The organism is Mesorhizobium sp. LMG 17147, assembly GCF_024297145.1.
Lineage (GTDB): Bacteria > Pseudomonadota > Alphaproteobacteria > Rhizobiales > Rhizobiaceae > Mesorhizobium.
In genome coordinates, this window is sequence record NZ_JANCTC010000012.1 from 1 (window position 1) to 111,206 (window position 111,206).

Sequence of the window (111,206 nt, forward strand, 5' to 3'; positions counted from 1 at the left end):
CGCGAAGATCATCCGAAAGCGGTCGCGTCATCCGATACTGGCCTCCACTCCAGCCAGCATCTTGAATCACAGAACCGACTGATCGGGAATCCCCTTCGATTCCGTCAAATCAGGAACCGCTCTAGCCGATCCCGTAGACCAGCCTGACGCGGCCGTCCGAAAGCTGCTCCAGTTTGCGCAGTTCGAGCCCACGACGATTTTTCGCCGTCCCAAACAGCGCCTTTCCTTCACCGGCGAGCAGCGGATAGACGATCAGCCTGAGCTCATCGACCAGCCCGGCATCGATAAGGCTCGCGGTAATTTGGGCGCCGCCCATAAGATAGATGTCTTTGCCGGGCTTCTGTTTCAGCGCAGCGATATCCTCGAAATTCCGCACGAAGCGCGTCTTTGGCCAGGCGGCCGAAGTCATTGTGTTCGACAGCACATAATGCGGGGTCTGCGCGGCGAAGCGGGCCCATTCGAGCTCGGCCGGCTTCGGCAATTTGCCGGTCATCGGCAGGGGCTTGTCGGGCTCGTTCTGGATGGCGCTCCAGTAGCGCTCGTAGCCGGCATACATGACGCTGCCAAGCAGGCAGGCGTCGATTTGCGGCGTCAGGCCATATTCGTCCGACCACGCGTCGACCCAATCGGCGTAACCCTCGGGCCCCTCCATCTTGCCGTCGACGGAGATTTTCATTCCAGCGATCAATTTGCGCATGACTTCCTCCATCAGGCTTGCGGGATGCAAGCACGTTTCATCGTTGCTTGGTGTTGCTGGCGGCGACCTCAGGGATGGACGCCGCGAGTTACATCAGGCCGGCAGGCGGCGATCGTATTCTTCCCGCAGGCGGCTCCAGCCGTCCCAGAACGAGGTCGGCGTCTTGCCAGCCAGGCGGGCGGCCAGCAGGTCGAGGTGTATGTGCCAGCCGGCCGTGATGTTGAGCTGGATTGCACGTTCCGGCAGGCGGCGATGGACGACGGTGAGCAGCACATCGCTACCCTTCGCCTCCAGCAAGAAGGAGACGCCGCCGGTATTTCCCCAGGTGATGGAAAGCTTGCGCGGCGGATCGAGGTCGGTGATCCGGCCCTCCATCCGATGCTCTTCGGGAAAGCCCGCGGGGCGCTGGCCAGGCGGGTCCGTCAGCTCGTCGTTACGCCAGACCAATTCGAACGAACTGCCCGCCTTCATTTCCATCTGCCCCGCTGCCATCCACTGCCGGCGCAGGTCACTCTCGGTGAGATAAGCCCAGACGCGCTCGATGGGTCCGGGCAAAAGGCGCTGGATAGTGAACGTGGCGGGCTCGCTTAGCGCGCCATAGGCGTCGATGCTTCTCATCTGGTTCATTGCTCGTCTCCTTCTTTCGGATTGGGCGATTTCCTGGGCTCATCCTGGGCTTTGCGTGCGTCCTCTTCGCGAAGAAGGCGTTCGAGGACGTCGAGACGACCTGTCCAGAAGCGCTCGTAGAAGCTGAGCCACTGATGGGCGCTGGCCAGCGGTCCGGGGGCTAGTCGGCACAGATGCGTGCGGCCCCTCACCTCTCGACGAATAAGCCCTGCGTTCTCCAGCGTCTTGATGTGCTTGGAGGCGGCCGCGAGCGACATCGCGAAGGGCTCCGCCAGCTGGCTTACCGTTTTCTCGCCATCGGCGAGATCGCGAAGCATGTGCCGGCGCGTGGCGTCGCCAAGGGCGTGAAAGACCGCATCCATCTGAGGTGTTTGTAATTCAACCATGTAGTTGAATATAGACGCACGCTTTGAGATAGTCAACCGTTTGGTTGAATAAATTATGTGAAGCGCCGCAGGGCCGTTTGCGCCATCGAGCGCATCGACGTGACGGGAGATACGGACGGCCCGCGACAGTAAGGGCGAGGCCCTTATTTGCCGTTGAGGAAACTGTGGATCGCGGCTTCCAGCTTTTCGATAAGCTGAGGGTTGTGGCAGCTGCCAGCCCAGATCAGGGCGTTTAGCCTTATTTCTTTGTTGATAAAGCTCACTTTCCCAGAATCCAGCAGGTATTCCGCGATCTCGTAGTGCCGCCCTTTGATAGCCTCGATGAGCGCGTTGTTTCTCCCCGTCTTGTCGGTCAGATTTACTTCCGCGCCATTCTCCACGAGCAACTTGACGACTTCGAAATGCCCGTTCTTCGCCGCCTCGATAAGAGCCGTTCTACCGTAGTAGTCAGCTCGCGCGTTGATCTCTATTTGGGGGTGTCTCACGAGGCCTGAGATACACGCGTAATGTCCCTTGGCCGACGCAAGGCTCAAGGGCGTGCTCTTCCACTTGTTTCTGGCATTCACATCGATTTCCGGGTCTTCGATCAGCACCTCGACCACCGCTGTGCGGTCATTGAGGGCTGAAAGGTGAAGTGCAGACCAGCCGCCGTCGTCCGACTGATTGATGTCGGCGCCAGCCGCCAATTCCGATCGAACCGCATCCGCATCGCCTTGTTCTGCCGCGACCAGCAGGGGCGACCAGTCTCTTGCTCCTTCGCCTTCCAAGCTGTTGGTCAACGTAGTCGCCTCCTCGGATAGTCCACAGAATACCACAGAATCCGCGACAGCGGGATCGTCCTGAATGGAGTTCCCTGGACTCCGTGGGTCACAGAGAGCTGTCGGCCCGAAGCGGAAGATCAGCGCTTCACGTCCGTCTCCTCACATTCTCATGATATCGACTGGCTTTGGCGGCCATCCAGACTAGATAGAGCGTGCGCCGGGCGGAATGATGCAGAAGGACCTGAACATGGCTGAACAGATTACCCTGGATAGACCTGAACAAATCAGATTGAACGACGGCTCCGCCATTCCGCAAATCGGCCTCGGCGTGTGGCAGGTCGATCCAGCCATCACCGCCAAGGTGGTGCGCTGGGGAATCGAGGCCGGCTACAGGCTGATCGACACCGCCGAAGGCTATCAGAACGAGGAAGGTGTCGGGCAGGCAATCCGCTCGGCCGGCGTGCCGAGAAGCGAGTTGTTCATCACCTCGAAACTGCGCAACGGCGCGCATCAGCGCGACGCCGCCTTGCGCGCCTTCGACGGGACGATGAGCAAGCTCGGCATCGAACAGATCGACCTGTTCCTGATCCATTGGCCGGTACCCAGCCAGGACAGATATGTCGAGGCCTGGAAGACGCTGATCGAACTCAGGCAATCAGGCCGCATCAAGTCGATCGGCGTTTCGAACTTCAACCAGGACCATCTCGAACGGATCATCGGCGAGACCGGCGTCACGCCGACCGTCAACCAGATCGAGCTCCACCCCCGCTTCCAGCAGCGTGACAAACGTGAATTCCACGACAGGCACAACATCCGCATCGAGAGCTGGAGCCCGCTGGGCAGCGGCCGGCTGTTGAGCGATCCGACGCTTGAAAGCATCGCCAGGAAACACGGCAAGTCGGTGACGCAGACGATCGTCCGGTTCCATCTTCAGGAATGCTTGATCGTCATTCCAAAGTCGATCCACCAGGACCGCATCGCCGCCAATTTCGATGTCTTCGATTTCGAGCTGGAAGCGAAGGACCTCGAGCTAATTCGGGGCATGGATTCGCCCGACGGCCGCACCGGCCCGAACCCCGCTACCGCTGCATTCCTGTTCTGAGGGCCGACAGTGAAGCTGCCGATCTCCCCCTTGAGGGCCCCTTGAGGGGGAGATGGCCGGCAGGCCAGAGGGGGTGCTGTCCCGCCAGCGATCAAAACTACCCTTCCCGCTAGCCTCATATCCCCGAGCCATCCACCAACGGCACATCTTCCCCTTCCCAGGGGCTAGGCATCGATCCCTTGCTCAGATTGGCCGACGGCAGCGGCATCCAGCACTTCAGTTCGGGTTCGGCATATTCGACGATGCGTCCTGGCGACGAATCGGAAGCGCGCCAGCCTTCGCTGCCGAACTGATCGGCGCGGGCCCAGTAAGCCATGTCGACCTCGGCCGGACCCTGTTCGGACGGCCGAACCGTGACAAGGATTCTGCTGCCGTCCCTTGGCGCGCTCGACATGTGGCGCCACTGACCGGGCTCGTCCATTGCGTTCCTCCTGCGATCTTCGCCTCGAACGGATAGTCGCTTCGCGCTCGGAAGCGGTCAACCCGAACTTTTTTGCCTGAGGCAAAACCCTGCCCCCGCGTCGCGGAACAAGTCATGGCACGCCGGGTTTGGGCAAGTTGTTGAAGGAAGCAAAATGAGACCAGCGCCCCGACTGATCCTTACCATTGTTGCATGCCAGGCCGCGTCTTTCGTTCGCAACCCGGTCCGGTCGCAATGAGGCAGGCCGGTTCTGACCATTCCCACCCACCCAAGGAGGGCAAAGGCGGCATAGGCCGAGCGCTCGGCCTCGGCCTGATAACCGGGGCAGCCGACGACGATTGTTCGGCGATAGGCACCTATGCCAGCGCCGGCGCCCGCTTCGGACCCGACCTGCTCTGGACGGCTCCGGTGACGTTGCCGATGATGTATGTGGTCGTCTACCTGTCGTCGAAGCTTGGCCAGGTATCCGGGCGCGGATTGTTCCACGTCATCAAGGACTTCTATCCGAGGTGGCTGCTCTGGTCGGTGCTGTTGGGTGTGCTCGTCGGCAACACCATCGAGGCAGCGGCGGATCTTGGTGGAATGGCGGCCGCGATCAACATGTTCGTGCCACTTCCCATCCCGCTGACCGTGCTGTTCGTCGCCGCCATCATCTTCGCCCTCCAGGTCTTCGGCTCCTATACTTTGATCCGCAACATCTTTCGGTGGCTGGCGTTGGCGCTGCTCGCCTATGTCGGTGCCGCCCTTCTGGCCAAGCCGGACGCCGCGGCCGTGCTGCGCGGAACGCTGCTTCCGCGGATCGAATTCAACCGTGAGTTCCTGTCGATCCTGGTCGCCATCATCGGGACGACGCTGTCCGCCTATCTCTACACGTGGCAGTCCAATGAGGAGGTCGAGGAGGAGATTGCCCAGGGGCGAACGACGCTCGGGCAAAGGAAGGGCGCTACCGACAGCGAACTCCGTCGCTCTCGCCGGGACATCCTCATCGGCATGATGTTTTCAAATCTCATCATGTATTTCATCATCCTGTCGACGGGTGCTACGCTCTACAAGACGGGCCACCACGATATCGACACGGCTGCGCAAGCGGCGGAGGCGCTGCGCCCGCTAGCCGGCCAGGCCGCAAGCGTCCTGTTCGCCGCAGGCGTGATCGGCGTCGGTTTCCTAGCGGTTCCTGTCATGACTACCGGCGCTGCCTATGACGTGGCACAAGCCATCGGCTGGAAAAACAGCCTGCACGCCCGGGCTCGAGAGGCGCCCAAATTTTATCTCGCCATCGGATTTTTTACGGTGATCGCCGCCGGCCTCAACTTCCTCGGCTTCAATCCGATGAAGGCGCTGGTCTGGTCCGGCATAGTTCAGGGCTTCTCGACGCCGCCCTTGCTGCTGCTCATCATGCTGATGACGAACAGCCGCAGGATCATGGGCAACCAGGTGAACAGCCGCAGCACCAACATACTCGGTTGGGCAACGACCGCCGCCATCTTCTCGGCGACGATCGGCCTGGTGGCAACCTGGTTCATGTGATCAGGCAGGACAAAAGGACGCCGCCGGTTGAGTTAACCCGTCCCGCTTGCGGATTGTCCCAGCTTTGCCGGTCCTGGAAATTCCACTACGTCGCCCATCGGCCGTTTGTATTGCACTGCGACAATTGCATCGATCAGATGATCCACAGCCGCACGAGCCGTGCGGCTCGTCTCGTCCTCGCCGCTCAAATAATGGCTGGCTCGTTCAAGATGGAGGTGTGCGGCGGCAAAGTCGCTTGTCATCGGCTTCTCCCTGTTGCCCGCCGGCCGGCAGGATGACCGCCGCGATTTACCCAAAAGCAAATATCCACAGCCGGATTTGAATCAAATTGGCTTGATTCACCGCAGCCCGAGGACAAGGTCCTGGCTGGCCTTTGCGTCGCTGGTCGATGCGCTGCGCCGGCGCAGTACACCGCATTGAATGAACCAACTAGGGGCGGTGTTCCGCAAACTCCGTTCGCTCAATACGCAACCTTTGAAATTTTCTCGCTCTTTTAATTCTACAAACTCGCTAGACTTAGCATAGATCATTTTGACAAGGAGCCAGGAATGTCGAAAAAGCTCGTGGTGGGGCTGTCGGGCAATTTGACCCGGCCATCGAAGACCAAGGCGTTCATCAGCCACATTGTCGGGCAGGCCGCCGAAAGCATCAGTGCGGCCTCCGCCGTCTTCGACATCGAGGATCTCGGCGCGTCCCTGCCGCAGGCAAGGCGCCTCGGCGACCTCGACCCGGCGGCGCGCAACATCGTCGAACGGCTGCTGGGCGCCGACATCCTGGTGGCCGGCTCGCCGACCTTCAAAGGCAGCTATACCGGGCTTTTCAAGCACTTCTTCGACCTGCTCGACCCGTCATCGCTGAGGGGCAAGCCGGTCATCCTTGCCGCGACCGGCGGCGGCGAGCGCCATTCGCTGATCGTTGAGCACCAGCTGCGGCCATTGTTCGGCTTCTTCGAGGCGCTGACCGTGCCGACCGCGATCTACGCCTCCGACAAGGATTTTGCCAATGGCGTGCTGGTGTCGGAAGCCATCCACGCCCGCGCCCGGCAAGCGGTCGCCGAGGCATGCTGGGTGACCGGGGTGCCCTACGGCGTCGGCCTTGCCGCCTGAACGCACCACTGACCCGAGATCCACTCCCCGATCCACCCAGGAGCACGCCGCGATGACCAGATCCACCAAATCCAGGCAAATCAAACTTGGCGCTTTCCTTCCCGGCGGCGGACAGCATATCGCCGCCTGGCGCCATCCCGACGCACCGGCCGACGGCGCCACCAATTTCGAGTTCCACAAGCAGCTTGCCCTGACCGCCGAGCGCGGCCTGTTCGACGCCTATTTCCTCGCCGACAATCTGACGGTCGGCCTCGGCGCCCGCGAAGGCGGCAACGCCAAGATCGCCGGCTTCGAGCCGGTCACGCTGTTTGCAGCGCTGGCGCCGCTCACCACGCATCTCGGCTTCATCGCCACCGCCTCGACCACCTACGAAGAGCCCTACACGCTCGCCCGCAAATTTGCCTCGCTCGATCATCTGTCGAATGGCCGCGCCGGCTGGAATGTCGTGACCTCGGCCGGCGACGAAACCGCGCGCAACTTCAATCGCGATACGCAGCCTGCCCACGCCGAGCGCTATGCCCGCGCGCATGAGCACGTCGAGACGGTCAAGGCGCTGTGGGACAGCTGGGAGGACGACGCCTTCATCCGGGACAAGAAATCGGGGCGCTTCTACGACAAGGACAAGCTCCACGACATCGGCCACAAGGGCGCGCATTTCAGCGTCAAGGGTCCCCTCAATGTGCCGCGCCCGGTGCAGGGGCACCCGGTCGTGGTGCAGGCGGGACAATCCGAAGACGGCCGCAAGCTCGCCGCCGCCTCGGCGGAAGTCATCTTCACCGCTCATCAGAACCTGGCGTCGGCGCAGGAATTCTATCGCGATATCAAGGCCCGCGTGACCGCCGTCGGCCGCGATCCCGAGCAGGTGCTGATCATGCCGGGTGTAGCGCCCTTCGTCGGCCGCACCGAAGAAGAAGCGCGCGCCAAATACCAGCAGCTGAACGATCTCATCCTGCCCGAAGACGGCGTCGCCCTGCTCAACGGGCTGGCCGGCCAGACGCTCGACATCAGGGGCTATCCGCTCGACGGCCCGCTGCCGCCGAGCAAGGAAACTGAAGGCATGAAGAGCCGCCAGGCGCTGATCCGCCAGATTGCCGACGAGCACAACTTCACCATCCGCCAGCTCTATCAATGGGTGGCGACGGCCCGCGGCCATTACACCGTCATCGGCAGCGCCACGCAGGTCGCCGATCAGCTAGAGGAATGGTTCGGCAACGAAGCCGCCGACGGCTTCAACATCCTGCCGCCCTGGCTGCCCGGCGGGCTCGACGACTTCGTCGAGCTGGTGATCCCCGAACTGCAGCGCCGCGGCCTGTTCCGCACCGCCTATGAAGGCAGGACCCTGCGCGAGAACCTCGGCCTCAGGCGGCCGGAAAACCCGTGGACCGCCGCCCGCTCGGCCGTGCTGGCCGCCGAATAATCCTGAGAAGCCCAATACTTTCCAAGCGAGAGGCACGACGATGACCTTGCAGCACATCGAACAGGCCGCCAGCCTCGGCACGCGTGACAGCACGACAAGCCTCGGCTCGGATTTCCTGCGCCTCGGCGGCCGGGCGGGAATTCGCTTCCTGTCGCGCTACGGCGTCCTCATCGCTTTCCTCGCAATGTGGCAAGTGTCGAGCAGCGCCGGCTGGGTCAACACGGCCGTGCTGCCGCCGATCGACATGATTGTCGCGGCACTTTGGAAGGGGCTGGCCGGCGGCACTCTACTCGGCGACATCGCCATCAGCCTGCAGCGCGCCGGTCTCGCCTTCGCGGCCGCCGTGCTGGTCGCCATCCCGCTTGGCCTGTTCATGGGCCAGGTGCGCGCGGTCGAAACCGCGCTCGATCCCATCCTGCAGGTCTTCCGCCAGACCTCGGCGCTGGCGCTCTATCCGGTGTTCATCCTGCTGCTTGGGCTCGGCGAGGCGTCCAAGGTATTCGTCATCTTCTGGGCGACGCTGTTTCCGCTGCTGCTCAACACCATCGGCGGCGTCAAGCAAGTCGATCCGAAACTGCTGGAGATGGCGCGCGTCTATGGCGCCAGGCAGCTCACCGTCTTCCGCCGTGTCGTGCTGCCCGGCGCCGTACCGTCGATCTTCGTTGGGCTGAGGCTCAGCGCCACCACGGCGCTGCTGTTGTTGATCGCGTCCGAAATGATCGGCGCCAACAAGGGCATCGGCTTCCAGGTGATGAACGCGCAGTACAACTTCCAGATACCGCTGATGTTTGCGGCAATCGTCATCCTCGCCGGCCTCGGCCTGATCGCCAACCAGGCACTGGTGAGCCTGCAGCGGCGGCTCTGCCGCTGGAGCAATGCCGTCGACTGACCACCGCCTTTATCAATCTCAACCAGGCCAGAACTCAAATCAGGAAAGACCCGGACCATGAAAATCTCCCGCCGTTCCCTGCTTGCCGGCGCGCCGTTCGCCGCCGGCCTTCTCGCCGCCGGCCTGCCGCGCTTCGCCTTTGCCGAAGCCGCACCCGTCAAGTTCCGCTCCCTCGCCAGCCGCGGCAGCATCTCTCCGCATGAGCTGGCCGGCGAGCTCGGCTATTTCAAAGGCCTCGGTATCGAGATCGAGAATGTCGGCTATTCCGGCGGCGGCCCGGAATCGTTGTTTGCGCTCGCCTCCGGCAGCGTCGATATTGGCTCGGCCGCAACCGCCGCCGTGATCAATTCGATCTCCGGCGGCAACGACTTCGTCGCCGTCTATCCGAGCAACGGCATCAACAGCAAGGTGCGCAGCGTCTTCTACGTGCTGGACGACAGCCCGATCAAATCGATCGCCGACATTGCCGGCAAGACCATCGCCGTCAACACGCTCGGCGCCCATCTCGACTACACCGTGCGCGAGGCGCTGCACAGCGTCGGCCTGTCTCCGGACGCCGCCAATCTCGTTGTCGTACCCGGACCGCAGCTCGAGCAGACCTTGCGCTCCCGCCAGGTCGACATCGCGGCGCTCGGCTACTGGCAGGCGACGTTTGCCGGGGCGCTGGTCGACAATGGCGGCGTGCGCGGCGTGTTCAACGACACCGACGTGCTGGGCGAGCTGGCCGGCGGCTTCGTCGTGCTCAGGCGCGACTTCATCGCCGCCCATCCGGACGCCGCCCGCAACTTCGTCGAGCAATCGGCGCGCGCCTCCGACTGGTCCCTGCAGAACCCCGACGAAGCGCGCAAGGTGCTGGCAAATATCCTCGACAAGCGCGGCGAAAACGGCGAGCTGGCGCGCTACTGGACCGGCTTCGGGCTGCGCCAGGGGGCCAAGGCGACGGACCGCGACATCGACTTCTGGGTCAGCGTGCTCGAACGCGACGGCCGCCTGCCAAAGGGTAAGCTGAAGGCAGCGGACATCCTCTACCGGCCCGGCGAAACCAAGACCAACTGACAAGGCCAACCGGCAAGACAATCAGCTGGAGACGAGCGCGATGAGCGGCACAAGCGGCGGTGAGGTCAGCATACGCGACCTGTCCAAATCGTTCAGCATCGGCGGGCGTTCGCTTGCCGTGCTGAGGACCCTCAATCTCGACATCCGCTCGGGTGAATGCCTGGTCATCGTCGGCGCCAGCGGATCGGGCAAGACCACGCTGCTGCGCATCCTGGCCGGGCTGGAGGCGGCCGACAGCGGCGGCGTCGCCATCGACGGCAAGCCGGTGCACGGCGTCGGCGCCGAGCGCGCGGTGATTTTCCAGGAGCCGCGCCTGCTGCCCTGGCTGACGGTGCTCGGCAACGTCGCCTTCGGCCTCGAAGTGCGCGGCGTGCCGAAGGCCGAGGCCGAGGAACGGGCGCGCTTCTATATCGCGCTCGTCGGCCTCGCCGAATTCGGCGATGCCTTTCCAAGGCAGCTGTCGGGCGGCATGGCGCAACGCGTCGGCATTGCCCGCGCGCTGACCGTGCAGCCCGAGATCCTGCTGCTTGACGAGCCGCTGGGCGCGCTCGACGCCATGACCAAGATCGGCATGCAGGAGGAACTGGCGCGCATCTGGAGCGAGGAGAACGTCACCATGGTGATGGTGACGCACGACCTCGAGGAAGCGATCTACCTCGCCGACAGGGTGCTGATCCTGCCCAAGGAGAAAGGCGGCGCGGCGCGGCTGATCGACATCGACCTGCCCCGCCCGCGCGAGCGCAGCGAAAGCCGCTTCGTACGCTACCGCGAAGAACTGCTGCGCGAATTCGGGCTGCACTGAAAGCCGCCTAAGAGGGCTTGGATTCCTCGCCCCGCGAAGCGGGGAGAGGTGTCTCGGCGAAGCCAAGACGGAGAAGGCCTTCCTTCGAGTGCCCTGCCCCGCGCTCCTTCCTGGAACCGGATTCCCCGCCCCGGCATTTCCTTAACCGGGAGGCAAAGGAGCGCGGCATGAAAGCTTTGTTCGCAATCTTTGGCGGCTTCGTCCTGACGCTCGCCGTATTCGCCAGCGGCCTGGCCTTCGCCACCTGGCTTCTGATAGCCAAGCCGGTGCGGCCGGCAGCCCCGGTCTCCAGCGTCGCCGAACTGTGGGCCAAGGATCCGCGCCCGGTAAACTCGGCCTCGCAGCGCCTCGAGCGCCTCCCGGCGCGCCCGGTTCCCGTTCGCACCTCGGAAGTTGATCGCACCGCGAGACCCGCCGATACCGCCGCAGCTTCGACACCCGACACCACCGCCACCGGCTCTATCAAACCGGCGGTGAAAGAGCGGCAGACGCTACCCGTCGCCCATGTCGAATGGTGCGCAAGCCGCTACCGCTCCTACAGGCCGAACGACAACCGTTACACCTCCTACAGCGGGCAACAGCGCCCCTGCATCTCGCCCTATCTCGACATCACCAATGACGGCAGCTACGTCGAGGCGAGCGATACATCGCCAATAGAGGGCTACCCGCGGCCGGACGAAACCGGCGACGCCGGATTCTCATCCGATCACGTGCAATACTGCTTCGGCCGCTATCGGTCATATCGACCGGAAGACAATAGCTATCAGCCGTATTCTGGGGGGCCGCGGAGGCAGTGCGAATAGCGTGGCGCGCCGGATGGCGGGCTAGCAGACCGAAGGGCATGGTGTCTTGTGCGATCCCACCCTCGAGCGCCTAACCAACGATCACGCAAATTTTTTGGATCGTTCGGATCGGCGCGGCGTTCATCCGACAGGCAAAGGAGGAATTAAGATGGGCGACGAACGGGACGACAAGATTCGTGAGCGCGCATACCAGATCTGGGAACGCGAAGGCGGGATCCATGGCGATCCCGAGCGGCACTGGCACCGGGCCGAGGCCGAGATCGACAGGGAGGCAGCCCTGCCACTGACGGCAGGCGATGCCCTGCCGGAAACCCGCGAGGTCGCGAGCTCCGACGTCTTGACGGTGGAGGCCCTCGCGGTGCGCACCGGCATATCGGGCGAACAGGCGCAGGAGCTAATCGACAGGCTGGGAAACGATCGGGCGGCTATCGAACAAGCCGCGCGCAACCTCAAGGGGAAGCAGCGTCCCTAGCCAAGGAGAGACAGATGATCAGAAAACTCAAAGACGGAAAATACCGCCTCTATTCGCGCAAGAAGGACGAAAAGACCGGCAAGCGCCGCAATCTCGGCACCTTCGATACCCGCGAGGCCGCCGAGAAGCACGAACGGGAGGTGCAGTATTTCAAGAGGCATTGAGGGGCGTGCCGTCGCTTGCCAGCCAGCCGCGCCGGATGCCTGCCTGAGCCTGCGAAGACGGCGGCCACGCATCTCCGCTCCGGACAGTTTACGAGAACATGGTGCGGCCACCAACCCTCAGTCCGGAAGCGGGCGACGCCCATGGCGGTCGCCTGCGGATTTTAGCACGGTAGGCAAATTGTTCAGAACCTTACCTGATGCACCTCGCGCAAGCGGCATCAACCTTTCAGTGACGAAGCGTTCGCTTGCGACGTGGCCAAGCGGACTACTCTCTAAATGCATCACCGCGCCGCTCCCGACGATGGCGCCAGCTATGTCGAAGGCGAGCGACACGTGGCCAATGGATGGCAACGTTCTGTCGGATGAAAAACCGGAGCCGCCCAGCTTCCGCCTCACCACGTGCAACATTGCTTCAGCCGCTACCGCTGCTATCGGCCGGAAGACAACACCTACCAGCCCTACTCCGGCGGCTCGCGCCGGCAGTGGCGAGTAGGGGAGGCGCTGAGCGGTGCTGCGCGCGCCCCTGTTGGGCAGGCTTTGAGGCGCTTCGTTACCCTCGGAAAAAAATTTGATCGATATCCACTACTACCTACTCGGTAATAGATTATTCAGGTACGAAGACATCTTGTCGAGCAGAGCGACCAACATCGAGAGCGACCGGCGATGATTTTAGGTCACATCGCCTAAAGTTTTCCGCCCACAAGGCCATCGGAGAAAAAATGGACGACGCAAATGACTTATTTGGATCTTTAGATTCGGCAAAGAAAAAGAAGCAGGCTGCGAGGCAAATTGCATTATTTAATCACAAGGGGGGTGTCAGCAAGACGACAACCGCATTTAACCTTGGTTGGATGCTGGCCGAAAAACGCCAGAGGGTTCTATTAGTTGATTGCGATCCGCAGTGCAACTTAACTGGCATGTTCTTGGGTTTCACAGGTGTTGAAGACATAGAGAAGCTTTATACTCAGGATGGTATTCGCAACATAAGAGACGGCCTGCTGGTGAGCGGCACCACGCAGCGGTTCTCGACACCGAGATAATGCTGCCAGTGGCCGTATTGCGGGTTGCGGATGTTGGTGGTGCGGTAGTCGGCCTTGCCCTTCACCCACTCAATCGGGTCGGCATGCCTCACAGCAAGTGGCCAACTCGCGCGTCCCGTCCGGCGCGTTGCGCACCACCGGGCCGGGCTGGTTGGGGTAGATGTCGATGAATGGCTCAAGATTGCCGAGGGTGTCTCGCAGGGCGCGGGTCCACTGGCTGATAGCCTCCTGGCTGGTGGTGATGTTGTAGAGGTTGCACATGCTCTATCTCAGAGTGAGTTGGCGTTTTTAAACATTTTCTCGCAAGCCCCACGGCCACGTGGTAAAGGACGATATCTTGGGGGCAATAGCAATCGTGACCGGCTGGCTTCTTTCAAACCCTATTGTGGGGATTGTCACTTGGGTTGGTACAATACTTACTGTCGGTGGTCTCGTCATAGCCATTTTGCAGTCTGTCGCTGCTAGGCGATCTGCTGATCGAGCGGAGCGGGCAGTAGCTCAGTTGAAAGTTCGACTTGATACGGCCAACATTGCATACGCAAGTGCCGAACTGGTCACCTTTTTGCACATGGTCCGATCAGGCGATTTTACGCTAGGATTGGCCTTCTTTGCACCCATCAAACGGTCTCTTCGCCTTCAGTCTCAATCGGACCCTTCAAGAGTTGAGGAAATTGAACCTTTGAACCGCGCCATTGGGGCGATTGAAAACCACCTCAACTGGGGCAGGATTGGCGACGCGAAATACAAGGAAGCCCAAATTTTCCGTGCTGTTGACGGGCTCATGAAGACCGTAACCGGCTGGGAAGGTGCGTTGGCACGGCGGCAAATTTAAGGACGATGACCATGAAAACTATTGAAGAAATGCTTCCGATCGTTATGGCTGCAACCGCGGATAGCCGTTTAAAATGGACGAAAAAAGATCTAACACTCTCAACAAGGGTCGGAAAGTATAGAATAGATGTTTGGGAATGGTCTGACCATGAGAATGACAATAACGGATTTTCTGTCGGAATATATGAGGGGGACAATCAAATAGATTATATTACTGCTGACCAGTACAGTCCTCGGTATTCCAGAGTTGAGGACTTCTACCGTATGGCTCGCCGAAGTGCATTTAACGTTGGCGCCATCATCGATGATATCGAAAAAACGATACTTGAGACACCAGTGCCTCCAAAAAAGTGATCCCTTGCCCTCCAGAATAGCTAAAGCTGGCTCTATTTCGCTGGCGAAGTCACGTCGATTTACAAATTAGCACCGGTTATAGCGGCAGCTAAATTTGCCGTCCCGTCCCTGTGTTCTTGATGCCCTCGCTGTAGAAAGTGCCTTTTGATTCCGCCACTACCCCGGCTCCAGAAGAACCCATCCGGGTGCTCGTTCAGTCGGACGCACTTGCAAAATCGTGGCGGGCCGACACCGGGGATGCAATCGGACTTCGCGCAACTGGGACCCGGTTAGAACGGAATCTCGTCGTCCAACTCGCGGCGGAAGGTCTCGTCATTCGGCGAAGGCAATTGCTTGCGTGGAGGTTCCAAGCGCTTTCGTTCCTCCGGCTTGGGTAACGATGTTTGAGGTTCCTTCTCTTTGGCATCGTCTATCTCGCCGAATATCAGCCTGACCCACCTCCACCAAGGTTCAGCCCCTTCGCGCTCTACGTCTCCACTAACTCGCGCCACTCCACGTACGACGTCAGCCACTATTTCAAAGCGAGTCCGGTCACGGTCAACTTCCAGCGTCAGCTCGCTGAGTTTTTTGAAGATGACGTCGCGCTTGTCTTGCGGCAGATTTGATTCCTCAACCGCTGTGCGAATCTGCTCAATATAATGCCTGATCTTCTGCTTTGCACCGCCGCTCAGCCCTACGCTGTACTTCTTACGTCGTCGCGCGTGATTGATCTCAATCTGAATTGTGAGGTTCATGACATCGGTTTCAAACCCCTCAAATGCGTCCCATACGCCCTTGTCATTGTAAGGGCTTGTGTATTCCTTAATACCGGGAATATCCAGCGACTTTGCCGCTGCAATCACTGCGCTCATATATTTACGCTTGCAGTAAGCGTCATAGTTGCTTTGGTCGTTGTCCCTCAGACTGGTATCCAGTTGAGACCTAAATTTTCTCTCTAGGTAGATAAATGCTTCTTCATGATCTTCTGGAAGATCGTCGTAGATCGACTCGCTCATCTGTTCCCCGCACCTCCCATACGTTTAGAGTCACAATATCGGACACAAGAGCGAGTTCACAAGATGTTCCGTGTGAGGGAGCCAAACAGAAGCCGCCGGTGCGGGATCCGGCGTGGATCGTTTCTTCATTCGTGCCGGCTCGCTAGGTCAACCCGAGCCTCATGAATTTCCCTAACTGCTGCTGGCGCGGATCTTTCCCAGGTTCGGGACGGCTGCTGCGGTTCCGCCCCACCGCAAAGCAGGCCCCAGCCCTCGGTGAACACTCAAGCCGTCCACCGACCCTTCACCTTCTGGCAGGTGCACTCCTGCCGCGTGGCCCGGCGTGATCCCTCCATCGCATCCAGCCGCTCCTCCAAATGCCCATTCAGCACGATCATCTCCTTCAGCGCCTTCACGGCATCACCTTTATGCAGTGCGATGAACCTGTCGGCGATGGCCTGCAGCGCTGCCTCCTGGCGGCTGTCCAGCGTCACGATGCGGTCCATGGCGATGCCTCCAACGGTTCTGTGCGAATTGAACAAAATGGGAACAAAAATGTCAAGAGCGAATTGACTCTGCGAGGAATGCCTTCCTATTTGTCAGTAGGCGGGGCGGTTGCTCACAAATCGAGGAGAGCCGCGATGGGCAGACGAAAAAGCCGGTTCGACAGGCTGTCGGCGAGGGATGCGGAGGCGATCATCAGGGACGCCTTGAGCCTGCGCCGGACGGTGCTGTCGTCCCAGTTGCATCTGAAGGCGCATGGCGAGCTGTTCTGGCAGCTTTGCGGGCTTGTCGAGAAATTGCACGAGGTGCTGGCCAGCGTAGCGGAGAAGGAGCCCGATTATCGGATGGCGGAGCTTGGCCTGCTTCCCCTCCCCGAGGATTACTCGACCCGGAAATGAGCCATGGCCGGGCCGATGGACAGCGTTGGGCGTGCCGCCAAGGCCAACATGCTGCTTATCGTGGAGTGCGGCCACTGCTACCACGTCGGGCGCTTCAGGGCGAATGACGTGGCCCAGGTGGTGGGCTGGAACAAACCGCTGGAAGCGATCAGGTTCAGGTGCAAGCGATGCAGCCGCAAGGACACGACGGTGAAGACGCAGTTCATCGACCAGGATCATCCGCCCAAGGGCTACATCTGGTTGCTGCAGAAATTCAAGCGCTAAAACAATGAGCCTTGCGCCGGCGCCTGCTGCGGAAACTTGATCTGCGTCGCCGGCTTGTCGACGATCACTAGCGCGTCATCGGGCGCCGTGCGCTGCAGGTGTCTTGCCTCCGACCATGGCGCGCTGAGCCAAGCCTCGGTTTCTTCCGGCGTGGTCAGGATCACCGGCATTGCCTTGTCGTGGATCGGCGCGATCAGCGCGTTGGGCCTGGTCGTCATGAAGCCATAGACCTGGTGCTCGGCGGGGCCGTCCTTGACCTTGCGAATGCCCTGCCAGCGCGTCCACAGGCCGGCAAAGAAGAACAGCGGGCGGTCCTCGCCGAGTGCAAACCAGAAGTTGCGCTGAATGCCGGTCTCGGGGTCCTTGTCGCCGGGCGTCGGGCTGGGCTCGGCGAAGCTGGTGACGGGCACCACGCAGCGGTTCTCGATGCCGAGATATTGCTGCCAGTGGCCGTATTGCGGATTGCGGATGTTGGTGGTGCCGTAGTCGGCCTTGCCCTTGACCCGCTCCAGTGGCGTCGGCATGCCCCACAGCAGATTGGCTAATTCGCGTTCGCCGTCCGGCGCATTGCGCACCACCGGGCCTAGCTGGTTGGGATAGATGTCGATGGAGGGTTCGAGATTGCCGAGGATATCGCGCAAGGCGCGGGTCCACTGGCGAATGGCCTCCTGGCTGGTCGTGATATTTGTAAAGATTGCACATTTCAGGCCGTTCCCGGATGCTCAGGCATCTTGTTGGAAACGGCCCGGAATTTCCAGCGCTGTCCGTCGGGTTGCTGACACGGCAGGCCGTGTCAGCAATGGTTTTGTGAGACCTACCGCGCCGATTGTCTCATAGCTTGTGCGGCGACTGCCGCGAGAAAAGCCCTGGCCGCGGCATCGCAGGCCGCTCGGGACGGACCCTTGGCGAAAAGGAGAAGCTCGGCGGCTCGCATGTTGAGCCCGTGCTTTCTCGCGAATGTGACCAGATCGTAGGGTTTGTTGTCGTAAGGCTCGTCGTCGTCGTAGTCGATCGTCAGATCGTAGTTTTCTTTCATTTTCTTCCTCCCTTTAGCGATCTCCCCCCTCCTGTCGCTAACGCAAAATTAACGTCGATGGCGTCGGGCGAGTCTACCAATCAGAGATTGTGTAGAAAATGTACGGGCTCGGATGCTCGCCCCTCGCAACCGGGCCGCGAGCAATCGCCGCGGACCGGAACGGTCGAAAAAGCCGATTATGATGGCAACGTCGGAAAAGGCTGCCACGGCCTGGTGCTGCGGGGGTGTCCGCCACGCCTACCGTGCCTAATGGCCGTCATTTTCATCTTCCTGGCCCGGTCCGCAAAGCCCGCCTCGTTGGGTTCGGCTAAAGAATAAATCCGGCTAATAGCACCGTAAGGAGCAGTGACAGCGGAACGGCTGCAAGACACCAGATCTCCAACGTGTTGTTTTGCCGCGGGTCCATCGTCAGCCTCACTTTTTTATTTTGTCATTGTGACACCAACGGTTGGCCGGAGGTAGCGGTTCCACGCGGCGCTGTTCATAGAGCGCTGCCTGTGCTGCATATTAGCAACAGCTTGACGACCGCTGAGCCCTGTACCGCCTGCACAACTTCAGTTGGCGCCGGATTGGATGCGCATTCCGCAGGAATGCAAGCGCCCTCCGCATCAGCCGCGCGGGGATCGATCGACGCCCATGATCAGCGCCGAGCCGCATGCCCCGGAACCCGATGGCTGCATCTATCTCCGGACGAAGTTTCGCTACCGCCGAGCCGATCCGATCTTCACTCACAGCCAGCGATGCCCGTTCGCAGGGACCTAAGTCTGACCTGCCTGCGCAATGGTCCCGTGCACAGGCAGTTTCGGGAACAACTGCGCCCGTCTTCAGTTGATGGCGTCACCTCCTTGAGGAGACATCGGCGCAGAATCAGTCCCTTCATGCGCTGATTGGGGTCCGCCTGCCATTGCTGGATTTGGCAGGCGGACCCTTGGTTCTGTACGCTCCAGATCGAAAGCAGGTAAGCTCGGGACTTATCACCCCGGAAATCCTCCCGAGAAGCATGGCGGAGGTCTTCCTCACCCCTGAGATGCTTGACCTGGCTTGACATTCGAGACGACCTCCCAGCGCGCGTGCAGCGGGATCGCCCTCAGCCCTCCAGCGCCTCGTGCTGGTAAAGCTCGTCCATGCTGAGCGTCGCCAGCGCGGCGAAGGGTGCCTGCTTCTTCACGCGGCCGTGGCTCAGGATCACCACGTCGTCGCAGAACGAGATGGTGCTGCGGTGATGGCTGATGACGATGGTGGTGCGGCGGCCGGCGCGCGACTTCAGCGTCTCGACGATCGCCGCCTCCGACAGTCCGTCCACCGCATTGGTGGCTTCGTCGAGGATCAGGATATCGGGATCGCGCACCAGGGCCCTAGCCAGTGCGATCCGCTGCCGCTGTCCCGCCGAGAGATTGACGCCGCGGTAGCCGACGACGGTCCTGTAGCCTTGCGGCAGTTGCTCGATGAAGCCATGCGCTTCGGCCAGTTTTGCCGCGCGCTCGGCATCGTCGGCCGAGGCCGCGTCCTGGCCGTAGACAATGTTTTCAAAAATCGTGCCGTCGACCAGTTCCAGCTCCTGGCTGGCAAGTGCAATGTGCTTTCGCCACTGGCTGGGGTCGATGCGGTCCAGCGGCGATCCATCGACGAGGATCCTGCCGCTATCCGGTTCGACGAAGCGGCACAAAAGGTTGACGATCGTCGTCTTGCCGGCGCCCGACCGGCCGATCAGCGCGGTCGAGCGACCGCTGCGGATATCGAAACTCGCCGCATGCAGCACCACCGCGCGCTGCTCCGAGCCGGAATAGGTAAAGGTGACGTCCTCGAACTTGATGCCTTGGCTGAGCCCGGGGAACGTTGCGCTGCCTTGCGGCGGCGCGGGCTTGTCGGATGGGTCCAGCATCCACGTCACCTCTTCCAGCGATCCGCTCAGGCCCTGCAGCTGTGTCCAGGCCATTTGCAAAGACCGCATATAGGGCTGCAGCCTGTAGAGCAGGATGACGAAGGCGACGATCAGCGGGAAGGAAACATTGGCGAACCAGGCGCCGATCACCACCGCCAGGAACAGCATGGCGTGCAGAATCTCGGTCAGCGGCGGCAACGCTCCCTGACGCGTCAAAAGCACGAACGCCGCCCGGCGCACCGCATCCGATGCCTGGTCGAATGCCGCCTTCTCGCGTTGCTCCTGGCCAAAAATGCGGATCAGCCGCCCGGCATGAACCAGATGCAGCATCTGTGATGCGAGCTGGCTGTTGCGGGAGGCGACGCTGCGGCTCGGCGCCTTCAGATGGGCGGACAGCATGGCGTGCGCGACCTGCACCAGCGCCAGGCCGAGCGTGACCAGCAACGTCATCTGCCACGACAGGAGCAGCAGGAAGGTGAGGAGGATGATCGCGGCCGATGCGTTGACGATTGCACCCAGCGTGATCTGGATGGCATCCGAGGCCCGCCAGGATTCGTTGGAGATGATGTTGAGCAGCCGTCCAGGGCTTTGCTGCAGGAAGAACGGGTAGCCTACCCTAAGCAGCTGCTCCGACAGCGCGCTGCGGATCGAATGGCTGGCCTTGCCGTAGATGAAGGTGGTCAGCAGCGTGTTGGCGTAGGCGAACAGATTTTTCAGCACGATCGAGCCGAGGATGGCGACCGAAATGACGATCAGCCGGTCGCGCTCGCTCAAGCTCGCTCCGACATGCTGGAAGACGGCGGAAAAACCAGCCATGCCGGTCTGCCCCTGTTGCCCCATGATTATGTTCAGCAACGGGATGATCAGGCCGATGCCGAAGCCTTCGAGCGCGGCGCTGAGCAGCCCGAGCACGACCACGGCCGGAAGCAGGCGCAACTGTTTTTGCCCGAGCGCGCGACGCAGCATCGGCAGGCTGGGCGGCATCAGTCGCATGATAGCGGATCACCTCGCCTCGGCATTTGCCTGTTGCTCCTGTCGCATCTCCGTTGTCTTTGGCGATTTCGCCAGCAAAAGCACCGCGAACTTGGCCGCGCCGAGCAGATTCATGCCGATAATCGGCCAGTGCGACAGCTTGAGTTCGCGATCGAACAGCGGGCCTTTCCTCAGTTCGCGCAAGGCTGCCCTCATCGACCAGTAGAAATGCCGAAGCAGCCACGGCGCGTGGCGGATATGCTTCAGGCAAAGCCCGCCATTGCCCATGCTGTAATCGCGATGCAGCTTTTCGATGGCCTTGCGGTCGCGCCGGCCGTGATGGTGATAGATGGTCATGTCGGGCACGTATTCGACCGGAATGCCGAGCAGCACCGCCCGGACGAGATAGTCCGTATCCTCCGCCGAGCGCAGCGGGCCGCCGGCGCCGAAGCGTTCGTCGAAACGCCCGATTCGGGCGGCAACATCGCGGTGCATCGTCATGTTGCAGCCAAGCACGAAGCCGCCGGGATGGACATCCGGCGTAAGCCGCGCGCGCACCGGCGACCGCTTGATGGTGAACGGCAGGTCGCGGGGGTCGCCGATCTCGACGCGGCCGCCGCGGATGACCCGTTCGCCGGCCGCATAGTGCCGCTGCAGATCGCGCAGATAGTCCTTGTGAACCGCGCAATCATCATCGACGAAGACCAGCACGCGGCCCCGCGCCCGCTCCAGCCCGGCGTTGCGCGCGGCCGCCAATCCGGGTCGCGGCTCGCAAATGGCAGTGAACGGGATGTCCGACAGTTCGGCGATGCTGGCCAGCCGTTTGGCCGTGCTGTCGGTCGAGCCGTTGTCGACAACCACCAGCTCGGCGGCAAAGTCGGCATGGGCACGACACGCGGCCTGGATCGAGCTGATGCAGGGCTCGAGTACGGCGACACGGTCGCGGGTGCAGACAATGAAGCTGACCGCCGGCACCGGTCCTTGCTGCGGCCGCGGCGACATGGCCGCCGGCATCATCGAGCGGCCGCGTTGCTGGAGCTGGTGCGATTTGACGAACATGGGCTGCTAGCTCAACTGGTTCGAAGGCAAAACCGCCGCGGCCGGCACGGACTGCAGATACCGCGACAGGGCATCCACCTGCCTGGTGACCGACATCGAGGCGAGACTGAAGCGCGGCGCGAAAGCACCGGTGCGAAACACGTACTGCTCGCGGCGCCGGATGAGTTTCCATTTCGCCGTCCGTGTCAGGAATTCGTGCATCAGCAGCGGCTGTCTTTCTCCCGATATCAGCTGATAGAGGAAATAGAACAGGTTCAGCGTGCCGGCCTGGTAGCTCGGCCTCGTCTCGACCGGAAGCGCGGCTATCCTTTCTTCCAGCGCGAGGATCCATTCGGCGGCACGGCGAATCGTCTCCATCGACAGGACCTCACCGATGGCGCGGAGGTCTTGCGTCTCTTGTACGAGCCCTTCGCGCTCTAGGTTCTCGGCGACGATCTTCAAATGCGTCCTGCGCATTTCGCGCTTGTGCCTGTTGGTCACGCTGTCGTCATGGATACGATAGGCGATGAGGCTTTCGGGGATCATTGCTGCCGGGTAGCGATCGGTCAGCCGCCTGAACAGGTCGAAATCCTCGGCGTGCTTGTAGCTCTCGTCATAATGTAGAACGCCGTCTTCGATCACCTTCCGGTTATAAACGACCGTTGAATGCATGAAGATCGTGAAGAACATCGACAATATGCGCAGGCTATTGTCCTGGAATATCGGATCGGGCGACCCCCTGACGATGCGGTTGCCGAGCAACGTGTCGAAGCTTGCACCGCATAGAGCGAGGTCAGGCTGCTGGTCGAACAGTGCTACCTGTCGCGACAGGCGCTGGGGATAGGCGATGTCGTCGGCATCCATCCTGGCGACCAGATCGCCCCGGGCAACGGCTAGGCCTTCATTGAGCGTTGCGATCAGGCCGCGGTTTTCGCGTGAGACGATCGAGACGCGGCTGTCGGCCTGGCGATATTTCCGCAGGATCTGCAGCGAGTTGTCGGTCGAGCCGTCATCGATGGCGATGACCTCAACATGCTTGTAATCCTGGCGCAGGATGCTGCCCAGCGCAGCTGCCAGATAAGGTCCCGCATTGTAGATCGGCAGCAGAACGGAGACTAAGGGAGCAGCCATGATCAGCCCCGATCGGTTCGTTGCAGCTTGCGTGGCAACGGTGAAGTGCCACCATCAAGCGGCCTGCCCAGATATGCTCCCGCCGCGAGCCATCCGGTATTGGTCGTGTCGATCCCTGCCGGGATGGTGGCGCGGCGTTTTCGAGCAACATAGGGGAAGTGGCGTTTGAGGCTGTTGAGTGGCTTCTCGAAAAGCAGCCACGAAACCGAAGCCAGCATGAGCGTTGCCGTTCCCGCCACCAGAAACCGCCCCGGCCCTTGCTCCGAGACGTTGAGCGGGATCCACGGCTGCGATTTGACGACCAGCGCCAGCACTATGGGATGGTAGAGATAGACGCCGTAGCTGATGCGGCCAAAACCGAGCAGCGGCGGCAGTTCGAGAAGTTTTCCGGCGCGCCCGCCAATGCCCGTTGAACAGCTTGCAACGATGACCACCAGAGGCGCGACAGGCAGGATCTGCAACAGCAGCCAGAGACCCCATTCCTGCACTGGGTTTTCCGGCGTCGGCGAAAACCACTGCAGAACGAAAAACGCCGCCGCGAGCCCCGGCCAGCCAACTCGAAGCCATTGCGGCAAGCCAGCAGCTCTTGACCGGTAGGCGGCGAGCAGCGCGCCTGACGCCAGTGCATCCATCGACGCCGGCGGCAGCAGGTCGCGCGCCAGGCTGGGCATTCCCGCGATCGGCCAATAAAAGCGATAGGCCAGCGACAGCGCGATAACGCCGATGCAGATTGCTTCGAGGCGCCGGCGCGGCGCCAGCAGGACTATCAGCGGCCAAGCGATATAGAACTGCTCCTCTATGCTCAGGCTCCAGAAATGGCAGAGCAGCCAGGGCGTCCATTCATTCTGCGCTGCGTACCAGAAGTTCGACAGATAGAGCGCATGCCAGGCCAGCGACCCCCTGGACTGCTCCAGGTCCACCAGCCAGACGAAACCCAACACCGCAAAATAGGGCGGGAATATCCGCAGCGCCCGCCTGATATAGAAGGATTTCAGCGCCGGTCCGGTTTCGAATTCGGCGGCCGCTCTGGCTTCCAGCAGCAGTCGCGTGATCAGAAAGCCGCTCAGCACGAAAAACAGGCGCACGCCAATATGGCCCCAGAACGAGGATCCTCCGGCCGCGAAGAAGTGGGCGTACAGCACCATCGTCACGGCGATGGCCCTCAGCGCGTCCAATTGGGTGTCGCGCGCATTTCCCATTAGCGGCGTACGCCGGCGGGACGGCGAAACTGCCAATCGGTCAACATGGCGGCGTCGTTCACGGCGCATTTCCAATCGGTAGCGCCCCCCTCACCCAGAATAGGGCCACCATTGTGCAACGCAACACAAAAAGTTGACACATTTGAAACAGGAACGTGAGACGCTACTAATAAAGCACAAGAAACAGCAGCAACCAGCCCGAATTGTCCATTTTTGACGATTTTCACACGCTGCCTTGGCCGACCAATTTCGGCGGCAGGGGTGCTGCGATGCAACATGCTCGCCGCCGCCGCGAAGCTCGTCCGCTCGATCGCCGCCGGCAGCACCGGCGTCATCCTCGTCACGCATGATCTCTCCACGGTGCGGGCGCTGGCCGACAGGATCGTGGTCCTCAGCCTCGGAGGCGTGGCCTATGATGGATCCGCCAGGCACCTGAGCGCCGACCATCTGTGGGGTCTCATGGCGAGCGGCACCCTCGCATCCGCCGGGCAATAGGAGGGCGTGTTGAAGGAGGGGGCCTGCTTCGCGGCACCCACTCACGCGCAAGCTTCCCGCCTCCGGGTTACGCCTCCTTGCTCGCGTTCGCGAGCGCCACTGTGCGACGCTCCGGCAGCCCCATTCCGACGAGCGCACCGGCGAGCGAGAGCAGAGCGGAGACGTCGATTGCCGAGGTGAAGCCATCACTGAACGCGTCGGTGGACGCGAAGCTTCCAGTTCCGGCGAACACTGCACCGGCGATCGCGATCCCAGATACGCCGCCAAGAAAGCGGAACGTGTTGAACGTGCCGGCAGCCTTACCGACTTCCGGCCGCGCAACCGCATTGAGCACCGCGTTCTGCGCGGCAGGCATGGCCATCGATACGCCGGCACCGGTAATAATCAGCGGCGCGACGAGCTGGATGTAGGGCAGATCAGGTGCTGCGATCTGCGCCAGCCAGGCCATTCCAGCCGCTTGCAGGATCAATCCGGCCACCACAAGCCAGCGCTCGCCGACGCGGTTGATCAGGCTGCCGGCGATCGGTGCGACTACAAAAAGCGTTGCGGTCCAGGGCAGCAATCCCATGCCGGCGCCGAGCGGCCCCCGGCTCTGGGAAAACTGCAGAAACTGCGGCAACAGGAATACGAGGCCGTACATGGCGGCGCAGAGCAGGAAGTTCGCCCCTACGCCCGAGGAGAATGCGCGCGCCCTGAAAAACCGCAAAGGCAGCATGGCCTCACGGATGCGCAACTGCCAAAGGACGAATGCGATAGCGAGAACCAGCCCGGCCGTCAGCGCCGACAGCACTTCAGAGCTGCTCCAGCCCGCAATGTTGCCGCGCATCAGGCCCCAGACAACTCCAAATGCCGCCGCAGTTACCAGGACGACGCCGAGGACATCGATCGCCGTGCCCGGCCCGTGACTCTCCGGAATCCGACGCAGCACCAGCGGGATGAGGACGATGCCGACCGGGACATTGAGCCAGAAGATCCAGTGCCAGGAGAGGCCTTCGGAGATTGCACCGCCGGCCATCGGGCCGATGATCAGGGCCAGGCCGGTGATGCTGCTGAAGATACCCAGCGCCTTGCCTCGTTCCTCCGGAGGAAAAGCGACGCTCAGCAGCGCCATGGCCAGCGGCATGACCATTGCGGCACCCGCGCCCTGAACCGCGCGAGCCGCAATCAGCAATCCGGCATTTCCAGCGAGCGCGCAGGCAACGGACGCTGCGACGAACAGCGCCAATCCGGCGATGAAGATGCGGCGGCGGCCGAACCTGTCACCGAGCGCCGCCCCGGTCATGAGCAGGACGGCAAAACTCAAATTGTAGGCGTTCATCGTCCATTGCAGCGTCTCCAGCGAGGCATCGAGTTCGACCCGCATCGTACTTAATGCGGTCGCCACGACCATCGCATCGAGAACGACCATCAAGGAGCCTATCGACGTGAGGGCGAGAACCCAGACCTTCGTTGATGCCGCACTTTGCTTGCTCATGACTGTGGCGCCTCCGGCTTGAACAGAGGGCCTACAAGGTTCGCAGGCCCACGATGCAGAGACGCGGAGGCACCACCAAAGGATTCCAGCTAAAGAAAGTTTTTTTCGACCGAATCCTTTTGCCATTGTCGAGCGTCTATAGGACGCTGCGCCCGATGGCGGGCGCCTCTGCCTGGGAGATACGCATGAAATCGACGCTTGTGCGATGACCGGATCCGCAATCGGCACGCCAGAAGGACGGGAGCCATTTGACCGGCTGCTCGGCGAATTGCGGCCGAAACTGCACCGTTATTGCGCCCGCATGACCGGTTCGGTGATCGATGCCGAGGATGTCGTTCTGCAAGCTACGGTCAAGGCGCTCGAGGCGTTCCCCGGGACCGGGCCGATAGCCAATGTCGAGGGCTGGCTGTTCCGCATCGCGCACAATGCCGCGCTCGACCACCTGCGCCGTCGCGCCAGGGCGGATGCCGCGCATGCCGTCGAGGATGTCGACATGATACCTGACCCCGGCATGTCGGCCGAGGGCCGACACACTGCAGCCGCAAGCCTGCAGACCTTCATGCGGCTGCCCGCGGCGCAGCGTAGCAGCGTCATCCTCATGGATGTGCTCGGGTATACGATCGAAGAGATCGGCAACATTATCGACAGCAGCGTTCCGGCGGTGAAAGCCGCTCTGCATCGCGGCCGTCTGCGCCTGCGCGAGGTCGCCGGCGAGCCTGATGATCGGCCTGTGCCGGTGTTGGCCGAGCCCGAGCGGGCGCGTCTGGCAGCCTACGTAGATCGGTTCAACGCCCGCGACTTCGATGCGATCCGCGACATGCTGGCCGAAGACGTGCGGCTTGACCTCGTCAACCGGCTCCGGGCGAGCGGCCGCGCGAAAGTGGGCCGATACTTCCACAATTACGCGGGTATCCACGATTGGCAACTGCTTCCAGGCCTGGTCGATCGGCACCCAGCCATTCTGGTGATCGATCCGGATGACCCGGCCGGAGGGGCAAAATACTTTATCCTGCTGGAGTGGGCGGGCGACAGATTGGCGAGAATTCGCGATTTCCGCTATGCGCGCTACACGCTTGATGGCGCCGAAGTAGTGCCTCTGCGGGCATAGCAATTCGCGTTTCATAATGCCGAACAACCACTGCCAGCATCGCGGCCGCTTGCCGTCCAAGCGGCCGCCCTTTCGTCGGTCCTGCTTTAAGCCGGTTGCAACTCCCTGCGCGGCAGCGGCGGGAAGGCGATCGCAATCGCCATCGCGCCAAGCCCGACAAGGGCCGAGCCGATGAACAGCCAGGAATAGCTGGCATAGGCATCGAACACCATGCCGCCGGCGAGCGGGCCGAAAGCCATGCCAAGGCTGGACAGCATGGTTACGGCACCGAACACGGTGCCGAGGATGCGCTGGCCAAAATATTCGCGCGCCAGCACCGCATAGAGCGGCATGACGCCGCCATAGGTGGCGCCGAAGATGACGGCGAGCGTGTAGAATTGACCAAGCTCGCTGACGGCAAGATAGGCAGCGATAACCACGGCCTGTATGGCCAGCCCGGTGATCAGCACCGGCTTGACGCCAAGCCGGTCGGCAAGCACGCCGTAAAGCAGCCGGCCACCCAGCCCTGCCAGGCCCTCGATGCTGTAGATGCTGACCGCCGCCATCGGCGCGATGCCGCACAGCATCGCATAGCTCACCATGTGGAAGATCGGCCCGGAATGGGCCGCGCAGCAGGCAAAGAAGGTCAGTCCCAACACGATGAATTGCGGCGAGCGCAGCGCCTGCGGAACCGTCATGCCGGCACCCTCGGCGGCAACGCTTGGGGCAGCGCCTTCGGCCGCGGGCTTGGGCGGCTGGCGCACCAGAAACGCGGCCGGCAGAAGCAGCACCCACGCGGTTATGCCGATGTCGAACATCGCGGTGCGCCAGTCGTAGGCCGAAATCAGCCAGCGCGCGAAGGGCGAGATGGTCATTGGCGCCACGCCCATGCCGGCCGAGACCAGCGAGACGGCGAGGCTGCGGTTCGTGTCGAACCAGGCGGAGGTCAGCGCGATCATCGGCGCGAAGAAGGCGCTTGCCGCGAGGCCGACGAGCACGCCGTAGGCCAACTGGAAAACGAGCAGCGAACCGGTGCGGCTGGCCAGCACCAGCGCCAGGCCGAGCAGCACGGCGCCGGTCATGACGACGATGCGGGCGCCGAAGCGGTCGTAAATGGCGCCCCAGGCGAAGCCGCCGAGGCCCATTACCAGGAAGTTCAGCGTCATCGCGCTCGATATGCCGGCGCGCGACCATTGTGTGTCGAGCGCCATCGGTTCGAGGAAGATCGCCAGCGAGAACATCGCCCCGAGAGCGACACAGGTCATCAGTGCGCCAGCCGCGACGATAACCCAACGATAGGGAAGGCTCATTTCAATTTTCTCCCATGCCGGAAGCGTTGATACGGCACGACCTTTTCGAGCTTCGCCGAGCCGCTTGCGTCCGAAGGACGTTGGAGATGTTTTGAATCCGACAATCCGGTTGCATTTTTTATCCAGTCAGAAAATTGCGCCGCTCAACTGCTCCAATGCATTGACCGTGCATCGTCCCGAGCTAGATTTCCAGCCTGGCCATCAGGAGCTATCGGGTATGGAACTTCATCGCGGCCGTCTCATCGACCACCTCCACCTGGTGGTCAGGGATCTCAAGGCCAGCCGCCGCTTCTACGAGGCTGTTCTCAACGTGCTCGACATACCGATCGGTGGCGCCGGCGATGATTATTTCTGGGCCGACGAACTGTTCATTTCCAGCCCCGACAGCCCGGCGGCCCTGGGAAAGCTGACCGGGCGCCATCACCTTGCCTTCCAGGCAAAGGACCGTGCGATGGTCGAAGCCTTCTACAAGGCCGGGCTTGAGGCCGGCGGCACCGACAATGGTGCGCCGGGCGAGCGATCCTACCATCCCGGCTATTACGCCGCCTTCCTGCTCGATCCCGACGGCAACAATATCGAGGCCGTCCACCACGGCCCGGCCAAACGCAGCGCCGATTCAGTGAAGATCACCTTCTAGACTAGCTTCCGGTAAAGGTGGTTCGCACCGGCCGGCACGGTTGGTCTCTGCCAAACCTGGGTGCTTGCGTCAGACCGCGTCTGCCCTATCGCGTCAGCGCCGCCATCTGGCTCGCCAGGAAGTCGACGAAGAGCCGCGCCCGGACCGGTAGCTGCCGCCCGTAGGCATGGACGATGTGCACCGGCATGGTCGGCATCGCCACCTCGGGCAGGATGCGGACCAAGCGGCCCGCGTCGAGATCGCCCTGCACCGCAAACCGCATCAGATGCGCTATTCCAGCACCGGCAAGTGCTGCATTGCGGATGGCGCCGCCGTCGTCGGTGTCTAACCGGCCATCCGGCACGATCATCGTACCGTCGGCAAACGTGACCGGATAGGGCCGGCCGGCCATCTGGTAACGGATGAAGTCATGGTTCGCCAGATCCTCGACCGATGCCGGACGGCCGCGCCGCTCGACATACGCCGGCGAGGCCACCAGCACGATCGGCAGATTGGCGATTTTGCGGGCAACCAGCCCTGTGTCCGACAGCGCCCCCATGCGCACGGCAACGTCATAGCCTTCGCGGATCAGATCGGCGTGACGATCGGTGACGCTGAGCTCGACCTTCACTTCGCCATGCTGCGCAAGGAACGCTTGCGCCCATGTCGCGATCAGGCCGCGCCCGAGCTCGACCGGCGCTGTGACGCGCAGCAGGCCGCGCGCCGTATCGGCCACCTGGACGATGTCTTCGGCATCGTCCAGGGCCCTGAGCAGCGGCGCCACCCGCTCGTAGTAGGCGAGGCCTTCGCTGGTGAGCCCGAGCCGGCGCGTCGAGCGCTGGATCAGCCTGACCCCGAGCCGCCGCTCGAGCCGTGCCACGCTTTTCGACACCGCCGATGGGCTCGAGCCGACCAGCCGGCTGGCGGCATGGAACGAGCCGGCATCGACGGTTCGGACGAAGGCGACGAGACCGGCAGTCTTTTCGAGGATGGTGGTCATTCCGGAATTCCAGGCACGAAAGAATGGATCATGATGATCCTAATACGCTTTTTGATCATCATTAAATACCGCTCATCGTCGACAAAGGAGAGATTGATGAGCAAGCTGAACGGCAAGGTCGCCATCGTCACCGGCGCGTCCAAGGGTATCGGCGCCGCCATTGCCAAGGGTCTTGCCACGGCCGGTGCCGCGGTGGTCGTCAACTACGCCTCGTCACGGGACGGCGCCGACCGCGTCGTCGCGGAGATCGAGGACCGTGGCGGCCGCGCCGTCGCCGTCCAGGGCGACGTATCGCAATCGGCCGATGTGCGCCGCCTGTTCGAGACGGCGAAGTCGGAGTTCGGCGGGCTCGACATATTGGTCAACAATGCCGGCGTCTTCGCATTCGAGCCGCTGGAAGCGGTGACGGAGGCCGAGTTCCACCGTGAGTTCGACACCAATGTGCTGGGCATCATTCTGACCACGCAAGCAGCAGTGAGCCATTTTGGCCCGAGCGGCGGCAGCATCATCAACATAAGCTCGGTCGCCAGCCGCAATCCGCAGCCGAACTCGCTCGTCTACGCCGCCACCAAGGGCGCGGTGGACACGATCACGCTGTCGATGTCGCGGGAACTCGGCGCCCGCAATATCCGCGTCAACGCCATTGCGCCCGGCGGCGTCGACACCGAAGGCCTTGAGCGTATCGGCATCGTCGGCAGCGACTTCGAAAGACAGATCGTCGCCATGACCCCGCTCGGCCGTTTCGGTCGGCCCGACGACGTCGCCCGCGTCGCGGTGTTCCTCGCTTCCGACGAAGCGTCATGGCTGACCGGCGAGCGCATCACCGCCTCGGGCGGCTGGCGATAGATATGCAGGGCGCGAGCCCGCCGTTTCGCGGACCATGCCCCCACGCCGCGCGACGCACTGCAATCGATGACGAAAGCGATCCATGCCCTATGTTTCGGCGAGGGAGGGGCGCCGTGCGCTATCAAATACGGCGCAATTCCAGGGAGGTAACGGATGACGGACGACGAAAGAGCAATCCGAAAGCTGGTCGAGACGTGGATGGATGCGAGCAAACGTGGGGACATCGCGACCGTCCTCAGCTTGATGACGGACGACGCGATCTTCATGGTTCCCGGCCGGGAACCCTTCGATAAGGAGATCTTCGCGGCAGCCGCGCGGGAGACGGCCGGCGTTCATATCGACGGCACCAGCGATATCGTGGAATTACAGCTTCTCGGCAATTGGGCCTTCATCCGCAGCCGCATCGACATGACGGCGACTCCGCCGAATGGCGAGCCGGTCCATCGATCGGGATATGCACTGACGCTGCTGCGCAAGGAGGCAGACGGTGAGTGGCGGCTCGCGCGCGACGCGAACCTGCTGACTGCGCAAGGCTAGCGCCGGTCTCCGACATCCTGCACCGGAAGGCGGGCAAAGGGAGAGCGGCCAAGGGGGACCGATAAGATGGCGAGGATGCGATGCAAGCCGCCCTGAACAGTGTTCCACCTCTACCTGATCACACGGGCAAGAGGGCGTTCGGCTTGACATCGGCGATGGAGGCGAAAGTGTGCGTTTCGCGCACACCCGGCAGCGGCAGGATGACCCGCTGCAGGAAGTCCTGGAACACCGCCATATCGGCGATCCGCGCCTTGACCAGATAGTCGAAGCCGCCAACCACCATATGGCACTCCAGAACCTCCGGGGCTTTCGCCACGGCTTCGGCAAAACGGTCAAAGACATGCGGCGCCGTGTGGTCAAGCCGGACCTCGATGAACACCAGCGTTCCCCGGCCGACCTTGCGCGGATCGAGCACGGCTCTGACCGCGGTTATGAACCCGTCGCGGAACAGGCGCTTCACCCGCTGGCTGGTTCCGGTCGGCGACAGCCCGATACGCCCGGCCAGATCAAGCGTCGTCCGGCGCCCGTCCTCCTGCAGCAGCCTGAGCAAGCTGCGGTCTATCTGGTCGAGGTCGTCCATTTCACAATCCACTCTATCTCAGGGATTTATGTGTTGATTTCACGCAGAGATGTCAAAATAAACGTATTTCATCACATGAAACCTCGCAATAGCTTGCACTTCCCTCACCCACGCGAAGCAAACGTGGTGAGCCGGTTTCGACGAACAAAGGGAGTGCGGGATGACCAAGGAAGCGTTCAGTCCAGCCGGCAAGAGTGCGGCGGAAATCAGCAAGGGAGCGACCCCGATCCTGGTGCTGAGCGAAGCCGACGTGATGGCGTGCATCGACCTCAGCCAGCTTCTCGATGTTCTGGAAGACGGCTTCAAGGCGCTGTCAGATGGTAAGGTCGTCAATCCACCCCGGCCACAGCTCGACATCCCCGCAGCCGGCTACAGCCTCGCCATGCCGGCCTGGATGGAAGGCATGAACCTGACCGTCAAGATCGTCAATGTCTTCGAAGGCAACTTGGCCAAGAACCTGCCCAGCCACCTCGCCACCATCAGCCTGTTCGATCCGCTGTCCGGCCTGCCGGTCTGCATCATGGACGGCACCTTCATAACCGCGGTGCGAACCTCCGGCTCCGCCGTGCTGTCGGTGCGCGCGCTTGCCCGCCGGGATGCCAGGATAGCGACAGTGGTCGGCGCCGGCGTGCAGGCCAACCAGCATCTGCATTTGTTGCCGCTGGTGCGGGACTTTACCGAAATCCGCGTCGCTTCGAAGAGCTTCGACGATGCGGCAGCGCTTGCCCGGCTGCACCCGTCGGTGGTGGCGGTCGCCGACCTCGAGGCGGCAGTGCGCAGTTCCGACGTGGTGTGCCTGGCGACCCACTCCTATCAGCCGGTGATCGACGCAGGCTGGGTCCAGCCGGGCACGCATGTCTCGTCGGTCGGGGTGGCGCCGCCCCGCGGTGAAATGCCGATCGAGCTCATCGCCAGATCCAGTCTTTTTGTCGAAACCAAGGATGCATTCAAACCGACCCCGGTCGGTTCCTGCGAGCTTGCCGGCTTCGACCCGGATTTCGGCACCGAGCTTGGCGCCATGCTGCTCGACCGCGCGCCGGGCCGCGTTTCGGATCAGCAGATCACCACGTACAAGGCGATGGGCATTGCGATGGAAGACATGGTCGCCGCCGACCTCGCCTATCGCTGCGCCCGGCGTCTGCGCAAGGGAAAGCTCGTCGTGCTGTAGGCGCGTGCCGCCTCACGCAGGCTCGCGCTTCAATGCCTGTGCCATGCAGTGGATGCCGCCGCCGGTCTTCGAGATTTCGCTCATGTCGATGGCCGCCACCTCGAAGCCGCGCGCTTTGAGCTGGCCGATCAGCGTCTGGCTCGAAGTCGGCGCGATCACCCTGTCCTTGCCCAGCGACATGAAGTTGCAGCCGAGCGCCATCGTGTCCTGGAACGGCACGTCGATGATCTCGTGGCCCTTGCCCTTCAGCCAGTCGACGATGCCGGGCTCCGTACAGGCAAGGCAGACGGCGGTCAGTTTCTCAGCGATCGGCACCACCATCAGATCGATATGGACGTAATATTCGTCGATGAAGGCGATGCGTGTCTCCCAGCCCTCCTTGTCGAACCAGGCCTGCACCTGACGGGCGCCCTCCTCCTGCGTGCGGGCGCCGCCGCAGCCGATCAGCACCACGCCATCCTCGATGACATTGAAGTCGCCGCCTTCGAAGGTGCCGGCGGTGACCATGTCGTAGATCGGGATGCCGAGCTTCTCATAGGTGCGGATCGCTGCGTAGTTCTCGCCGCGCCGCCACCACTGGGCCATCGCGGTGATAATGGCGCCGTACGGCGTCATGACGCTCGAATCGCGCGAATAGACCTGCATCGGCAGCTCCGGCGTCGGCTCGTGCCAGTGGATGTTGACGCCGAAATGCTCATAGGCGGCGACCAGGTCCTTGTGCTGTGCCTGCGCGATCTGGAGGTTGCAAGGCGCCTCGCGCAGATGTTTTCGCGACAGCGAGCTGGTCGAGAGATGGCGCAGGAAATTCGGCGAGCCGAGCAGCACGTCGGTCAGCACGTCTGTCTCGTTGGCGAAACCCCAGGCGGTCAACGGCTTGGTGCCGCCGGCCGGGTTGCGGCGCTGCAGCGAAAACGGCTCGGCGACGATGCGGTCATGGACGGTCATGGGTCTCTCCTCGTGATGGGGCGGCTGGTTGATCATGCGGCTTGGTTGCTTGGTATCCACCAATCCCGTCCGCGCGGGGTGGTAATGTATTCCGGCCAGCGAAATCCGATCGGCGGATCGTAGTCGCAGAGCGGGGCGATCCAGTTCGAGCCGCCGATGCCACCGCCGGTTCGGGCGACGAATTCGCCCATTGCCGCGTCGCGCGCAGCCTCGTCTTCCAACAAGCGAAGTGCCGCGAGCGCAATGGTCTTTGCTGCGCAGATGACCATCGGGTCGATGGTGGCAGAAATGCCGCCCAGCGCATTCATCGCCCAGCCCGGATAGGCGTGACCATTCTCCGAGCGCAGTGCCGGGCGGGCGACATAGAACCGCGCCGTCGGCGTATGCCACGACATGTCCGTATAGTCGTCGGAAGTCGAATTGAGCTGCGATGGCGGCAGGTCGCGACGCAGCAGCGCCTCTGCATCCTGCGGCGCAATCAGCCGCTCCAGTTCGGCGATGAACGGTTCGTCGCTCGCCTCGCCGCCGGCATTGACCTGGATTTCGCGGGCAATCGCCTTGGCCGTCTCGTCCCAGCGCGGCGGCCCGACCGCCGCCAGCGCGTCGAAGGCAATGCCGGCCATGACGTGATTGGCCAGCCCCGGCCGCGACTTCGACACCCAGTGCCGCTCATGGCGGCAGCCGCTTATCCTGGCTGCGGCTTCCGCATTGCGGTCGAGCATGGCGGTGACCTGCTCGGCCATAGCAAGCGTCGGCACGCGGATCATGTACTGGATCTCGGCCAGCCCGGCCGGCAGATTGTCGGCGGTCGCCTGGCCCGCCGTCAGGATCGCCTCGCTGATCGACCAGCCGCCCTGATGCGGCAGCATGGAATCGCGCAGCGCCTTGGACGCCATGTACATCATCATGAGCGCGTCGTTGGCGCCGGGCGCCCTGACCGCCGAATGCGCCTGCGGGATGGGTGCTGCGGTGCCTGCCGCCCTCGCCCAATGTTCCGGCTCGTCGCAGATGAAGCGGTGGATCATGGCATAGGCCGCACCGCAATGCGTGTCCCAGCGCGCCGTGTTGCAGAGCGGCAGCATGTAAAAAGGATGGAAGGAGATCATGCCCGCCAGCCCATCGTAATAGCCCTTCGCGGCATGGATCGGCTTTGACCCGCGCACCTTCTCCGCCGGCTCGCCGGTGAAGCGCAGCGTGCCTGATATGCCGTGGCGCTGCATCGCAGCCTTGGTCGCCAGCAGCCCGCCGAGGCTGGCAATGCCGAGGCCGGAATGCGGATCGGTGTGGCCGCCCGCCTGTTCGCCGAGGCCCGGACGCGGTCGCTTCACCGTCGCCGCATCCTGGCAATTGCCCGGCACCGCGTCGTATTCGGCATACATGCCGATCGTCGGGCCGGTCCCGTTGATCCAATGGGCGCAGAAGGCGGTCGGCATGCCGCCGGAGCCTTCCTCGACCGAAAAGCCTTCGTGCTTCAACTGCTCCACATACCAGGCGGCCGACTGGTATTCGCGCCAGGCGGTCTCGCCGAAGTCGAAGATGGTCCGCGTCCACGCCGACAGGGACGGCTGGATGTCGTCCAGACAGGCAAGCGCGGTCGCTTGTGCCGAGGTCACCGGTTTCTCCATGGCGGAAAGAAAGCAGTGAAGCGCCCCGCCAAAAAGTGATATGTTTTCCCGGCTCATGCAAATTCGGTTCACCTCTTGAGAATTCCCTCCACGCAGGCGCTGCGCGCCCTCGACAGTTTTGCCCGCCACGGCAGCGTCTGGCGCGCCGCCGACGAACTGCATCTGACCCGCAGTGCGGTGAGCCATCAATTGCGCCTGCTCGAACGCGACCTCGGCTTCGATCTGCTCGAGCGCATCGGCAAGGGCGTGGCGCTCACGCCGCGCGGCCAGCGCTATGCCAGCGACGTGCGCAAGGCGCTGACGGTGTTGGGTGACGCGGTGACGCGCCATGCCGGCACCGGCGTCGGCGGATCGTTCAGCGTCAGTTGCACCCCTGGCTTCGCCTCGCTTTTCCTGTGCACTCACATTGGCGAATTCCGGCAGATGTATCCCGATGTCGCGCTCCGCATCCTGACGCCGCGCCGCCTCGACGACGTCAGCAATGCCGAGGCCGACGCCTTCATCGCCTTTGGTGTCGGCAACTGGCCGAACCGCGCGGTCGAGCTGTTGTGCGAAATCTCGTTCACGCCGCTGTGCAGCCCGACGCTGCTCAACAAGATCGGCGGCTTCTCCAAGCCGGCAGACGTGCTGCGCGCCAACCTCCTGCATCTCGGTGACACCGAGGACTGGGCGCGTTGGCTGGCGCTGTCCAAGGTCGAGAACCCCGACCCGGAAGGCGGCATCTTCTTTTCCGACATGAACCTGGTCTTTTCGGCGGCGATCGCCGGGCAGGGCATCGCCATGGGCGACGAACTGACCAGCGGCCGGGCACTGAGCGAAGGCCGGCTGGTGCGCCCCTTCGACATAGCGATCAATTCCCCGCGCTCGTATTTTCTGGTCTCGGAACATGCCAAGGCGGCGCATCCGGTGCTGGAGGCGTTTGGGCGGTGGCTGAGGTCGAAGCTGTCGGAGAACCAGCGTTAATCTCCCCCCTCGAGGGGGAGATGGCCGCGAAGCGGCCAGAGGGGGTCGCTTCGGCTGGGCTCGGCCCGGTCTGACTTTCGAAGAAAGAGGAAGTTGGCGGTTCACGCGAGACGACCCCCTCTGTCGCCTTCGGCGACATCTCCCCCTCAAGAGGGGAGATTTGGCGCTACACCTCACCATAGATGAATCAAATTTGCCGATCAGGCGAAAACTATTCGGTTGCGGTAAGCCGCCGCCCTGCCTACGATTTCGTCTACGCTAAGGAAAGGCAGGATGCAGCAACCCGGCCGGGCCGCAGAGATCAAGGCAATCGGGATCGGCAAGAGCTTCGGCTCGTTCCGTGCGCTGGACGATCTGACGCTCGATATCGGCCGTGGCGAGTTCCTTACCCTGCTCGGCCCCTCCGGTTCCGGCAAGACCACCTTCCTGATGATCCTCGCCGGCTTCATTCAGCCGACCGACGGTCGCCTTTACAGCGACGGCGTCGATATCACCGAGCGGCCGGCCGAGCAGCGCGCCGCCGGCATGGTTTTCCAGGGCTACGCACTGTTCCCGCATATGAGCGTCGAGGCCAATATCGCCTTCCCGCTCAAGGTGCGAAAGAAATCGGCGGCCGAGATCAAGCGCCGAGTTGGCGAAATGATCGAGCGCGTCGGGCTTAAGGGCCACGAAAAGAAACTGCCGTCGCAATTGTCCGGCGGCCAGCAGCAACGCGTGGCCCTGGCGCGGGCACTGGTCTTCGAGCCGGGCGTGCTTTTGCTTGACGAGCCGTTTTCGGCGCTCGACAAGGGCCTGCGCGGCCAGATGCAGGCCGAGATGAAGCGGCTGCACCAGGAGACCGGCACCACCTTCGTCTTCGTCACCCATGACCAGAGCGAGGCGCTGGCGTTGTCGTCTCGCGTCGCCATCTTCAACCATGGCAAATTGCTGCAGGTCGGCGCGCCCGACGAGGTCTACGACCGGCCCGACAACCGCTTCGTCGCCGAGTTCCTGGGTGAGATCAACATGCTGCCGCTGAAGGGCGTGCGCCCAGCCGACAATGGCTCGACCGGCCTCTGCGAAGACCGCGCGATCAGCATGCGCTGCAAGGCCGAGAAGGTCCGAGGCGACGCCATCCTGGCGATCCGGCCCGAATACATGTCGATCGCACGCGAGGCGGCAGCGGGCGAGAATGGTATTGCCGCGACTGCCGTCGCATCGACCTATCTCGGCGCTGCGACGCGGCTCGATCTGACGACGCGCCAAGGCGCCAAGGTCACGGTCTCGGTGCCGAACGAGGTTGCCGCTTCCGCGCTCAGCAAGGGCAATTCCGTGTGGCTGACCTGGCCGGCGGAAAAGGGTTTCCTCCTGCCGGACGGAGGACAATGACGATCGGCGTAGCGAAGCTGAATTCGCCAAGCCGACTTCCGGAAAATATCAACGACAAAAAAGGGGAACTGACATGACAAACGAAACCAAGAAACATTCCATCGAGGCGCTGTCCGCCAGGGCAGTGCACGGCGAGATCTCGCGCCGGCAGTTCACGCAACTGGCCGCACTGGTGCTGGCCGGCACGCCGATGCTGCTGCGCTCGACCGGCGCCTTTGCCGCGGCTAAGGAACTGGTGCTGGTCAACTGGGGCGGCGACGCCATCACCGCCTACGACGCGGCTTACGGCCAGGCCTTCACCAAGGAGACCGGCATCACCGTCAAGATGGACGGCTCCGGCCCGACCGAAGGCGCGATCGCGGCGCAGTTCAAGAGCGGCGCGCCGACCTGGGACCTGGTCGACGTCGATCCTTTCTCGGCCATCACGCTCGGCGCGCAAGGCATGCTCGAGCCGATCGATTATTCGATCGTCGACAAGAAGAAGATGCGGCCGGGATTCGGCTGGGAATACGCCGCCTCGACCTATTTCTTCTCCTATGTCATCGCCTACGATGCCGAGAAATACGGCAGCCAGGCACCAACCGGCATGGCCGACTTCTTCGACGTGGCAAAATTCCCCGGCAAGCGCTCGCTCTACAAATGGGGCGTGTCGAGCTGGGAAGCGGCACTGCTTGCCGACGGCATCGCTCCGGCCTCGCTCTATCCGCTCGACCTCAAGCGCGCGCATGACAAGATCGCAGCCTTCAAGGAGAACGTCGTTGCCTATTGGGGTGGCGGCGCCGAAAGCCAGAGCGTGCTGCTCAATGGCGAGGCCTCGATGGCGATCGTCTGGTCGACCCGGGCTTCGCTCATCGAGCAGGATTCCGGCGGCAAGATCAAGTTCATCTGGGACCAGGGCCTGATCTCGCCCGGCGCGCTCGCCGTGCTCAAGGGCAATCCCGGCGGCAAGGACGCGGCGATGAAGTTCATCGCCAGCACCCAGGACCCGGAGAAGGAACTCATCATGTTCGACAAGCTCGGCCAAGGTCCGGCCAATCCGGCCGCCGACGCGCTGATCCCCGCCGACAAGAAGCGCATCAACCCCGTCGATCCCGAGAACATGAAAAAGCAGATCCCGCTCGACATGGATTGGTACGCCAAGAACTACGGGGCGGCACTCGACGAATACACGAAGATCATCTCCGCCTGACAAGCCGGGATAACCGGGGGCGAGATGAGAGCACACCTCTCCGACAGGATAGGCGCGGCGCTGTTGATGGCGCCGCTGCTCCTCTTTCTTGTGCTGGCTTACGCCTGGCCATTCCTCGGCGTGGTCAAATGGAGTTTTACGCTGCCCACGCCGGGGCTGGGGCAGTACAATGCGCTGCTCACGGATCAGTTGGTGCAGTCGGTTTTCATCCGCACGCTGCGCATCGCCGCGATCGTGACGATCGTTTCGGTTGCCGCCGCCTACGCCATCACCGTAGTCTGGGTGCGCGGCACGCCGGTGCAGCGCGTCGTGGCCGAGTTCTGCATCCTGGTGCCGTTCTGGATCTCGGTGCTGACGCGCGCCTTCGGCTGGGTGGCGCTTTTGTCCAATCGCGGCCTGATCAACACCTGGCTGCAGGCGGTCGGCTTCATCTCGGAGCCGCTGGCGCTGGTGCGCAACGAGTTCGGCGTTATCGTCGGCATGACGCATTTCCTCATCCCCTTCGCGGTGTTTCCACTGGCCTCTTCGATGCGAAGCCTCGATGACCGTGTGCTGCTGGCGGCGCGCGGCCTCGGCTCCAGCCGCATGCGCACCTTCTGGTCGGTGTTCGTGCCGATGACCCGCTCCGGCATCATCGGCTCGGCGCTGATCGTCTTCGTCTTTTCGCTCGGCTTCTTCGTCACGCCGGCGATTCTCGGCGGCGGCCGCAGCGTGATGATCGCCGAGCTGATCTATCTCCGCATCTTCCAGAGCCCGGACTGGGGCTTGGGCGCGGCGATCAGCGTAGTGCTGGTGCTGTTCGTCGGCGCGCTGATGGCGCTGCTTTTCCGCTATATCAGACCAAAGCAATTGGTGTAGCGCGATGCCGACCTACCGCCCCGGTCCCGTCTCGTTGATCCTCGCCGCCCTGGTCGCGCTCTTCCTGCTGCTGCCGCTGCTCGCCGTCATCCCGGTATCGCTGACGCCGAGCCGCATGCTGGCGATGCCGTCGGGCGAACTGTCGCTGCGCCATTACCGGGCGCTGATCGAGGATCCGCGCTGGATCAATTCGATCCTGCTCTCGATCAGGATCGGCATAGTCAGCAGCGCCTTTTCCACGGTGCTGGCGCTGTGCTTCAGCCTTGGTGTCTGGATGTTCCAGCCGCGCTTCACCGCCGCTCTCGTCGGCTTCGTTCTGCTGCCGATGGTGGTGCCGCCGGTGGTCTCGGCAATCACGCTCTATTTCCTGCTGACCTCGATCTCGGGGTTCTCGTCGTTCTTCGGCTATGACACCTGGCTGGGTGTCGCCATGGCGCACGCGGTGATGACGGTGCCCTTCGCCACGGTGCTGATCCTGGTGTCGCTTAGCCAGCTCGACCGCCGCATCGACCTCGCCGCCCGCGGCCTCGGCGCCACCGTGTGGGAGCGCGCCACCCGCATCATCATGCCCAACATCAAGTTCGGCATCGTCACCGCAGCACTGCTCTCCTTCGTGCTGTCCTGGGAAGAGATCGGCGTCACCCTGTTCATCACCTCGGTCAACGCCATCACGCTGCCGCGGCTAATGTGGATGGGCCTGCGCGACAACATCGACCCGGCGATCGCCGCTCTCTCGGTGATCCTGATCGTCATCACTGTGCTGGTGCTTGTGGCGCGCAGCGTCGTGGTCAGGCTGCGCGCGGCGCAGTAAACGCGCCTCACGCCGTGGTGACTGGCGCAAATGAAACCTTGCGCTACGATTTTCGTTATAGGTAGTTCAACACGTCGAAGGCTTCGCCATGAACCAAGGATGGTTTTCCAAGCCGGTTGCGGTTGCGGTCGGCATCGTGGGAGATATCCGCAACATTTCCAACGCACGTCAGGCTGTCGAGTTGCTGGAAGCCCACTGGCGTGACGCCGGCAGCGCCAAACACGGCTTGGCACTGCGCACATGCCGCCGCGCCATGAGCGACGATCGCTGGACCGAAGCCGCCAGGGACGCGTTCATCGAGGCCGCGCGGGAGGCGCACGTCCTGGTCGAGCGAGCCGTCGAACCGCAGGACCGGTCCAGGCAGCAGGGGCCGTGATCGCCGCTATCCCATCGCATGACGGATTCTCTTGGACAGGCGGCTCAAAAATGCCGGTCTGGACGATGCGTCAAGCTTCCACGACAGCACCGCCGTCGCCATTTTCCGCGGCAACACCCCGACCGACAGGAACCAGGCGGCAAGGATCGCACGCCGCCGCAAGGATGCGGTCATTTCGAGGCTGGCGACGGCGCCGGCCGCCCCGAGCGCCAGCCGGGAATCGTCGGCCACGGGGTGTCGGTCTCGGTCCGCGCAAAGCGATGCCAGCCGCTCTTCCAGATGGACCGGATCGTGGCGGACGGCATCTGACGGCACGATGGTCAGGCCGATCCCGGAGGCCTGGTCGGACAGCGCCTGCATGCGGCGGAAATCGTGGGTTACCCGCCAGCGTGCCCGCTCGGCGAGCTTTTCACCGAACACCGAGTGGTTGGCACCGTGGATCCGGTAGGCGCCGAGGCATTCGTCGATCGACTGGACATGCCCGTACATCGGTGCCAGCGTTGCCAGATAGCCGTCGGCGCCCTGGCGGAACTCCGGCTCCGGTATCGGCATGATCGATTCGAGTGTTGCGCGGTCAAAGGCGAGCCCGCTGGTCACGGTCGTCTGATAGCGGCCCTTGTGCAGCAGTTTCGGCATGACGTCGCCGCTGTCGAAAGGCAGTTCGGGCGGCGGAAAGACATCCTTGATGCGTTGCCCCTCGTCGACGATGTGCAGTCTGGACTGGATCTGAGCGGTTGCCTCGTCCCAGGTGTCGACAATGGTGGAGACAGCGGTTGGATAAAGATAATCGTCGGCGTCGAGGAACAGGACGATCTTGCCCGAGCTTGCGGCAAAGCCGGTATTGAATGCCGCCGCATGTCCGCCATTTTGCGCTCGCGGACAGGCGAGGATCTCGTCGCGATATGATTGCATGATCGTCGTGGAATGGTCCTGCGATGCATCGTCGACGACGATGACTTCGACATCCGCGTAGTCCTGCTCGAGGGCGCTGTCGATGCTGCGTTCGAGGAACCGCGCGTAGTTGTAATTCGGGATGATGATGGATACCGGAAGCCGGTTTTGGACAGACTGCATCGCGTTTCACCTCGCATCTTGCTTTGGTTCGGCAAAGGCCCGCTCATGGGCCTGCCCCCTCTTCAAGCGCCCTCTTGGCGCGCAACGAGTTCCCTGGGAGAAAGCCTGCGCTTTCCATCAGGAGACAGGTCACGTTTCGCTTTGCGACTTCGTACTGAGGCCGCCATTGCCTTCGAGGCTGCTGCCATTTCAGGGTCGGCGGCAGCAAAAGCTCCGACGTTCGGCCAAGGTGATGTCGCAGCCGAGCCCGACGGAAATGTCTCGCCTCGCGATCAGGTCGGGAGCGAAGCGGACGGGTGCCCTGAAGACATGGCGGATAGTGGCCTGCAAATGCGGCTGGAACAAGCCCCGCGTCGAAAACAGGGCCACTTCAGGTTGCGTTTCAGGCGGCATGCCGCGACCACCGGCGCTTTTGCCCCGGAGCCGGCGAACCGCCTCCGGGGCTTATGGTCATGTGGCCTGAACAGTCAGGCGGCCTGCAAACCCGGCAGCGACAGGTCGACTTCCTCCGGCAAGTCGCCGGCCATAGCGGCGGCGAACTTCGTCTGGTCGAGCTCTCCTTCCCAGCGTGCCACAACGACCGTCGCTACCGCATTGCCGATGAAGTTGGTCAGCGCCCGGCACTCCGACATAAAGCGGTCGACGCCGAGGATCAGCGCCATGCCGGCGACCGGCACGGTGGGGACGACCGAAAGCGTCGCCGCCAGGGTGATGAAGCCGGCGCCGGTGATGCCGGCGGCACCCTTGGAGCTTAGCATGGCGACCGCAAGCAGCAGGATCTGGTCGCCATAGGTGAGTGGCGTGTCGGTCGCCTGCGCGATGAACAGCGCGGCCAGCGTCATATAGATGTTGGTGCCGTCCAGATTGAAGGAATAGCCGGTCGGGATGACCAGGCCGACCACCGAGCGGTTGCAGCCGGCGCGCTCCATCTTGGCCATGAGGCCCGGCAATGCCGCTTCCGAGGACGAGGTGCCGAGCACCAGCAGCAGCTCCTCCTTGATGTAGCGGATCAGCGCCAGGATCGAGAAGCCGTTGTAGCGGGCAACTGCGCCGAGCACCACCAGCACGAACAGCAACGCGGTCAGGTAGAATGTGCCGATCAGCATGGCCAGATTGGCGATCGAGCCGATGCCGTATTTGCCGATCGTGAAGGCCATGGCGCCAAACGCGCCGATCGGCGCGGCCTTCATCAGGATGGCGACGAGGCGGAAGATCGGCGTGGTCAGCGCCTGCAGGAAATCGACGACCGGACGGCCGCGATCGCCGACCAGCGCCAGGGCGACACCGAACAGCACCGAGAAGAACAGCACCTGCAAAATGTCGCCCTGCGCGAAGGCGCCGGTGATGGTGTCGGGGATGATGTTCATGAGGAAGCCGACGATGGTCGTGTCGTGCGCCTTCTCGGCATAGGCCGTCACCTTGGCGGTATCGAGCGTGGCCGGATTGATGTGCATGCCGGCGCCGGGCTGGACGACATTGGAGACGACCAGGCCGACGACCAGCGCCAGCGTCGAGAACACCAGGAAATAGATCATCGCCTTGCCGGCGACGCGGCCGACCTTCTGCAAGTCGGAAACACCGGCGATACCGGTCGCCACGGTCAGGAAGATCACCGGCGCGATCACCATCTTCACCAGCTTGATGAAGGCGTCGCCGAACGGCTTCATCGCCTCGCCGGTTTCGGGATAGAAATGGCCGAGCAGCACGCCGGCGGCGATCGCCGCGAGCACCTGCACATAAAGATGCCGGTATAAGGGAAGTTTGCCGCGCGGCTCGGCGGCAGCGATTGCTGTCTGCATGACGTCCTCCATGGCGCCCCGATCGAAAGCTCGACTCCCCGGGGCAGTTGTTTTGACCAGCAGCCTCGCGACTGCCGAATTCGTGTTTGCAACAGCCGTGCCAGATACGCAGAAGAGTTATTCATCATTGATTTTGTTGAGCATTCACAAACGGCCGCACTGCCGGACGCATGGTCAAGTGCGAATGTCCGCATAGGTTGAATTGTGTTTTGTGCGAGTTCATGCACAAATGGGCGATGCTGCAACGCCCCGCCGGTGCCTTGTCTTCGACGCCCGAGCAACTCGCCAGGCGGGCGCGCCGAGCCTGGCTGCTGTTTGCGGTCGTCGCGCTTTTGATCGTCACGGCAGCGCTCTACGGCGCCGGCCTTTACGGCCGTACCGCCGAGATCGGGACCCTGGCGGCGCAGGGGCGTACCGACGCCAATCTGAAGGTCGCGCTGCTGCGCGCCGTGCTCGAAAGCCCGCGCGCCCTGCCCCTGCTGTTGTCCGCGGACCAGCAAGTGCGTGACGCGCTGACGCAGAAAAACGCCGCGGCAATCGATGTGCTGAACCGCAAGCTCGAGGGGCTGGTCTCCGGCACCAAGGCGTCGGTGCTCTATGTGATCGACGCCGACGGACTGGCGATCGCCTCCAGCAACTGGCGCGAGCCGATCAGCTTCGTCGGCAACGACTACCGTTTTCGCGATTATTTCTCCGGCGCGATGCAGGCCGGAACCGCCGAATATTTTGCGCTCGGCAATGTCAGCAAGCGTCCCGGCCTCTACATTTCGCGGCGCGTCGGCGATGCCGCCGCACCGCTCGGCGTCGTCGTCGTCAAGATGGAGTTCGACCAGCTCGAAGCCGACTGGCGCGAGGCCAACCGCCCGGCCTATGTCAGCGACGAGAATGGCGTCGTGCTGATCACCAGCGTGCCGTCCTGGCGCTTCATGACAACCGCGCCGCTGGCCGCACCCAAGCAAGCCGCAATTCGCGACAGCCAACAGTTCGGCGACGCGCCGCTTGTGCCGTTGCCGATCATGCACCCGCAGGCGCTCAGCCCGGATGTGTCGATCGTCCACGCGGTGACGCCCGGCGGCAGCGACGCGCAGTATCTCAGCCTTGCGACGCCGGTTCCTTCGACCCCCTGGCGGCTCGACTATCTGATCCCGGCCGAGGCGCCGATCGCCGCTGCCGTCCGCGAAATGCGGCTTCTGGCCCTGGGTGTCGTCGTGCCGCTGCTCGGCCTGGCCGCGTATCTGTTGTGGCGCCGGCAGTCGGCGCAGATGCGGATTGCCGCCGAACAGGCGGCGCGCACCGAGCTCGAACGCCGCGTCGTCGAACGCACCGAGGATCTGAGCCGCGCCCGCGACCGGTTGCAGGCCGAGATCACCGGCCACCGCAACACGGAGGCAAAGCTCCAGGTGGTGCAGCAGGACCTGGTCCAGGCCAACCGCCTCGCCATCCTCGGCCAGGTCGCCGCCGGCGTCGCCCATGAGATCAACCAGCCGGTCGCCACCATCCGTGCCTATGCCGACAACGCCCGCACCTTCCTCGACCGCAAGCAGACCGGGCCGGCTGAGGAAAATCTCGGCGCCATTGCAGCCCTTACCGAACGCATCGGCTCAATCACCGAGGAGTTGAAGGCATTTGCCCGCAAGGGCCGCACCGCCGCCGAGCCCGTCGAATTGCGCGGCGTCATCGAGGGCGCCGTCATGCTGTTGAGAAGCCGCTTTGCCGGCCGGCTCGACGCATTGGTCGTCGACCTGCCGCTGCCGAGCCTCAAGGTCATGGGCAATCGGGTGCGGCTCGAACAGGTGCTGATCAATCTCTTCCAGAACGCGCTGGAGGCGCTCGACGGCCGCGACGACGCTCATGTGCTGGTCTCGGTCGAAGAGACCGCGGATTGCGTGACGATCAGCGTATCCGACAACGGACCCGGCATTCCGCCGGCGATCCTCAAATCGCTGTTCACGCCGTTCAACACCTCCAAGGAAAAAGGCCTTGGCCTCGGCCTCGTCATCTCCAAGGACATCGTCGCCGACTATGGCGGACGCATCGAGGTTTCGAGCGGCGACAGCGGCACCCGCTTCACCATTCATCTCCAGACAGCAGCGTAAGCCATCATGACCAACGACAATTCCGCACCGGTGGTCCTGATCGACGACGATCGCGATCTCCTCAAGGCCACCGCGCAAACGCTGGAGCTTGCCGGCTTCTCGGTCTCGGCCTTTGCGGTGGCGGCCGAGGCGCTGGCCACGCTCGACGCCGGTTTTGCCGGCGTCGTGGTGTCGGATATCCGCATGCCGGAGATCGACGGCTTGCAGCTTTTCAATCGCATCCTGCGGCTGGATGCCGACATTCCCGTCATCCTCGTCACCGGCCATGGCGACATCGCCATGGCCGTCAAGGCGATCAAGGACGGCGCCTACGACTTCATCACAAAGCCCTTCGCCGCCGACCGGCTGGTGCAGAGCGTGCGCCGCGCGGCGGAAAAGCGCCGCCTGGTGATGGAGAACCGCGCTTTGCGCGAGGCGGCCGGAGAGGCGCAGGACGGCCTGCCGCTGATCGGCCAGACGCCGGCGATGGACAGGCTGCGCCGTACGCTGCGCCAGATCGCCGATACCGACGTCGACGTGCTGGTGACCGGCGAGACCGGCTCCGGCAAGGAGGTGGTGGCAAGTCTTCTGCATCGCTGGAGCCGCCGCGCCAAGGGCAATTTCGTCGCGCTGAATTGCGGCACGCTGCCGGAGACCGTCATCGAGAGCGAGTTGTTCGGCCATGAGGCCGGCGCCTTCACCGGCGCGCAGAAGAAACGGATCGGCCGCATCGAGCACGCCAGCGGCGGCACGCTGTTCCTCGACGAGATCGAAAGCATGCCGGTCTCGACACAGGTGCAGATGCTGCGCGTGCTGGAGATGCGCGAGGTCACGCCGCTCGGCACCAACGAGGTGCGGCCGGTGGATCTGCGCGTCGTCGCCGCCGCCAAGGTCGACCTCGGCGATCCGCGCCAGCGCGGCGCTTTCCGCGAGGATCTCTATTACCGGCTCAACGTGGTAACGATCTCGATCCCGCCGCTGCGCGAGCGCCGCGACGATGTCGCCCTGCTGTTTTTCTATTTCGCCGAGCGCGCCGCCGCCCGCTTCCACCGCCCTGTGCCGGCAGTGCCGGCGACGGTGCATCGCCATCTGAGCGACCATGACTGGCCGGGCAATGTGCGCGAACTGGCGCATTTCGCCGAGCGGTTTGTGCTTGGACTGGAGGAAGGCGCCGAGACGCAACCCCCTGCCCCGACCCAATCGAACGCCGCCATGAAGCTGCCGGAGCGGCTGGAGCGCTACGAGGCCGACATCATTCGCGAGACGCTTGGCCGCAACGACGGCGATGTCAGGCGCACGATCGAAGCGCTGGGGATTCCGCGCAAGACCTTCTACGACAAGCTCCAGCGCCACGGCATCGTGCGCAGCGATTTTTCCCGGTAATCGCCGCCGGCCTCGCGACCGGGCGGCTCGGCTATTTGGCGTCGTGGAAGATGATGCCGACAGTGTGGCGCATGCCGGAGCGTAGTCGGCTTACGCCGTGCCTGAGGTTGACGCGGTAATTGCCCTTGCTGCCCTGGACCGGACGATTGTGGACCGCGAAGGCGACTGCATCGCCCTGGCGCAGCGGCACCACCTCGGCGCGGCTCTGCATGCGCGGACGCTGCTCGGTCAGCACGAACTCGCCGCCGGTGAAATCCTTGCCTGGTTCCGACAATAGGATCGTCACCTGCAACGGGAACGCCAGATCGCCGTAGAGATCCTGGTGCAGGCAGTTGAAGTCGCCGGGGACATATTGCAGCAGGAGCGGCGTCGGCCGCGTCTGGCCCTGCTGGTGACATTGCTCGAGGAACGCGGCGTGTTCGTCGGGATAGCGCTGCGCGATACCCATGCGCGCGTTCCAGTCGTTGGCAACCACGGCCAGGCGCGGATAGAGCGCTGTGCGCAAGCCGCCGATCAAGTCGGGCAAGGGATAGCGGAAATAGCGGTACTCCCCCTTGCCGAAACCATGCCGCGCCATGTGCACATGGCTGCGGAAATGGCTCTCGTCCGGATAGAGGCTGGCTATCTGTCCGCACTCCTGCGGCGTCAGCAGCTTTTCCATCACCGCGCAGCCATAGCCGCTCAGCTCATCGGCCAGCGTCCGCCAGTCATATCCGGCAACGCGCACCTCCGCCGATTTCACCGCCGCTTTCGCGCCTATCGAATGGATGGTCATGGCTTCGCCTCCTGTGGCTTCTCTGTCATTGAGATGGGTGAAACGGCGCGCGCGGACCACCCGTTTCTTGCCGGGTGAGCCTTGCGGGACGGGACGTCATTCAATTTCCGATTTCGTGGTCATGGGCTAAACTTGTTCCACTCAACGGGACCGCCACCTCTATGATCGTCCAGACCTGCATCAATGGCGCGCGCAGCGCCGATTTCCACCCCCGACTGCCGCTTGATCCCGAAGCCATTGCGCGAGACGGCACGGCCTGCGTGGCCGCAGGTGCGGCCGAGTTGCATGTCCATGCACGCGGGCTCGATGGCCGCGAAAGCCTTGCCCCTGACGCAATGGACCCGACCGTGCTGGCGCTGCGCCGCGCCTGCCCGGGAACGCTGATCGGCGTCTCCACCGGCGCCTGGATCGAGAGCGACGACGAGCGCACGCTTGCTGCGATCGCCCGCTGGAGCGAGCTGCCCGACTATGCCTCGGTCAATCTCAGCGAGAATGCAGCACCGGCAGTCATGGGCCGTCTGCGCCAGCGCGGCATTGGCATCGAGGCGGGGCTTGCCTCCGTAGCCGACGCCGAACGCCTGGTGAGCCTCGACCATGGCAACCGCGTGCTGCGCATCCTGATCGAAATCTCCGAGCAGGAGCCGGACGCTGCGCTTGAGATCAGCGACGATATCGCCGCCGTGCTCGACGGCGCCGGAATGCGCCGGGCAATCCTGCTGCACGGCGCCGACGCCACGGTCTGGCCTTTCGTGCACCGGGCGGCGGAACGCCGTTGGTCGACGCGCGTCGGACTGGAAGACGGCAAGGAGCTTCCTGATGGAACAATAGCACCCGGTAACGCTGCGCTGACAGCGGCAGCCGTCGCTATCTTCGAGACCGGTCGTTAGCACGGGGAAAGCGTCGATGGCCGCCGATCCCTCTTCAGGGGCGAGATAGCAAGTTTGGCAAATAGGCAGGTCTAAGTCGGCGAACTCAAGCGTGGCAGCACGCTAATGTCAGTAAAATCTATATAAAACTTTACATATTAATTAAACCAGCAATTAATCAGCACATCAACGACCCCGTATGTTAGTGCTCTCCCGCACCGGGGACCATTTTTATGAAAATCATTCCGCAGAATGATCACGCCGCGCCGCGCCGGATTCAACAGTATACATCGATACAGATCCTGCGGGGGCTAGCAGCCCTCATGGTTGTTACCTATCATCTTCCGGGCGCACTGGGCATGCTCGACCTGCGTATTCCCGTTCTGAACAGTGGCGTCGACTTGTTTTTCGTCATCAGTGGTTTTGTCATGGTTCTCTCGACGGAGAACAGACGCTCAGACCACCGTGCTTTTTTGATGCAGCGGTTCACGCGCGTCGTTCCGTTCTATTGGGTTATGATCTTCCTCATGGTCGCCGCACTTTGGTTGTTTGCCGGTCGTGCAGTGTCTCTTGAGCAGATCACCAATAGCCTGCTTTTCATACCCTATCTCGATACGGTCACAGGCTATGTCCAACCGGTGCTTGGCGTCGGTTGGACGCTCAATCTGGAAATCCTGTTTTACATTCTGTTCGCGGCGACTATGCGTGTCGGCACGCTGACGCAAATGGCCATGGTCGGCGTTGTCTTTGCAATCGCCGTAGCGGCGCGCATCGTCTTCAAACCCGCCGCCAACACTGTGCTGTTTTTCTATACCACGCCAATCCTGTTTGAGTTCCTTGCCGGCATGGCGCTCGGCCACCTTGTCGGCAGACTGGCGCGTTTGCCTACCGTCCTGGGTGTCTCGGCGCTCGTGTTCGCCATCGTGTCCATGCTGGTGATGGTACTTGGCTTCAACTTGCCGCGAACCCTTGCTCAGGGAATCCCGGCGTTGATCCTTGTCGCCGGTTGCATCAGCCTGGAAAACTACTTCCGGCTTTTTGCTCCTCGCCTGCTGGCAAGGCTGGGCGATGCCTCCTACTCTCTCTATCTGACGCATCCTATCGTGCTGCTTGCGACCGCTCCTGTCGTTGCAAGCGTCAGCGTATCACCATGGCTTGCTGGCATGGTTATTGTCACCGCCTGCATTGCCGTCTCCCTGGCCAGCTACAGTTTTGTTGAAAAGCCGATTTTGGCCATTTCGCGGATGAGCCTTTCCGCCCGTCACGTGAAGGCATGAGTTGCGGCTGCGCTCCGCGGAACCACGCTGTCCCGCCAACCTCAAACCGGCGGCGCTAAACCTTCAAAGGTATGGGAAAACAAAAAACCCGCCTCGGGGAGGCGGGTCTCTGGAGCCAATTAACACCATACCCAAATCAGTAGCATAGCTGCCGGCACAAAGCAAGAACAAAATGTGGCGTCCTCGACGAAACTGCCGACAGGCATAGGGGCACCGCGCACGACATGCCTCTTGCCATTGTTAAAAATCTCTCATAACGTATTTTCATATCCGAAAGAAAATCCGACCGTTTATTTCCCTTTATGAAAGCCTGAGCGTTTGCGCGAACATCTCGATCAGACCGACCGGCGACTGGTCAAGCTGCTGTCGCAGGACGCGCAGCTTGGCGTCAACCGCCTTGCTGAGAAGATGGCGATCTCGGTGCCGACGGTGCGCATGCGGCTGCGCAACCTGCTCGACCGCAACCTGCTCAAGATCGTCGGGCTGCTCAACCTGACCGAACGCCCCGAGCTGATCTCGGCGATCGTCGGCATCAATGCGCAAGGACGCGGCCGCGCCCGGGAACTGGCGCAGCGCATCTCCGAACTGCCTTTCGTGAACTCGGCCGCCGTCGTCACCGGACGCTTCGACATCATCGTCGACGTGACCGTGGCCGGTGATGTCGCCGATCTCTACCGCGTCACCAGCGAGCTGATCCCCGGCGCCGGTGAGCCGGGCGAAGTCGTGCGCAGCGAGACCTTCGTCGTCATGGCGTCCTGCAACAAATGGGTCAGCCTGCCGGAAGGCTGCTGGTCGGACGAGACGCGGAAGGAAATGGCATGAAGATCGCGGTTCTCGGCGGCCTCGGCCTGCAAGGCCGGGCGGCGATCGCCGACCTCGTTGCCAGCGACGGCGTCGAGCAAGTGGTCTGTGTCGACACCGCAACCGACGGCGCTGCGCGGCTTGGCGGCCTGACCGACCTTGCCCGGGTGCGTTTCGTCGTGCCGGAGGGCGCGATCGGTCCAGCATTGGCCGATGTGATGAAGGACGTCGACGCGGTCATCGACCTGTTGCCGCAACCGCTGATGCGCGAGGCGGTGCAGGCGGCGATCGCGACGCGCACGCCGCTGGTCACCACCAATTACGGCAAGGCCATCGCCGATCTCGCGCCGGAGGCCGAAAAGGCCGGCGTCTCGATCGTCACCGAATGCGGGCTCGACCCCGGCATCGACCTTGTGCTCTACGCGCGCGCCGCAAGCCAGTTCGACACCATCACCGCGATCGATTCCTACTGCGGCGGCATTCCCGAGCCGAAAGCGGTGGTCGAGCCGCTGCGCTACAAGGTGAGCTGGAATTTCGACATGGTTCTGGTCAGCCAGAACCGCGACAGTGTGCTGGTCGAGAATGGCGAACGGGTCGATGTGCCGGCCGCCCGCCAGCACGACAATCGTTTCATCCACGAGATCGAGGTGGCGGGGCTGGGCAGGCTGGAAGCCTTCCCCAATGGCGACGCGCCGCATTATGCCGGCATGCTTGCCGCCGCAAAGGGGCTGCAGCGCTCCGGCCGATATTCGCTGCGCTGGCCTGGCTGGTCGGCGTTCTGGGCGCCGCTGAAGCAGCTCGGCTTCCTGTCCGAGGAAAAGGTATCCGGCACCGGTGTCAGCCCACGCGAATTCCTCGGCCGGCTGCTTGGCCCGCAACTGCAATATGGCGCCGACGAGAAGGACCTTTGCGTGATGCGCAATGTCTTTGTCGGCAGCGAAGGCGGCCGCCGCAAGACGGTGACCTCGGAGCTGGTCATCGAACGCGACCTCGCCTCCGGCCTGTTCGGCATGAGCCTTGGCGTTGGCTATCCCGCCAGCATCGTGGCGCAGATGCTGGCACGGCGTGAGATCGCCGCGCCCGGCCTGCTCAACCCACTGCTGCATGTGCCCGATGGCCGCTTCCTCGACGAGCTGGCCAGGCGCGGCATCAAGGTCGCCGAAACGGTGAGCTGGGATTGAAGATTTTCGAACGGTGGTTGCCGCCGGCAACGGCGCTGCCGCTCAAAAAGCACCCGATGGGGTGAAACAACAAGTGGAACAACAAACGACAACAAGGAGGAATGCCCAAATGAAGATTGCCAAGCTTTTCATCGCCGGACTTGCGCTCGCCGGCCTCACCGCTGCCGCCAGTGCCGGAACCCTCGACGAGATTACCAAGCGCGGTGAGTTGCGCGTTGCGGTGCAGACGCAAGGCCCGCCCTTTTCGCTGGTGGGTGCCGCCGGCGAACGCACCGGCAGTTCGGTCGAACTCGCCGAACTGATGGCCAAGGAAATGGGCGTCAAGATCACCTTCCTCGACTTCGACTGGGACGGCCTGATCCCGGCGCTGCTGTCGGGCAAGGCCGATCTTCTGGTCGCCGACATGACTCCGACGCTGGCGCGCGGCATGAAGGTCGCCTTTACTAAGCCTTACATGTACACGGGCAGCACCGTCTTCACCAAGGCTGGGACCGCCTTCAAATCCACCGAGGACTGCAAGGCCAAAGGCACCAAGATCGCGGTGCTGCTCGGCGCCACCGGCGAGAAGGAAGCCAAGGCCGCCTTCCCCGATGCCGACATCAAGAGCTACAAGGGCGGCGGCCCGCTGCTGCTCGACGCCGTCAATAACGGCCAGGCCGATTGCGGCGTCAACGACGTCTCGGCGGTCAAGGGGCAGTCGACCGCGTACCCAGCCGGCAGCTTCAACATCATGCCGGACATGCTGTCGAAGGAGCCGCTGGCCTTTGCCACGCGCTATGACGAACAGGACCTGCTGGTCTGGATGAACCTGTTCCTCGACCAGGTCAGCCTCGACGGCCGCCTGCAGAAGAACCTCGATTACTGGGTGAATTCCGACGCCTGGAAAAAAGACCACTAACGGATGGAGAGTAGGGAGTAGGGAGTAGGAAGTAGAAATTAGGGAGCATGGAGTGGCTGATGGCCATTCCGGACACCTTCACTACTCACTACTGCCTACTCACTACTGCCCACTCACCATGCTCGAAAACTTCAGCTTCCGCACCATTGTCGAATATCTGCCCCTGTTCGGGCAGGGCCTCGTCACGACCGTGTGGCTGTCTGTCCTGTCCTTTGCCGGCGCGCTCGCCGTCGGCATCGTGCTCGCCGCGATGAATTTGCAGCGCGGCCGGCTGTTCCGCGTCCCGGCCAAGGCCTATATCGACGCGGTGCGCGCCACGCCCTTGCTGGCGCAGCTCTATTTCCTCTATTTCGGCCTGCCGCGGCTCGGCTTCATCCTGCCCGAGTTCGTCGTCGGCATTCTTGCCCTGTCGCTGAACAGCGGCGCCTATGTCGCCGAGATCATCCGTGCCGGCATCCTGTCGATCCCGCGCGGCCAGGTCGAGGCCGGCGTCGCTTCGGGCATGACCTATGTCCAGCGCATGCGTCTCGTCATCCTGCCGCAGGCGTTCAAGGTGACGATCCCGCCGCTGCTCGGCCAGGCAATCGTGCTGGTCAAGGATTCCGCCCTGTTGTCGCTGATCTCGGTTGCCGAGCTGACGCGCGCCGGCCAGTTGCTCGCCTCCGACCGCTTCATGCCGGCGGAAGGTTTCATCACCATCGCCGCCTTCTACCTCCTGCTCTATTACGGGCTGAAGGGACTGGCGGCGCTCTCCGGGCGCTGGCTCGGCCTCGCGGGGGCACGGGCATGATCTGGCAGCAGCTGCAAAGCATCGCCGGTAGCTATCCCCTCGCCTTGCGCGGCCTCGGCATGACCGTGGTGCTGTCGCTGATCAGCCTGGTGCTGGGCACGCTGCTCGGCTTCTGCCTCGGCATCCTGCGCACCGGCGGCAACCGGCTGATCAGCGGCGCGATCGGCGCCTGGGTCGACCTGATCCGCGGCACGCCGTTCCTGGTGCAGATCTTCCTGATCTTCTTCATCCTGCCGGAACTCGGCATCGAGCTCGACGCCTTCACCGCCGGCATCATCGCGCTGACCAATCTGGCCGCCTGCTTCATCTGCGAGATCGTCGTCGCCGGCATCCGCTCGGTGCCGACCGGCCAGGTCGAGGCGGCGCTGGCGTCCGGCCTGTCGCGCTGGCAGCGCATGCGCCAGGTGGTGCTGCCGCAGGCGATGCGCATCGTGCTGCCGCCGCTGGTCGGGCAATATGTGCTGCTGATCAAGGATTCCTCGGTTGTCTCGGCCATCGGCCTGACCGACCTCACCCGCGTCGGCTGGCTGGTGGTGCAGCGTGTGCCGAACGGCCTGCTCGTCTTCTTCCTCGTCGGGCTCGGTTACTTCATCGTCTGCTACCCCCTGATCATGCTGGCCCGCCGGCTGGAGCAACGCATGGGTGCGGCGCATGGCGAGGTGCAGTTGTGATGTCGAACCTTAGCAAAAATGGCACTGGCATGATCGAATTTCGCGGCGTCAACAAATGGTTCGGCCAGCTCAACGTGCTCAGGGATATCACGCTGAGCGTCGAGCCGCGCGAAGTGGTCGTCGTCTGCGGCCCGAGCGGCTCGGGCAAGAGCACCCTGATCCGCTGCATCAATGGCCTGGAGACGATCCGCGACGGCGACCTGACGGTCGACGGCCAGCGCCTCGGCGACGCCGCCACCAACATGACGCGGCTGCGCACCGAGATCGGCTTCGTCTTCCAGTCGTTCAATCTCTATCCGCACAAGACGGCGCTCGAGAACGTCACGCTGGCGCCGATCCATGTCCGCAAGATCCCGCGCGCCGAAGCCGAAAAGGCAGGGCGCGAGCTGCTCGCCAAGGTCGGCCTCGCCGACAAGGTGAATGCCTATCCCGCGCAGCTCTCAGGCGGCCAGCAGCAGCGCGTGGCGATCGCGCGCTGCCTCGGCATGCGCCCCAAGATCATGCTGTTCGACGAGCCGACCTCGGCCCTCGATCCCGAGATGATCTCCGAAGTGCTCGACGTCATGGTCGCGGTGGCCGAGGAAGGCATGACCATGATGGTGGTGACCCATGAGATGGGCTTTGCCCGCAAGGTCGCACAGCGCGTCGTGTTCATGGACGCCGGTGCCATCGTCGAGAGCGGCACGCCGGACGAGTTCTTCTCCAACCCGAAGACCGACCGCAGCCGCGCTTTTCTGAGCAAGATCCTGCGGCATTAGGGTCAACGCAGTCAGTTCGCTGCCGCCGATGGCCGGGACGGATGGGAAGCGGACGGTGCTGCGCGTTCCGCGAACAAGGTTGGCGTCTCCGGGTTGCATCGGTTAGGAAGTTAGGCATTCATCGTGAGAGAAACGGGGATGGCCATGCAAGAAAGAGCCGAATCAAAGAAGTCAGTCCGCAGGCGGGCCGACGAAATCAAACAGTTTCGCTGCAAGAACCTGATTGCGGTGCTTGAGAATCCGACTGATGTGAAGAATATTGGAACGGTGATCCGGAATGTGAACGCCTTGGGTGTCGAGAAGGTTTATGTCGTCGATCCTCGCCGATCTCTGCCCGACGATTGGCAGGATTTGCGCAATCGGAAATCGGTTTCGAAGACCTCTGTCTCTGCCGTGAAATGGACGTTCGTAAGACGCTTCGACAGCACCGATGAGTGCTTCGGCCATCTCGAAAGAAAGGGATTCAAATCGATCGTCACGTCGCCGCACGTGAAAGGCAAGGCCAGCATTTTCCTTCACGAAGGCGACTACACCACTCACAGCAAACTCGCGGTCTGGTTCGGCAGCGAAGCGATGGGTATCAGCGATCTTGCCGTCGAAAGAAGCGACATGTGCGTCTGCGTTCCGATGTTCGGAATGATCGAAAGCCTTAACCTCGGGACAAGCTCGGGGATCGTCTTGTACGAAGTCGCGAAGCAAAGACGTGAATATCAAAGCAAGTTCAGGAAGCGTGATCAAAGGGGGGAGCGATCAACCCCGTTGCCGACCGTAATCACTCCAAAGACCTAGCTAGGCTCCAACTCATCAGCTGGCTGCCGCCGGTGGCCGAGATGGGTGGGAAACGGACGGTGCGATTTCTGAGAGATCTAGTGTGCTATTACGCTTCGCCATGGACATCGACGATATTCGAAATCGAGCGCAAGGCGTCGCCAAAGGTGGGGTCACGGCAGAAGAGCTGGAGTTCGCGCGCGCCATCCTGCTGAAGCGTCGAGGCGACGTGGGGTCAGCTCTGTACATTGTGGGCTTATGTGGAAGCGTGTCCGATGCTGCGCTGATCGAGAGCTATCTCCACGGGCCGGAACGAGACGTGCAAGGCGAAACTGCATTGACAGCGCTGTGCCGTTATCTCCGCCTTATTGATCGCTATCGATCGCTTATACGCGAACTGATCATGTCGCCGACCGATATCGGATGGAGCAACAGTCGGATGGCTGCTATCCATCTCGCGCCCATCTATTTGAACGGCTTCAGAGACGATGAACTGGGCTGCCAATTGGTTGCGATATTCTGTGATCCGGACGATCCGGAGCAGTTGTCAGCTCGCGGTGCGCTGATCGAACTTTTAGCTTTAAGGAGCGAACTTAGAGATCCTTTTGGGCTGCATGTGGAAAACGGCGACATGGATGCTGGCTACATCATAAAACTGGCGCGTCAGCGCTTCGGCTGCGGACGCAAAGTGCAGTAGCCGCATAGGGCGGAAAGCCCCTTAGTTCTCGATGACAAAGGTGCCGTCTGTGTCTTGGTAGACGAACAACTCATGCGCAGCGACACCTCTGTATGAACGGCAAGCTCAGTTCCGTCGGAGAAAAGAACGGAGATCCCAAACCCGTTCTTTCCTTTCAATGGAGCGGACCGACTTGCCAATCATTCGGTCTTCGAAGGTTTGCACAGCACTCTTCTCGATCTTTGACATCAATGGGTTTCGGCATCGGCCCTGAGCTCTGCCCTCTTCTCATCCGAGACAACGGCGAGGTCGAGCACCTTCTGCAATTCGGCGGCATGCCGGAACGACGGTTCGGCCTGGACGCCGTTGCGCACCGCATCGACAAAGCGCTGGTAGTTGGTCGCCACCGTTCCGGCGTCCAGAACCTGCCATTTGGCGTTCTCGACGTCCTCGCCGATGCACGCTTTCAGCTCCGAGCCGCTCAGATTGTGCACGACTTCGATGCCGCCCTTGTCGCCGTAGATGCGCAGGCGGAGTTCGTTCAAATGGCCGGTTGCCCAGCGGCTGGCATGGACGACGCCGAACGCGCCATTGCTGAAATCCAGCGCCATGGTGAAACTGTCATTGGCGTCGAGATCGTACTCGCCGATCCGGTTTTCGGGCGCCTTGTCGAAGGACCGCAGGCGGCAGAACACATGGTCGATGTCGAGTGCGGCGCCATAGCTGGCGAAATCGAGGATGTGGATGCCGACGTCACCCAGCACGCCGTTGGAGCCATGGCCGCGCGACAGGCGCCACAGCCATTTCGGATCGGTGCGCCAGTCGCCCCAGAACTTGGACACCAGCCAGCTCTGCAGATAGGACGCCTCGACATGCCTGACCGTGCCGATCTCGCCAGCCAGCACCATGGCGCGCGCTCTCTGCAGCGGCGCGACATTGCGATAGGTCAGGTTGACCATGTTGATGACGCCGGCTCGCTCGGCGGCATCGGCCATCTCACTGGCCTTCTCGAAGTTTTCGGCCAGCGGCTTTTCGCAAAGCACCGGCTTGCCCGTCGCGATCAGCATCATGGTGGTCGGATGGTGGATGCGATCGGGCGTCACGTTCGCCACCGCGTCGAACTTGCCCCAGGCCAGCGCCTCGTCCAGCGACGCGAAGCGGTTGGGGATGCCATAGATGTCCGAAAACCTGTCGACACGCGTACGGTCGAGATCGACGGCGCCAATCAGTTCGACGCCCTCGATCTTGCCGAACTGCCTGGCATGCTCCTCCGCCATCCAGCCGGTACCGAGTATCAACAGACGCATGATTCTTATCCTTAGGACAGGGCTTTATCTTCTTGTTCGATCATGGATTTGTCGTCTAGCGGAAGCCGGCTTCGCCGGCGGAATGAAGCTTTCCGCCGCGCTCTACGATCGGCTCGAGCGCCTTTTCCACCGGTACGTTCGGCGCATCGAGGATGGCCGGATTGGAGCCTTGGGGGTTGTGCGCCCATCTCACCGCATTGCGCAGCACCTTGTGGACGTTGGCGTCGTGATAGGTCGGATAGGTCTCGTGACCGGGCCTGAAATAGAAGATGTTGCCGGCGCCGCGGCGATAGGTCAACCCCGACCGGAACACTTCGCCGCCTTGGAACCAGGAGATGAACACGGTCTCGAGCGGCTCCGGTACGGCGAACTGCTCGCCATACATCTCCTCGTTCTCGAGCTCGAAGTACTCGCCGATCCCGGCAGCGATCGGGTGGTTGGGGCTGGTCACCCAGAGCCGTTCGCGCTCGCCCGCCTCGCGCCATTTCAGCGTGCACGGCGTGCCCATCAGCTTCTTGAATATCTTCGAGAAATGGCCGGAATGGAGAACGATCAGCCCCATGCCTTCCCAGACGCGGCGCGCCACGCGCTCGACCACTTCGTCGGCGACGGCGCCATGGTCCTTGTGTCCCCACCACAGTAAGACGTCGGTCTCGGCGAGACGGTCGGCCGGCAGCCCATGCTCCGGCTGCTCCAGCGTTGCCCAGGACACTGATATCTTCGGGTCGAGCTTCAGTGCATTGGCGATCGTCGCATGCATGCCCTCGGGATAGATGCCCGCGACCACCTCGTTGGTCCGCTCATGAATATTCTCGCCCCAGACGACAGCGCGTATTGTCATGATGTCCTCGTGATTGTTTGAAGCTCGAGCCGCCCCTGCGGGTCAGTCATAATATCCTCGGCCGGGAATGAAAACCTCGAGATTGGCCCAAACGTCCCCCAGCGTCGTCATCCCAGGGCGAAGCAGGGGCGAAGCGACGTCGCGAAGACCCTGGGATCCATGCCGTGACTTCTATGCGCTGCGACGGTGCAGAACCTCGATGCAAGAGGGATAAGAGGTGAAAGGGATTGCGACAGAACGGCGTCAAATCTGCATCGTTGCATTCTTCGGCTGATGCAACGGCATGGATCCCAGGGTCGCGTCCGCTCCACCCTGGGATAACAAAGCCGTAAAGGACCGCCGCGAACCTAAGCGCCGCGGCCCTCTTGGGCGACGCGTGTCAGCGGCTTCGACAGGCGCGGCACCACGACGAGCCGCTTGATCTTGCCCTTCTTGTAGGCGGCGAGAAAGCGGGCATAGTCCTTGAAGACGACACAGCCATTCGATTCGGCGCGGCCGCCGCGCAGCATGTAGGTGTGGGCGAGCAAGCCGTCGCGGCCATATTTGTTGCTGCCGCTGGTGGGGGTGAGACGCAGGGCCTCGACGCCATGGAAGCGCGATTCCCGCAGCGTCAGATTGTAGGTGTCGGGCGGCGTCGGACCGACATTCTTCTTGTGAACGTAGCGCGGCTGGTCGACCATCGCGCCCAGTCCCGAATGTGCCTCCAGCCGTGAGCCGTCGGGCATATAGACGGTCTTGGCCGAGATGTCGTAGACGGCGACGCCGCTGCCTATGTTGGGCGTGGTGAACAGGTTCCTGAAGGCTCCGCCGAGTCCGCCGGATGGCATGTCGGGCTTGGCATAGGCCAGCATGTCGCCGCCCTGCGTCTTCGACCGTTTGCCCGGCTTGCCCGACACTGCCGCTTGTGACGAATTGCGAGGCGACAGGCTGCCGGGTAGCGCCTCGACCGGCGGAGCGTCGGCCGTCTGGACCTTGCTCGCCCTGGATGCCTGGGCCTTGGATTTCTGGGGCGGCTCCGTTTTTGCTGCCTGGGCCTTTGATGCCTGATCCTTTGGCGTCCGGTCTTTCGAGGCTTGAGCCTGGGGCGCCGGCTCACCGATGTTCGCCTGCGGACGCAGCGTCGGCAGCGGAACGCTGTCGGGCATGTCGTCCTGCGGCGGCAGCGAGGCCAGTTGGACCTCTGGCTGTTGCGGCTCTTGCGAAGCTGCCGGCTCGCTTGCCACGACGGCTGCCGGGAGCATGTCGATCATCTGCTCGGGCAATGTATTCGCCAGCGCCAGCGCCAGGCGCGACGAACGTTCGATCTCCGCCACCGCCGGCCCGAAGCGCACCGATGCCGGGCCGTTCGGGTCGGGTATGCGTACCGGCTCGGCGAACCGGGCGTCGGCCGGCAGGCTTGCGAGCATGACGGGTGAGCTGGCACGGGCAAAGGCAGCGGCAAGCTTTTGCGGCGACAGCCCCGCTTTGGCCACCACGTCGTCGAAGCTTGATTGCCGCGATGCATCGGCGACAAGCGGCACCGTATTGCGCTTGAGACGCACCGATTTTCCCTGTTGAACGAAGTTCGATGCCGACCGCAGGCAGTTGGCATCGCACCCGTGCTGCAACAGCTTGGCCGACAGCGCCGCGTTTGCTGCGGCCCATGTCGGGGCCTGCGCCTTTGCAAGGCTGCGGCGAGGATCGGCGAGCGCGATGGTGCGCGGCGCGAGCAGGCTTTGCGGGAGACCGTTGGAGGCCGCGGTGAGCGAGGTTCCCATCGAATACAGGCCGGCCAAGGTCGCCACCGACCATAAAGCAATGGCTGCGCCGACGGCCGGAACCGCGACCCAGCGCAGGCCGGACCTCATCGAAGTCAATCCAGTTGCAGGACTGTCACCCCGGGTTTTCGCACTTACAAACGCCATTCAACCACTCTCAATCGGCCGATGCCGGCTAGCGGATTTCGCAGCCGTGACATTCACAGTTCGCCTGGTGCCCCCAGCACGCTTCGCGTCTGTTGCCGATTGATTCAAAAGATGGACAAAGTTGGTTAACCAATCCCTCTACCGACCGCCGATTGGGCGACGGTCACACCAAAAAACGCCCTCCAAAACCTGCATAGTTGGCAAAACTGCCCTCCAATGATGACTTTGCTGCCCGTTTTTGTCGGCCGAGTCAAGAAAGCGAAATGACTAGACCTTGCTGGGGCAGGTCGGCGACGGCTGCCAAAGTAAAGCCTGGTCGACAAGAATCGTGCAACCGGCAGCCGCCGCCATCAAGCCGCGGCGATCGATCAGACCGGCGATTATCGACCCGGCACTTGCCGACCTGCCACTCGGGCGAATGAACGATTAACGTCTGAGAATTCGGGATAGCGGCAAGATGTTTGCCGCGCAGCAGCTGAATGTCGCCAAGTGCCGGAGCGGGATATCCAACACCTAGACCACAGCCACCACTATGTGAGCCTGAATTTTGGCAGCAACCTCGCCGCTGCCATGCCTGTCTGCAATCGCGGCTGCGGCGTAGTCGGTTGCAACATCCAGTTTTCCCGCCTCCCTGGCCTGGATTTCGTTGCGAAGGAGAGTGCCCTGGCAATAAGCAACGGCCGGAAGGCGCGGCGAGGAGGCACGGCTTTGTTCGGCCCTCGTCTCGATCACCACACCGGAAAAACCTGCGTCCTCCAGTTCGCGACGGATCAGTGCCGTATCGTGGTAGCCATGCGGCGTGCGTGCCAGAAAGCGCGGCGGATCGTTCGGAAAAATCCTCGCCAGAGCATTCGTCACATCGTCCGCAAATACATTCTCTTCGATACGATCCCATACGCTGAATAGAAAATGTCCTCCGGGCTTCAGGACTCGCCGGGCTTCGCGGTAGGCAGATGAGCGGTTGGGAAAGAACATCGCACCGAACTGACAACAAACGAGATCGAAGGCCGCATTTTCGAACGGTAGCGCCAGAGCATCAGCCTGACGCCATTTGATGCGATCGTCGGGAGCTTGCCGCGAAGCGGCGTAGTCGAGCATCGGCTGGTTGAGGTCGGTTACGACATAGCTTGCATCAGCGGACAGCTTTGGCGCCAATGCGCGGGTGACGACCCCGGTGCCTGCAGCGGTTTCCAGAACGGCGCTTGGCGACAAGGACGCTGCTCGTCGTGCAAGATCTGCGGCGAACGGCTCAAAAATCAACGGCACCATGTAGCGGTCGTAGTTTTCCGGAATTGAGCCAGCGAACACCTTGTCCGTTTCCAACATTGCTATCCCCGTCGCCCGTTTGATGGCTCGCCAGCATAGCATGGAATTGTTTGCTATTCGGTCGCATTCGACCGGGAGGCGGTTTCGCTCCCGAAAGCTCCGAAACGTCGTGCTGCAATTACCTGCATATGTGCTAATATATTGCGGCCATGCGCATCGGTGCGTGGCCAATATAATGGGAGGATACTATGAAAACCATAAATCGCAGGTCTGCAATCGCGCTCGGGGTAACGGCGGCCGCGGTAACGCCTTTGTTCACGCTGGCGGCAGCTGCAAAGGTCAGGAAATACGGCCCGAAGGAAGGCAAGGAAATAGCCCCCGGCGTCAGGTTGGTTGAGGTCGGCACCGGCAATTCCGATATCTCCGCCTACAAGAGCATCTCAATTGTCGATGTGGTCTTCCAGCCGGGAGCAGCCGCTCCTGCAATGGTGATGGACAACGACATGGTGTGCACCATTGCCGCCGGTGAATTCACGATCAAGAAAGCCGACAAGCAATTCAAGCTTAGGGAAGGCGACATATACACCTGCGCCAAGGGCAAGACCGACGCGGCAACGAACACCAGCAAGGTGGTCGGCATTCATCGCATCGCCGTCTTGATACCTGCCTAGCGCATGCCAGCGAAAACCGGCCCGCGTCCTCGTCCGGACGCGGGCCTTTTGATGAGGTGCGTGCTTATGAGCACGTTTCTGCCTCCGCCCGCTTTGCAGGTGTGCGCTATATTAGAAATCACGCAAGTTTCTGGATGACTGCACGCCGGTCTGCGGGCCTGCATTGGCGCCCCTACATTGGCGCCCCTGCATCGCCGCATTCGCAGGCCGGCACAGCTGGGCGTTTGGCTTCACGAACCGGCTCGGTGCTCCTCCCGCGCTGCCTCCCAGACCTCGCGCGCCGCGTCTGCGTTCAGCGCCGCAATCCCCAGGCCGACGATCAGATCCGGCCATGCCGAGCGCCATAGGAAGGCTGTCACCACTCCGGCCAGTATGATCGCGATGTTGGCGACGGCGTCGTTGCGGGCCGAAAGGAATGCCGCCCTGGTAAGACTGCCGCTATGACGGCGGTAGCGCGCCAGCATGTAGGCGCACGACAGGTTGACCGCCAAGGCGCCCAACCCCGCCAGCGTCAGCGCTGCCGGTTGCGGCGGCACCGGCATGTTGAACTTTTCCCACGCGGTCCACAGCGTCGCCAGGCCGGGCACGAGAAGGATAAGAGCCAGCGCCATGCCGACCCGCGAGCGGGCACCCAGCGACCAGCCCATGGCGAGCAGTATCAGGAGATTGACCGAGGCATCTTCCAGAAAATCGACGCTGTCGGCGAACAGCGACACCGAGCCGATCGCCAGCGCCACGGCGAATTCGATGCCGAAGTAACCGAGGTTCAGCAGCGCGACGACAAGCACCACCCGGCGAAGGCCGTCCGACGTAATGGCTTGCTGCATAGTCTGTCCCGATGTGATGGCGTTAATGTTGTTGCTGGCCGTCCCGTTCCTCGGCCGTCTTGATCTCGCAGGCTTTGAGGCCAGCCTAGGCCGAACATGGCACGCCTGTCACCAAAACACCTGCGAGCCAAAACAGGATGGTCACCCTGTTTTGGGCGTGCCCTCATGCGCGTCGCTCGTCAGGCAAAGCCGGGAACCGGCTTGGTCTTGCCGCTCAGTTGCGCGCCCAATGTCAGCGCCTGCGGGAAATTCCGGACGATCGCCGCCATCACGATGGCGCTGCCGGGGCGAAGGGCAATTCCGGCAATAGCAGCGGCAGCGTAGACCCGGGTCGAAAACAGTCTTTTCCAAGCCGCCTCATAGCGTCTGGCGGCGGCCTCGCGTCCTGCCCGGCCACTTGGCGCGGATGCGAGTTCGCAAGCTAGCAGCCAGCCGGACTGAAGCGCCATCGAGATGCCCTCGGCGATGACTGGGTGAGACTCTCCGGCTGCATTGCCGACGCGGAAGATGTCTCCTTCGTAGCAGGAGCGAATTCCCGGCCGGATCGGACCCGCGGCAAGCCACGGACCGTCGAGGTGCGCCGGTTCCAGGGCGTCTCGCACGCCCCGGCATGAATTCATGAGATGGCGCGAGACCACATCGGCGGCTGACACATGGCTCCGGTGTTCGGGGTCATGTTGTTTACGCAGCCGCGCGAGCACATCGCGGCGAATGCAGCACGAGATCGACAACCGTCCATGATCCGCCGAGACCATGCCACCATAGCCGCCGGGAAAAGCCAGCAGAGGCATCAAATCCGGTGCAAGCGACGACCCGGTGAAATGCGCCTTGAAGCCGAGCAAGTCCGACGGCCGATTGGTCTTTGCGAGCTGGCAGGGTAGTGGTCCCGGCTCCCAGGAGCCGTTTGCGGCGACAATCACCGGCGCACGCAACATCACCGCTTCATCCCCGGCCTGAATTCGTACACGTTGCATCTCACCATCCCGGTCGATGGCGACGGCGCGGCAGGGCTGGAAGATTTCGACGCCCGCCGATCGCGCCGCCTGTAGAAGCAGAGAGTCGAGAATGTCCCGGCCGAGCGCCCGGCCGAAGCCGTCTTTCGCACGAGGCCCAGCTCCTGGACGCGGCATTGCCGCTTCGACGCAGGTTTCGCCGGAAAACAAACCGACGCGGCGGATTTCGGGGCCGGCATTGGCACACCAGGCATCGCCGATCTCCAGCTGGTCGAGAAGCGCAAGATTGCTTGCCGAGATGTATTCGCCGCAGACCTTGCGGCGCGGAAATGCGGTCTTCTCCACAATGGCCACGGCCCATCCGCGCCGGGCCAGCGTGAGCGCGACAGATGTGCCCGCCGGACCGGCGCCTATGATGATCGCATCATGGGTCGACAATCGCGTCATCGCTCGTCACCGGCGCTGGCGCCGACGAAGATGTGGGAGAACGGGCCAGCGCGCCGTTCCTCGACCGGTTTGCCGTTGGCCGCAAGCCAGAGGCCGGAAAGCTCGCTGCCGCGAAAGCCGGCACGCACGCTCTGAGCCGCGTCGTTTCGTGTGACGTCGTTGGCGCCGATTGCCGGGAGAAGACGGGTCGCGGCCAGCGCCAGTTTCGCCCGCAGCGGCTCTGTCGCGATGAGCAACGGGGCTTTCGGCCTGATGAGCGAAAACAGACGCACGAGCTGCGCATCGTCGAGATGATGCAGAAACAGATTGACGGTGATGGCGTCGAACCGCACGCCCTCGATCTTTCCTGCCCAATCGAAGATATCGGCGGTAACGCCTTCGGCCTTCCATCCCAGCCTGTCGAAATCACCGCGCAATTGCGCGGTGACGAGGTCGACGCGGTCGAGCATCACCAGTTCGACCCCGGGCCAATGCCTGGCCATGCGCCGCGCCACCGCCAGCATGAAGGAGCCATCACCGGCGCCGATCTCCAGGATGCGGCGTGGCGGCGTTGGCACGAACCTCCTGAGCAACGACGTCATGATCGGCGCCTGAAACATCAGCATGTTGATGCGACGAAGGTCGCGGCGCGCGACAAGCGCTCGCGGATCGTCGGCCGCAAGTCCGTCGAGGATTTCCGGCGCAAGCTGCCGACGCTCCAGGCCGCTCATGACACCGTTCGAAAGAGCATGGTTTCCGCCGTCAATCCTGGTCCGAACGACATGCCGCAACCGAGCAGGCCGGGTGGCGCCTTCAACATCTCCTTCATCACGAACATGACGGTCGCGGACGACATGTTCCCATACCGGCGCAACACCTCGCGCGATGGGTCCAGCGCGGTGGACACCAGTTTCAGGGCCCTTTCGACGGCGTCGAGAACCGAACGTCCACCCGGGTGCACGGCCCAAAGGTCGATGTCTTCCGCCGATCGACCGCCGAGGATGGCGGCCTGGTTGCTCCGCAACGCTTCATGAATCGCTGCCGGGACCTGGCCGGAAAGAACCATTTCGAAGCCGCGGTCGCGAATGTTCCAGCGCATCAGCTCCCGCTGCTCCCTCGCCACCAGACAGTGAAAGCTATCGAGCTCGATGCCGGCCGGCTCGGCGGTCACGAGCGCGGCCGCGCAGCCGTCACCCCAAAGGCAGAACGACAGCAGTTTTTCGAGTTCAGTGGTTTCGCGCAGATGCATCGTGCAGAGCTCGATATTGACCAGCAGGACCTTGGCCTGCGGGTCGGAGCGGACGATGTGGCGGGCCAGCTTGAGGCCGTTGATTGCCGCGTAGCAACCCATGAACCCGATCATCGTGCGTTCGACACTATCCGGCAGCCCACACCGGGCAACCAGTTCGAGATCGATGCCCGGCGCCGAAAAACCGGTGCAGGTGGTGACGATCAAATGGGTGATGCGGGAGGCGTCGTCGCCAAGCTGCAATCCGTCGATGCCCTTTTGCGCCAGAACAGGTGCTGCATCGTCGAACATTGCCATTCTCATCGCCGTGCCGGGAAACGCACCGCGGATGAAGGTCCCCGCCAGGTCGGCCGATGGTCCCGCGGGGTCGGACGCCGGCGCAAAGCAGGAATAGCGGTGCTCGATGCCGGCAACATCGGCCATGCGTTCGAAGATCCTCCGGCGATCGGCCGCGAGCATCGAGGCCGCAAAACGCAGGTAGAATTGATGAACCTCGTGCTCCGGCACCGCTGTCGCGATCCGGTTGATATAGGCTTTGACGGGCATACTCTGTCTCCTCGGCGTATGCACGGTGTGCCGCCGGAGGGTCTTTGGTTATTGACACCGATGTCGAACGCCGGATTGAGCTGTTCGATAAACGTTTCCGAAAACTGATTTCTTCCCGAAGGTTCAGCACGTGCTGTTGGCAGGCAAACGGTTGGAGCCGGTGGGCGGTTGCGTCGGGCATCCAAAATCGCCACATCATGTTGCCTTCCATCTACTGGAAGGTCTATTTCCTCCGACAAAGGAGATTTCCGCCATGAACATCGGCGTCGCATCTGAAAAATCCGGCCTGCCGGCCAAGACGATCCGCTACTACGAGGATATCGGGCTCTTGCACCCGGCCCGGACAGACAATGGCTATCGCGATTACTCGACGGCCGATATTCACCGGCTGCGCTTCCTGCAGCGCTCGCGAAGCCTGGGGTTTTCGGTCGACGAATGCCGCCAGTTGCTCTCGCTGTACCAGGACCGGGAACGTGACAGCGCCGACGTGAAGGCGATTGCGAAAGCCAAGCTGGTGGAGATCGACAGGAAGATCGCTGAACTGGTCGGATTGCGCGGCTTGCTCCACCATCTGGTCAGTCACTGCCACGGCGACGAGCGGCCGGATTGCCCGATCATCGACGAGCTGGCAGGACAAGGCGTCGCCCAGTGAGGCACGCAGCCATTGTAACGGTGCTGTCCCTTGCCTGCGTCTCTGTCGTGCTCGCCGCCGCCCATTCGGACCGTGATGCGATCATCGAGGCTCGCCAGACCTCGATGAAGGAAATGGCCGAGGCGGCAAAGACGATCGCCGGGATGTTCGACGGCAAGCGGGCATACGACGCCGCAGCCTTCAAGGCGGCGGCCGAGACCATCCGCGCCCGCACCGGCCCTGCCTTGATTGCCGAATTCCCCAGCGCGACGTTGGGTGCGCCTTCAGGCGCCAAGCCGGATATCGACCCCGCCCGCGCGGAGTTCGAAGCACTGGCTCGTCATATCGGGACGCTGGCCCGCGCTCTGGCCTCCGACGCCGAGCGGGCGCCGCCGCGCATCACCGACGACATGAGAATGGGTTCCGGCCTTGCGATGGGCGGTGGCAGCCTGCTTGGCAAGCGGCCGGGACCGGCGGAAGCCGATCCCGCCAGCATTCCCACCGAGCACCTCCTGCACCTTATCCTGCAGGATTGCTCGAGCTGTCACTCGAAGTTCCGGCAAAGGGTCGAGTGATGGCCGGCTGGACGCCAGCCGGCAAGATTCGACCATCGGTCCTGGGTCAATTTCTGTGCCCATTTGTGCCGCCAGATCTTGTATGCCGAAATAACCAGGATTGCGGCCAAGATTGGCAAGAGGACTTGCTCCGGCACAATGCCGAGCAGCAAGCCCCCGATGAACGTTCCGACAATTGAACCCGCTGCCATGACAAGCAAGAACGTCTTGTTCCTGCCGATCACTGAAAAGCTTTGATCCCGGCTGTAGCGGGTGAAGCCCACGAGCATGGTTGGCAAGCTCACCGCAAGCGACAGAGAGCCCGCCAGCTTAATATTGGCGCCGAACAGGAGAACCAGTGTCGGGATAAGAAGCTCGCCTCCTGCCACGCCTAGCAGAGATGCCACGATGCCGATTGCAAAGCCGGCAATGATGCCGGCGACGATCAGTGCCGCACCAATGAACAGCGGTTTGCCTGTCGCGCTCGGATCGTGACCAAAGACCAGAACGATAGCGATCAACACCAGCAAACCGGCAATCACCCTGTAGAGCGTTTGCGACTTCAATTTCGTTGCCCATCCTGCTCCGAACCAAGCGCCTAGAAGGCTGCCGGTCAACAGATTGAGTATGATCGGCCATTGCGCCGCGACGGAAGGCAGCGGGACCGCCGCCGCTCGGAACGGCAATGCCGTGGCGACGACGACCAAACTGGTCGCCTTGTTCAGGATCACAGCTTCGAGGGCGGCAAAGCGAAACAGGCCAATCAGGAACGGAAGGCGGAACTCTGCCCCGCCAAGTCCAATCAGTCCACCAAGCGAACCGACGCCAGTTCCAATGATAAAGGGAAAGATTCCACGTCGAATTGTCATCCGCCCATATGCTGCGAAGGCATCGAAGTTTTCAACCAGCGCGACTTTATACGTTCCGCTCTGGATTATTCAGCAGTCCATTCGAAGTTCCGGCAAAAGGTCGAGTGATAGCGTCAGCTCCGCAGCTGCTGATCCGCCATGAAACTGCGCCAGCCGCCGAAATGCGAGATCTCCTTTGCATCGGTGAGGCCGGCACTTTCGACGAGGAAGCCTTTTGGCGACGTTCCATCGTCGAGCAGAAGCGTCCCGATGCCGAGCGGCGGCGGGATCGCCGCGACGAAGCGCCCGAAGGCTTGCGGCGAGAGCCGCCAGACTTCGACCTCGATCGCTGTCCCCTTGCCATTGCAGGTCCGCTCGAGCCCCGGTCGCGGCACCGACTGGCCGGCAAGCGCGTAAAGCCGGTAGAGCGGCGCCGTTCTCGCAGCCCGGGCGAACATTGCGCCGAGCTGCTGCAGCTGGCCGTTCAGCGCCATCCCCGACAGATGCGCGCCGACCACGGCCAGCTCGATCGTGCCTTCATCCACGTCCGCGCGAGCATTGCCACGCGGCGGCAGCGGCCAGCCGGTAGCGCCCAGCGAAAGGCCGCTTGCCGCATGCACGTCGCGCGCAAGCGACGCCGTCAGATGGTCCTTGCCCGCCGCGGCAAGCAAGGTGACGCTCATCGGCAAACCGTCGCTACGAGTTCCGGTCGGCACCGAAATGCCGCACATGTCGAGCAGATTGACGAAGTTGGTGTAGGTGCCGAGCCGGCTGTTGGTGACGATGGGGTCAGCCAACACCGCTTCAACCGTGTAATGCGTCGGCGCGGTCGGCACACAGAATAAGTCGACCGAGGCGATGACCGGCGCCAGCTTGGCCTTATAGCCTTGCAAGGCATAGAGCCCGTTGAAAGCGTCCGCCGCCGAAAGCTTTCGCGCACCGCCGATGATCTGCCGTGTCACTGGATGCATGGCCGCCTCGTTGGCTTCCATGAAGTCGTTGATCGCGGCGTAACGCTCCGCCACCCAGGCGCCCTCGTAAAGCAGATTGGCGGTGGCGTAGAAATCGCCGAACGGGATTTCGACCAGCCTGCAGCCCAGCTCTTCCAGCGCGGCAAGAGCGGCCTCGAAGCCCGCCTGCATCGCCTGGTCGCCGAAGAACGTCCAGTCGGCCCTGGCCGGCACGCCGACCGTCAGCACCGGCGGGCGCGCGGCAAGGGCCTGAATGGCGAAGTCGCGCGAATAGGGATCGGCGTTGTCCTTTGCCGCCGCGATCTCGAATACCCTGTAGGCGTCGTCGACGGTGAGCGCGAACACCGAGACGCAGTCGAGTGTCCGGCAGGCCGGCACGACGCCGGCGGCCGACAGCGCGCCGACGCTCGGCTTCAGCCCGACAATGTTGTTGAGGCCGGCGGGTATGCGCCCCGAGCCGGCGGTGTCGGTGCCGAGCGCGAACGAGACGATGCCGCGCGCCGTCGCCACGGCCGAGCCGCACGAGGAGCCGCCCGGCACCAGTTTTGGATCGATCGCGTTCCTCGGGATCGGATAGGGCGTGCGCACGCCGACGAGTCCGGTGGCGAACTGGTCGAGATTGCTCTTGCCGACGACCAGCGCGCCGGCGGCCTTGAGGCGTGCGACGACGTTGGCGTCTTTTACCGGCAAGTAGGCATATTCCGCACATGCTGCCGTCGTCGGCATGCCGGCGACATCGATGTTGTCCTTGACCGCGAATGGTACGCCCCACAGCGGCTTTGCCACGGGGTCGAACGGGCCGAGCTTTTCTGCTTCGGCAAGCATCTCCGCCCTGCTCGCCAGATGAATGAAGATGCCCGGATCGTCGGCTGTCGCGAGCCGCGCATGGATCGTATCGATCACCTCGCCGATGCCGACGCCGGCCTGATAGGCGGCGTGCAAGCTCGCTATATCGAAGCGGATGTCGCTCATTTGGCCTCGTCCAGAATGACTACCGGCAGGTTCCACTGGATGAGTACGACGCAGCCGTCTTTTGTCCACACCGAATGCTCGGTTCCGACCGGGTTCAGGATCACGCTGCCCGCGGCATAATCGCCGTTCTCGTCGCTCTGTGTGCCTTCCAGCACGATGATCGTTTCCAGCCCGGCATGGCGATGGCGTGGCACGCCGGCGCCCGGCCGGTAGTTCAGGATCGCCACCGACGGTTCCGTCGGTCCGCCCTTGAGCAGCCAATGCACCGTAATGCCATCGCGGAAATGCTCGAACGCCAGGTCGCGCCAGCCCCCTTGAATGAGAGCCTGGTATGCAATGTTAGGCATTGGAAATTCCCTCGAGCACCTGATCGGTCGTTGCGGTCCAGCCGACGATGGCGCCCTGCGCCCTGATCATGGCCAGCGCTGCCGCCTTGAACTCCGGAAAATAGCTCTCCGTCGCATCCTCGGCGAGCAGGCATTCATAGCCGCGGTCGTTGGCCTCGCGCATCGTCGTCTGCACACAGACCTCCGTCGTCACTCCGGCAAAGACCAGTTGCTGTACGCCGAGCCGCTTTAGGTCGTCGCCGAAGCTGGTCGCATAGAACGCCCCCTTGCCGGGTTTTTCGATGACGATCTCGCCAGGCAGTGGCGCAAGTTCATCGAGGATCGCCGTTCCCGGCTCGCCGACGATCAGCACGCGACCCATTGGACCGACGTCGCCGATCCGTATCGATGGGTTGCCGCGGTTGCGCTTGGCCGGCGGCAGATCCGAAAGGTCTGCCTTGTGGCACTCCATCGTGTGGATCACCGGCAGGCCGGCGGTGCGGAACCCCTCGATCAGCCTCTTCACCGTCGGCACAATCGCCGTGATCCGACTGACGTCGTTGCCGAGGCTGGCGCCGAAGCCGCCCGGCTCGGCGAAATCGCGCTGCATGTCGATGACGACCAGCGCCATCGTCTCAGGCTTGAAGGCAAACGGAAACGGCAGCGCCTCGATCTCCGCCATCAATGATGTCCCGCCATGTGCTCGCCGATCGTCTGTACGCTCGCCTGCGCGATCGGCGTCTCGTAGACCAGCGCACCGTCGGACATGACGAAGATGCGGTCTGAAAGTTCAAGCAGCTCGTCGAGGTCCTCCGACATCAGAAGCACCGCGGCGCCGGCATTGCGCGCCTTCATGATACGGGCGCGGATTTCGGCCACGGCGGAGAAGTCGAGGCCGAAGCACGGGTTGGAGACGATCAGAAGATCGACTTCGCCGGTCAGCTCGCGCGCCAGCACCGCGCGCTGCACATTGCCGCCCGAGAGCGACGAAATCGGCGAAGCGAGCGAGGCGGTCTTGACCTTGAACTGTTCGACCAGACGGGCCGCGTAGTCCCTGATCGCGCTCATCCTGATCCAACTGACCGGCTTGCCGGCCTCGTCGAGGTCGAAGGTCCGGAAGGCCATGTTTTCCGCGACCGTCATCTTCGGTGCGCAGGCATTGCGCAACGGTTCCTCCGGAATGAAGCGGACATTGAGCGTGCGCGCCTCGCTGCGGCTGGCGCCATAGGGCGAGCCCTTCACCAGAATGTCGCCGGCATTGCGCGCCCGCTGTCCGGCAAGGACTTCGAGAAACTCCTTCTGGCCGTTGCCGGAGATGCCGGCAATGCCGACGATCTCGCCGGACTTCACATCGAGCTCGCCGATATCGATGGTCTTCAAGCCAGTGCGGTCGGGCGCCTTCAGCGACTTCACCGTCAGCACCTGCCGGGCTCCGGCCGGCACCGGAGCACGACTGTCGAGCGCTGAAATCGGCTGGTCGCCGATCATCATGGCCGCCATCTGCTTGTGGGAAAGGTCGGAGACCTTCCCGGTTCCGGTCAGTCTGCCCTTGCGCAGCACTGTGATGTCGTCGGCAAACGCCGTCACCTCGTGGAATTTATGCGAGATCATCAGCACCGTAAGGTCGCCGCTCCTTGTCATGTCGCGCACCAGCCCAAGCACCTCCTGCGCTTCGCCGGGAGTGAGCACCGAGGTCGGCTCGTCGAGCACCAGGAAACTGCGGCCGAGATAGAGCTGCTTGATGATTTCGAGCTTCTGCTTCTCGCCGGCCGCGAGTTCGGCCACCTTGACGTCGAGCGGCAGCTTGAACGGCATACGCTGCATGAATTGCGCAAGTGCGGCGCGCTCTTTGCGCCAGTCGATGACCCCGGGCACCTTCTCGCGCGAAATAACCAGATTCTCCGCGCCGGTCAGCGACGGGACGAGCGTGAAATGCTGATAGACCATGCCGAGCCCTAGCGCCGAAGCGTCCTTGGGACTGGCGATCGCGACCTCGCGGCCTTCGACCAGCATGTCGCCGGCGGTCGGGTGATAAAAACCCATCATGCATTTGACCAGCGTCGACTTGCCGGCACCGTTTTCGCCGAGCAGCGCATGGAACGATCCCGCCGGCACCTTTATCGAGACGTCGTCCAGCGCGGTGAAGGCGCCGAAGCGCATGGTCATGCCGATGGTCTCGACGCCGACGGCTTTCTTGGCTCCGCTCAAGATCGTGTCCTCACGGCAGCTGCGCGACGAAGGATGCCGAGTTCGACACCGCGCCGAACACGCCGCCCTGCATCTTGATCATCTTGATCGCGGCAAGATGGTTGCCGTAGTCGGTCGCGCCGCAGCAATCCTCCAGCATCACGCATTCGAAGCCGCGATCGTTGGCCTCGCGCATCGTCGTGTGGACGCAGACATCGGTGGTGATGCCGGTCAGCACGATGTTTTCGATGCCGCGCTGGTGCAGGATCAGTTCGAGGTCGGTGGCGCAGAACGAGCCCTTGCCCGGCTTGTCGATGATCGGTTCGCCCACCGCCGGATAGAGGTCGGGGATGATGTCCCAACCGGGTTCGCCGCGCACCAGGATGCGCCCGCATGGTCCGGGGTCGCCGATGCCGGCATTGATGCGGCGCGAGCGCCAGCGCTTGTTGGCCGGCAGGTCGGCGAGATCGGGCCGGTGGCCCTCGCGCGTGTGGATGATGGTGTAGCCCTTGGCCCGCATGGCTGCGAGCACCGACTTGATCGGCTCGATCGGCGCCCGCACCAGCGAAAGATCGTAGCCCATATGATCGACATAGCCGCCCGGCCCGCAGAAATCGGTCTGCATGTCGATGATGATCAGCGCCGTATTGTCTGGCCGCAGCTCGCCATTATAGGGCCATGGATAGGGATCGGCATCGATGTAGCGCTGGGTGATCTCGGCTCTGGCGTTCATCGGAAAAACTCCAGTTATTTGGTGATCGACAATTCGCGCGGCGCGCCGGCAAGCGAGCGGCTCGGCGACGAGGTGGCGATCATGATGATGAGCGTGAGGATGTAAGGCGCGGCGTAGAAGAGATAGTAGCCCTGCGTCACCCCGACCGATTGCAGTGCCGGGCCCAGCGCGCCCGCACCGCCGAACAATAGTGCCGCGGCAAAGCAGCCGAGCGGATTCCAGCGCGCGAAGATGACCAGCGCCACCGCCATCAGCCCCTGCCCCGACGAGATGCGTTCGGTCCAGCTGCCGGGATAGTAGAGCGACAGATAGGCGCCGCCGATGCCGGCGAGCGCACCGCCGACACCTGTCGCAAGCAGGCGCACGGTGTTGGGATTGAGGCCCATGGCGCGCGCCGCATCGGAGCTGTCCCCGACGACGCGCACGATCAGGCCGGCGCGCGTGTTGCGAAAGGCCCACCATAGGAACACGGCAAGTGCCGCACCAATCAGGAACAGGATGTTGACGCTGAGCGCCGCCTGCACCTGCGGAATATCCGACCAGCCACCGAAGGCGATGGCCGGCAGGTCTGGTGCCGAGGGCTGGATGAACGGCTTGCCGAAGAAGAAGGCGAGACCGGAGCCGAACAGCATCAGCGCGATACCGATGGCGATGTCGTTCACCCCGCGGAATTTGCAGATCCAGCCGTGGAACAGCCCGAAGCAAAGACCGGCACCTGCGGCAGCCAGCAGGCCGAGCCATGGCGAGCCGGTCATCACCGCGACGGCGTAGGCGGTCATGGCACCGAAGACCAGCGTGCCTTCGAGGCCGAGATTGATGCGGCCGGAGCGCTCGGTGATGGCTTCGCCGAGCGAGACGAAGATGAAGGGCGTCGAAACGCGGATGGCGCCGCCGAGAATGGCGAGCGGCACGCCCCACAGGCCGATCTCGGTCGCGTCCATCAGGAGCCCCTCTTCCACAGATCGGGATTGAAGACCTTGAAGCGGCCGTAAAAGGTTTCGCTGAACAGGATGACGACGAAGAGCATGCCTTGCAGCACCAGCACGGTGGCGTCGGGCAGGTCCATGCGGCGCTGTATCAGCCCGCCGGAAGCGCCGATGCCGCCGAGCAGGAAAGCGACCGGGATGATGGCGAGCGGATTGTGGCGGGCGAGGAAGGCGACGAGGATGCCCGTATAGCCATAGCCGGCGGCGAGCGAGGCGTTGGCGCTGCCTTGCACCGCGCCGACCTCCAGCATGCCGGCCAGCCCGGCAAAGCCGCCGGCGAGCCCGGTGAAGCCGACGATCAGCGGCCCGACAGCAAGCCCCTGCACCTGAGCTGCCCTGACATTGCCGCCGGCAATGCGGGCGGCAAACCCCCAGCGCGTCTTTTCGATCAGCAGCCAGGACAGGACGCAGGCGACGATACCGAGGATAAGGCCCCAGTGCACGTCCATGCCTGGAATGTTGCCGATGCGGTAGGCATCCGCCAGCGGCTCGGTCGAGGGTTTGTTGAGCGAAGCCGGATCGCGCAGCGGCCCTTCGACCAGATGGTTCATCAGCGCGATGGCGATATAGGCCATCAGCAGGCTGGAGATGGTTTCGTTGACGGCGCGGTAGTGGCGGAGTGCGCCGACGGCACCGACCCAGATGCCGCCGGCGACCACGCCCGCCACGCCCATCAGCAGGATGACCAGAAAAGCCGGCGCGCCATTCACTGCCACGCCGATGGCGGCGGCGGCAACACCGCCCAGCACGATCGCGCCTTCGCCGCCGATGACGACAAGGCCAAGTCGTGCGGGCAGCGCCACGCAGAGCGCTGCCAATAAAAGTGGTGCTGCCCGCGACAGCGAGTTCTGGATCGAGAACCACGAGCCGAAGCCGCCACGCCACATCGTCTCGTAGAGTTGCACCGGCGACTTGCCGACCAGCGCGATGAACACGCTGAACAGCGCCATGCCGACGATCAGCGCCGCGAGCGGTATGACGAAGGCTTCCGCCCGCCGCGCCGCCCATTCGAGCGCCGCCGGATAATTCCTGGCGCCAAACAGCGCCGGTGCGCCCGCAGTGCCGACCGTGTCTGCCATGGCCCCGTCTCCGATCCGGTTCAGGCGGTCGAACCGACGACGCCCTCGACCAGGTAGTCCATGCTTTCGAGTTCGAGCGCGGTCTCGACGAAGGCTTGGCCCTCGGTCGCGACGACGACGCCCTTGTTGCTCTTCAGCGGACCCTTGATGACGGAAAATCCGCCTTTCATCATTTCGGCCAGCGTGCCGTCGAACTGCTTGCGGGCGGCGTCGCCGACGGCGGGGCCGAGCGGGCTCATCTTGACGAAGCCGTCGGCCAGGCCGCCGCGCGTGAAATTGGGCAGCGGCGTGCCGGCCACCAGATCGTCGACGAACATCTTGTAGACCTTGGCCCAGTTCCATTCCGCGCCGGTCAGGTATTTTTCCGGCGCCAGCGGGCTCTGGTTGGCATGATAGCCGCAGACGAAGGCGCCACGCCCGGCCGCCGTCTCGACCACCACCTTGGGGCTGTCGACATGACAGGTGATGACGTCGGCACCCTGGTCGACCAGCGCATTCGCGGCCTCTGCCTCCTTGACCGCCAGCGACCACTCGCCGGTGAAGATCACCTGGCAGGTGATGGTCGGGTCGACCGAGCGCGCGCCGAGCAGGAAGGAATTGATGTTGAGCAGCACCTGCGGGATCGGCTTTGCCGCGACGAAGCCGAGCTTCTTGGTCTTGCTGGTGTGACCAGCGACGACGCCGTTCAGATACTGGCCCATGCCGATATAGCCGAAATAGGAACCAGCATTCATCGGATGCTTGTCCTTGTTCCACATGCCACCGCAATGGCGGAACTGCACGTCGGGGAATTTCGCGCACATGGCCAGCATGTGCGGATCGAAATAGCCGAACGAGGTCGGGAAGATCAGCGACGCGCCGTCGAGATTGATCATCGATTCCATCGTCTTCTGGACGTCGACGGTCTCCGGCACGTTCTCCTCTTCGACCACGGAAATGCCTGCGATCCCCTTCAGCGTGGCAGCGCCTTCGGCATGCGCCTGGTTGTAGCCGTAATCGTCCTTTGGCCCGACATAGATGAAGCCGACCGTGGCCGTCGCGGCGAAGGCCCTGCTGATCGGAAACGACGCGGACGCAAGACTTAGTGCCGCTCCGACGGCGGAGGTCTTGAGCAGCTCGCGACGGCTAAGCATGAATCTCTCGGACATTGAATGCTCCCTCTATGGGGCCTTTGGGGCCGGTTAACACCTCAATGAAAGAAGTGTATGCAATCAGCGTGCCAGTTTCAGAAATTGGATTTATTCAGCAATATCAATGAGCGTGCCGATGTGGACTGCACAAAGCCGGAGCAATTGCATACACTTTTTGCCTTCAAAATCGCCAATTTGACATGAAGGCTAAAACATAGGCATACAGAGCTGCGGAGGAATCGAAGCCGGTGAGTGGCTTACGGCTCTAGCGAAAAGACTGGACGGAGGAGACGTGTCGGGAAAGCGCAATTTGATCAGGTCGGGCACGACCGTCGATCAGATGGTGAGGGCGATCAGCGATCGGATCGTCACCGGTTTCCTGCGCCCAGGCGAAAAGCTCGACGAGGCCTCGCTCGCCGCCCGCTTCGACGTCTCACGCACGCCGATCAGAGAAGCGCTCAGCCGGCTCAGCGCCATGGGACTGGTCGAAAGGCGGCCGAACCGCGGCGCCACCGTCGCCGTGGTGACGCAGGAGCACCTCGCCTCGATGTTCGAGAGCATGGCCGAGCTTGAAGCGATCTGCGCGCGCTTCTCGGCCGAGCGTATGACGGCGGGCGAGCGCCGCACGCTGGAGGCCGAGCACCAGGCCTCGGCGCGCTTGGTGCAGCTCGGAGCCGAAGAAGAGTATGAGCTTTTCAACACCCAATTCCACACCCGGCTCTATCGCGGCGCCCACAGCAAGCACATTTATGAACTGACCGTCATGACCCGCGGCCGCCTGGCGCCGTTCCGGCGCGCGCAATTCATGCTGCCCGGCCGGCTGGCCCAGTCGTGGCAGGAGCATGACGCCATCGTCACGGCAATCATGCGCGGCGACAGTACGGCCGCCGGAATAGCCGCCAAGGATCATGTCTCGATCGTCAGCGAGGCGAGCGCCGTCTTTGCCATCGGCGATCGCCCCAAAGGCAAGGCCGAACCGGTCCCGACATCGGCTTCCTAACCCTCAATCGACCAGCACAGCGACCACGGCAGCGCAGTCGCCGGCCTTGACCAGCCCCGGAAAATGCCGCGCCGCCAACAGACCGGACATTTTGGCCCGGATCTCCTGCGGAGCGCCGCCGGTGCGGCCTATGGAATGGATACGTGCCAGCACCTGGTTTTCTGCCACCGGCTCGCCGAGATCGATCATCGTTTCGATCATCCCGTCGTCCTCGGCGAACGAGAAGCAATCGCCGGACGGCATGTCGAGCCAGCGGGTTGGCTGCATCTCGAGCGTGCCAGCGACGATGCCGGCATGGCGCAGCACGTTGAGCACGCCCCGACGGGCGATCCGCACCGTTTCCGCGCGCGAAGTCCCGCCACCGCCGAGCTCTGTTGTGATGAACAGCTTGCCCATCTCCTCGGCGGCAGTGTCGAACATGCCGACCGCGTCGATCTCCAGCATCTTCATCGACCAGGGTGCGGAGAACGCTGCCACGGCAGCGAACCCCTTCGCTTCCAACACCTTGTCAGGCCGGATGTGGGCAGCGCAGAACGGCACGAAGTCGAGCGTCTTGCCGCCGGAGTGGAAATCGAGCGCGATGTCCGTTCGGGGCAGAAGCTCGCGCTGGAAATAATCGGCGATCTTCTCGGTCACCGTGCCGTCGGGCCGGCCGGGAAAGCTGCGGTTGAGATTGCCCTTGTCGATCGGCGAGGTGCGGGTGCCGGCGCGGAACGCCGGATAATTCATCGCCGGCACGATGATGACCGTGCCGCTGACGTCTTTCGGGTCGAGCGTACGGGCGAGGTCATAGAGCGCCAGCGGCCCCTCATACTCGTCGCCATGATTGCCTCCGGTGAGCAATGCGCTCGGCCCCTTGCCGTTGCGGATGACGCAGATCGGGATCATCACCGATCCCCAGGCTGAATCGTCGCGGCTGTAAGGCAGGCGCAAGAAACCGTGCTGCACGCCGTCGCGCTCGAAATCGACGGTCGGCGTGATCGGTGACGGGCGAAGGCTGGACATCGGGCTCAATTCTTCACCACCAGTTTGCGCGGCACATTCGCCAGGCACTCGACGCCCGTCTCGGTGATCAGGATGGATTCGGTGATTTCCAAGCCCATCGTCTCAAGCCACAAGCCGGTCATGAAATGGAAGGTCATGCCGGGCTTCAACTCGGTGCGGTCGCCTGGACGCAGGCTCATCGTGCGCTCGCCCCAGTCAGGCGGATAGGAAAGCCCGATCGGGTAGCCGGTGCGGTTGTCCTTGACGATGCCGTATCTCTTCAGCACCGCGAAGAAGGCGTTGGCGATGTCCTCGCATGTGTTGCCGGGCTTTGCGGCGGCAAGTCCCGCCTCCATGCCTTCCAGCGTCGCCTTTTCGGCGTCGAGGAACTCCTGCGTCGGCTTGCCGAGGAAAACGGTGCGCGACAGCGGGCAGTGGTAGCGGTTGTAGCAGCCGGCGATCTCGAAGAAGGTGCCCTCGCCCGATTTCATCGGCCGGTCGTCCCAGGTCAGATGCGGCGCCGACGCGTCGGCGCCCGACGGCAGCAGCGGCACGATCGCCGGATAGTCGCCGCCGACGCCGTCGACGCCGCGTGTGCCGGCATCGTAGATCTCGGCGACCAGGTCGCATTTGCGCATGCCGACTTCGATCTTGTCGACGATGCGCTGGTGCATCGCTTCGACGATGCGGGCGGCTTTGCGCATGTAATCGATTTCGGTCGGGCTCTTCACCGCGCGCTGCCAGTTGACCAGCGCCGTGGCATCGACGAAGCGGGCATTGGGCAAGTGCTTCTGCAGCGATGCGAAGGCAGCGGCGGAGAACCAGTAATTATCCATCTCGACACCGATGCGGAGCTTCTCCCAGCCGCGATCGGAGAGCACGCCGGACAGAAAATCCATCGGATGGCGCTCGGTCGACTGCACGTAGTTGTCGGCATAGCCGACGATGTTGTCGTGCGCGAGATAGGCGGTGCGCTTGGCGCCGTTGGCGTCCTGGCCGCGCCCGTACCACACCGGCTCGCCCGAGGGCGGCACGATGACGGCCTGGTGCACATAGAACGACCAGCCGTCATAGCCGGTCAGCCAGGCCATGTTGGACGGATCGCTGACGACGAGCAGATCGACGCCCTTGGCCTCCATCGCCTTCCGTGTCTTGGCGAGGCGCTCCGCATATTCGCCGCGCGAGAATTTCAAATTTGGCTGCATTGTTCTTGGTCCTCGTTTGTTGGGCCTTGCGGCCAGCATCAGCTTTCGAAAATCGTACCGGTCTTGGCCGCACGCGCCCGGTCGCGGGCGAGCGTGGCGATTGCCGTGTCCTGCACGCCTGTGCCCGTCAGATCGGCAATGGTGATGTCGCTGCCCGAGCGCCGCCCATGCCTTTCGCCGGCGATGATGTGGCCAAGCTCGGTGATTTCGGCATCGGCCGCCATCACGCCCGCCGCGATAGCATGGTGCAGTTCGCCCAGGCGCCGCGTCTGCTTGGCGCTGTCAGCGACGTAGAGATCGGCCATGCGCAGGATCGCCGGCGCGATCTCGTTCTTGTGCTCGGCATCCGAGCCCATGGCAGTGATATGCTGGCCGGCGGAGACGAAGCCGGGCTTGATCAGCGGCTCGGTCGACGGCGTCGTGGTGACGATGACGTCGGCATCGGCCGCAGCCTTTGCCGCGTCGGGCTCGGCGTGAACGGCGATGCCCAGTCTTTCGGACAATGCGTCTGCCGCAGCTTCGGCCTTGGCGGCATCCCTTGCCCAAATGCGGGCTTCCGTGATTGGCCGCACCAGCATCAGCGCCTCGAGCTGCAGTCCGGCCTGAACACCGGCGCCGAAGATCGCGGCAACGGAGGAGTCCGCCCGCGACAGATGTTTGGCGGCGACCGCGCCGGCGGCGGCGGTGCGGATGTCGGTGAGATAGCCATTGTCGAGCAGCAGCGCCTCGACCAATCCGGTTTTGGTCGACAGCAGCACCATCATGCCGTTGACGCTGGGCAGGCCGAGCTTCGGATTGTCGAAGAAACCTGGGCTGATCTTGATCGCAAAACCGTCGATACCCGGTACATAGGCGGTCTTGACGTCGACCTCGCCGCGATGCTCTGGAATGTCCAGCCGCAGGATCGGCGGCATCGCCACCGGTAAGGTAGCGAGCGCCCGAAACGCGTTCTCGACGCAGGCGACGGCATCGAGATCGAGCTTCACGATCTTGCGCAATTCGGCTTCGGTAAGGATCGTCATCCGGCTCATGCTGCGCTCTCCGCAATTGCTTCGCCGCAGATGATCTTGCGGTGCAGTGCCATGTCGATGTTGCGGCCGGACAGAATGAGCACCGTCGGGCCGCTCACCCTGACCTTGCCGGCAAGCACGGCTGCGATGCCGACCGCGCCGGCGCCTTCGACGATCTCGCGCTCCTGTTCATAGGCATGGCGGATGCCGGTGGCGATCTCGCCCTCGCTGAGCAGGATCACATCGTCGAGCAAGTCGCGACACATCGAGAAGGTCAGCCGGTTGTCGAGGCCGATGCCGCCGCCGAGCGAGTCCGCCAGCGTCGGCAGTTCCTCGACCAGCACCGGGTGCCCGGCGTCGAGGCTCGCCTTCATCGCCGCACCGCGCGCCATTGAGACGCCCATCACCTTCGTCGCCGGGCTGACGCCCTTGACGGCAGCGGCAACGCCAGCCGCCAGCCCACCGCCAGACAGCGGCACCAGCACAAGGGCGGCATCAGGAACCTGTTCGATGATCTCCAGCCCGAGCGTGCCTTGCCCAGCGACAATGGCAGGATGGTCGAAGGGCGGCAGCATGATCAGCCCGTCTTTCGCGACCAGCCGTTCGACCTCCTGCTGCGCATCGTCCTGGCTGTTGCCGACGATGCGGATCTCGGCGCCGAGCCGGCGGATCTCGTCCAGCTTGTTCTGCGGCACCAGCCGCGACATGCAGATCGTCGCGTGGATGCCTTGCAGTTGTGCGGCATAGGCAAGCGCCCGGCCGTGATTGCCGGTCGAGGCGGCGACGACGCCGCGCGCCTTCTCCTCTTCTGTCAGCGAAGCGATAGCGTTCGAGGCACCGCGCAGCTTGAAGGCGCCGGTGGTCTGCCGATGTTCGAGCTTGAGATAAACAGGCTCGCCCAAGTGCTGGGAAAGACTCCGGGAAGTGACGGTCGGCGTACGCTCGACCTTGCCCGCGATGCGCTCGCGCGCGGCGCGGATATCGGAGGGGCTTATCCTGGACGTGGTCATGGCTCATCAATCAGTTCAGCGGCAGCGTCATCAGACGGCCGAATTCAGGGCGCGCCTCGTCGTCGTCGCAAAGGCGCAGGCAATTCCAGGCAGTCGCCTGGTTGCTGGTGACGACGGGGCGGCCGATCGCCTCTTCCATGCCGACAACTGCCGCCGCCGACCGCAGCGCCGTGCAGGACACGAACAGCGCGTCGGCCTGCGAGGCCATCGCATCACGGGCCAGATCGACCAAGGATTTCGGCGCAATCCGCGCCATCTCGCGATCATCCTCGAAGCCGAGGCAAGTGAAGCTGGCGATTTCGAATCCATGCTCGGTGAAATAGGTCGCCATCGGCCGGCTGGTCTCGACCGTATAAGGGGTGAGGATGCTGATCGTCCTGGCGCCCAGCGCCTTCAGGCCGCGCACGCCGGCCATCGGCGGCGTGACCACCGGCACGCCGGGCTTGGCGGCCTGCACCGCCGCCTCGATTTCGGCATCGCCGATCACGACGGAAGCCGAGGTGCAGGAATAGCAGATCGCATCGAGCGGCTCGTCGGGCAGGATGAGGGCCGCCCCCGCCGTCAGTGACGGCTGCATCTTGCGCAAATTGTCCGGCGTCGTCGGATTGGCGTAGGGGATGCGCGCGACATAGACGCCGATGCGGTCGCTTGCCACCATGCGGCGAAAATCCGGTTCGCTCGTATGGTCGGTGGCAAGGATGATCAGGCCGACCCGCTTTTCCAGCGGACGCGCATCGAGCGGCGGCCGGACCGAGTGCAGGCGGATATCGGGTGCAGCGCTCATCGTTCGATCCGCCCATAACGGTGTTCCAGCCAGCGCAGCAGCACCACCGAGAACAGGCTGATGGCGAGAAAGAAGGCGCCGACCAAGGTGATCGGTTCGATATACCGATAATAGGTGTTGGCGACGCTCTTGGCCTGGTTCATCAGTTCCAGCACGGTGATCGCCGACAGCAGCGGCGTCTCTTTGAACATGGCGATGAAATAATTGGCAAGCGCCGGGATCATCGGCGGGATCGCCTGCGGAATGATGATGTGCGTCCAGGTCTGCGTGGCATTCAGATTGCAGGCCTTGGCCGCTTCCCATTGGCCGCGCGGCACATTGTCGATGCCGGCGCGGTAGACCTCGGCCGTGTAAGTGCCGTAATGCAGTCCGAGACCGATGACGCCCGCCACCAACGGCGGCAACAGGACGCCGAAATCCGGCAGCACGTAGAAGATGAAATAGAGCTGCACCAACAGCGGCGTGCCACGGATGAACTCGGCAACGAAACCGACGGTGCGCGACAGGGCCCGGTTCGGCGAACGGCGCGCCAACGCAATGCCCAGCCCGACGACGGCCGCCAGCACCGAGCCGAGCAGCGTCGCCAGGATGGTGATCTTCACCCCCTCGATCAGCGTCGGCAGGATCTGCCGGACAAAATCCCAATCCCATTCCATTAGCAGGCCCGATCAATCATACGCGCACCCCGTCGAGGCCACGAGCCATGCGGCGTTCCAGCGACCGCACGCCCCAGGAGATGAGCAGCGCCAGGACGAAATAGATGACGAGGATGGTGCTGAACGGCACCAGTGTATTGCCGGTCTGCGAGCGCACCACCTGCGCCTGGAAGGTCAGGTCTGCAAGCGAGATCAGCGAAACGACCGCGGTGGCCTTGAGCAGCTCGATGGCGTTGTTGCCGAAGGTCGGCAGCATCACCAAAAGCGCTTGCGGCAGGATGATATGGCGCATGGCTTGCCAGCGGCCGAGATTGAGCGCGGTGCAGGCCTCATATTGTTCGCGGCCGATCGACTTGATGGCGCCGCGCACGACTTCCGCCGCATAAGCGCCGACGTTGAGGCCCAGCGCCAGCACGCCGGCCTGCAGCGGCGTCAGCGAAATGCCGGCGAAAGGCAGCACGAAATAGGCCCAGAACAGCTGCACGAAGATCGAGGTGCCGCGGAAGAACTCGATATAGGCGGTGGCCAGCGCGCGCAGCACGAAAAACCGCGACAGCCGCCCCAACCCGGCAAGAAAGGCCATGACCAAGGCCAGCACCGACCCCATCAGCGTCAACTCGATGGTGACGAGTGCTCCTTGCAATATCAGGCCGAAATAGCCGGACCATTGGGTCATTGGGTCGAGAGTTTCCGCGTTGAATGTCCAGCGAGACGTTGGCTTCAGCCTCCTTCTCCCCGTTCACGGGAAAAAGATGCCGGCAGGCAGATGAGGGGCAGAGCCAGCTTGGCAGAACTTTGTGCTGCCCCTCATCCGGCCCTTCGGGCCTCCTTCTCTCCGTGAACGGGGAGAAGGAAGACCCGCCTATTTCGCCGAGCAGAGCTTGTCGCGGCTCGTCGACATTGCCGCCGCCGCCGAGAAGCCGTAAGGCTCGATGATCTTGGCGAACTCGCCGGACTTCTTCAGTTTCGCCAGCTCGACATCATAGGCGTCGCGCAGCGCTTCGTCGCCCTTCTTGAAGGCTGCGCCGTCGCAATAGACCGGCGCACCGACCACCGGCGCGATGACTTCGAGGTTCGGATCATTGGCTTTCTTGACCAGGTCGTTGATCGACAGCACGGGCAGTGAATAAGCATCGATGCGGCCGTCCTGCAGCATCTTCAGGCCGCTCTGGCCGTCCGGCACGACGATGACGCGCTCGCGCGGCACACCTGCGGTTAGCGCCAGCTTTTCCTCGGTGCCGCCACCCGGTGCGCCGATCGTCGCGCTGGTGTCCTTGGCGACGTCCTCGTAGCTCTTGAAGCCTTTCGGGTTGCCCTTCTTCACCAGCATCGCCTCGGCGTCGCACAGCACCGGTTCCGAATAGGCGACCGCAGCGCAACGTTCCGGCTTCATGAACAGGCCGGCGGTGACGACGTCGAAACGGCCGGCCTGCAGACCCGGGATCATGGCGCCATATTCCGAGATCGAGGCGACGATATCGTTGACGCCAAGACGTTTGAAGATTTCACGGGCAACGTCAGGCGCCGCACCCGAAACCTTGCCGTCGGCAGCGACCGCCGTATAGGGCGGCTCGTTGGCGATAGCGACGCGGGCAAAGCCTTGCGCCTTGAGCTCTTCGAGCTTGCTGTCATCGGCCGAGCCGGCCGTCGAGGCGGCCAGCACCGCCGCCAGCGCAATACCGGCGACGCCGGCCAAAATGGCAAATTTCTTCATTGTTCCCAACTCCTTGTTTGTCTGTCTTCTTGGCTTGCTTGAGGCGTCGCCGCCTCGCATGGCAGTCAGACCCGATGTCCGGCCGCAATGATCTTCTTCAGGAAACCTTGCGTACGCTCCTGTTTGGGATGGCGGAAAATCTCGTCGGGCTTGCCTTCCTCGACTATTCTGCCGCGATCGAAGAACAGCACCCGGTCGGCGAAGTCATGGGCGAAACCCATCTCGTGGGTGACCAGCAGCATGGTCATGTCGGTCTCGGCGGCGAGCTTGCGCATGACGTTGAGGACCTCGTCGACGAGCTCCGGGTCGAGCGCCGAGGTGACCTCGTCGAACAGCATGATCTTCGGCGACAGCGCCAGCGCCCGTGCAATCGCGACGCGCTGCTTCTGTCCGCCGGAAAGCTGCGCCGGCATCGCTTTGGCCTTGTCGACCATGCCGACCATGTCGAGCAGTTCCATCGCCCGCTTTTCGGCGGCGGCCCGCGGCACGCCTTTGGTCAGCATCGGTGCCAGCGTCACATTGTCGATGACGCATTTGTGCGGAAACAGATTGAACAGTTGGAAGACCATGCCGATCTTCTGGCGCATCTTTGCCAAATGCCGTTCATCGGCCGTCAGCAGCCGGCCGTTACGCTCCATGTGGTACAGATGTTCGCCATCGACCTGGATGTGGCCGCTGTCGATGCGCTCAAGCGTCATCAGGATACGCAGGATCGTCGTCTTGCCCGAACCCGACGGGCCGATCAGCGCCAGCTTCTCGCCGGGCATGACTTGCATCGAGAGGCCGTCCAGCACCTTGAAGGTGCCGAAGCTTTTCGAAATGCCGTCGATCTTGATGATGGGCGCCGACAATGAATTTCCCGTGCTGGAGAAGCTATGCCTTTAACGATGCGGATCGCAGCAAATCATGTCAATCAAGAAAATAATATCATGACAATATTTCGAATTCCGCACAATTCCCCGCCATTTGTTGCCTAGATGGCAAGCAGGAGATGCTCGGGATCGCCGAGCAGAAGCTTTGTGACAACGCCGAGACCGGCACGCAGTTCCCCCTCCGTGGTCGAGCCCAGCGAAATCCGGACGGCTGGATGCCAAGGCATCTGCGAAATGCGAAACGACGTGCCGGGCGCAATCGCCACGCCCTGCAGGCGCGCCTGGGACACAAAGCTTTCCTCGCCGCGATCCTCGGGCAGCCGCAGCCAGACGTGAAGCCCGTCGCGATGAGCGCGATAATCCACTCCGGCAAGCACCTCGGCGGCGATGTCCAGACGCCGCCGCAAAGCCAGGCGCTGCCATCGAACGAGTTCCATCGCGGTGCCGTCGGTCACCCATTTGCTGGCGATCTCGGCCACCATCGGAGTCGCCATCCAGTTCGAGACCAGGTGGCGGTTGGCAACCGCGGCGACATAACGATCGGGTGCCGCGAGATAGCCGATGCGCAGGCCGGGCACCACGATCTTGGTGAAGGAGGTGACGTAGAGCGTGCGCTCGGGGGCAAACGCCGCGACCGGCAGCGGCCGGTCCTCGACCAGCGGGCCGAGCACATCGTTCTCGATGATGGCGATGTCGTGCCTGCGCGCAACCGCCGCGATTTGCTCGCGCCGGGCGGCATCCATCAGCGTTGCCGTCGGGTTGATCACCGAGGGCTGCACGAACACGGCCCGGATGTCGGACAGCCGGCAGGCCTCGTCGAGCGCTTCCGGGATCAGCCCATTGTCGTCGATCGGCAGACCCTCGAGATTGAAGCCGAGATAGCGCGCCAGCGGGATCAGCGTGTGATGGCCGATCGCTTCCGTGGCGACGGTCGAACCGGGCGGCGCCACGCTCATCAGCGCTACCGTCATCCCGGCGGTGGCGCCGTTGGTCAGGCTGATGTTCTGCGACGACGCGTCGAGGCCGCAGAGCCGCAGCCACTCGACACCCACCGCGCGGTGGCGCGGGAACACCATGTTCGGCCTGAACGACAGCGCCGAGCTCGACGGCAGGTTTTCGGCGAGCCAGCCCAGCGCCTGCCTCAGCCGCTCCAGATGCATCGGTTCGCAGACCGGCTTCAGGATGGAGAGGTCGATGACCTCGCCCAGCCGCTCCGGCAGATAGGGCGGCTCCGGCTCGCGGCGCTGCGTCTGCACGAAGCTGCCGCGGCCGACCTCGCCGGAAACCAGCCCGCGGCGGATCAATTCCTCGTAGGCGCGGCTGACCGTCTGCACGGAAAGTTTCAGATCGTCGGCCAGTTGCCGGTGCGTCGGCAGGCGCGCGCCAGTGGCCAGACGCCCGTCATGGATGGCCCGCGCGAACTGGTCGGCGAGCGATTGATATGCCGGCCGCCGGATAAGAGCGGGATCTGGTCGCCAAAATGTCATGACTTATTAGAGATCGAAATCAGTGCAATTGACAATCGAAATAATGCGCCGTCATGGTGTCGGGCACTGGAAGTGGGTGATCATGGCTGCAGCGAAACTCGATCCGATCGATCTCAAGATCCTCGACGCCATCCAGCGCGACGGGCGCATCACCAAGCTGGCGCTGGCCGAGAAAGTCGGCCTGTCGCCGACGCCGTGCTGGATGCGGCTGCGCAAACTGGAAAAGGCCGGCATCGTCTCGGGCTACCATGCCAGGATCGCCGTGCGCGCCATCTCGCCGGTCGCTACCGTGCTGATGGAGGTGACGCTGGCTAGTCACCGCCAGGCCGATTTCGACCGTTTCGAGCGCGTCATCCGCGACATCCCCGAGATCGTCGCCTGCTGGTCTGTCGGCGGCGGCGTCGATTACCTGCTGAAGGTGATGGCGCGCGACATCGACGCCTATCAGCGGCTGGTCGACACTCTGCTCGAACGCGAGATCGGCATCGACCGCTATTTCACCTACATCGTCACCAAGACGGTGAAGGAGGAGAGTGTGCTGCCAGTGGCGGATCTGTTGCCGGCATCTTCCTGATGCCGGAGAGATCGTCTGGCTGGGCAGGGCAATAGAGACAATCTCTCTACGTGCAGGCACGCAAACAGCCTCTCTGTTTGCGCGGCAGAGATAGTCTTGCGGCATTACCCGAACCGGGAGCCCGATGATGTCCGCACATTTTGCCCGCTCGCACCGCCATGAAGCACTTGATCGCCTCGCCGACCGACGGCTGCTGCGCGAACTCGCCTATGTCGCTGGCCACTGGACGGCGAGCGAGACCGCGGAGAGTTTCGAGGTGACCGATCCGGCCACCGGATCCACCGTCGCTTTTGTTGCCGCGCTCGATGCCCGGCAGACGACATTGGCGATCGATGCGGCATCGCGCGCCTTTCCTGCTTGGCGCGCATTGCTGCCGCAGGAAAGGTCGAAAATCTTGCGAAAATGGTTCGATCTGATCGTCGCCGCCAAGAATGACCTGGCTCTGCTGATGACGCTCGAACAAGGCAAGCCGCTGAAGGAATCGCTCGGCGAGATCGACTACGCCGCCTCTTTTGTCGAATGGTATGCCGAGGAGGCCAAACGTCTCAACGCCGAAAGCGTCACCAGCCATCTGCCTGATACCGAGATGATGGTGCGGCGCGAGCCGCTCGGCGTCGTCGGCGTCGTCACGCCGTGGAATTTTCCAGCGGCCATGCTGACCCGCAAGGCGGCTGCCGCCCTTGCCGCCGGTTGCACCATCGTCGCGCATCCTTCCTCGGAAACGCCGCTGTCGGCACTGGCGCTGGCCGAGCTTGGCGAACGCGCCGGCCTGCCGGCTGGCGTTTTCAACGTCCTCACCGGCAGGGCTTCGACTATCGTTGGACGGATGTGCGAAGACCCGCGCGTTCGCGCCATGAGCTTCACCGGCTCGACCGAGATCGGCAGGCTGATCGCCGCACAGAGTGCGCCGACGATGAAGCGTCTGGTGATGGAACTCGGCGGTCATGCGCCGCTGATCGTCTTCGCCGACGCCGATCTCGACAAGGCTGTCGCCATTGCGGTCGACGCGAAATTCGCGACCTCCGGCCAGGACTGCCTCGCCGCCAACCGCATCTATGTCCAGCGTCCGCTCTACGATCGGTTCTGCGCTGCTTTCGCCAAACGCGTCGAGGCATTGCAGACCGGCAATGGCCTGGCTGACGACACCGAAATCGGACCCTTGATGCACGAACGCGCCGTCAAGAAGGTCGAGGAGCAGGTGGCCGATGCGCTCGCCAAAGGCGCGCGCTGCCTGACCGGCGGCAAGCGCCATTCCGCCGGGCCGCTGTTCTACCAGCCGACCCTGCTTGCCGACGTGGGAGACGACGCTTTGATCATGCGCGAGGAGACCTTCGGTCCGGTTGCGGCCGTGACGCCCTTCGACAGCGAAGAGGAAGTCGTCGCCCGCGCCAATGCCACCGAGTACGGCCTCGTCGCCTATGTCGTCACCGAAAACGGCGGTAGGCAATTGCGCATGGGCCGTGCGCTCGACTATGGCATGGTCGCCATCAACCGCGTCAAGATCACCGGCGCGCCGATCCCTTTCGGCGGCGTCAAGCAGTCCGGCATCGGCCGCGAGGGCTCGCGTCACGGGCTCGAAGCCTTTACCGATCTCAAATATCTCTGCCTCGACGTGGCGTGAGCCGCGCCCGACACTTTCCCTCAGGAGTAGAAAAATGCTCGACCGGTCAAACGAACTCGCCGCCTGGGACCGCGATCACTTCTTCCATCCCTCGACCCATATGGGCACCCATGCGCGTGGCGAGAGCCCGACGCGTGTGATTGCCGGTGCCGAAGGCGTCACCATCTGGGACAATACCGGTAAGAAGAGCATCGACGCCTTCGCCGGGCTCTACTGCGTCAATGTCGGCTATGGCCGCCAGAAGATCGCCGACGCCATCGCCGCGCAGGCCAAGAATCTCGCTTATTACCATGCCTATGTCGGGCACGGCACCGAGGCGTCGATCACGCTGTCCAAGATGATCATCGACCGCGCGCCGCAAGGCATGTCGAGGGTCTATTTCGGGCTCTCCGGTTCAGACGCCAATGAAACCAACATCAAGCTGATCTGGTACTACAACAACGTGCTCGGCCGGTCCGAGAAGAAGAAGATCATCTCGCGCTGGCGCGGTTATCACGGCTCCGGCATCATGACCGGATCGCTGACCGGCCTCGACCTGTTCCACAACGCCTTCGACCTGCCGCGTGCGCCGGTCCTGCACACCGAGGCGCCCTACTATTTCCGCCGCGCCGACCGCTCGCTGAGTGAAGAGCAGTTTTCGCAATACTGCGCCGACAAGCTCGAGGAGATGATCCTCGCCGAAGGGCCGGAAACGGTCGCCGCCTTCATCGGCGAGCCGATCCTCGGCACCGGCGGCATCGTGCCGCCGCCGGCCGGCTATTGGGAAAAGATCCAGGCGGTGCTGAAGAAATACGATGTGCTTTTGATCGCCGATGAGGTAGTCACCGGCTTCGGCCGATTGGGTACCATGTTCGGCTCCGACCATTACGGCATCAAGCCCGACCTGATCACCATCGCCAAGGGCCTGACCTCGGCCTATGCGCCGCTCTCCGGCGTCATCGTCTCCGACAAGGTGTGGCAGGTGCTCGTCCAAGGCTCCGACAAGCTCGGCTCGCTCGGCCATGGCTGGACCTATTCGGCGCATCCGATCTGCGTGGCCGCCGGCGTCGCCAACCTGGAACTGATCGACGAGATGGACCTGGTGCGGAACGCCGGCGAGACCGGCGCCTATTTCCGCGCCGAGCTGACGAAAGCCGTCGGCGGCCACAAAAACGTCGGCGAGGTGCGCGGCGACGGCATGCTGGCGGCAATCGAGTTCGTCGCCGACCGGGACGACCGCGTGTTCTTCGACGCCTCGCAAAAGATCGGACCGCAGGTCGCGACCACCCTTGCGGCAAGCGGCGTCATCGGCCGCGCCATGCCGCAGGGCGACATTCTCGGTTTCGCGCCGCCGCTCTGCCTGACACGGCAAGAGGCCGACATCGTCGTCTCCAAGACGGCCGACGCGGTGAAGAGCGTGTTTGCCAGCATCTGAAGAACCGACATGAATGCCATGACCAAAACCCTCCCCGCCACCATGGCCGCCGTGCAGCTGATCGGGCACGGCGGACCGGAAAAGCTCGTCTACCGCACTGACGTCAAAGTGCCCTTGCCCGCTCCGGGCGAGGTGCTGGTCACGGTCACCGCTTGCGGCATGAACAACACCGATGTCTGGGTGCGCCAGGGCGCCTATGGCACTGAGGAGGATGCAGCCGCCGTGTCGACATGGCGGCGGCAAGGCAACACACTGACCTTCCCGCGCATCCAGGGCACCGACACGGTCGGCAACATCGTTGCCGTCGGCGAAGGCGTGTCGCCGGCCCGCATCGGCGAGCGGGTGATGGTCGATTTCTCCATCTACAATCGCGACGACGATTCACTCGCCGACATCGACTATATGGGCCACGGCCGCGACGGCGGCTATGCCGAGTACCAGGCAGTGCCGGCCGAGAACGCGCATGTCGTCAGCACCGATCTGAGCGACGTCGAACTCGCCACCTTCTGCTGCGCCTATCTCACCGGTGAACAGATGCTGGAACGCGCCGCATTGAAAGCCGGCGAGCGCGTGCTGGTCACCGGCGCCTCGGGCGGCGTCGGCTCGGCATCGTGCAGCTGGCGCGGGCACGCGGCGCCATTCCCTATGCCGTTGCCGGCGAGGGCAAGGAAAAGGCGGTGCGTGATATCGGCGCCGAGGCGGTGATCACCCGTGGCGTTGCCGATCTGCCGTCCGCGGTCAGCGAGGCGACCAAGGGCCAGCCGATCGACGTGGTGGCCGATCTCGTCGGCGGCGCGATCTTCAACGACCTGCTGCGCATCCTCAGGCCGGAAGGCCGCTATACCACGGCTGGTGCAATTGCCGGCCCGGTCGTGCAGCTGGATCTGCGCACCATGTACCTGAAACAGCTGCAACTGCATGGCTCGAGCCAGGGCACACGCGCGGATTTCCGCCGCATCGTGCGTTACATCGAGGAGAAGAAGATCCGGCCGCTGGTCGGCGGCGTCTACAAGCTCTCCGATTTCCATCGCGCCCAGGCCGATTTCATCGCCAAGGATTTCGTCGGCAAGCTGGTCGTTGTGCCGGATGCGGTCGGCGTCGCTAAATAGCACGATCAGCTCTGCGATCGGACCTCCTTGGCGGCAGCCTCGAGCGACCGTTCAAACGCGTCGATCACCTGGTCGACCTGAGGCTCGGTGATGATCAGCGGCGGGCAGAAAGCCAGCGCATCACCCATATTGCGCGAGATGACGCCGTTCTGCTGCATGAAGCCGTTGACGAGCCCGCCCAGCGCCCCGACCGTGTCCCACGGCGCCTTGTTCGGCTTGTCGCCGACCAGTTCGACCGCCGCGATCAGGCCGACGCCACGCACCTCGCCGACAAGCGGGTGCGAAGCGAGTGTGCGCAGCCGCTTCTGCATATGCGCACCGACTGTGCGCGCATTGCCGACAAGGTCGCGCTCCTCGATCAGCTTCAGGTTCTCGAGCGCGACTGCGGCCGCAACCGGATGGCCGCCGCCGGTGAAACCGTGGCCGAAAGTGCCGATACGATTGCTTTCATCGGCGATCGGCTCGAATACCTTGTCGTTGATCAGCAGGGCCGAGATCGGCAGATAGGACGAAGAGATCTGCTTCGACAGTACCATGATGTCAGGCCTGATGCCGAAGGTCTGCGAGCCGAACATCTCACCTGTTCGGCCAAAGCCGCAGATCACCTCGTCGGCGATGAGCAGGATGTCGTATCTCGACAGCACCGCCTGTATCTTCTCCCAGTAGCCGGCCGGCGGAACGATGACGCCGCCGGCGCCCATGATCGGTTCGCCGAAGAAGGCGGCGATGGTTTCCGGTCCTTCGGCCAGGATCAGCTTTTCCAGCTCGTCGGCGAGCCGCGTCGAAAACTGCTCTTCGCTTTCACCCGGCAGCGCCTCGCGCCATTGGTGCGGCGTCGAGGTGTGCAGCACATTGGCAATCGGCAGGTCAAAGGAAGTGTGGTTGTTGGGCAGTCCGGTCAGGCTTGCCGAGGCGATGGTGACGCCGTGATAGCCCTTCTTGCGGCTGATGATCCTCTTGCGCGCCGGCTGGCCGAGCGCATTCGACCGGTACCAGATCATCTTCATGGCCGTATCGTTGGCCTCGGAACCGGAATTGGTGAAATACGCCTTGCTCATCGGCACCGGCGCCATCTGCACCAGTCTCTCGGCGAGATCGATCAGCGGCGAATGCGATTTGGAGCCGAAATCGTGATAGTAAGGCAGCTTCGACATTTGCCGTACTGCCGCATCGACCAGCCGCTTCTCCGAAAAACCGACCGCGACGCTCCAGAGCCCCGCCATCGCCTCGATATAGCGGTTGCCGGCAAGGTCCTCGACATAGATGCCGTTGCCCTTCTCGATGACGAGCGGCCCCGACTCCTGATGCTTGCGCGCATTCGTATAGCCATGCATGTGAAAGCTTATGTCGCGGGCTTCAGGTGAATTCGGTCGTGCGTCCATGATGGCTCCTGTGCTGCACGCGGAACAGTCCTGCCGCCGGGCCGGCTCGGCAGGTCCCCGTGCATTATGCCGTTTGATGCATCTTTCTCGAACGGTATAGTGTCAAGCGCTTTCGACAGGGCCAGCGGATGGGTGGACGCATGCAGAACTTCGGCTTGACCTAACCGTGGACCATGTCGACTGCATTGTCGCCGGCGCCGGCGTTGTAGGCCTGGCGATCGCGCGAGAGATGGCGCAGCGCGGCATCGATACGCTGGTCCTGGAAGCCGAGAACGCTATCGGCACCGGGACAAGTTCGCGCAACTCCGAAGTCATCCATGCCGGCCTCCACTATCCGGTTGGATCGCTGAAAGCCCGGTTCTGCGTGGCCGGCCGGGAAAGACTCTATCGCTATTGCGAGGAGCGGGCGATCCCGCACGCGCGCTGCGGCAAGCTCATCGTTGCCACAAATGCCGAACAGGAGCCGGTGCTCGCCTCAATCCGGGCCAATGCACGCGCTTGCGGCGCCGGCGACCTGGTGCCGTTGCGCGAAGCCGAGGCGCATGCGCTGGAGCCCAGCCTTAGGTGTACGGCAGCGTTGCTGTCGCCGGCCACCGGGATCATCGACAGCCATGCCCTGATGCTCGCCTTGCTGGCCGATGCCGAAGCGCACGGGGCGGCCCTTAGTCTCAACACGCGCATCGCCTCCGGCCGCATCGAAGCGGGCCGCGTCGTGCTCGAGACGGTGGACGCTGCCGGCGGCGAGCGCTTCGAGATCGCCACTCCGCGTTTCGTCAATGCCGCCGGGCTTGGCGCGGCAGCACTTGCAGGTTCGCTTGAAGGGCTCAATCAGCAATTCGTGCCAAAGCTCCATTATGCCAAGGGCAATTATTTTTCGGTGACCGGCGGGGCGCCGTTCTCACGATTGGTCTATCCGGTGCCCGAACCCGGCGGGCTCGGTGTTCATCTGACGCTCGATCTCGACGGCGTCATCCGCTTCGGGCCGGACGTCGAATGGACCGATCAACTCGACTATCGCGTCTACCCAGCTCGTGGCGAGCGCTTCTACAGCGAGATCCGCAAATACTGGCCGGAGCTGGCCGATGACAGCCTGCAGCCCGCTTACAGCGGCATCCGGCCAAAACTGTCCGGTCCCGGTGAGGCCAATGCCGACTTCGTCATCCAGGACGTGGCGGTGCACGGCGTGGATAGCCTGGTCAACCTGTTCGGCATCGAAAGCCCCGGCCTGACCTCCTGCCTGGCGATTGCCGACCATGTCGCGCAGTGCCTCGCGCCGAACTTGTAGCGTGCGGGGCTCGCGCAACGATCTGCACTGTATCAAGGCGCATTGCGTAAACTTTCAGGCGCAAGTCGCCTATGAGGCACATCGCGCACTTGCAGCCCGCTCCGCGCTCTGATTCCCTGCACTCTGGGCTGTCCTGATTCGCACTGCCCGGTTCAAAGTTTTCGCAGTGCGCCCGGGACAAGCTTCCAGCGACCACTCGGCGTATCCAGGGAGAACGGCAATGAACACCGCGACGAGGCCGGTAATCTCGGAGATGAGGCCCAAGATCACCGTCGTCGGGGTCGGCGGCGGCGGCGGCAACGCCGTCAACAACATGATCGCCGAAGGCCTGCAGGGCGCGGAATTCATCGTCGCCAACACCGATGCCCAGGCCCTTGCGATGTCGAAGGCAACGAGGCTGATCCAGTTGGGCGCTCATATCACCGAAGGTCTCGGCGCCGGGTCCCTGCCCGAGGTCGGCCGCGCCGCGGCCGTGGAATCCATCGACGAGATCATGGATCACCTTGCTGGAACGCATATGTGCTTCGTGACCGCCGGCATGGGAGGCGGAACCGGCACCGGTGCCGCGCCTGTTATAGCGCAGGCAGCACGGGCAGCCGGAATACTGACCGTCGCCGTCGTTACCAAGCCATTTGTCTTCGAAGGCAGGCGCCGCATGTACGCTGCCGACGAGGGCATCGAGCGCCTGCGCGAAAGCGCCGATACCGTCATCGTCATCCCCAACCAGAACCTGTTCAGGATCGCCGACGCCAGAACCACGTTCGCCGACGCCTTCGCCATGGCCGACCGGGTTCTTTATGCGGGTGTCGGCTGTATTACCGATCTGATCGTCAAGGAAGGCCTGATCAATCTCGACTTCGCCGATGTAAAGTCGGTGATGCGCGACATGGGCCGCGCCATGATGGGGACCGGCGAGGCCGCCGGAGAAGGCCGCGCCAAGAAGGCGGCGGAAGCGGCAATCGCCAACCCGCTGCTCGACGAAGCTTCGATGATGGGCGCCAAAGGGGTCCTTGTCTCGATATCGGGCGGCATGGACATGACGCTGTTCGAAGTCGACGAAGCCGCTACCCGCATCCGCGAGGAGGTCGACAACGATGCCGACATCATCGTCGGCGCCATCTTCGACAAGGCACTCGCCGGAAAATTCAGGGTATCGGTCGTGGCGACCGGCTTGCGGCGTGGCCTGGAGATTCCACTGCTTGCCGAACCGGAAGTTCGCATGAACTGAACGCGTACCGCTGACTACCAGCCTTGCGTCACCAGAGCCGCGCGCCGTCGATGACTTCCCATCAGCCGACGGTTGCTCGCGAGCCGTATCCGATACTCAGGCCGCCCGAACGCTGCGGGCTCCACGCGCCCAGGCCGGCAGCCAATCGCCATGCGCAACCAGCAAATCATCGACCAGCGACCATATCTGGTCGAGGTCGAGCTCGGCCGCCGTATGCGGGTCCATCATCGCCGCGTGATAGATGTGCTCGCGGTTTTCGGTCATCAGCGCCTGGACCGTCAGCTCCTGGACGTTGATATTGGTGCGGATCAGCGCGGTGAGCTGCACCGGCAGGTCGCCGATGAAGGTGGGTTGAATGCCCGAGGCGTCAACGAGGCATGGCACCTCGGCCGCGCAATTATATGGCAATGACGTGATGCAGCCATTGTTGCGGACGTTGCCGTAGATCACCGACGGCTCGCCGGTCCAGACCGAGTTCATGATCGAGGACGCATATTCCTTCGACTGCTCCACTTCGATCTTGTCAGCCGAGCGATAGGCTTCCGCTTGCCCCTTCCAGCGTTCGATCTGCTCGATGCAGCGCTTCGGGTATTCGTCGAGCGGGATACCGAATTTCTCGATCAGGTCGTCGCGCCCGTCCTTGATGAAATAGGGCGTGTATTCCGCGAAATGTTCGGAGCTCTCGGTGACGAAGTAACCGAGGCGCTTCAGCATCTCGTAGCGCACTCTGTTCGGGCAGCGCGGGTTCCATCCCGGCTTCGGCGCCCGCCCTTCGCTGTAGGCGCGCAGCAGATCCGGATAGAGGTTGCGATAGGAGCCATCCGGCTGGCGATGCTCGAACTTCAGGTAGAAGGCCATGTGATTGATGCCGGCCGAGCGGTAGCGAATCTCCTCGTAGGGAATGTCGAGATCGTGCGCCAGTTCCATCGCTGTGCCTTGCACCGAGTGGCAGAGGCCCACCTGCTTGATGTCAGGGTATTTCTCTGTGATCGCCCAAGTGTTGATCGCCATCGGGTTGACATATTGCAGCATGATCGCCTGCGGGCAGATTGCGAGCATGTCCTCGCAGATCTTCCAGAGATGCGGCACGGTTCTCAAGCCGCGCATGATGCCGCCGACACCGAGCGTATCGGCGATGGTCTGGCGCAGACCGTATTTCTTCGGAACTTCGAAATCGGTAACGGTGCAGGGCTCGTAGCCGCCGATCTGGAAGGCGACGACGACGAAATCGGCGCCCGCCAGCGCCTTGCGCTGGTCCGAATAGGTTTCGGCTTTGGCCCTCACGCCGAGCGTCGAGATCAGCTTGCCGACCACGATTGCGCTTTCCTCGAGCCGTTGCGGATTGATGTCCATCAGTGCGATCGTCGCGCCGGATAAGGCCGGACGCTGCAATATGTCGCCGACGATGTTCCTCATGAACACCGTCGAGCCAGCTCCGATGAAAGCGACCTTGGGATTTCTTGCCACAACAACCTCCGGCATAAGCAATCAGGCTACCTCGAAAGCGGCTTTGACCAGCCGTTCGGTGTAAGCGGTTTTGGGATGGGACAGGACTTCGTCGACCGGCCCCTCTTCGACGATCTTGCCGTGCTGCATGACGATGACGCGGTGGCACAGCGCCCGAACGACCTTGAGGTCGTGCGAGATGAAGATGTAGCTCAGGCCCCGTTCGCGCTGCAGCTTGCGCAGCAATTCGATGATCTGCGCCTGGACGGAGAGATCCAGCGCCGATGTCGGCTCGTCGAGTACGATGAATTCCGGTTCGAGCGCGACGGCGCGGGCAATCGCAATACGCTGGCGCTGGCCGCCGGAAAACTCGTGTGGGAAGCGCGACAGGATATCGCCGGGCATGCCGGCGCTGATCAGCGCCTCGCGCACCCGCTCGATCCGATCGTTCCTGGTGGCGCCGATTCGGTTGACGACCAGCCCTTCCTCGATGATCTGGCCGATCGTCATGCGCGGGTTGAGCGACGAGAACGGATCCTGGAAGACGACCTGCATGCGCGACCGCAACGGCCGCATCTGCGAACGTGAACAGCCTTGGATCGGCTGGCCATCGAAATAGATCTCGCCACTGTCCGTGGTGTTGAGCCTGAGCAACGCCTCGCCGAAGGTGGTCTTGCCCGATCCGGATTCGCCGACGAGACCCAGTGTCTCGTGCCGCCGAAGGGTCAGGCTGAGACTGTCGACGGCGACGAGTTCGCGCAGGTCCGGCCTCATGAACGTGCCATGCCGCAGCATGAAGGAGACGCGCACATCCTTGGCTTCAAGAATGACGTCGGCGCCTTGGGGCAACGGATTTGCCTGGCCGCACGGCTCGGAGGCAAGCAGATGACAGGTGTAGGGATGCTGCGGATTGGCGAACAGCCTCTCCGTCACATTGTGCTCGCGCATCTCCCCATGCTGCATGACGTAGACATAGTCGGAGAACTGCCGCACCACGGTCAGGTCATGCGTGATCAGGATCACCGCCATGCGCAGTTTCTTCTGCAGGTTTCGGATGAGATTGAGGATCTGCGCCTGAACCGTGACGTCGAGCGCCGTCGTGGGCTCATCGGCGATCAGCACATCGGGATCGTTGGCCAGCGCCATGGCGATCATCACACGCTGGCGTTGGCCGCCGGAAAGCTGGTGCGGGTATTGTTTCAGCCGCGCCTGGGGCTCAGGAATCTGTACCTGCTGCAGCAGCTCGAGCGCTCTTGCTTCGGCCTGCCTGCGGCTCATCTTGCGATGCACCCGTATCGCTTCGACGATCTGGCTGCCGATCGTGTAGATCGGGTTGAGCGAACTCATCGGCTCCTGAAAGATCATCGAGATGCGGTCGCCGCGCAGTTTGCGCCGGGCACGCTCGGAAAATTTCAGGATGTTCGCCCCGTTGTATTCGACGGTCGATTTCGGCGACACGACCGCGCGTTTCGACAACAGTCCCATGACGGTGCGCGCCGTCACCGACTTGCCCGATCCCGACTCGCCGACAATGGCGATCGTCTCGCCGCGATAGAGCTGGAAGGAGATGTCCTTGACAGCTTCGATCATGCCGTGCTCGACCTTGAAATCGACGGCGATGTTGCGGGCATCGATGACCGGTTTTTCCGAACGGCCGTCATGGTCGAGCCGGACAGGCGGTGCGAAGGATTTGACGAGCGCGTGTTGCATCATGTCACGCTCAATACGGATCGACCGCATCGCGCAATCCATCGCCAAGCGCGTTGAACGCGAAGACGGTGATAAGCACGAAGCCGACCGGCGAGAGGATCCAGGGATAGGTGCCGATGACCGAATAGGTCGCGGTGTCCTGCAGCATCAGGCCCCAGGAGATCAGCGGCGGTTTCACCGCGAAGCCGAGAAAACCGAGGAAGGATTCGAGCAGGACGACGCTGGGGATTGCCAACGTGACGGCAACGATGACGTGGCTCATCACGTTTGGAAAAATGTGCTGCATGATGATGCGGCCATCTGTGGCGCCGACCGCCATCGCCGCACGAACGTAGTCGATCCGCGCCAGTGCCAGGGTCTTGCCGCGCACCTCGCGCGACATCTGCGCCCAGCCGAGCGCCGACATGACGACGATCACGAAGGCCAGGAAGACATTCGTCGGCGCCGTCACCGGAACAAGCGACGTCAGCGCCAGATAGAGCGGCAATTGCGGAAACGCGAGCACCAGTTCGACGAAGCGCTGGACCCAGACATCGAATGTGCCGCCGAAATAGCCCGACACCATGCCGACCGTCGTGCCGATCACGGTGACGATGAAGACCACGGTCAATGCGATCATCAACGAGATGCGCGAACCATAGATCGCACGAGCCAGCACATCGCGGCCGAATTTGTCGGTGCCAAGGAAATGCACCGGCTGGCCGTCGGTCGAGCCGAAGAAGTGCCGGTTCGCGGGAAGCAGGCCGAGCAGTTTGTACTCCGCGCCCTTGACGAAGAAGCCGAGCAGCCGCGGATGGTCGTAGTCCGGCCCGACGACGGGTTGGAAGGTAACCGGGTCGAGGTCTTCCGAATCCGCCAAGGCATAGACGCGTGGCTGGAAGACGAAGTTGCCATCCTTGTCATGGAAGCTCATCATCTGCGGCGGGGCAAAGCCGACATCGGTCACCTTGGGATCCATCGGTGCGAAGAAGTCGGCAAACACCGCCAGCAGCACCAGAAACGCGACCAGGATGAGCCCGGCCATGCCGGTCCAGGACCGTTTCAGGCGGCGCCAGACGAGCGCGATGTAGCTCTCATTGCCGCGCGGCTTGATCTTGGCCGATTCCTCGGCAAGCGGCGGCAGCGAGGGCTCGAAGGCAAGCATCTCAGGACCCTGCATATTGGCGCACACGCGGGTCGAGCATAACGAGCAGCATGTCGGCGATGATGTTGCCAACGATCAGCGTCGCCGACAGCACCATCATGAAGGTCGCCGTGACATAGACGTCGCCAACCGCCATCGAGCCAACGATCGCCGGGCCAACGGTCGGCAGGGCAAAGATGATCGCCGTCTCGATCTCGCCGGTCAGCATATAGGGCAGCACCACGCCCTGATACATAACCAGCGGATGCAGCGCATTGGGCACCGCATGGCGCATGACGACCGCACCGCCGCTGAGGCCCTTGGCGCGAGCGGTCTCGACATATTGCGCGTTCAGCGTGTCGAGCAGATTGCCACGCATCACCCGCATGTTGTAGGCGAGCCCGCCGAAGGTCGCGATGGCGACAACCGGCCAGACATGCCGGACGAGATCGACGAACTTCGCCCAGGACCACGGCGCCCCGCCAAATTGCGGCGAAAAGAAGCTGCCGATCTCGGAGACGTTAAACTGGAAGACCAGCAGATAGACGATGATCAGCGCCATCAGGAAGCGCGGTACCGTCATTCCGAGGAAGGAAATCGCTGACAGCGTACTGTCGATCCAGCTGTACTGCCTGGTCGCCGCCCAGATACCGAAGCCGATGCCCAGCACCGATGCCAACAGGTGGCAGACAAGCGCAAGCAGCAGCGTGCGCGGCAGCCGCTCGCCTACCACGTCGGCGACGGGCTTGTTGTAATACAGGCTGTGGCCGAAATCGCCGCGGGTGATGATGCCGCCGATCCAGTTCAGGTATTGGAGCGGAATCGGCTTATCGAGGCCGTGCTCCACGCTGTAAGCCTTCGCCTGAGCATCGGCCTCGGCAAAGGAGGCTCCGCCCTGGTTGATGAGCTGCAAGCGGATATAGTCGGCATAGTTACCCGGCGGTGCCTGGATGATCGCGAAGGTAACCACGCTCAAAATGGCGAGAACCGGTATTGCGGATGCTATGCGCATAAGCAGAAATCGCAGCATCGACCGTTTTGCTCCTCGCTCAGATTCTCAGTTATCCCTCACCGCTGGCTTTGTCCCGGCCGCGCCAGCAGCGCGGCCGGGAATTTTCAAGTCAGGGGAGGAAACTCAGTTCGTCGGACCCTTGTCCCCGGGCTTTCCGGGAAGCTGTTCGGGAAACAGCTCATATTTCTGCTGCTTGTCGGCGGCCACCCAGACCCGCTCGCGGACGATCGAGTCCTCGGCCCAGTTGAACATGAAGATTGGCGTTCCCTGCGGGATATTGGAGAAACGTTTGTTGATGATCAGCGCGCCGGGATATTCGGTGAGCCCGACGGTATAGACGTGTTCCGTCGAGATCTTCTGGAACTGCTTCATCAGGCTGGCGCGCTGGTCATTGTCCTGCGCCGAGACGAACTTGTTGACGATATCGACAAGGTCCTTCTCGAAGGGCATCAGATCTACCTGGCCGTTTTCCGGAGCGCGGTGGTTCCAGCTGGTGCGCGGGCCGACCGGCGCCAGTTGCTCGGTGTTCTGCACGACCGAGGTGAGTTCCGTTTCGTTGCGCCTTATCAGCCAGTCGAAGCGACCGGAGTAATTGGCCTGATCGCGCTGGGTACCGTTCAACCCGTTCAGGACAACGCGAATACCTAACTTCTCCATCTGACCGACGACGCCCTCCGCGAGGCTCTTGTCGGTGGTGTAATCGTTGTTGACGAGCATCACGATCTCGACATTCTTGCCGCCGGCGGTGCCGGCAGGAAAATTGACGAAGCCGTCGCCGTCCGTGTCCTTTAGGCCTGCCTTGGCGAGTTCCGCCTTGGCGCCTTCGAGATCGAAGGGGTAGTAGACCGTCGACTTCCGGTCGTAGAAGCTCGTGCCCGAGGAGAAGCCGCCGGGATAGATGGCAGTGAACGGACCCTTGACCAGCGAGTCGCCGAGCGCCTTGCGGTCGAGCGCCATGGTGACGCCCTTGCGGAAATCCTCGTTGCGGTTCAGCTCGCGTATCGCCTGCCCGCGCTCGTCGGGGTTACCCCAGCCATTGGCTGAGAAATTCATGCGCAGATTATAGCCGATCAACCGCGGACCGAAGGCAAGCCGTGCCGGCGCGTCCTTTTGCGCTGCGCGCTTCAGCGAGGCGACGAAGTTCTCCGGCTGCTCCAGATTGGAGAAGTCTCCCGCCCCCGATACCGCCTGAACGTCGCGGTCGGCCCAGGTCGACAATTTGTAGTGCAGTTCATTGAGATACGGCAGCTGGTTGCCCTTCTCGTCGACCTTCCAATAGTACGGATTGCGACGCATGACGATGATGTCGTCGGGGCGGTATGCCACCGGCACCCAGGCACCCATCACCGGCATGTTCATATATTCCGGCGGGAAGGCGTTCTTGAACTGCTCGTAGGTGTTCTTCGAATATTTCGGATGCTGCGGCTTGAGGATATGCGACGGGCCCGGACAGAAGGTGCCGTAAGCCATGGCGTAAAGGTATTGTTTCGGAAAGGCGTCCTTGAACGTCCACTCGACGGTGTAGTCGTCGATTTTCTTCAGCGTCGTGCCGACGCCGAAGGTCTCCTGCGTAGCACCGTTCAGCGGCGACACATTAGGGTCGATCACCTCGTCGTCCCAGTAGAACATCACGTCGTCGGCGTTGAACGGAACGCCGTCCGACCATTTCGCGCCCTCGACCAGATGCATCGTCAGCGTGTGGCCGTCCTTGGACCAGTCCCAGCTCCTGGCGAGGTTCGGCAGCGGCTCCGTGTCCTTGGCCTCGACCTGGAACAGCGGCGCGGTGCGCGTCAGGCATTCGGAAAGGCCGATGTCGATGCCGCCCCAGCCCTGCGTCTGGCCGGCGCCATAGTTCCAGCCCTCCGGCCGGCCGCCGATGACATGACGCATCGTATCACCGTAGACACCGACGCCGTCCGGCATATTGCCGGTCTTGAAGACCAGCGGCTCCTTCGGTAACCGGTCCTTGACCGGCGGCAGCTTGCCTGCCTTGACGTATTTGTCGGTGACCCAATCGGGTTCGTGGTATTCCGGAAGTGCCTTGAACTCCAGGATGGAGTCGCGCGCGACATACTTGATCTTTCCCTCGGCCGGAAATTGCGCGGGCACCGGCGGCACGGTCGGCTCGGATGCATACGCGTTCAGCGCCGAGGCCGAGACGCTAAGCGCCAGCCCGGCGAGAATGCCAATGTTTCGGAAATTCCTCATCGTCTCTCCTCCCTGTTGTTCAGGAGCGCGTTGACGCCGCTCCATTTCTCCTCGAACGAATGTACATACGGGTGCGGTGCCGAAAATTCCTCCCGAAACCTTTCCGCGATCCGTCCTGGCGAAATTCAGACGGCCTGCTTGAGAGCCGTTTTTTCCGCACGTAGTTCCTCGATCGAACGGACGTCGCGCCGTGCCGCTCCGGCCCATTCACGGGTCTTGATCCTGGATTTCGAAAGCCGCTCCTTCGCGGCCGGCACCGCATCGGCATATTGAGGCAGCCAGCGGGCCTGAGCGACGACCATTTCGTCCACCATTTGCCAAACCTCTTCCGGCGTCGAAACCGCGCCGACCAGCGGATCGTGCAGGACGGCGAGCTTCAGTAGGTCGATATCGCCGGAGATCGCCGCATGAACCGACATGCGCTGGACGTTGATCGAGGAAGTGCAAGTGGCGGCGCAGGCCTCCGGCAGCGTGATGCCTGCAGCCATGTTGATGCCGAAGCGATCGACGAAGCCGGGCGACTCGATGATGGCGTCCTGCGGCAGGTTGGTGACGATGCCGTTGTTCTTGACGTTGAAGTGGCCGCGATAAACGCGGTTCGTCTCCAGCGCCTCGAGAATGTGGCTGGCATGCTCGTTGGAGCGCTTGGCGGGGTCTATCGGCCTGGCGGCGGATTCCAGAAATTGCGGGAACTCCGTTTCGAACCAGTTGCGTGTTTCGGTCGAATAACGAAGGTAGCCGCCGGTCTCGCCGTGGATCCAGTCGGACATGTCGATCCAGCGGGTGATTTCGTCCGGCCGCTTGCGATACCAGGGCAGGTATTCGGAAAGATGGCCGTTGCTTTCGGTCGAATAGACGCCGAAGCGCTTCAGGACATCGATGCGCAGCTTTTCCTGCTGCGAATAGACCGGATGCGCCTCGAAGGCGGCAACCAGCTCGTCCTTACCGATCTTGCGGCCGTTGAGACGCAGGTCGATGAACCAGGTCTGATGATTGATGCCGGAGCAGATGTAGTCGAGCTCGGTGCGCGACTTGGCGCCGAGCACCTCGGCGATCTGGTCGGCGCCATGCTGGACGCCGTGGCAAAGGCCGACGGTATCGACCTTGCCATATTCGATCGCCGCCCAGGTGTTCATGGCCATCGGATTGGCGTAGTTCAGGAATTTCGCCCCAGGCTCGGCGACTTCGAGGATATCCTTGCAGAAATCGAGGATTACCGGAATGTTGCGCTGGCCATAGAGGATGCCGCCGGCGCAGATCGTGTCGCCGACGCACTGGTCGATGCCATACTTCAAGGGAATGCGGATGTCGTCCGCATAGGCTTCGAGACCGCCGACGCGAACGCAGCTGATGATGTAGCGGGCACCCTCGAGGGCAGCACGGCGGTCTGTCGTTGCCGTAACCTTGGTTGGCAGCCTGTTGAATTCGACGACCCTGTCGAGGATCGACTTGATCATCTGGAGGTTGCGTTCGCTGAGATCGGTCAATGCGAATTCGACATCCCTGAATTCAGGAACGCACAAAATGTCGGTGAAGAGCTTCTTGGTGAACCCGACGCTTCCCGCACCGATGATAGCGATCTTGAAACTCATCAGCCTCACCTCGACCTGATAGAACGCTAGGGCAAAGGCGGCGAAAAGAAGCCTGGCCCGCCTGCCACACTATGCAGGCTGGAATCCGGCACTTCCTCCCATCCGCTCGTTGACCGCAGTTTCTTTTGCTTTTCTCGAGGGATTATGCGCCTTATTCGGCACGCGACCAGAGAAGGATTATGCTTTTAGGGGTAATTTTGTGCTGCGGAACTTGATCGACATCGGGCCGGCGGGCAGGACGGTATCGCTGCCGCGCGGGCGCCAGCGCCTACACACCATGCCGACAAGCACCGGCTATGAAGTGCGCGAGAACGAGGTCTACGACTGGGATGGGCGCAAGCGCGGCCAGACGCCGTTTACCGTGCTCCAGCATACGATCAGCGGCACCGGCCGATTGCGCTACGAGAACCGGAACTACCGTCTGCAAAAGGGCGATACTTTGCTGGTTCTCGTGCCGCACAACCACCGTTACTGGCTGGCCAAGGGCGAACGCTGGGAGTTCTTCTGGATATCGATGAACGGCGAGGAGGCACTGCGCATCCACAAGTCGATCCTTGCCGCCGTCGGTCCGGTGCTGCGGCTGCAGCCCTCGACGATCGATCATCTCGCGGATTGCAGCGTACGCCTGATCACGGGCGCGGTCTCGCCGGGAGCCGCCTCGGCCGTCGCCTATGAAGCCGCCATGGCGCTCTACGACGATGTCTTCGGCTCGCATGCCGTCACCGACGACAAGAGCGCCATGCAGCCGGTCATCGACCACGTCAGGGCCAATCTCGACAGGCCGCTCCGCGTTGCCGATCTCGCCGAGATCAGCGGCCTGAGCCGCGCGCATTTCTCGCGCTGCTTCGCCGAGAGCGAGGGACTTCCGCCCGCCGAATTCGTGCTGCAGCAGCGACTGCAGCGCGCGGCGAAGTTGCTGACGAAGGCCGATTTCCTGCCGGTCAAGGAGGTCGCCATCATGTGCGGCTTCGAGGATGCCAATTATTTTTCCAAGGTCTTCCGCCGCCTCTACGGCATCAACCCGACTCAGTTCCGCACCAACGGAATGTATGCCAGCCTGGGAACCGCCCGATAGATTGGCCCCGCTTGGCATCAGGTGAGGGAACGCTTTTGCTTCCCCTCGGTTTAGGACAAGAGAGCCCGCTCGCCGCTGCCGCACTCCGCTCTGGCGGAGATCAGGCCACAGATGTCAGGGGAGTGATCGATGAACAACCCCGATCCGAACAACCCGAATCCACTGCCGGACAATCCCAATCCGGAGCCGGCCCGGCCGCCTGCCCCGCCGGAGACTCCGCCGGGAGAACCTCCAGGCGTACCCCCGCCCTCGCCGGATCCAATTCCGACGCCGGACCAGGAGCCACTTGGAGTTCCTCCTGGCACGCCTTCCGAAATTCCTTCGGAGCCGACCTTTCCCGCGACCGCCTGAAGGCGGTCGGAGTGGAGGATAGCAAGGGTGATTTGGCGGAGCGCTCGAAACGGGTCTTGCCATGGAACGTTTTGCGCTGGCGCTCATTCACCCTTCCATCACGAAGTTCGGCGGCGGGCCCTGCAACCAACGGAGGTTAAAATGAAAGTTGGCAACTGCATGACAAAGGACGTCGAGATCGCCAGTCCGCAGCAAACCCTGCGCGATGCGGCAGAAATGATGGGTCGCCTCGACGCCGGCGCGATGCCGGTGGGCGAGAACGATCGGCTTGTCGGCGTGGTAACCGATCGCGACATCGCAATCCGCGGCGTCGCCCAAGGCAAGACACCTGACGCCAAGGTACGGGAAGTGATGAGCACCGAGGTCAGGTATTGCTTCGAAGACGAAGACGCGGAGGATGTTCTGCGCAACATGGCTGACCTGAAAGTGCGCCGCTTGCCAGTGCTAAACCGTGACAAGCGCCTGGTCGGCATCGTTTCGCTGGGTGACCTCGCCACCAACAGCGAGACCACGACAGCAGGTGAAGCGCTGAGCGGCATCTCGCAACCCGGCGGCGAGCATTCGCAAACGATACACTGACGGCGCGCCACCGGCCGGCCTTTGCACGACCGAACCGCCGGCTTGATAGACGCCGGGTCTGCCGGCGAAACAGTTCAGAGGCGAATTGGACTCAACCCGACGAGGAGCGAGCGATGATTACTATGAAGGCCGTCCGTATCCACGAATTTGGTGGACCGGAGGTTCTTTCGCTGGACGCGGTTCCGTTGCCTCAGCCGCATGACGACGAGGTCACGCTCAAGGTCTACGCGGCAAGCGTCAATCCCGTCGACTACAAGGTTCGCGAGGGCTCCTCGGGCGCGGATCTGCCCGTCACGCTCGGCCGCGACGTGTCCGGCGTGGTGGAACTGTGCGGCACGCGAGCCCATACGCTGAAGAAGGGCGATCCGCTATATGCCATGCTCGGCAACGACCGCGGCGGCAACGCCGAATATGTCGTCATCAAGGCAACGGAGGCGGCGGCGAAGCCGCAACGCTTAAGCCACGCAGAAGCCGCCGCGGTGCCACTTGCGGGCCTTACCGCGTGGCAAGGCCTTTTCGATCACGGCGGCCTCAAATCCGGGCAGCGGGTCCTTATCCATGGCGGCGCCGGCGGCGTCGGTCATCTGGCGGTGCAGTTCGCAAAGGCCGCGGGCGCGTTTGTCGCGACGACCGTGTCCGCGCAGGATTTCGATTTCGTTCGCGGGCTTGGCGCCGACCAGGCGGTCGACTACAAGAACCAGCGCTTCGAGGAGGTTGTCGAGGACGTCGACCTTGTCTTCGACCTGGTAGCGGGTGAAACACAGGACCGCTCGTGGGACGCGCTCAAGCCCGGCGGGACACTCGTCTCAACGCTTTCCGAACCGTCGGCGGAGAAGGCCCGCCTGCGTCGGGCTCGCGGCGTTTCTTATTTGACCACGCCGAACGCGGCGCAGCTTGCCGAGATCAGCCGCCTCATCGACGCCGGGAAGGTCAGGCCATTCGTGCAGGCAGTCTATCCTCTTGAGGAAGTCGCCAGGGCCGAGGAACAGCTCGAGAAGCAGCACACGCGCGGCAAGATTGTGCTTCAGGTAGCTGCCTGAGCACTCGCCGAACAACAGGCCGCAGGCGAGTTTGCGGAGCGCTCGGACACAGGCCGTTTTCTGCTGTCCAGAAGCCCGGCGGCCGAGAGTTTGACACAGGACGGCCCGCCGGGCCTGGCCGGCTTAGGCAGATGCCGGTTGAAGCAGCATGCGCCGGGTTTGCCGGGATGCGCAAATCAAACAAATCAAGGAGATGCAACGGATTGTGAGGCACGTCGCGACGACGCCGTCGCACGGGCCGCCGTCAGTTAACTGCAAAGCGAAGGGCACAGCGTTTACCGACAGGGGGCTAGGTTCCTACCGGCCGCAAGCCGCAAAAAACCGCTTCAAACTGTCGGAAACCGGCGATAGGTTCGAACCATGTCTCAACCCGCCAATCCGATCTCCATTGCCCGTCGCGATCAGATGTTTCCAGTGCTGGCTGAGGCGGACCTGGACCGCATCAGCCGTTTCGGCGAATCCGTGTCCTATGCCGCAGGCGAACAGATCGTCACAGCCGGCGAGCTGGCGCCCGGTCTGATCGTTGTCCTGTCCGGCAAGGTGGATATCCTTCAGGGCGGCAGCTTCGGCCGGCGCGAAACGATCGTCACGCATGGTGCGGGCAATTTCGTCGGCGAGTTGGCGCAGCTTTCAGCCCGCCCCTCACTGGTGGATGTGGAGGCGGTCGAGCCGGTCGAGGCGCTCGTCATCCCCTCGCAAAGGCTGAGGGACCTGATGGTCCAGGAAGCAAACCTCGGCGAGCGCATCATGCGGGCGCTGATCCTGCGCCGTGTCGGCCTGCTCGAGAGCGGCACAGCCGGCCCGATCATTGTCGGACCGGTCGACAGCGGCGACGTGTTGAGGCTGCAAGGTTTTCTGGCTCGCAGCGGTCAGCCGCATCGCGTTCTCGATTCGGCTGCCGATCCCTGCGCCAGGACCCTGATCGAACGCTTCCATGTCGATATCCACCATTTGCCGATCGTGCTTTGTCCAAACGGCAAGCTGCTGCTCAATCCCGGAGAGAACGAGCTTGCCCGCTGCATCGGCTTGGTGAGGCCGATCGACGCCGGCAAGCTGTACGACGTGGCCATTGTCGGCGCCGGACCGGCCGGCCTCGCGGCGGCCGTCTACGCGGCTTCCGAAGGGTTGTCGACGATCGTGCTCGATTGCCGTGCCTTCGGCGGACAGGCGGGTGCCTCCTCGCGCATCGAGAACTACCTCGGTTTTCCGACCGGCATTTCGGGAATGGCGCTGATGGCGCGCGCTTACAACCAGGCGCAGAAATTCGGCGTCGAGATGGTGATACCGGACGAGGCGAAACTGCTGGGCAGCGCAAGCGACACGTCCGGTGCCCACTACACGCTCGCCGTCGGCGGCGGGGAGACCGTGCGGGCACGGTCGGTGGTGATCGCCAGCGGAGCGCGCTATCGCCGCCTCGACATGGCAAACCTGGCGCAATTCGAGGGAACCTCCGTGCATTACTGGGCTTCGCCGATCGAAGCGCGGCTTTGCGCCGGGCAAGAGGTAGCCCTGGTCGGCGCCGGCAATTCGGCTGGACAGGCTGCTGTCTATTTGGCGGCGCATGTGAAGAAGGTATGGCTGCTGGCGCGCGGCAGCAGCCTGGATGCGAGCATGTCGCGCTATCTGGTGGAGCGCGTCAGGGCACAGCCGAACATCGAAGTGCTGCCTGAGACGCAGATCACGGCGCTGGAAGGCCCCGACGGCAATCTTGGCAAAGTGCGCTGGCGCAACCGCGACACCGAGACAACACGTCCGATCCGCCACCTCTTCCTGTTCATCGGCGCCGATCCGAACACCGACTGGCTGGCGCAATGCGGCGTGGCGTTGGACACGAAGGGTTTCGTTCGCACCGGGCCTGACATTGGCCAGAAACGTGGTGCACTGGAGACGAACCGAGGCGGCGTGTTCGCCATCGGCGACGTGCGCTCCGGCTCGATCAAGCGCGTCGCCGCTGCCGTCGGCGAAGGCGCCCAGGTGGTTGCGGCGCTGCATGCATATCTCGCGCGAAACGGCAGCCTAGCCGTGGCGCCACAATTGGTCAGGAGCGTATGATGGCAGACGAATGCAGGCACGCCGGGGACGTTCGCGACGTGACGCCGAGCGCGCTCGGCTGCGAGGAATGCCTGAAGAGCGGTTCGCAGTGGGTGCATCTGCGGCTCTGCCGCACATGCGGTCACGTTGGCTGCTGCGACGACTCGCCCAACCGTCATGCCACCAAGCATTTTCGGGCAACCGGCCATCCTGTCATCGAAGGCTACGATCCGCCGGAAGGCTGGGGATGGTGCTACATCGACGAAATCTTCCTCGACCTCGGCGACCGCACCACGCCGCAAAACGGACCGATACCGCGCTTCATTTGAGCTTTTTTGCCAGCGGGCCGCTCGAGCAATTCCAGAAAAAGTGTGAACGGTTTTTGTCCGCAATTGCGTCAAAAA

General features: G+C 62.9%; 110 protein-coding genes and 3 pseudogenes. 55 read left to right on the top strand and 58 right to left on the bottom strand.

Annotated elements, in window-relative coordinates; all coding sequences use genetic code 11:
- Positions 1-121: 121 nt before the first annotated feature.
- The 4 genes from NMG46_RS20500 to NMG46_RS20515 form a co-directional block, all read right to left on the bottom strand.
- Positions 122-697, bottom strand: a complete 576-nt coding sequence (locus NMG46_RS20500) for a dihydrofolate reductase family protein (RefSeq protein ID WP_254819402.1) — start codon at positions 695-697, stop codon at positions 122-124.
- Positions 698-790: 93 nt separating this feature from the next.
- Positions 791-1,324 (bottom strand): SRPBCC family protein, encoded by a 534-nt coding sequence (locus tag NMG46_RS20505; protein ID WP_254819403.1) that lies wholly within the window; start codon positions 1,322-1,324, stop codon positions 791-793.
- Entirely contained in the window at positions 1,321-1,710 is a 390-nt protein-coding gene (locus NMG46_RS20510; protein ID WP_254819404.1) for a helix-turn-helix transcriptional regulator, read from the bottom strand. The genes NMG46_RS20505 and NMG46_RS20510 overlap by 4 nt, the downstream gene beginning before the upstream one ends.
- A 143-nt stretch (positions 1,711-1,853) precedes the next feature.
- On the bottom strand, positions 1,854-2,489 hold the full coding sequence (locus NMG46_RS20515) for an ankyrin repeat domain-containing protein (RefSeq protein WP_254819405.1): 636 nt from the start codon (positions 2,487-2,489) through the stop codon (positions 1,854-1,856).
- A gap of 229 nt (positions 2,490-2,718) precedes the next feature.
- Between NMG46_RS20515 and NMG46_RS20520 the strand changes: the two genes are divergently transcribed.
- Positions 2,719-3,573 (top strand): aldo/keto reductase, encoded by an 855-nt coding sequence (locus tag NMG46_RS20520; protein WP_254819406.1) that lies wholly within the window; start codon positions 2,719-2,721, stop codon positions 3,571-3,573.
- A gap of 115 nt (positions 3,574-3,688) precedes the next feature.
- On the opposite strand, the gene NMG46_RS20525 is transcribed toward NMG46_RS20520, so the two are convergent.
- On the bottom strand, positions 3,689-3,994 hold the full coding sequence (locus NMG46_RS20525) for a hypothetical protein (RefSeq protein ID WP_023677305.1): 306 nt from the start codon (positions 3,992-3,994) through the stop codon (positions 3,689-3,691).
- Between the two features lie 234 nt (positions 3,995-4,228).
- Here NMG46_RS20525 and NMG46_RS20530 point away from each other — a divergent pair, with 234 nt between their 5' ends.
- On the top strand, positions 4,229-5,521 hold the full coding sequence (locus NMG46_RS20530) for an Nramp family divalent metal transporter (RefSeq protein WP_254819407.1): 1,293 nt from the start codon (positions 4,229-4,231) through the stop codon (positions 5,519-5,521).
- A gap of 32 nt (positions 5,522-5,553) precedes the next feature.
- Here NMG46_RS20530 and NMG46_RS20535 read toward each other — a convergent pair whose 3' ends face one another.
- Entirely contained in the window at positions 5,554-5,763 is a 210-nt protein-coding gene (locus tag NMG46_RS20535) for a hypothetical protein (protein WP_254819408.1), read from the bottom strand.
- A 306-nt stretch (positions 5,764-6,069) separates the two neighbouring features.
- On the opposite strand from NMG46_RS20535, the gene msuE reads away from it, so the two are divergent.
- The 10 genes and pseudogenes from msuE (at position 6,070) to NMG46_RS20585 (ending at position 13,270) form a co-directional block, all read left to right on the top strand.
- Positions 6,070-6,627: an FMN reductase gene (msuE, locus tag NMG46_RS20540; RefSeq protein ID WP_254819409.1), complete on the top strand. Its 558-nt coding sequence runs from the start codon at positions 6,070-6,072 to the stop codon at positions 6,625-6,627.
- A 52-nt stretch (positions 6,628-6,679) separates the two neighbouring features.
- Positions 6,680-8,044 (top strand): LLM class flavin-dependent oxidoreductase, encoded by a 1,365-nt coding sequence (locus NMG46_RS20545; protein WP_254819410.1) that lies wholly within the window; start codon positions 6,680-6,682, stop codon positions 8,042-8,044.
- 40 nt (positions 8,045-8,084) lie between these two features.
- Complete coding sequence (locus tag NMG46_RS20550) at positions 8,085-8,933, top strand: ABC transporter permease (RefSeq protein ID WP_254819411.1); 849 nt, start codon at positions 8,085-8,087, stop codon at positions 8,931-8,933.
- A 57-nt stretch (positions 8,934-8,990) separates the two neighbouring features.
- The gene (locus NMG46_RS20555; protein ID WP_254819412.1) at positions 8,991-9,989 is read left to right on the top strand and encodes an ABC transporter substrate-binding protein; all 999 of its coding nucleotides are present in this window, start codon (positions 8,991-8,993) and stop codon (positions 9,987-9,989) included.
- 40 nt (positions 9,990-10,029) lie between these two features.
- Positions 10,030-10,791, top strand: a complete 762-nt coding sequence (locus NMG46_RS20560) for an ABC transporter ATP-binding protein (protein ID WP_254819413.1) — start codon at positions 10,030-10,032, stop codon at positions 10,789-10,791.
- 167 nt (positions 10,792-10,958) lie between these two features.
- Positions 10,959-11,594 carry a BA14K family protein gene (locus NMG46_RS20565; RefSeq protein ID WP_254819414.1) on the top strand — a complete coding sequence of 212 codons (636 nt, stop codon included), beginning with the start codon at positions 10,959-10,961 and terminating at the stop codon, positions 11,592-11,594.
- A 148-nt stretch (positions 11,595-11,742) separates the two neighbouring features.
- Positions 11,743-12,066, top strand: a complete 324-nt coding sequence (locus NMG46_RS20570) for a DUF2934 domain-containing protein (protein WP_254819415.1) — start codon at positions 11,743-11,745, stop codon at positions 12,064-12,066.
- Between the two features lie 14 nt (positions 12,067-12,080).
- Positions 12,081-12,230: a hypothetical protein gene (locus NMG46_RS20575; RefSeq protein WP_023677295.1), complete on the top strand. Its 150-nt coding sequence runs from the start codon at positions 12,081-12,083 to the stop codon at positions 12,228-12,230.
- Between the two features lie 396 nt (positions 12,231-12,626).
- Positions 12,627-12,719, top strand: a pseudogene (locus NMG46_RS20580) (BA14K family protein); the annotation flags it as partial.
- A gap of 230 nt (positions 12,720-12,949) precedes the next feature.
- Positions 12,950-13,270, top strand: a complete 321-nt coding sequence (locus tag NMG46_RS20585) for a ParA family protein (protein ID WP_368389309.1) — start codon at positions 12,950-12,952, stop codon at positions 13,268-13,270.
- Between the two features lie 69 nt (positions 13,271-13,339).
- Here NMG46_RS20585 and NMG46_RS20590 read toward each other — a convergent pair whose 3' ends face one another.
- Positions 13,340-13,531 carry a hypothetical protein gene (locus tag NMG46_RS20590; RefSeq protein WP_254819416.1) on the bottom strand — a complete coding sequence of 64 codons (192 nt, stop codon included), beginning with the start codon at positions 13,529-13,531 and terminating at the stop codon, positions 13,340-13,342.
- A 76-nt stretch (positions 13,532-13,607) separates the two neighbouring features.
- On the opposite strand from NMG46_RS20590, the gene NMG46_RS20595 reads away from it, so the two are divergent.
- Both NMG46_RS20595 and NMG46_RS20600 read left to right on the top strand, forming a co-directional pair.
- The gene (locus NMG46_RS20595) at positions 13,608-14,102 is read left to right on the top strand and encodes a hypothetical protein (protein WP_254819417.1); all 495 of its coding nucleotides are present in this window, start codon (positions 13,608-13,610) and stop codon (positions 14,100-14,102) included.
- An 11-nt stretch (positions 14,103-14,113) separates the two neighbouring features.
- The gene (locus tag NMG46_RS20600) at positions 14,114-14,455 is read left to right on the top strand and encodes a hypothetical protein (RefSeq protein ID WP_254819418.1); all 342 of its coding nucleotides are present in this window, start codon (positions 14,114-14,116) and stop codon (positions 14,453-14,455) included.
- A gap of 269 nt (positions 14,456-14,724) precedes the next feature.
- On the opposite strand, the gene NMG46_RS20605 is transcribed toward NMG46_RS20600, so the two are convergent.
- Positions 14,725-15,450, bottom strand: coding sequence for a hypothetical protein (locus tag NMG46_RS20605; RefSeq protein WP_254819419.1), 726 nt, complete (start codon positions 15,448-15,450; stop codon positions 14,725-14,727).
- Between the two features lie 263 nt (positions 15,451-15,713).
- Positions 15,714-15,935, bottom strand: coding sequence for a hypothetical protein (locus tag NMG46_RS20610; protein WP_254819420.1), 222 nt, complete (start codon positions 15,933-15,935; stop codon positions 15,714-15,716).
- Positions 15,936-16,070: 135 nt separating this feature from the next.
- Here NMG46_RS20610 and NMG46_RS20615 point away from each other — a divergent pair, with 135 nt between their 5' ends.
- Both NMG46_RS20615 and NMG46_RS20620 read left to right on the top strand, forming a co-directional pair.
- Entirely contained in the window at positions 16,071-16,331 is a 261-nt protein-coding gene (locus NMG46_RS20615; RefSeq protein WP_254819421.1) for a hypothetical protein, read from the top strand.
- Positions 16,332-16,334: 3 nt separating this feature from the next.
- Positions 16,335-16,595, top strand: coding sequence for a hypothetical protein (locus NMG46_RS20620; protein ID WP_254819422.1), 261 nt, complete (start codon positions 16,335-16,337; stop codon positions 16,593-16,595).
- On the opposite strand, the pseudogene NMG46_RS20625 reads toward NMG46_RS20620, so the two are convergent.
- From NMG46_RS20625 to NMG46_RS20650, 6 genes and pseudogenes are all read right to left on the bottom strand, one after another.
- Positions 16,592-17,297: pseudogene (locus NMG46_RS20625) on the bottom strand (SOS response-associated peptidase). The gene NMG46_RS20620 and the pseudogene NMG46_RS20625 sit on opposite strands and share 4 nt — an antisense overlap.
- Before the next feature lie 112 nt (positions 17,298-17,409).
- Complete coding sequence (locus NMG46_RS20630) at positions 17,410-17,631, bottom strand: hypothetical protein (RefSeq protein WP_254819423.1); 222 nt, start codon at positions 17,629-17,631, stop codon at positions 17,410-17,412.
- A gap of 1,087 nt (positions 17,632-18,718) precedes the next feature.
- On the bottom strand, positions 18,719-20,509 hold the full coding sequence (locus tag NMG46_RS20635) for an ABC transporter ATP-binding protein (RefSeq protein WP_254819532.1): 1,791 nt from the start codon (positions 20,507-20,509) through the stop codon (positions 18,719-18,721).
- Positions 20,510-20,515: 6 nt separating this feature from the next.
- Positions 20,516-21,502: a glycosyltransferase family 2 protein gene (locus NMG46_RS20640; RefSeq protein WP_254819533.1), complete on the bottom strand. Its 987-nt coding sequence runs from the start codon at positions 21,500-21,502 to the stop codon at positions 20,516-20,518.
- Positions 21,503-21,550: 48 nt separating this feature from the next.
- Entirely contained in the window at positions 21,551-22,654 is a 1,104-nt protein-coding gene (locus NMG46_RS20645) for a glycosyltransferase family A protein (RefSeq protein WP_254819424.1), read from the bottom strand.
- A gap of 2 nt (positions 22,655-22,656) precedes the next feature.
- Positions 22,657-23,853, bottom strand: a complete 1,197-nt coding sequence (locus tag NMG46_RS20650) for an acyltransferase (RefSeq protein WP_254819425.1) — start codon at positions 23,851-23,853, stop codon at positions 22,657-22,659.
- A 261-nt stretch (positions 23,854-24,114) separates the two neighbouring features.
- On the opposite strand from NMG46_RS20650, the gene NMG46_RS20655 reads away from it, so the two are divergent.
- Positions 24,115-24,348, top strand: coding sequence for a hypothetical protein (locus NMG46_RS20655; RefSeq protein ID WP_254819426.1), 234 nt, complete (start codon positions 24,115-24,117; stop codon positions 24,346-24,348).
- A 67-nt stretch (positions 24,349-24,415) separates the two neighbouring features.
- On the opposite strand, the gene NMG46_RS20660 is transcribed toward NMG46_RS20655, so the two are convergent.
- Complete coding sequence (locus NMG46_RS20660; protein ID WP_254819427.1) at positions 24,416-25,948, bottom strand: MFS transporter; 1,533 nt, start codon at positions 25,946-25,948, stop codon at positions 24,416-24,418.
- Between the two features lie 79 nt (positions 25,949-26,027).
- Between NMG46_RS20660 and NMG46_RS20665 the strand changes: the two genes are divergently transcribed.
- Positions 26,028-26,930, top strand: a complete 903-nt coding sequence (locus tag NMG46_RS20665; protein WP_254819428.1) for a sigma-70 family RNA polymerase sigma factor — start codon at positions 26,028-26,030, stop codon at positions 26,928-26,930.
- Positions 26,931-27,016: 86 nt separating this feature from the next.
- Here NMG46_RS20665 and NMG46_RS20670 read toward each other — a convergent pair whose 3' ends face one another.
- On the bottom strand, positions 27,017-28,219 hold the full coding sequence (locus tag NMG46_RS20670) for an MFS transporter (RefSeq protein WP_254819429.1): 1,203 nt from the start codon (positions 28,217-28,219) through the stop codon (positions 27,017-27,019).
- Positions 28,220-28,436: 217 nt separating this feature from the next.
- Between NMG46_RS20670 and NMG46_RS20675 the strand changes: the two genes are divergently transcribed.
- Positions 28,437-28,856, top strand: coding sequence for a VOC family protein (locus NMG46_RS20675; RefSeq protein WP_254819430.1), 420 nt, complete (start codon positions 28,437-28,439; stop codon positions 28,854-28,856).
- A gap of 85 nt (positions 28,857-28,941) precedes the next feature.
- On the opposite strand, the gene NMG46_RS20680 is transcribed toward NMG46_RS20675, so the two are convergent.
- Entirely contained in the window at positions 28,942-29,835 is an 894-nt protein-coding gene (locus NMG46_RS20680; protein WP_254819431.1) for a LysR family transcriptional regulator, read from the bottom strand.
- 96 nt (positions 29,836-29,931) lie between these two features.
- Here NMG46_RS20680 and NMG46_RS20685 point away from each other — a divergent pair, with 96 nt between their 5' ends.
- The gene (locus NMG46_RS20685; protein WP_254819432.1) at positions 29,932-30,681 is read left to right on the top strand and encodes an SDR family NAD(P)-dependent oxidoreductase; all 750 of its coding nucleotides are present in this window, start codon (positions 29,932-29,934) and stop codon (positions 30,679-30,681) included.
- Between the two features lie 153 nt (positions 30,682-30,834).
- Positions 30,835-31,218 (top strand): SgcJ/EcaC family oxidoreductase, encoded by a 384-nt coding sequence (locus NMG46_RS20690; RefSeq protein ID WP_254819433.1) that lies wholly within the window; start codon positions 30,835-30,837, stop codon positions 31,216-31,218.
- Positions 31,219-31,336: 118 nt separating this feature from the next.
- Here the strand turns inward: NMG46_RS20690 and NMG46_RS20695 are convergent, their stop codons facing one another.
- Positions 31,337-31,798, bottom strand: a complete 462-nt coding sequence (locus NMG46_RS20695) for an Lrp/AsnC family transcriptional regulator (RefSeq protein WP_254819434.1) — start codon at positions 31,796-31,798, stop codon at positions 31,337-31,339.
- Between the two features lie 160 nt (positions 31,799-31,958).
- On the opposite strand from NMG46_RS20695, the gene NMG46_RS20700 reads away from it, so the two are divergent.
- Positions 31,959-32,966 (top strand): ornithine cyclodeaminase family protein, encoded by a 1,008-nt coding sequence (locus NMG46_RS20700; protein ID WP_254819435.1) that lies wholly within the window; start codon positions 31,959-31,961, stop codon positions 32,964-32,966.
- A gap of 12 nt (positions 32,967-32,978) precedes the next feature.
- Here the strand turns inward: NMG46_RS20700 and NMG46_RS20705 are convergent, their stop codons facing one another.
- Together NMG46_RS20705 and NMG46_RS20710 are read right to left on the bottom strand one after the other, a co-directional pair.
- Positions 32,979-33,911, bottom strand: coding sequence for a dimethylarginine dimethylaminohydrolase family protein (locus tag NMG46_RS20705; protein ID WP_254819436.1), 933 nt, complete (start codon positions 33,909-33,911; stop codon positions 32,979-32,981).
- A gap of 32 nt (positions 33,912-33,943) precedes the next feature.
- Positions 33,944-35,536, bottom strand: a complete 1,593-nt coding sequence (locus NMG46_RS20710) for an amidohydrolase (RefSeq protein ID WP_254819534.1) — start codon at positions 35,534-35,536, stop codon at positions 33,944-33,946.
- Between the two features lie 75 nt (positions 35,537-35,611).
- On the opposite strand from NMG46_RS20710, the gene NMG46_RS20715 reads away from it, so the two are divergent.
- The 6 genes from NMG46_RS20715 (at position 35,612) to NMG46_RS20740 (ending at position 41,101) form a co-directional block, all read left to right on the top strand.
- Positions 35,612-36,499 (top strand): LysR substrate-binding domain-containing protein, encoded by an 888-nt coding sequence (locus NMG46_RS20715; RefSeq protein ID WP_254819437.1) that lies wholly within the window; start codon positions 35,612-35,614, stop codon positions 36,497-36,499.
- A gap of 273 nt (positions 36,500-36,772) precedes the next feature.
- Positions 36,773-37,867: an ABC transporter ATP-binding protein gene (locus NMG46_RS20720; RefSeq protein WP_254819438.1), complete on the top strand. Its 1,095-nt coding sequence runs from the start codon at positions 36,773-36,775 to the stop codon at positions 37,865-37,867.
- Positions 37,868-37,940: 73 nt separating this feature from the next.
- Positions 37,941-39,056: an ABC transporter substrate-binding protein gene (locus NMG46_RS20725; protein ID WP_254819439.1), complete on the top strand. Its 1,116-nt coding sequence runs from the start codon at positions 37,941-37,943 to the stop codon at positions 39,054-39,056.
- Between the two features lie 24 nt (positions 39,057-39,080).
- A complete protein-coding gene (locus NMG46_RS20730; protein WP_254819440.1) occupies positions 39,081-39,914 on the top strand; it encodes an ABC transporter permease in 834 nt (277 codons plus the stop codon).
- Positions 39,915-39,918: 4 nt separating this feature from the next.
- Positions 39,919-40,725, top strand: coding sequence for an ABC transporter permease (locus NMG46_RS20735; RefSeq protein ID WP_254819441.1), 807 nt, complete (start codon positions 39,919-39,921; stop codon positions 40,723-40,725).
- 88 nt (positions 40,726-40,813) lie between these two features.
- On the top strand, positions 40,814-41,101 hold the full coding sequence (locus NMG46_RS20740; RefSeq protein ID WP_254819442.1) for a DUF982 domain-containing protein: 288 nt from the start codon (positions 40,814-40,816) through the stop codon (positions 41,099-41,101).
- Positions 41,102-41,107: 6 nt separating this feature from the next.
- Here NMG46_RS20740 and NMG46_RS20745 read toward each other — a convergent pair whose 3' ends face one another.
- Both NMG46_RS20745 and NMG46_RS20750 read right to left on the bottom strand, forming a co-directional pair.
- Complete coding sequence (locus NMG46_RS20745) at positions 41,108-42,175, bottom strand: glycosyltransferase (RefSeq protein WP_254819443.1); 1,068 nt, start codon at positions 42,173-42,175, stop codon at positions 41,108-41,110.
- Between the two features lie 467 nt (positions 42,176-42,642).
- Complete coding sequence (locus NMG46_RS20750) at positions 42,643-43,974, bottom strand: dicarboxylate/amino acid:cation symporter (RefSeq protein ID WP_254819444.1); 1,332 nt, start codon at positions 43,972-43,974, stop codon at positions 42,643-42,645.
- A gap of 236 nt (positions 43,975-44,210) precedes the next feature.
- Between NMG46_RS20750 and NMG46_RS20755 the strand changes: the two genes are divergently transcribed.
- Positions 44,211-46,070: a sensor histidine kinase gene (locus NMG46_RS20755; RefSeq protein WP_254819445.1), complete on the top strand. Its 1,860-nt coding sequence runs from the start codon at positions 44,211-44,213 to the stop codon at positions 46,068-46,070.
- A 6-nt stretch (positions 46,071-46,076) separates the two neighbouring features.
- Complete coding sequence (locus NMG46_RS20760; protein ID WP_254819446.1) at positions 46,077-47,432, top strand: sigma-54 dependent transcriptional regulator; 1,356 nt, start codon at positions 46,077-46,079, stop codon at positions 47,430-47,432.
- Between the two features lie 31 nt (positions 47,433-47,463).
- Here the strand turns inward: NMG46_RS20760 and NMG46_RS20765 are convergent, their stop codons facing one another.
- On the bottom strand, positions 47,464-48,207 hold the full coding sequence (locus tag NMG46_RS20765; protein ID WP_254819447.1) for a 2OG-Fe(II) oxygenase: 744 nt from the start codon (positions 48,205-48,207) through the stop codon (positions 47,464-47,466).
- Between the two features lie 161 nt (positions 48,208-48,368).
- Here NMG46_RS20765 and NMG46_RS20770 point away from each other — a divergent pair, with 161 nt between their 5' ends.
- The 10 genes from NMG46_RS20770 (at position 48,369) to NMG46_RS20815 (ending at position 56,914) form a co-directional block, all read left to right on the top strand.
- On the top strand, positions 48,369-49,094 hold the full coding sequence (locus NMG46_RS20770; RefSeq protein WP_254819448.1) for a 3-keto-5-aminohexanoate cleavage protein: 726 nt from the start codon (positions 48,369-48,371) through the stop codon (positions 49,092-49,094).
- Positions 49,095-49,306: 212 nt separating this feature from the next.
- Positions 49,307-50,350: an acyltransferase gene (locus NMG46_RS20775; protein WP_254819449.1), complete on the top strand. Its 1,044-nt coding sequence runs from the start codon at positions 49,307-49,309 to the stop codon at positions 50,348-50,350.
- 318 nt (positions 50,351-50,668) lie between these two features.
- Positions 50,669-51,172, top strand: a complete 504-nt coding sequence (locus tag NMG46_RS20780) for an Lrp/AsnC family transcriptional regulator (protein ID WP_023677254.1) — start codon at positions 50,669-50,671, stop codon at positions 51,170-51,172.
- The gene (locus NMG46_RS20785) at positions 51,169-52,332 is read left to right on the top strand and encodes a saccharopine dehydrogenase family protein (protein ID WP_254819450.1); all 1,164 of its coding nucleotides are present in this window, start codon (positions 51,169-51,171) and stop codon (positions 52,330-52,332) included. The genes NMG46_RS20780 and NMG46_RS20785 overlap by 4 nt, the downstream gene beginning before the upstream one ends.
- Before the next feature lie 109 nt (positions 52,333-52,441).
- The gene (locus NMG46_RS20790; RefSeq protein ID WP_254819451.1) at positions 52,442-53,230 is read left to right on the top strand and encodes an ABC transporter substrate-binding protein; all 789 of its coding nucleotides are present in this window, start codon (positions 52,442-52,444) and stop codon (positions 53,228-53,230) included.
- A gap of 118 nt (positions 53,231-53,348) precedes the next feature.
- Positions 53,349-54,020, top strand: a complete 672-nt coding sequence (locus tag NMG46_RS20795; RefSeq protein WP_302896822.1) for an amino acid ABC transporter permease — start codon at positions 53,349-53,351, stop codon at positions 54,018-54,020.
- Complete coding sequence (locus NMG46_RS20800; protein ID WP_254819453.1) at positions 54,017-54,691, top strand: amino acid ABC transporter permease; 675 nt, start codon at positions 54,017-54,019, stop codon at positions 54,689-54,691. The genes NMG46_RS20795 and NMG46_RS20800 overlap by 4 nt, the downstream gene beginning before the upstream one ends.
- Positions 54,692-54,720: 29 nt before the next feature.
- Positions 54,721-55,449: an amino acid ABC transporter ATP-binding protein gene (locus NMG46_RS20805; RefSeq protein ID WP_254819454.1), complete on the top strand. Its 729-nt coding sequence runs from the start codon at positions 54,721-54,723 to the stop codon at positions 55,447-55,449.
- A gap of 138 nt (positions 55,450-55,587) precedes the next feature.
- On the top strand, positions 55,588-56,238 hold the full coding sequence (locus NMG46_RS20810; RefSeq protein ID WP_254819455.1) for an RNA methyltransferase: 651 nt from the start codon (positions 55,588-55,590) through the stop codon (positions 56,236-56,238).
- Between the two features lie 100 nt (positions 56,239-56,338).
- The gene (locus NMG46_RS20815; protein WP_254819456.1) at positions 56,339-56,914 is read left to right on the top strand and encodes a hypothetical protein; all 576 of its coding nucleotides are present in this window, start codon (positions 56,339-56,341) and stop codon (positions 56,912-56,914) included.
- Positions 56,915-57,141: 227 nt separating this feature from the next.
- Here the strand turns inward: NMG46_RS20815 and NMG46_RS20820 are convergent, their stop codons facing one another.
- From NMG46_RS20820 to NMG46_RS20835, 4 genes are all read right to left on the bottom strand, one after another.
- Positions 57,142-58,200 (bottom strand): Gfo/Idh/MocA family protein, encoded by a 1,059-nt coding sequence (locus NMG46_RS20820; RefSeq protein ID WP_254819457.1) that lies wholly within the window; start codon positions 58,198-58,200, stop codon positions 57,142-57,144.
- 55 nt (positions 58,201-58,255) lie between these two features.
- The gene (locus NMG46_RS20825) at positions 58,256-59,041 is read right to left on the bottom strand and encodes a ThuA domain-containing protein (RefSeq protein ID WP_254819458.1); all 786 of its coding nucleotides are present in this window, start codon (positions 59,039-59,041) and stop codon (positions 58,256-58,258) included.
- 347 nt (positions 59,042-59,388) lie between these two features.
- On the bottom strand, positions 59,389-60,888 hold the full coding sequence (locus NMG46_RS20830) for a tlde1 domain-containing protein (RefSeq protein WP_254819459.1): 1,500 nt from the start codon (positions 60,886-60,888) through the stop codon (positions 59,389-59,391).
- A 570-nt stretch (positions 60,889-61,458) separates the two neighbouring features.
- Positions 61,459-62,271 carry a class I SAM-dependent methyltransferase gene (locus tag NMG46_RS20835; RefSeq protein WP_254819460.1) on the bottom strand — a complete coding sequence of 271 codons (813 nt, stop codon included), beginning with the start codon at positions 62,269-62,271 and terminating at the stop codon, positions 61,459-61,461.
- Positions 62,272-62,459: 188 nt separating this feature from the next.
- On the opposite strand from NMG46_RS20835, the gene NMG46_RS20840 reads away from it, so the two are divergent.
- Positions 62,460-62,882 carry a hypothetical protein gene (locus tag NMG46_RS20840; RefSeq protein WP_254819461.1) on the top strand — a complete coding sequence of 141 codons (423 nt, stop codon included), beginning with the start codon at positions 62,460-62,462 and terminating at the stop codon, positions 62,880-62,882.
- A gap of 230 nt (positions 62,883-63,112) precedes the next feature.
- Here NMG46_RS20840 and NMG46_RS20845 read toward each other — a convergent pair whose 3' ends face one another.
- The 4 genes from NMG46_RS20845 to NMG46_RS20860 all read right to left on the bottom strand — a co-directional run bounded on the left by NMG46_RS20845 (position 63,113) and on the right by NMG46_RS20860 (position 66,883).
- A complete protein-coding gene (locus tag NMG46_RS20845) occupies positions 63,113-63,709 on the bottom strand; it encodes a cation transporter (protein WP_254819462.1) in 597 nt (198 codons plus the stop codon).
- A 179-nt stretch (positions 63,710-63,888) separates the two neighbouring features.
- Complete coding sequence (locus tag NMG46_RS20850; protein WP_254819463.1) at positions 63,889-65,109, bottom strand: NAD(P)/FAD-dependent oxidoreductase; 1,221 nt, start codon at positions 65,107-65,109, stop codon at positions 63,889-63,891.
- On the bottom strand, positions 65,106-65,819 hold the full coding sequence (locus NMG46_RS20855) for a methyltransferase domain-containing protein (RefSeq protein WP_254819464.1): 714 nt from the start codon (positions 65,817-65,819) through the stop codon (positions 65,106-65,108). The genes NMG46_RS20850 and NMG46_RS20855 overlap by 4 nt, the downstream gene beginning before the upstream one ends.
- On the bottom strand, positions 65,816-66,883 hold the full coding sequence (locus tag NMG46_RS20860) for a type III polyketide synthase (protein ID WP_254819465.1): 1,068 nt from the start codon (positions 66,881-66,883) through the stop codon (positions 65,816-65,818). Before NMG46_RS20860 ends, NMG46_RS20855 begins: the two co-directional genes overlap by 4 nt.
- Positions 66,884-67,136: 253 nt before the next feature.
- Between NMG46_RS20860 and cueR the strand changes: the two genes are divergently transcribed.
- Positions 67,137-67,535 (top strand): Cu(I)-responsive transcriptional regulator, encoded by a 399-nt coding sequence (gene cueR / locus NMG46_RS20865; protein WP_254819466.1) that lies wholly within the window; start codon positions 67,137-67,139, stop codon positions 67,533-67,535.
- The gene (locus tag NMG46_RS20870; protein ID WP_254819467.1) at positions 67,532-68,089 is read left to right on the top strand and encodes a cytochrome c; all 558 of its coding nucleotides are present in this window, start codon (positions 67,532-67,534) and stop codon (positions 68,087-68,089) included. Before cueR ends, NMG46_RS20870 begins: the two co-directional genes overlap by 4 nt.
- On the opposite strand, the gene NMG46_RS20875 is transcribed toward NMG46_RS20870, so the two are convergent.
- The 9 genes from NMG46_RS20875 to NMG46_RS20915 all read right to left on the bottom strand — a co-directional run bounded on the left by NMG46_RS20875 (position 68,059) and on the right by NMG46_RS20915 (position 77,318).
- Entirely contained in the window at positions 68,059-68,937 is an 879-nt protein-coding gene (locus NMG46_RS20875) for a sulfite exporter TauE/SafE family protein (RefSeq protein WP_302896817.1), read from the bottom strand. The two genes, NMG46_RS20870 and NMG46_RS20875, sit on opposite strands and share 31 nt — an antisense overlap.
- Before the next feature lie 113 nt (positions 68,938-69,050).
- Positions 69,051-70,859 carry an allophanate hydrolase gene (gene atzF, locus NMG46_RS20880; RefSeq protein ID WP_254819468.1) on the bottom strand — a complete coding sequence of 603 codons (1,809 nt, stop codon included), beginning with the start codon at positions 70,857-70,859 and terminating at the stop codon, positions 69,051-69,053.
- On the bottom strand, positions 70,856-71,206 hold the full coding sequence (locus tag NMG46_RS20885; protein WP_254819469.1) for a cupin domain-containing protein: 351 nt from the start codon (positions 71,204-71,206) through the stop codon (positions 70,856-70,858). Before NMG46_RS20885 ends, atzF begins: the two co-directional genes overlap by 4 nt.
- Complete coding sequence (locus NMG46_RS20890) at positions 71,199-71,867, bottom strand: cysteine hydrolase family protein (RefSeq protein WP_254819470.1); 669 nt, start codon at positions 71,865-71,867, stop codon at positions 71,199-71,201. Before NMG46_RS20890 ends, NMG46_RS20885 begins: the two co-directional genes overlap by 8 nt.
- Positions 71,867-73,351: an ABC transporter ATP-binding protein gene (locus NMG46_RS20895; RefSeq protein ID WP_254819535.1), complete on the bottom strand. Its 1,485-nt coding sequence runs from the start codon at positions 73,349-73,351 to the stop codon at positions 71,867-71,869. The genes NMG46_RS20890 and NMG46_RS20895 overlap by 1 nt, the downstream gene beginning before the upstream one ends.
- A gap of 52 nt (positions 73,352-73,403) precedes the next feature.
- Positions 73,404-74,105 (bottom strand): cysteine hydrolase family protein, encoded by a 702-nt coding sequence (locus tag NMG46_RS20900; protein ID WP_254819471.1) that lies wholly within the window; start codon positions 74,103-74,105, stop codon positions 73,404-73,406.
- A gap of 14 nt (positions 74,106-74,119) precedes the next feature.
- Positions 74,120-75,046, bottom strand: coding sequence for an ABC transporter permease (locus NMG46_RS20905; protein ID WP_254819472.1), 927 nt, complete (start codon positions 75,044-75,046; stop codon positions 74,120-74,122).
- Positions 75,046-76,170, bottom strand: coding sequence for an ABC transporter permease (locus NMG46_RS20910; RefSeq protein ID WP_254819473.1), 1,125 nt, complete (start codon positions 76,168-76,170; stop codon positions 75,046-75,048). Before NMG46_RS20910 ends, NMG46_RS20905 begins: the two co-directional genes overlap by 1 nt.
- Positions 76,171-76,190: 20 nt before the next feature.
- On the bottom strand, positions 76,191-77,318 hold the full coding sequence (locus NMG46_RS20915; protein WP_254819474.1) for a BMP family ABC transporter substrate-binding protein: 1,128 nt from the start codon (positions 77,316-77,318) through the stop codon (positions 76,191-76,193).
- A gap of 322 nt (positions 77,319-77,640) precedes the next feature.
- Between NMG46_RS20915 and NMG46_RS20920 the strand changes: the two genes are divergently transcribed.
- Positions 77,641-78,300, top strand: coding sequence for a GntR family transcriptional regulator (locus NMG46_RS20920; protein ID WP_254819536.1), 660 nt, complete (start codon positions 77,641-77,643; stop codon positions 78,298-78,300).
- 3 nt (positions 78,301-78,303) lie between these two features.
- Here NMG46_RS20920 and doeB read toward each other — a convergent pair whose 3' ends face one another.
- The 10 genes from doeB to NMG46_RS20970 all read right to left on the bottom strand — a co-directional run bounded on the left by doeB (position 78,304) and on the right by NMG46_RS20970 (position 88,022).
- Positions 78,304-79,305 (bottom strand): N(2)-acetyl-L-2,4-diaminobutanoate deacetylase DoeB, encoded by a 1,002-nt coding sequence (gene doeB / locus NMG46_RS20925; protein ID WP_254819475.1) that lies wholly within the window; start codon positions 79,303-79,305, stop codon positions 78,304-78,306.
- Between the two features lie 5 nt (positions 79,306-79,310).
- Positions 79,311-80,489 carry an ectoine hydrolase DoeA gene (gene doeA / locus NMG46_RS20930; protein ID WP_254819476.1) on the bottom strand — a complete coding sequence of 393 codons (1,179 nt, stop codon included), beginning with the start codon at positions 80,487-80,489 and terminating at the stop codon, positions 79,311-79,313.
- A gap of 38 nt (positions 80,490-80,527) precedes the next feature.
- Positions 80,528-81,520, bottom strand: a complete 993-nt coding sequence (locus tag NMG46_RS20935) for a cyclodeaminase (protein ID WP_254819477.1) — start codon at positions 81,518-81,520, stop codon at positions 80,528-80,530.
- Positions 81,517-82,509, bottom strand: coding sequence for a hydroxyectoine utilization dehydratase EutB (gene eutB, locus NMG46_RS20940; RefSeq protein ID WP_254819478.1), 993 nt, complete (start codon positions 82,507-82,509; stop codon positions 81,517-81,519). The genes NMG46_RS20935 and eutB overlap by 4 nt, the downstream gene beginning before the upstream one ends.
- A 10-nt stretch (positions 82,510-82,519) precedes the next feature.
- A complete protein-coding gene (eutA, locus tag NMG46_RS20945) occupies positions 82,520-83,293 on the bottom strand; it encodes an ectoine utilization protein EutA (protein ID WP_254819479.1) in 774 nt (257 codons plus the stop codon).
- On the bottom strand, positions 83,290-83,949 hold the full coding sequence (gene ehuD / locus NMG46_RS20950; protein ID WP_254819480.1) for an ectoine/hydroxyectoine ABC transporter permease subunit EhuD: 660 nt from the start codon (positions 83,947-83,949) through the stop codon (positions 83,290-83,292). Before ehuD ends, eutA begins: the two co-directional genes overlap by 4 nt.
- Before the next feature lie 16 nt (positions 83,950-83,965).
- Entirely contained in the window at positions 83,966-84,625 is a 660-nt protein-coding gene (ehuC, locus tag NMG46_RS20955; protein ID WP_254819481.1) for an ectoine/hydroxyectoine ABC transporter permease subunit EhuC, read from the bottom strand.
- A 186-nt stretch (positions 84,626-84,811) separates the two neighbouring features.
- The gene (ehuB, locus tag NMG46_RS20960; protein WP_254819482.1) at positions 84,812-85,663 is read right to left on the bottom strand and encodes an ectoine/hydroxyectoine ABC transporter substrate-binding protein EhuB; all 852 of its coding nucleotides are present in this window, start codon (positions 85,661-85,663) and stop codon (positions 84,812-84,814) included.
- Between the two features lie 65 nt (positions 85,664-85,728).
- Complete coding sequence (gene ehuA, locus NMG46_RS20965; protein ID WP_302896818.1) at positions 85,729-86,514, bottom strand: ectoine/hydroxyectoine ABC transporter ATP-binding protein EhuA; 786 nt, start codon at positions 86,512-86,514, stop codon at positions 85,729-85,731.
- Positions 86,515-86,636: 122 nt separating this feature from the next.
- On the bottom strand, positions 86,637-88,022 hold the full coding sequence (locus NMG46_RS20970) for a PLP-dependent aminotransferase family protein (RefSeq protein ID WP_254819483.1): 1,386 nt from the start codon (positions 88,020-88,022) through the stop codon (positions 86,637-86,639).
- A gap of 82 nt (positions 88,023-88,104) precedes the next feature.
- On the opposite strand from NMG46_RS20970, the gene NMG46_RS20975 reads away from it, so the two are divergent.
- The 4 genes and pseudogenes from NMG46_RS20975 (at position 88,105) to NMG46_RS20990 (ending at position 92,740) form a co-directional block, all read left to right on the top strand.
- On the top strand, positions 88,105-88,596 hold the full coding sequence (locus NMG46_RS20975) for an Lrp/AsnC family transcriptional regulator (protein ID WP_254819484.1): 492 nt from the start codon (positions 88,105-88,107) through the stop codon (positions 88,594-88,596).
- A gap of 127 nt (positions 88,597-88,723) precedes the next feature.
- The gene (locus tag NMG46_RS20980; protein WP_254819485.1) at positions 88,724-90,217 is read left to right on the top strand and encodes an NAD-dependent succinate-semialdehyde dehydrogenase; all 1,494 of its coding nucleotides are present in this window, start codon (positions 88,724-88,726) and stop codon (positions 90,215-90,217) included.
- Positions 90,218-90,251: 34 nt separating this feature from the next.
- Positions 90,252-91,631: an aspartate aminotransferase family protein gene (locus tag NMG46_RS20985; RefSeq protein WP_254819486.1), complete on the top strand. Its 1,380-nt coding sequence runs from the start codon at positions 90,252-90,254 to the stop codon at positions 91,629-91,631.
- Positions 91,632-91,640: 9 nt separating this feature from the next.
- Positions 91,641-92,740: pseudogene (locus NMG46_RS20990) on the top strand (alcohol dehydrogenase family protein).
- Positions 92,741-92,745: 5 nt separating this feature from the next.
- On the opposite strand, the gene NMG46_RS20995 reads toward NMG46_RS20990, so the two are convergent.
- A complete protein-coding gene (locus NMG46_RS20995; RefSeq protein ID WP_254819487.1) occupies positions 92,746-94,122 on the bottom strand; it encodes an aspartate aminotransferase family protein in 1,377 nt (458 codons plus the stop codon).
- Between the two features lie 166 nt (positions 94,123-94,288).
- On the opposite strand from NMG46_RS20995, the gene NMG46_RS21000 reads away from it, so the two are divergent.
- Both NMG46_RS21000 and ftsZ read left to right on the top strand, forming a co-directional pair.
- Positions 94,289-95,407, top strand: coding sequence for an NAD(P)/FAD-dependent oxidoreductase (locus tag NMG46_RS21000; protein WP_254819488.1), 1,119 nt, complete (start codon positions 94,289-94,291; stop codon positions 95,405-95,407).
- Between the two features lie 220 nt (positions 95,408-95,627).
- On the top strand, positions 95,628-96,635 hold the full coding sequence (gene ftsZ / locus NMG46_RS21005) for a cell division protein FtsZ (protein WP_023677189.1): 1,008 nt from the start codon (positions 95,628-95,630) through the stop codon (positions 96,633-96,635).
- 96 nt (positions 96,636-96,731) lie between these two features.
- Here ftsZ and NMG46_RS21010 read toward each other — a convergent pair whose 3' ends face one another.
- From NMG46_RS21010 to NMG46_RS21035, 6 genes are all read right to left on the bottom strand, one after another.
- On the bottom strand, positions 96,732-98,102 hold the full coding sequence (locus tag NMG46_RS21010; protein WP_254819489.1) for an alpha-glucosidase/alpha-galactosidase: 1,371 nt from the start codon (positions 98,100-98,102) through the stop codon (positions 96,732-96,734).
- Between the two features lie 21 nt (positions 98,103-98,123).
- On the bottom strand, positions 98,124-99,791 hold the full coding sequence (locus tag NMG46_RS21015) for an ABC transporter ATP-binding protein (RefSeq protein ID WP_254819538.1): 1,668 nt from the start codon (positions 99,789-99,791) through the stop codon (positions 98,124-98,126).
- A 10-nt stretch (positions 99,792-99,801) separates the two neighbouring features.
- Positions 99,802-100,935: an ABC transporter permease gene (locus NMG46_RS21020; protein WP_254819490.1), complete on the bottom strand. Its 1,134-nt coding sequence runs from the start codon at positions 100,933-100,935 to the stop codon at positions 99,802-99,804.
- A gap of 1 nt (position 100,936) precedes the next feature.
- Positions 100,937-101,944: an ABC transporter permease gene (locus tag NMG46_RS21025; protein ID WP_254819491.1), complete on the bottom strand. Its 1,008-nt coding sequence runs from the start codon at positions 101,942-101,944 to the stop codon at positions 100,937-100,939.
- 105 nt (positions 101,945-102,049) lie between these two features.
- On the bottom strand, positions 102,050-104,134 hold the full coding sequence (locus tag NMG46_RS21030) for an ABC transporter substrate-binding protein (RefSeq protein WP_254819492.1): 2,085 nt from the start codon (positions 104,132-104,134) through the stop codon (positions 102,050-102,052).
- 125 nt (positions 104,135-104,259) lie between these two features.
- Complete coding sequence (locus NMG46_RS21035) at positions 104,260-105,726, bottom strand: alpha-glucosidase/alpha-galactosidase (RefSeq protein ID WP_254819493.1); 1,467 nt, start codon at positions 105,724-105,726, stop codon at positions 104,260-104,262.
- 277 nt (positions 105,727-106,003) lie between these two features.
- On the opposite strand from NMG46_RS21035, the gene NMG46_RS21040 reads away from it, so the two are divergent.
- From NMG46_RS21040 to NMG46_RS21060, 5 genes are all read left to right on the top strand, one after another.
- On the top strand, positions 106,004-106,801 hold the full coding sequence (locus NMG46_RS21040; protein WP_352704853.1) for an AraC family transcriptional regulator: 798 nt from the start codon (positions 106,004-106,006) through the stop codon (positions 106,799-106,801).
- Positions 106,802-107,293: 492 nt separating this feature from the next.
- Complete coding sequence (locus NMG46_RS21045; protein WP_254819495.1) at positions 107,294-107,731, top strand: CBS domain-containing protein; 438 nt, start codon at positions 107,294-107,296, stop codon at positions 107,729-107,731.
- A gap of 113 nt (positions 107,732-107,844) precedes the next feature.
- Positions 107,845-108,771, top strand: coding sequence for an NADP-dependent oxidoreductase (locus NMG46_RS21050; RefSeq protein ID WP_254819496.1), 927 nt, complete (start codon positions 107,845-107,847; stop codon positions 108,769-108,771).
- Positions 108,772-109,131: 360 nt separating this feature from the next.
- Positions 109,132-110,823, top strand: coding sequence for an FAD-dependent oxidoreductase (locus tag NMG46_RS21055; protein ID WP_254819497.1), 1,692 nt, complete (start codon positions 109,132-109,134; stop codon positions 110,821-110,823).
- Complete coding sequence (locus tag NMG46_RS21060; RefSeq protein WP_254819498.1) at positions 110,820-111,131, top strand: UBP-type zinc finger domain-containing protein; 312 nt, start codon at positions 110,820-110,822, stop codon at positions 111,129-111,131. Before NMG46_RS21055 ends, NMG46_RS21060 begins: the two co-directional genes overlap by 4 nt.
- Positions 111,132-111,206 lie beyond the last annotated feature (75 nt).

Bases quoted from the DNA above. Each gene is read 5' to 3' on its own strand.
- eutB (WP_254819478.1), bottom strand. From the start codon at position 82,509: ATGACCACGTCCAGGATAAGCCCCTCCGATATCCGCGCCGCGCGCGAG.
- NMG46_RS20720 (WP_254819438.1), top strand. From the start codon at position 36,773: ATGCAGCAACCCGGCCGGGCCGCAGAGATCAAGGCAATCGGGATCGGC.
- NMG46_RS20895 (WP_254819535.1), bottom strand. From the start codon at position 73,351: ATGACCATGCGCTTCGGCGCCTTCACCGCGCTGGACGACGTCTCGATA.
- NMG46_RS20775 (WP_254819449.1), top strand. From the start codon at position 49,307: ATGAAAATCATTCCGCAGAATGATCACGCCGCGCCGCGCCGGATTCAA.
- NMG46_RS20710 (WP_254819534.1), bottom strand. From the start codon at position 35,536: ATGGAGAAACCGGTGACCTCGGCACAAGCGACCGCGCTTGCCTGTCTG.
- NMG46_RS20705 (WP_254819436.1), bottom strand. From the start codon at position 33,911: ATGACCGTCCATGACCGCATCGTCGCCGAGCCGTTTTCGCTGCAGCGC.
- ehuD (WP_254819480.1), bottom strand. From the start codon at position 83,949: ATGGAATGGGATTGGGATTTTGTCCGGCAGATCCTGCCGACGCTGATC.
- NMG46_RS21030 (WP_254819492.1), bottom strand. From the start codon at position 104,134: ATGAGGAATTTCCGAAACATTGGCATTCTCGCCGGGCTGGCGCTTAGC.
- NMG46_RS20885 (WP_254819469.1), bottom strand. From the start codon at position 71,206: ATGCCTAACATTGCATACCAGGCTCTCATTCAAGGGGGCTGGCGCGAC.
- NMG46_RS20975 (WP_254819484.1), top strand. From the start codon at position 88,105: ATGGCTGCAGCGAAACTCGATCCGATCGATCTCAAGATCCTCGACGCC.
- NMG46_RS21025 (WP_254819491.1), bottom strand. From the start codon at position 101,944: ATGCTGCGATTTCTGCTTATGCGCATAGCATCCGCAATACCGGTTCTC.
- NMG46_RS20745 (WP_254819443.1), bottom strand. From the start codon at position 42,175: ATGCAGTCTGTCCAAAACCGGCTTCCGGTATCCATCATCATCCCGAAT.
- NMG46_RS20570 (WP_254819415.1), top strand. From the start codon at position 11,743: ATGGGCGACGAACGGGACGACAAGATTCGTGAGCGCGCATACCAGATC.
- NMG46_RS20545 (WP_254819410.1), top strand. From the start codon at position 6,680: ATGACCAGATCCACCAAATCCAGGCAAATCAAACTTGGCGCTTTCCTT.
- NMG46_RS21050 (WP_254819496.1), top strand. From the start codon at position 107,845: ATGATTACTATGAAGGCCGTCCGTATCCACGAATTTGGTGGACCGGAG.
- NMG46_RS20855 (WP_254819464.1), bottom strand. From the start codon at position 65,819: ATGAGCGGCCTGGAGCGTCGGCAGCTTGCGCCGGAAATCCTCGACGGA.
- NMG46_RS20830 (WP_254819459.1), bottom strand. From the start codon at position 60,888: ATGAGGTCCGGCCTGCGCTGGGTCGCGGTTCCGGCCGTCGGCGCAGCC.
- NMG46_RS20850 (WP_254819463.1), bottom strand. From the start codon at position 65,109: ATGACGCGATTGTCGACCCATGATGCGATCATCATAGGCGCCGGTCCG.
- NMG46_RS20575 (WP_023677295.1), top strand. From the start codon at position 12,081: ATGATCAGAAAACTCAAAGACGGAAAATACCGCCTCTATTCGCGCAAG.
- NMG46_RS20875 (WP_302896817.1), bottom strand. From the start codon at position 68,937: ATGACAATTCGACGTGGAATCTTTCCCTTTATCATTGGAACTGGCGTC.
- NMG46_RS20660 (WP_254819427.1), bottom strand. From the start codon at position 25,948: ATGGCAAAAGGATTCGGTCGAAAAAAACTTTCTTTAGCTGGAATCCTT.
- NMG46_RS20995 (WP_254819487.1), bottom strand. From the start codon at position 94,122: ATGGACGCACGACCGAATTCACCTGAAGCCCGCGACATAAGCTTTCAC.
- NMG46_RS20760 (WP_254819446.1), top strand. From the start codon at position 46,077: ATGACCAACGACAATTCCGCACCGGTGGTCCTGATCGACGACGATCGC.
- NMG46_RS20610 (WP_254819420.1), bottom strand. From the start codon at position 15,935: ATGGACCGCATCGTGACGCTGGACAGCCGCCAGGAGGCAGCGCTGCAG.
- NMG46_RS21055 (WP_254819497.1), top strand. From the start codon at position 109,132: ATGTCTCAACCCGCCAATCCGATCTCCATTGCCCGTCGCGATCAGATG.
- NMG46_RS20585 (WP_368389309.1), top strand. From the start codon at position 12,950: ATGGACGACGCAAATGACTTATTTGGATCTTTAGATTCGGCAAAGAAA.
- NMG46_RS21035 (WP_254819493.1), bottom strand. From the start codon at position 105,726: ATGAGTTTCAAGATCGCTATCATCGGTGCGGGAAGCGTCGGGTTCACC.
- NMG46_RS20825 (WP_254819458.1), bottom strand. From the start codon at position 59,041: ATGACAATACGCGCTGTCGTCTGGGGCGAGAATATTCATGAGCGGACC.
- NMG46_RS20770 (WP_254819448.1), top strand. From the start codon at position 48,369: ATGATCGTCCAGACCTGCATCAATGGCGCGCGCAGCGCCGATTTCCAC.
- NMG46_RS20910 (WP_254819473.1), bottom strand. From the start codon at position 76,170: ATGGCAGACACGGTCGGCACTGCGGGCGCACCGGCGCTGTTTGGCGCC.
- NMG46_RS20530 (WP_254819407.1), top strand. From the start codon at position 4,229: ATGAGGCAGGCCGGTTCTGACCATTCCCACCCACCCAAGGAGGGCAAA.
- NMG46_RS20800 (WP_254819453.1), top strand. From the start codon at position 54,017: ATGATCTGGCAGCAGCTGCAAAGCATCGCCGGTAGCTATCCCCTCGCC.
- NMG46_RS20525 (WP_023677305.1), bottom strand. From the start codon at position 3,994: ATGGACGAGCCCGGTCAGTGGCGCCACATGTCGAGCGCGCCAAGGGAC.
- NMG46_RS20630 (WP_254819423.1), bottom strand. From the start codon at position 17,631: ATGAAAGAAAACTACGATCTGACGATCGACTACGACGACGACGAGCCT.
- NMG46_RS20920 (WP_254819536.1), top strand. From the start codon at position 77,641: ATGGTGAGGGCGATCAGCGATCGGATCGTCACCGGTTTCCTGCGCCCA.
- NMG46_RS20860 (WP_254819465.1), bottom strand. From the start codon at position 66,883: ATGCCCGTCAAAGCCTATATCAACCGGATCGCGACAGCGGTGCCGGAG.
- NMG46_RS20670 (WP_254819429.1), bottom strand. From the start codon at position 28,219: ATGAGCCTTCCCTATCGTTGGGTTATCGTCGCGGCTGGCGCACTGATG.
- NMG46_RS20935 (WP_254819477.1), bottom strand. From the start codon at position 81,520: ATGAGCCGGATGACGATCCTTACCGAAGCCGAATTGCGCAAGATCGTG.
- NMG46_RS20980 (WP_254819485.1), top strand. From the start codon at position 88,724: ATGTCCGCACATTTTGCCCGCTCGCACCGCCATGAAGCACTTGATCGC.
- NMG46_RS20835 (WP_254819460.1), bottom strand. From the start codon at position 62,271: ATGTTGGAAACGGACAAGGTGTTCGCTGGCTCAATTCCGGAAAACTAC.
- NMG46_RS20675 (WP_254819430.1), top strand. From the start codon at position 28,437: ATGGAACTTCATCGCGGCCGTCTCATCGACCACCTCCACCTGGTGGTC.
- NMG46_RS20700 (WP_254819435.1), top strand. From the start codon at position 31,959: ATGACCAAGGAAGCGTTCAGTCCAGCCGGCAAGAGTGCGGCGGAAATC.
- doeB (WP_254819475.1), bottom strand. From the start codon at position 79,305: ATGTCCAGCCTTCGCCCGTCACCGATCACGCCGACCGTCGATTTCGAG.
- NMG46_RS20740 (WP_254819442.1), top strand. From the start codon at position 40,814: ATGAACCAAGGATGGTTTTCCAAGCCGGTTGCGGTTGCGGTCGGCATC.
- NMG46_RS20915 (WP_254819474.1), bottom strand. From the start codon at position 77,318: ATGTCCGAGAGATTCATGCTTAGCCGTCGCGAGCTGCTCAAGACCTCC.
- NMG46_RS20890 (WP_254819470.1), bottom strand. From the start codon at position 71,867: ATGGCGGAGATCGAGGCGCTGCCGTTTCCGTTTGCCTTCAAGCCTGAG.
- NMG46_RS20555 (WP_254819412.1), top strand. From the start codon at position 8,991: ATGAAAATCTCCCGCCGTTCCCTGCTTGCCGGCGCGCCGTTCGCCGCC.
- NMG46_RS21060 (WP_254819498.1), top strand. From the start codon at position 110,820: ATGATGGCAGACGAATGCAGGCACGCCGGGGACGTTCGCGACGTGACG.
- NMG46_RS20755 (WP_254819445.1), top strand. From the start codon at position 44,211: ATGCTGCAACGCCCCGCCGGTGCCTTGTCTTCGACGCCCGAGCAACTC.
- doeA (WP_254819476.1), bottom strand. From the start codon at position 80,489: ATGCAGCCAAATTTGAAATTCTCGCGCGGCGAATATGCGGAGCGCCTC.
- NMG46_RS21020 (WP_254819490.1), bottom strand. From the start codon at position 100,935: ATGCTTGCCTTCGAGCCCTCGCTGCCGCCGCTTGCCGAGGAATCGGCC.
- NMG46_RS20640 (WP_254819533.1), bottom strand. From the start codon at position 21,502: ATGATGCCGGCGGCCATGTCGCCGCGGCCGCAGCAAGGACCGGTGCCG.
- NMG46_RS20820 (WP_254819457.1), bottom strand. From the start codon at position 58,200: ATGCGTCTGTTGATACTCGGTACCGGCTGGATGGCGGAGGAGCATGCC.
- NMG46_RS21045 (WP_254819495.1), top strand. From the start codon at position 107,294: ATGAAAGTTGGCAACTGCATGACAAAGGACGTCGAGATCGCCAGTCCG.
- NMG46_RS20645 (WP_254819424.1), bottom strand. From the start codon at position 22,654: ATGGCTGCTCCCTTAGTCTCCGTTCTGCTGCCGATCTACAATGCGGGA.
- NMG46_RS20685 (WP_254819432.1), top strand. From the start codon at position 29,932: ATGAGCAAGCTGAACGGCAAGGTCGCCATCGTCACCGGCGCGTCCAAG.
- NMG46_RS20985 (WP_254819486.1), top strand. From the start codon at position 90,252: ATGCTCGACCGGTCAAACGAACTCGCCGCCTGGGACCGCGATCACTTC.
- NMG46_RS20815 (WP_254819456.1), top strand. From the start codon at position 56,339: ATGGACATCGACGATATTCGAAATCGAGCGCAAGGCGTCGCCAAAGGT.
- NMG46_RS20795 (WP_302896822.1), top strand. From the start codon at position 53,349: ATGCTCGAAAACTTCAGCTTCCGCACCATTGTCGAATATCTGCCCCTG.
- NMG46_RS20970 (WP_254819483.1), bottom strand. From the start codon at position 88,022: ATGACATTTTGGCGACCAGATCCCGCTCTTATCCGGCGGCCGGCATAT.
- NMG46_RS20900 (WP_254819471.1), bottom strand. From the start codon at position 74,105: ATGAACGCCAGAGCCGAGATCACCCAGCGCTACATCGATGCCGATCCC.
- NMG46_RS20730 (WP_254819440.1), top strand. From the start codon at position 39,081: ATGAGAGCACACCTCTCCGACAGGATAGGCGCGGCGCTGTTGATGGCG.
- NMG46_RS20805 (WP_254819454.1), top strand. From the start codon at position 54,721: ATGATCGAATTTCGCGGCGTCAACAAATGGTTCGGCCAGCTCAACGTG.
- NMG46_RS20500 (WP_254819402.1), bottom strand. From the start codon at position 697: ATGCGCAAATTGATCGCTGGAATGAAAATCTCCGTCGACGGCAAGATG.
- NMG46_RS20695 (WP_254819434.1), bottom strand. From the start codon at position 31,798: ATGGACGACCTCGACCAGATAGACCGCAGCTTGCTCAGGCTGCTGCAG.
- NMG46_RS20560 (WP_254819413.1), top strand. From the start codon at position 10,030: ATGAGCGGCACAAGCGGCGGTGAGGTCAGCATACGCGACCTGTCCAAA.
- NMG46_RS20650 (WP_254819425.1), bottom strand. From the start codon at position 23,853: ATGGGAAATGCGCGCGACACCCAATTGGACGCGCTGAGGGCCATCGCC.
- NMG46_RS20845 (WP_254819462.1), bottom strand. From the start codon at position 63,709: ATGCAGCAAGCCATTACGTCGGACGGCCTTCGCCGGGTGGTGCTTGTC.
- NMG46_RS20605 (WP_254819419.1), bottom strand. From the start codon at position 15,450: ATGAGCGAGTCGATCTACGACGATCTTCCAGAAGATCATGAAGAAGCA.
- eutA (WP_254819479.1), bottom strand. From the start codon at position 83,293: ATGAGCGCTGCACCCGATATCCGCCTGCACTCGGTCCGGCCGCCGCTC.
- ehuB (WP_254819482.1), bottom strand. From the start codon at position 85,663: ATGAAGAAATTTGCCATTTTGGCCGGCGTCGCCGGTATTGCGCTGGCG.
- NMG46_RS20510 (WP_254819404.1), bottom strand. From the start codon at position 1,710: ATGGTTGAATTACAAACACCTCAGATGGATGCGGTCTTTCACGCCCTT.
- NMG46_RS20520 (WP_254819406.1), top strand. From the start codon at position 2,719: ATGGCTGAACAGATTACCCTGGATAGACCTGAACAAATCAGATTGAAC.
- NMG46_RS20535 (WP_254819408.1), bottom strand. From the start codon at position 5,763: ATGACAAGCGACTTTGCCGCCGCACACCTCCATCTTGAACGAGCCAGC.
- ftsZ (WP_023677189.1), top strand. From the start codon at position 95,628: ATGAACACCGCGACGAGGCCGGTAATCTCGGAGATGAGGCCCAAGATC.
- atzF (WP_254819468.1), bottom strand. From the start codon at position 70,859: ATGAGCGACATCCGCTTCGATATAGCGAGCTTGCACGCCGCCTATCAG.
- NMG46_RS21040 (WP_352704853.1), top strand. From the start codon at position 106,004: ATGCCGACAAGCACCGGCTATGAAGTGCGCGAGAACGAGGTCTACGAC.
- NMG46_RS20680 (WP_254819431.1), bottom strand. From the start codon at position 29,835: ATGACCACCATCCTCGAAAAGACTGCCGGTCTCGTCGCCTTCGTCCGA.
- ehuC (WP_254819481.1), bottom strand. From the start codon at position 84,625: ATGACCCAATGGTCCGGCTATTTCGGCCTGATATTGCAAGGAGCACTC.
- NMG46_RS20565 (WP_254819414.1), top strand. From the start codon at position 10,959: ATGAAAGCTTTGTTCGCAATCTTTGGCGGCTTCGTCCTGACGCTCGCC.
- NMG46_RS20810 (WP_254819455.1), top strand. From the start codon at position 55,588: ATGGCCATGCAAGAAAGAGCCGAATCAAAGAAGTCAGTCCGCAGGCGG.
- NMG46_RS20790 (WP_254819451.1), top strand. From the start codon at position 52,442: ATGAAGATTGCCAAGCTTTTCATCGCCGGACTTGCGCTCGCCGGCCTC.
- NMG46_RS20505 (WP_254819403.1), bottom strand. From the start codon at position 1,324: ATGAACCAGATGAGAAGCATCGACGCCTATGGCGCGCTAAGCGAGCCC.
- NMG46_RS21015 (WP_254819538.1), bottom strand. From the start codon at position 99,791: ATGCAACACGCGCTCGTCAAATCCTTCGCACCGCCTGTCCGGCTCGAC.
- NMG46_RS20600 (WP_254819418.1), top strand. From the start codon at position 14,114: ATGAAAACTATTGAAGAAATGCTTCCGATCGTTATGGCTGCAACCGCG.
- msuE (WP_254819409.1), top strand. From the start codon at position 6,070: ATGTCGAAAAAGCTCGTGGTGGGGCTGTCGGGCAATTTGACCCGGCCA.
- NMG46_RS20750 (WP_254819444.1), bottom strand. From the start codon at position 43,974: ATGCAGACAGCAATCGCTGCCGCCGAGCCGCGCGGCAAACTTCCCTTA.
- NMG46_RS20840 (WP_254819461.1), top strand. From the start codon at position 62,460: ATGAAAACCATAAATCGCAGGTCTGCAATCGCGCTCGGGGTAACGGCG.
- cueR (WP_254819466.1), top strand. From the start codon at position 67,137: ATGAACATCGGCGTCGCATCTGAAAAATCCGGCCTGCCGGCCAAGACG.
- NMG46_RS20590 (WP_254819416.1), bottom strand. From the start codon at position 13,531: ATGTGCAACCTCTACAACATCACCACCAGCCAGGAGGCTATCAGCCAG.
- NMG46_RS20785 (WP_254819450.1), top strand. From the start codon at position 51,169: ATGAAGATCGCGGTTCTCGGCGGCCTCGGCCTGCAAGGCCGGGCGGCG.
- NMG46_RS20735 (WP_254819441.1), top strand. From the start codon at position 39,919: ATGCCGACCTACCGCCCCGGTCCCGTCTCGTTGATCCTCGCCGCCCTG.
- NMG46_RS20690 (WP_254819433.1), top strand. From the start codon at position 30,835: ATGACGGACGACGAAAGAGCAATCCGAAAGCTGGTCGAGACGTGGATG.
- NMG46_RS20615 (WP_254819421.1), top strand. From the start codon at position 16,071: ATGGGCAGACGAAAAAGCCGGTTCGACAGGCTGTCGGCGAGGGATGCG.
- NMG46_RS20765 (WP_254819447.1), bottom strand. From the start codon at position 48,207: ATGACCATCCATTCGATAGGCGCGAAAGCGGCGGTGAAATCGGCGGAG.
- NMG46_RS20725 (WP_254819439.1), top strand. From the start codon at position 37,941: ATGACAAACGAAACCAAGAAACATTCCATCGAGGCGCTGTCCGCCAGG.
- NMG46_RS20550 (WP_254819411.1), top strand. From the start codon at position 8,085: ATGACCTTGCAGCACATCGAACAGGCCGCCAGCCTCGGCACGCGTGAC.
- NMG46_RS20620 (WP_254819422.1), top strand. From the start codon at position 16,335: ATGGCCGGGCCGATGGACAGCGTTGGGCGTGCCGCCAAGGCCAACATG.
- NMG46_RS20905 (WP_254819472.1), bottom strand. From the start codon at position 75,046: ATGGACGCGACCGAGATCGGCCTGTGGGGCGTGCCGCTCGCCATTCTC.
- NMG46_RS20665 (WP_254819428.1), top strand. From the start codon at position 26,028: ATGACCGGATCCGCAATCGGCACGCCAGAAGGACGGGAGCCATTTGAC.